The following is a 115,343-nucleotide window of genomic DNA, read 5'->3' on the forward strand; positions in this document are numbered from 1 at the left end:
TAGTTTAAATCAAGAATGGCTTTGGGGGTTTCAACTTCCAATTTTTTTAATTAACTTCTGTTTAATTCTCGCCTGTTTAATTTTATCTTTAAAAACTTTAAAGTCAAAAACTAAACTAATTTTAGCCGGAATTTGTTGTTTTGTTGCCAGCTTTTCTTCCGCCCAAGGTTTGATCACCTGGTTGGCTGTTATTCCGTTAATTTTATCACAAGAAGAACCCAAACTTACCAAAAAAAAGCAATTATTTCTGTGGTTAACCGGGTTTATTTTGTCCGCCGGAATTTATGCAGTTGGTTATCAACAAGAACCCCGAATTATTAACCTGTCCTGGGCTGAATCTCTCCGAACAGCCATTCATTTTCTTCTCAATCTCTTAGCCGCTCCCCTTGTACAAATCCCGATTTTATCGACGATAATAGGAGCGATAATTTTATCGTTATTTTTGGGAATATCAGCCTACAGTCTCAAAAGTTATTCTTTCAACTCACCCAAAACATTCAATCAATTCGCGCCTTGGTTATCCGTTGGCTTATTTTCCCTTTTAACCTCTTTATTAATGACTTGGGGGCGAGTCGAATGGGGCGGAAACTATCCCCTTACGGCTACCCGATATACAACCCATACTTTATTATTAATTATTTCCCTAATTCAACTGGGTAGAGTTTTTATTGAAAATCATAAAATTTTCGGCAAGTTCAACCGAACCAATCTAATTTTAATCTACGGTTTTTTGGCGGGAATTTTGTTGAGTTTAACGGCCGTTAGTTCTCACGCGGCAATTAACCAGGCTAAACTAGAACTTCCCTATAAAACCAGTAGTCAAACTTGCCTAAACTTATTTAACTATCTGGAAGAATCGGAATTTTTTAAAACCTCACCGAATCGATGTTTGTTACCGATGAGTAAATCAACGTGGTGGATTCGAGATGGGGTAGAATCATTAGATAAAATTCAGATGAGAGGCTTTGCAAAAAATATCCCCTTCATTTCCGAACCCGCTGAAGTTTACGGGTATATTGATAATCCTGACAGCCCAAAAACCCCTTTAAAACTGAAAATAAATGATACAATTGCCATCGGGGGATGGGCAGTTTTACCGGAGCAAAAACAACAGCCCCGTTTAGTTTTCTTCTCGGAGGGCGAACAAAACACATTCTTTGCCAATGCTGATATTAGCCGAGAAAGTCCCGATATTGCCGAATTTCTCAATTCTAACCGCTACCGTTTAGCCCGTTGGGAGGTGATACTTTCCGGCGAGTCCTTACCCCCAGGCGAAAGCGAGATCAAAGCTTGGGTTTACGATCCGGTGCAACAGCAATTTGTTCGGTTGCGGGGGGAAGTAAAAATCAGCATTTCCGGCGAATAAGTCCGGTAATTGTCAAAAATTTAAAGATTCAGTCAAATTTTCAGAAACGGATAAATTCTTTGTTAAGATATATATTGGCGAATGGTTGCTTGGATAGAGCATGAATGTAATTCCCACAGAAATCCCTGACGTTTTAATCCTAGAACCGAAAGTATTCGGAGACGAACGAGGATTTTTCTTTGAAAGTTTCAATGAAAAAATTTTCGCAGACCAGACCGGTGTAACAGCGGCATTTGTTCAAGATAACCACTCGCGATCGCGTCAAGGCGTTTTACGAGGCTTGCATTATCAAATCGAGCAAGTGCAAGGAAAACTCTTACGGGCTGTTGTTGGTGAAATTTTTGATGTGGCTGTTGATATCCGCAAAAGTTCTCCCACCTTTGGACAGTGGGTCGGATGTATAATTTCTGCGGAAAATAAACGACAATTTTGGGTTCCAGCCGGCTTTGCTCACGGATTTTTAGTCCTTTCAGATGTGGCGGAAGTGCTGTACAAAACGACAGATTATTACGCCCCCCAACACGAACGATCAATTTTGTGGAACGACCCCGATTTGGGGATAGAATGGCCTTTAAATGGCATAACTCCGATTCTTTCAGCTAAAGATAAAGACGGTAAAACTTTTAAAACAGCGGACGTTTTTCAATGAGACAAATTTTACTCATCGGTAAAGACGGCCAACTCGGTCAAGAATTACTCCCAATTTTAGCCTCCACCGGAGAGGTAAAAAGCGTAGGACGGGAGAGTTTGGACTTGGCAAATCCCGAGGCGATCGCTAAAATTGTCGCCGATGTCAAGCCCAATTTAATTATCAATGCGGCGGCTTATACCGCAGTTGATAAAGCCGAAAGCCAGAAGGAACTCGCGATCGCAATTAACGGTACCGCCCCCGGGATTTTGGCGAAACAAGCCGCAGAAATTGGGGCGACATTGATTCACGTTTCTACAGATTATGTCTTCGATGGAAGCCAAAGTCATCCCTATTTAGAAACCGATCCGACTCAACCTTTGGGCGCCTACGGCGAGTCGAAATTGGCCGGAGAAAAAGCGATTTTGGAAACGCAAGCGAATGCGGCTATTGTGAGAACCGCTTGGGTTTATGGCGTTGGGGGGAAAGGAAATTTTGTGAAAACCATGCTCCGACTCGGCGCCGACCGCGAAGAATTGCGGGTGGTTTGCGATCAGGTGGGAAGCCCAACTTGGACGGGAGATTTAGCCGAAGCTATCGTTCAATTGAGCGATAATATTAATTCAGAAACAACGGGAATTTATCACTATACGAATAGTGGTGTTACCAGTTGGTATGATTTTGCAGTGGCGATTTTTGAAGAAGCCAAACAACTGGATTTTCCTCTGAAAATTCAACGGGTGGTTCCAATTTCGACATCCGAATATCCAACGCCGGCTCGCCGTCCCGCTTATTCGGTTTTGAATACGAAAAAAATCTCGGCAATACTTGGAACCCATCCACCCCATTGGCGACAAAGCTTGAGAAAAATGCTTTCCGAGTTGGCAACTCAGGGTTAATCAGGTTAGGTTGGATTTGAGATGTTTGAGAACGCTCAGGAAACAGTCAAAACCAATCATTATCTTACCCCAAAGTCTGCGCCATCTCAACATTTCCAGTACGAACATTCAAGACTTGACCATTCTTCTGAGATTTTTTTATGAAAGCACTCATTCTTTCTGGTGGTAAAGGAACTCGCTTGCGTCCCCTGACGTACACGGGGGCTAAACAGCTTGTTCCGGTTGCAAATAAGCCGATTTTATGGTACGGAATTGAAGGAATTGTTGCCGCAGGAATTACGGAGATTGGAATTGTTATCAGTCCCGAAACCGGAGAAGAAGTCAAAGCGGTAACTGGAAATGGCGATCGCTTTGGTGCGAATATTACCTACATTTTACAGGATAAACCCGCAGGTTTGGCTCACGCGGTCAAAATTTCCCAAGACTTTTTGGGGGATTCTCCTTTTGTAATGTATTTGGGAGATAACCTGATTCAAAATGAACTCAGTCCTTTTGTTGAACAGTTTAAATCTAAACAGTTAGATGGGCTGATTTTACTGCGAAATGTTGAAAATCCGACGGCGTTTGGTGTGGCGGTTGTCGATGCGGAAGGACGAGTTTTAAAGTTAGTTGAAAAGCCGAAAGTTCCCCCTTCAAATTTAGCTTTGGTGGGGGTTTACTTTTTTGATAAAAGCATTCACCATGCGATCGCCAATATTCAACCTTCTCCCCGGGGTGAGTTGGAAATTACCGACGCCATTCAAAAACTGATTGAAACGGAGAAAAAAGTCGAAGCTTGTACTTTAAATGGATGGTGGTTGGATACGGGGAAAAAAGATGATTTGTTGAGTGCAAATCAAATTATTCTCGACGAATGTATTCAGGCGTCTAACCAGGGCGAAGTTGATGAACACAGCCAAATTATCGGACGGGTACAGATTGGTTTGGGAAGCAAATTAGTCAATTGTAGCGTCCGGGGTCCGGTTGTGATCGGCGAAAATTGTCTCTTAGAAAACTGCTTTGTTGGTCCTTACAGTAGTATAGCTGATGATGTGACCATTGTTGAGGCAGAATTGGAGCATAGCGTTATTTTACAAGGGTCAAAAATTGTTAATGTTCACCCTCGAATTGTGGATACATTAGTTGGACGACGAGCGGTATTAACGACTTCTCCCCAGCGTCCAAAAGCCATGCGATTTATGATTGGGGATGACAGCCAAATTGAACTGACATGATCTACTGGATAACGGTTAATTATTACTCAACTGCATTAATTGAGCGATTAATTAACTCAATTCCAGTTCATTCTGAAATCAATTATCGAGTTATCATCGTTAATAATTCCCCGGATGATAGCTCGATACATTCTCTGAAAAACGAATCAATTGTTATTTTAGATTCCCCGGAAAATATCGGTTTTGGTCGGGGTTGTAATTTGGGTTTAGATTGGGTTTATCAACACAATCCTCGGGGAATTGTATGGTTAATTAATCCCGATGCTTATTTATTAGAAGATAGTCTGACACGAGTTATTGAGTTTTTTAAAACCTATCCCGAGATTTCGATTTTAGGAACTCTTGTGGATGAAACAACCGGAAAATTAGGGTTTGGGGGTGGAGAATTTAACGAGAAAACTGGGCGAATTATTGCGTTAGATTTTATTCCCAAAAATCCCGATTCTAGCTTACCTTATCTTACCACGAAATGGGTGACGGGATGCAGTTTATTAATTAATCTTCAACGATTTTCTGAATGTCCTCAGTTTGACCCCGATTATTTTTTATATTACGAAGATTTTGACTTTTGTTTGCGGTATGGAAAACGGGGACATTCGGTGGTGATGTCTACCGAAATTCGGGTGATTCATCAATCCTCATCCATTACCAACCAAAATCAACCGTTAAAAATTCAGCAGAGTATTTATAGTTATCTTCTCAGCTTAGAAAAACACAGTAATATTTGGGTGTTGGGATATCGTCTGTTGAGAATTAGTCTGGTTTCTGGTCTTTCCTTGTTAATTTATCCCCAAGTTTCCCGTCATAAACTTAGAGGAGTTTGGCTTTATTGTCAAAAGAGATTACACCCTGGAAAAATCATCTCCAATAAATCGAGAAAAACCAATTAAAGGTTAGTCCTAATCGAGCAATTTTTGATTGTCTAAAGGTAATATAATCTCAAATTCCGTTCCTTCTCCCGGTGTAGAATTTAAAATGAGTTTACCCCCGTGTTTTTCAACGATAATTTGATAACTAATCGCCAATCCTAACCCGGTTCCCTTTCCAATGGGTTTGGTTGTAAAGAAATTATCAAATATTTTGGCTTTTATTTCGGGTGGAATTCCCAACGCATTATCGATAATTTTAATCGAAAGATAATCTTTTGTTCTCTCGAACAAATTAATTGGAAAATTTAATTCCTCCTTTGACAAACGATTATAAAACTTAAAATGCTGATCGGATAACGGTTTAATTTGAGTGCGAATTTCGATTTGGGGTAACTCATTCCAATCGGTTTTCATCCGCTCTTCTAACGCATCAATACCGTTGACAATTAAGTTCATAAACACTTGGCTGAGTTGTCCCGGATAACAAGGAATTGGCGGTAAATCAGCATAATTTTTAACCACTTCAATTCCCGCCAACTTCAGACGATTTTTTAAAATCAGTAACGTACTATCCAAACACTCGTGAATATCCGTTTCTTGCTTAGAAGAATCATCCATATAGGAGAAACTTCTGAGACTGCTGACAAGCTGATTCATCCGTTCCGATGAGACTTGAATACTTTTGATTAAATCGGGAAAATCTTGTTTGACAAATTCTAAATCAAAGTGTTCTTTTAACCGTTCTATTTCCTTTCCTGAATTCGGAAACTTTTGTTCGTAAGCATCTAAAACCGTTAAAACTGCGTCATAACTTTCTTGAATAAACCTAGCATTTCCCGAAATACAATTGAGGGGATTTCTCAATTCGTGAGCGAGTCCAGCAACCATCTGACCTAATAACACTAACTTCTCGGTTTGAATTAACTGTGCTTGGGTTTTTTCGTGGAGTAACTGAGTCGCGAGTTGGTGGAGATAAGACTGAGCGAGTAATAATTGTTGGGTGTCGAGGACTTGATATTCTTCTGGAAATAGACGAACAACTATCGGTTCATACAGCTTCTCGGGATCTCTTTGTACCGCTCGGTTTGCTGCTTCTAAAATGGGTGTATTACCGGATAAAATGAGCATTTGATCGGTAACAAAACGATGAAGTAACCGGATACAACGGTTTAAAAATAGTTCTCGTCCGTAGGGACGACTCAGCATTTTTAAAAATCGGCGCTGAGAAATCATTCCCACAAACTTTCCCCGATCTGTTAAAATAACTCCAGGAATAAAAGGATGGGTTTCAAAAATGCGAGTCAGAGCAATTCCGGGTTCTTCTATATCGACTTGAAAGCTGTAAAGCGGTAAATCTTGAACCGTTGATTCTAAATGAATATCCTGAGTTAAAAAAACTGAGGAAGAACTTGAAAATAAAGATTCCGACATCATAACCATAATTAATAAGAATTGCTAGGTGAGTAATTGAAAAATCGATCCGCCAAACTCATACTTATTTCAGCAGAAAATATTTTCATATTTTCCGATAAAACTTAACTTTTAAGTTAAGGATATATTCCTTAAACCAAGTCGATACAACCTTTCTATAACTGTATTCAATTAAGCCCCCAAGATAGTAATTTTTTATATAATTTTAAGACGATCAATGATTCCCTGAGATTTCTCGTAATCCCTTTAAATAGCTGTCAGTCCGATCGCCTTAACACGGGTTTATCCTCCTAACCGAGAAGATCAACCCTTTGTAGCATCTGTTAATTATCCACCCCGAGATACTACCCCGACCGAGATTCACCAATAAGATTTTAACTCATAAAGTTGTCTTGTTGCCCGAATTTGATAGATTTATGTTCTTCAGTTTAACGAAAAAATACCCCAACTTAGGTTAAGACCAGGTTATATTTTGGCGGTGAGAGACCCTGTTCTCTCTCATTTTAAGAAGAATTTACATTTTCAGAAATTTCTCGGATGACTGCTGTTACCAAACTTGGCGATCGCATCCGAATAATTACCTAGATGATTGCTAAATATTTTTTAATTTTCAGATCGCCAATCATCAATATTACTCGGTAGATATCAAAATTCATTTTGTGTTATCATCAATCTCAGAGAAACAATAATTCCACCTCAATTCTTTTCGAGCTTCACTTTACAGTCAGTTTAATCTCAGTTTTTTTGAAAAGAAAAAACTGATCACCCCGGAGAGTATCTTTAATCGAAAAGAGGAGCTTTGGACATGGGTTATGTTCACGAAATTAAATTTTTTCCAGACAAAAAGTCTCAAAAATTAATGGTCGCACTCTTTGATGTACCCCCGTTATTCTGTTCGGAATTTTGGTTAAAAAACGTAGAAGCAAGTCAATACAAGCTAGACTCCCTTCCGAAGGGGTTGAAACTCGAAAAAAAATATTCAGTTAAACAGTTTGGAATTCAACCCTTTTTGGATTCCCACCAACCGGATTTAAGTTTAATTTGCCTTGAAAACCGAATTGACGAAGTTGATGAAATCGTTCGTTTATTCAAAGAAAAAGTTGATTATAACAGTCCCAACGCCGGATTATTAATCTCTCAGCGAGACGCAGTTTCCCACTTTTATATTACCATTTCCGATACCCACTGTTTCAACTTTGGAGGCGACGGCTTTGCAATCTTTCCCATTCCCCCAAACTCAGAAACCGTTTCCAAGGTAAAACTTTTAAAGCGTCAACAAGTCTTAGATCGATGCCTAATTGCCTACGAACTTTTTAAAGATTGGAACTATGGACTGTTAGGCTGGAACTGCGAACATTTTTCTAGATTGGTGACAACAGGTATAGCCGTTAGCTATCAAATAAAACAGTCACCTTTAGCCTGGTTAAATCAAAACGGTTATCATCCCTTAGCCGAAAAAATGATGAACGAAGCCTTCAGAAATCACTCTTAGACTCAAAAACCAAAACCCCGGTTTCTTCGACTCAAAACCCCGGTTTCTACAACTCAAAACCCCGCTTTCTCAAAGAAACTGGGGTTTTTAGCTTGATTGACTGTAAACTGGTCACTCTAAACACTGGTGACTGGTGACTGGTGACTGGTGACTGTAAAACTGGTGACTGGTGACTGTAAAACTGGTGACTGTAAAACTGTTGATGGATGCCTCCGATCCTGATAGTCTAAGGAGGACGATGATTCATGGCTAAAAGTGACATCGGGTTAAGCCGTCTTCTGCACGAACAGTTGTGAATCGCGATCTACTCAACAACAGCAGGCACATGGTAGAACCCCAGTCGAAACATCCCATAGAAGAGAAGACGACTCTAGTTGGCAAAGCCTTTCACTCCCTAACTCGTCCTAATTTCTCGTCTCCCCTAGACAAAACCCAATCACCCATTCCCCCCGAAAGGCAAAAAACGATAATATTAGTGGGAATCACCCTGCTGGCGAGTCTAGCCGTACTCAGTACCCTGATCGCCATCAGCATCAGTCGAGAAAACCATCGACTCAGCGATCGCCTCCAAACCGAAAAATCCCGCCAACAACAACCCTCAGAAATTGAGAAAAAACAGCGCCTACAACAGAAAACCCTAAACACCCGCCAATGTCCCGAATGCGATCTCAGCGGCGCCAACCTGCGAGACGCCAACCTGCGAGACGCCTACCTGTGGAAAGCCAACCTTTCCAACGCCGATCTCTCCGATGCTTACCTGGAAAACGCCGATCTGCGGGGAGTCAAACTCGAAGGTGCCGACTTGGGTTATGCGATGCTCAAAGGAGCCAACTTGGGTTATGCTAACTTTGTTCGTGCTAGAATTGCCAATACCGATCTCAGCAATGCCAACCTCTGGCAAGCCAACCTCAGAGAAGCCCATCTGGTCGATGCCAATTTACAACAGGCCGATCTGCGGGGTGCTAAACTCGAAGGTGCTAATCTGCGATCGGCGTCGCTGGTTCAAGCCAATCTCGAATCTGCCGTGTTGTTGGGTGCTAACTTAGAAGAAGCCAACTTTCATCAGGCTTCACTCAAAGGCGCTAATCTTGCGAAAACTCAAATGACCCGCGCCGATCTCGGTTATGCTAACCTGCAAAAAGCAACATTGGGCGATGCTCAACTCAGTGAAGCCAACTTAGAAAGCGCAGACCTAACCGAAGCTAAACTCTGGGTTGCCAAACTGGAAAACGCCAACCTGAGTAACGCCATTTTAGAAAAAGCCAAACTGGGATTTGCCAAACTCAAAGGTGCCAATTTAGAGAATGCCAATTTAACCGATGCTATCCTCGAAGGCGTTATCCTAGAAGATGCCAACCTCGAAGATGCCAACCTCGAAGGCGCGAAATTAGAACGGGCTAACCTTCTGGGCGCTTATCTTAAAGATGCTAACCTCAAAGAAGCCAATCTGCAAGGGGCCGATCTGCGGGGGGCGAACCTGCAAGAAGCGAATCTCAGAAATGCTTACCTACAAGGGGCGAATTTGCGGGGGGCGAACCTCAAAGGCGCCAGTCTGCGGGGGGCGAATTTGCGAGATGTGGATCTGACCGGGGCGATTTTACCCAACGGGAAAGTTTTTTCCAAATAAAGTCAAGTGAATCTGTCAATCAATCTTCATACTTATTCACAAAAATGTGTTGATTTGTATCGGGGGAATTTAAGGGATTCAACAGGTGCAATAATAATGAACTTGATCGGATGATGATGTTCATACAAAAAACCGAACAATTGACCCAGTTTTTTTCACCCCAGAATTGGCATTTTAAACGAATTTTTTTCAGATCTTATGAGTAACTCCTCTCGCTTAAATCTAGTTCAACGTCCCCGTCGAATTCGTCGCACTGAAGCCCTGCGACGCATGACTTGTGAAACCCAACTCACGGTTAATGACTTAATTTATCCCCTGTTTGTGATGGAAGGGGAAAATAGTAAAGTCGAAGTTCCTTCGATGCCCGGTAGCTACCGTTATACGTTAGATTTGTTGCTCAAAGAAGTTACAGAAGCCCACAGTTTGGGTATTCCCGCGATCGCATTATTTCCCCTGGTTGCCGAAGACAAAAAAGATAACGCCGGCACCGAAAGTTATAATCCCGAGGGACTGATTCAACGCACCGTGCGGGCAATCAAACAAGAAGTTCCCGATATTATGATTGTAACTGATGTTGCCCTCGATCCGTTTTCGACTAAAGGTCACGATGGCATTGTCAGCGACGAAGGGGAAATTCTCAACGATGAAACCGTCGAAGTGTTGGTGAAACAGGCGGTTTCTCAAGCGGAAGCGGGTGCAGATATTGTCGCGCCTTCCGATATGATGGATGGTCGGATCGGGGCAATTCGCGAGGGTTTGGATGAAGCGGGATATACCAATGTTAGTATCTTAGCTTATTCTGCTAAATATGCTTCTGCCTATTACGGTCCGTTCCGAGATGCCTTAGATTCGGCGCCGAAATTTGGGGATAAAAAGACCTATCAAATGAACCCCGCCAACGCCCGGGAAGCCTTAACCGAAGTAGAATTAGATATCGCAGAAGGGGCGGATATGGTGATGGTTAAACCCGCACTGGCTTATTTAGATATTATTCAGTTAGTGCGTTCTACAACTAACCTCCCCGTTGCGGCTTATAACGTGAGTGGAGAATATGCCATGATTAAAGCCGCAGGACAAAAGGGTTGGATTGACGAGAAAAAAGTCATGCTCGAAACCCTAACCAGCATGAAACGAGCGGGAGCCGATATCATTTTAACTTATTTTGCCAAAGAAGTTGCTTTAATTTTGCATTAAACGGTCAGGTTCAGCGCAAGATTTTCAACATCAAGTCTTAGATATTGGGCGGGGTAATTCCTAATTCGACTCAGCTTAGACTCCCTTTCCCTACTAAAATTTAGTCACTTTTGAGCCAGAGATTTTTTCTTTGGCTCCTCGTTTTTTATGAAGAATTAATAAATTTGATAAAGCATTTGTTATAAATTGGTCAAAATTTCGTAGAAATTGATCGAGATCAAAAAAAATGATAAGATTTAAAGTATAAAAATCCACACAGCTTTAGATAAATCCTACTTCAAACCCAACTCATATAAAGAAAAAAACTATAAATGCCACATCAAGAATACTTTCTTCATCAAATCACAAACCGAATTCGACAATCCTTAGAACTGTCGGAAATTCTCAATGCGGCAGTGGAAGAAATTCGTTTATTCTTAAAAGTAGATCGGGTCAAAATTTACCGATTTGATTCCGATGGGAGTGGGGAAGTCATTGCCGAGTCTCTAGAAGAAGATACACTTCCTTCGCTGTTAAACTTGAAGTTTCCAGCAACAGATATCCCCAACCGCGATCGCCAACTGTTTATCAAAGCCAGACAACGAGTAATCGTAGATGTCGCCGCCGGGCGCCGAATCACCACCCGCCTCGACTGTCAAAAAACCGGAGAACAACTCTCCGAGGTAGACATCCGCTACGCACCGATCGATCCTTGCCACGTACAATATCTCACCGCAATGGGCGTGCAAGCCTCACTGGTGACTCCGATTTTACACGGTAAACACCTGTGGGGTTTATTAGCCGTTCATCATCGAACACCCCGACCCTACAGCGAAGGAGAACTGCAAATCATTCAACTAATCGTCGATCAAGTCTCGATCGCCATCTCCCAGTCCGACCTGTTGACACGCGCCCGAGAACAGGCCCGCTACGAAGCGATCGTCAATCAAGTCAGCCAACTGCTGCACTGTCCGCTATCGGTCAACGAAATTCGCCAGCGCGTTCTAGAACAGGCTGTAACCGCCCTCAACGGTTCCGGAGGTCGATTGTACATCATCGCCGAACCGACCGGCATCTCCGCCCAACTGTACACCACAGGAGTACAACCCCGCCAACCCTTCCTCGAAGAAATCCCCCTGTGGAAAAACCTGATAGAGGGAATGGGAAAAAGCGATCAAAAACAGTACAAAATAGACTCTATAGAGCAATGGCAACGCTACAATCAAAAACTCCTCCATTCCCAGTCAGCCGCTTGGAACATCTCAGAACAAAGCCATCGCGTCATCACCTTAAACCAATTGCAAGCCGATCCCTGTCTGGCCCCCTTAGCGACAGCTTTTGAAGGAACCCCCATTCGTTCGATCGCGCTAATTCCCCTCCAGTTTCACTCCTCCCAAGTGGGCTGTCTGACCATCTTTCGCAACGGCTACAACAGCGAAATCTACTGGGCGGGCCGTAACACCTCAGACGAACGCAACAAAATGCCCCGGGCCTCCTTTGAAGCGTGGCGAGAACAAAAATTCGATCAAGCGCCGAGTTGGAGTCCCGAAGAATTAAAACTCGCCAAAGCCATCGGCGTACACCTCTACATGGCGATCGCTCAAAAACGAGTCGAGTCCATTATCCGCTATCAAGCCTCCCACGACGCCCTAACTCGCCTCCCCAACCGCCTGCTGTTTGACGAACAACTCGCCCTGGCTTTAGCCAACAGCAAACAGCACCCGGAAATTTTAGGGGTTGCCTTTTTAGATCTCGATCGCTTTAAAGTCGTTAACGATACCCTCGGTCACGCCACCGGCGATCGCCTGTTGCAGCAAGTCGCCACCCGCCTGAAACAATGTCTGCGAAACTGCGACACCATCGCCCGTTGGGGCGGAGATGAATTTACCCTGCTGTTTCCCCACCTCACCTCGGAGGAAGAAATCAGCAAAATTGCTCAAAAAATACTCGATAAACTCAGCATTCCCTTCGCGATCGACAACCAAGAACTCTATGTTACCGCCAGTCTGGGAATTGCCCTGTGTCCCTACGATGCCGAAGACGCCCAAACCCTACTCAAACACGCCGATGCTGCCATGTATCGCGCCAAACAACAAGGTCGCAACGCCTATCAACTGTTTGCGGCAGAAATGCACCACCAAGCCGTCAACCAACTCACCCTAGAAGGAGACTTGCGACGTGCCTTGGCCCGAGAAGAATTTGTACTGTATTATCAACCGCAAGTGGAGATCGCCACAGGTCGGATCGTCGGTTTAGAAGCGTTAATTCGCTGGCAACATCCCCAACTCGGCTTTGTTTCTCCCGGGGAGTTTATCCCCCTGGCCGAAGAAATTGGCTTAATTTCTCCCATCGGACAGTGGGTCTTACAAACCGCTTGCATTCAACACCAAGCTTGGCGGACTGAAGGTTTCCCTCCCCTGCGAGTTGCGGTTAATTTATCGGCCCGACAATTTCATCAGTCTCACCTGACCAAAATTATTCTCCAAACCCTCGAAGCCACCGAAATCGATCCTCAATACCTGGAATTAGAAATTACTGAAACTGCGGCGATGCAGGATGTTGACTTTACCATTACCATTTTACGACAATTGCGAGAAATGGGTTTACATATCACCATCGATGATTTTGGTACCGGTTACTCCTCTCTCAACGTCCTCAAGCATTTTCCCCTCAACACCCTGAAAATTGACCGTTCTTTTGTTAAAGATATCGTCGAGAATTCTCACGATGCGGCGATCGCGCAAACCATTGTCGCCCTTGGTCAAGGACTAAAAATGCAAGTTCTCGCAGAAGGGGTAGAAACCTCCCAACAATTATCTTTTTTACATTCGATGCACTGCGATCTCGCCCAAGGTTATTATTTCTGTCCTCCGGTTCCCGCCACCGAAATCGGCAAACTGCTTCGCCAATCATACCTCAGTGTAAACCTAAATCCTCCCCTGTGTTCCTAAACTCTATTGGTTTGGAGTGCATCTTTTTTTTGACAGTTCGTTCAATTTTCTACAATCGCCGATCGCCCTTTCAGTTAGACTGGTAATAGATGAGGTCTATTTATTGCCGATCATGTCATCAACTGCAACACCCCTACCCCCATCGCTCGATCGCATCGTGCAACGGTTCAAACGCGCATCCTCAAATAAATTGCGCTACGAACAACTGATCGCCCTGGCTCAGAAGTTGCCCGAATTTCCGACCGATGCTAAAATCTCAGACAATAAAGTTCCCGGTTGTGTGTCTCAAGTGTATGTAATTGCCGATTTGGATGAAAACGGTAAAGTGCAGTTTCAAGGCGATTCTGACTCTCAATTAACCAAAGGATTAGTTGCCCTATTAATTCGCGGTTTAAACGGACTTTCTAGCGCAGAAATCGAAAAAATTACCCCCGACTTTATCGAAGAAACCGGCTTACAAGCAAGCCTGACTCCCTCCCGTTCTAACGGATTTTATAACATCTTTAAAACCATGCAGCAAAAAGCGATCGCCACTCAAAGCTAATTCCTGTTTATTCCTCATGTTTATTCCTCATTCCTCCCCGGGCTGCCCTTGTTGAACGAAAGATGATTAATCAAGATTATTTGTGGATAGAAACCCTAAAATTTAACGACCAAGGATTAATTCCCGCCATTGCCCAAGACTATCACGATAATACCGTTTTAATGATGGCTTGGATGAACCGCGACGCCCTAAAAAAAACCCTCGAAACCGGGGAAGTTCACTACTGGAGTCGTTCCCGATCCGAACTTTGGCACAAAGGCGCCACATCCGGGCATATTCAAAACGTTAAAGAACTCTACTATGATTGTGATGCAGATGTATTGTTAATTAAAATTGAGCAAGTCGGAGATATCGCCTGTCATACCGGAGTTAGAAGCTGTTTTTTTAACTCTGTTCCCCTCAAAAATAATTCCAGATAACTCGGGGCGAATGGCAATGCACCCTCAAAAAAATTAGACAACAAAACCAAAGTCAAAAATTCAAAGTCAAAATTCAAAGTTCAAAGTTCGGTGTAAAGGGGCAGGTTTATGTCAGTTATGTATGAGAAAATATAGCTTCTAAAACACTCTTGCCTCTTGCTAGCTTGCCTCTTGCCTCTTGCCTCTTGCCTCTTGCCTCTTGCCTCTTGCTAGCTTGCTAGCTTGCCTATTCCCTGTTCCCTGTTCCCTATTGCCTGAAAAGAATGACCCTTAAAATTTATAACACCCAAACCCGCACGAAAGAAACCTTTACCCCCCTAGAACCCCAACAAGTTAAAATGTATTGCTGTGGGGTAACAGTGTATGACTATTGCCATCTCGGTCACGCCCGTTCATATATATTTTGGGATGTGGTACGCCGTTATTTAGAATGGTTGGGATATACCGTTAAATACGTTCAAAACTTTACCGATATCGACGATAAAATTCTCAACCGGGCGAAAACAGAAAACTCCTCAATGCAAGCCGTATCCGAACGGTTTATCGAAGCCTATTTTGAAGATCTGCGTCGTTTAAACGTTCGAGATGCTGATGCTTATCCTCGCGCCACCGATAATATATCCGAAATCTATCAACTCATCCAACAACTCGAGAAAAAAGGCTACGCCTACGCCAGCAAAGGCGATGTATTCTACAGTGTCGAAAAATTTCCCGAATACGGTAAACTCTCCGGACGCAAACAAGAACAACTGCAAGCAGGCGCCAGTGGACGGGTTTCCGGTGCCGAAGGCGAAAAGAAACATCCTTCTGACTTTGCTTTGTGGAAAGCCGCAAAACCGGGAGAACCGGCTTGGGAGTCCCCCTGGGGTGAAGGACGTCCGGGTTGGCATATCGAATGTTCGGCGATGGTGCGGCGACTTCTGGGTGCTACTATTGATATTCACGGGGGAGGCGGAGATCTGGTTTTCCCCCACCACGAAAATGAAATTGCCCAGTCGGAAGCGGCTAACTGCGAACCTTTAGCCCGTTACTGGATGCACAATGGGTTTGTTACCGTTGGCGGCGAAAAGATGTCAAAGTCTTTGGGGAATTTTACCACGATTCGCCAATTGCTGGAAACGGTCGATCCGATGGTGATTCGCCTGTTTGTGTTGCAAGCTCATTATCGCAAACCTCTAGATTTTACTTCGGACGCGATCGCCGGAGCTGATAATGGTTGGAATACGTTAAAAGAGGGGTTGCTGTTCAAATCTCAATTTGGGGAAAAATTGGGGTGGAAAGGGGATGATAAAAAGTCTCTGTCTCTGCTTTGTGAGGCTGTTGAACGCTTCCAAACGGCGATGGATGACGATTTTAACACCCCAGGAGGTTTGGCGGTTCTGTTTGAACTCGCGAAGGAGTTACGCAAGGAGGGGAATGTTTTAACTCACGAAGGCAAGACCGAAACTCCTTTAGAACAAATACAGCAAACTTGGTGGACTTTGGTCAAACTCGCTTCGGTGTTGGGGTTGGAAGTTCAACCCGACGACGAGGAAAGTTCTACAGATACAACCTCGCGCTTTAGCGATCAGGAGATCGAAGCTTTGGTTCAACAGCGTTTGGTTGCCCGCAAAGCTAAAAATTACGCCGAGGGCGATAAAATTCGCGACCGCTTACAAGAAGCGGGTATTACTTTAATCGATCGCCCCGGTGGGGAAACTGTTTGGCATCGATAAGTTACCTCTGTACGGGCGGGTTCTGTAATCGGCGTTTGTTGCCCACAAAATAACTGACATCAAACCGCCCCGCTTTTGTGTTGAATAAAAAGTCAAGCGTAAGGGCGAGTTGCCCCCACTACCTTTACTCTCATCCTACCCCAAATCCCCCCAATTGTCAATATCTTTGACGGCGCCGGGACCAAAGAAGTTAGAAGTCGTGAGGTCGTGAGGTCAGAAGTCGTGAGGTCGTGAGGTCAGTGAACAGTGAACAGTGAACAGTGACCAGTATCATGCTATTGACTGGTAACTGATAACTGTAAATTGTAAACTGCCTTACCCCTTACCCCTTACCCCTTACCCTTTACCCTTTACCCTATTCACTGGTGACGGGTGACTGGTGAGGTGTAAATTGCCTATTGCCTTTAAAAAGTAACTTTTGTTACAGATTTTAAATTCTGTATTCTTAGCTACAAAAAATCGATAAACTAAAAGGGTAGAGAAATAATTATAGGAAAGCAATTTAAGGATGAATACTCAAGAAAAGTTCAAATTTTATCGGATAGAATCTGAGACGAACAGCGATCGCGTGACTCTGGTGGTGGTCATCTTGTTAACTTCTTTGTCGATGGGATTACTACCGATCGCAATGCTACCGATGTCGGTGATTTCTTCAGATTTCATACCCCACGAAGGCAGTTTGTGGAAAAACTAAAGATAAATAATTTGTTAAATTATCCAGGGGGCGGTGTCGGGTGTAAAAAAAGACTTTGCCTCAGCAAAAGGTGAGTTTGCTAAGTTGGCAGCCAGGAGTTAGGGGAAAGTCCGACTCAAGACCCCCCAACAAGATTAAGCAATAATCAACGCTAAAACAATCGACTCGGCGATCGCGAAACAGTCAAAACCAGCATTTAATGGTATCATAGGTAACTGTTACAATCGTCAATCTGAGAAATAATCAGGATATCAAAAATTAAAATAGAGTAAAACCCGTCTAAAAACAGATCAGAAGTGGACGGGAAATATGTAAAAATAGCATCGAATTCTTATTTTAGAACAGCAGAGGTATTAAATATGCAGACGAGATATGAATCCTCCTCGAATCCGACCGAATCTCAACACTCAACTCACTTACCGACCGTCAAATCAATCGCGACATCAGAACTGTCACCGGCTGTTAAAACCTCCTCATTGGTGGGGTTAGTTGTCATCCTGTTTGCAACATTGATGGGTTCTTTGGTGGTGAGTCCTTCACCGGAAACCATCGCCGAGAGTGAGGAGACAGAATCAGTAACAACTAGCGCAACCGAAGAAACCAGTCCGATTGTTGTAGAATCTGTAGAGACTGAGACTCCCACAACCATCACCCCAGTAGCCCCCGAGACGGATATTGCAGCAACAACAACCCCGACAACGACAGACACAGAGTCGGCTGTTGTGACCCCGGACTCGGAAGTTGATCTCACCTTACCGAATGGGACTCAAGCGACAACAGATTCAACCGCTTCTACCCTAACCCCAGAAATAGATACAGAAGCGACGACAACAATAACTCCAGAAACCGAAACCGAAATAGAAACAACCCCACCGACAGCGGATGAAACGGTTTCTACCCCGGACACCTCAACCCCGGGTGCCTCGGGACTACCGTCCGTCACTTCTTCACCGAGTGTGGAAGCGACTCAACCGACGGTAGAGACTGACGCCGCAGCCATCCCAGAAAGCCAACCGGACACCCTTAACCCCGCAGGGGAAGCCGCAGACAGCGAAATCGCCGCATCTAGCCCAGAAACGGCGACAGAAGCAGCAACCCCGGTGGCGGCGACCTCGGAGGTCGATACAACCGAATTAAGCCAGAGTCTTTATAATCAAATTGACTCGACCTGGACATCTCCGGTGGATGGAGAGTCGGTTTATGTGGTCAAACTCAATAGCGAGGGTGATATTATTGGATACGAAGCTAAATCTCAAGTGGCAAAAAATAACCTTGAGAATACACCCCTTCCCGAGTTGGTGAACTCTGACGCCGCCTCGACTGAAGCCGCTGCCCAATTTGAAGTGGTATTTTCGACTTCTGGAATATTAGAAGTAAAGTCTCCTCAATAGTTTTTGAGAAGATTTCCCCCAATAAAAACCAACTGGGGCGGGCGGGTTTATAGAATTTTTGTCTAGAGGAGAAGATCAATTTACTCCGAACCCGCCCCTTTTACACCTCACCAGTCACCCGTCACCAGTGAATAGGGTAAAGGGTAAAGGGTAAGGGGTAAGGGGTAAGGGGTAAGGCAGTTTACAATTTACAGTTATCAGTTACCAGTCAATAGCATGATACTGGTCACTGTTCACTGTTCACTGTTCACTGACTCCTGACCTCACGACCTCACGAGTTCTAACTTCTTTGGTCCCGGCGTCATCAAAGATATTGACAATTGGGGGTATTTTGGGTAAGATAGAAGAGAACTTGTCAGGGCTAACTCGTGTTTACGCTTGACTTATTCATCAACCAAACGAGAGAGTTGACTGTTACTAGAAGCGCCTGTTGCCTGTCTTGGTGGTGTTAATGATAGCGACTGGTATAATTAATTTGATCGCTTAACTGTCGCAAAGTTTGGGCTAATTCTAAGTCTTTATTGCGTAATTGAGCAATTTTTTCGCAGGCATACATGACAGTCGTGTGGTCTTTTCCGCCAAATAATTCGCCAATTTTGGGCAAACTTAAATCGGTATGTTGTCGCATCAAATACATCGCCACCTGACGAGCCAAACTAATTTCTCGGCGTCTGGAACTCCCTTTTAAATCCTCAACCGAAACTTTAAACGTTTCAGCAACAATTTGAATCACCGCTTCCGGGGAAGATTCTTCAGGATGTTCGGCCGGACTGAGAACAGGGGCAATATTTTCAACCGTCATCGGTACACCGGAAATCGAAGTATAAGCGATCGCCCGAATTAAAGCCCCTTCAAGTTCGCGAATATTAGAAGTGTAGCGAGTAGCAATATATTCAACCACGCCCTCAGAAAGACGAACATTTTCATATTCAGCTTTTTTCTGCAAAATAGCCATGCGAGTTTCCAAGTCAGGCGGTTGAATATCGGCAACCAACCCCATCGAAAAACGAGAACACAAGCGTTCTTGTAAACGGGGAATTTGATTGGGGGGACGGTCAGCGGCGAGAACCACCTGTTTTCCGGCTTCATGCAGAGTATTAAACGTGTGGAAAAACTCCTCTTGAGTGTACTCTTTCCCCTCAATAAACTGAATATCATCAACCAATAAAACATCAGCCGCCCGATAATGATCGCGGAAACTTTGCATACTATCTTTGCGAATAGCCGCAATTAAATCATTGGTAAACTTTTCAGTCGAAACATAAAAAACCTTGGCATCGGGATTAATTTCAATCCGATAATGTCCGATAGCTTGCATCAAATGAGTCTTTCCCAACCCCACACCCCCGCACAAAAATAACGGGTTAAACTCTCGTCCGGGAGACTCCGCCACCGCCAAAGCCGCAGCGTGAGCCAAACGACTATTCGCCCCGACCACAAACCGAGAAAACACATACTTAGAATTGAGGTTAGCCGGTTTGAGGCGTTGAGTCGAGGGAGACTCCGCCCCATGAGCCGACTGTCCAATTAACTGAGATTCTCCGCGATCGATCCTCGTCTCGACATCAGTGATCACACAAATTTCCACCGGGTAGCCTAAAATTTCCTGAACCGCCTCGCCGATGATTTCCTTGTAATGTTTTTGCAACCAATTGCGAGCAAAAGGGTTGGGCGTGCGAATCACCAAACAATGATTATCCAGCCTTTCGGGGTTGGCCGTTTTGATCCAAGTGTCGAACGTCGGCCCGCCCAGTTGGACCTGGAGACGGTCTAAGACTTGATGCCATAAACTTTCAAGGGAAATTTCCACTGCTGACTTCCGATTTTAATAGAGTTGAGACACTTTGGGACGATAGACCCGGACACAGCCTGACATTCGAGCCTACAAAACATACCAGTTTAATCGATTCACCGACAGCAGGCTTAGATTAAAAGTTTAACGAATCGTTCACCCACTCTCGTCAGCCTCAAGATCAAAAGTAGAGAAGAACTGCGTGCTTTGATCGGTGATAATGTTACAGTTGAGAGAAGGAATTGAACAACTAATCCTTTAACATGGCTCAAAGGCTTTAAGTTCGGGAAAACCCGACACCTGTACCAATCCTATTAGTCAACCGGACAATCTGGCGATGAGTGGCACAACAGAAAAAGTTTTTTGGAAGCAACCGATAATCTATCTTATGCTTCTGCTTACCGGAGCGGGAGGCGCTTTACTCGGCGAACACTGGATAGAAAAACAAACGACAGTCTCCTCACCACAGAGGTCGGTCGAGGCGAACCCCGAAGTTCTCCCGACCCCAGAACCCAAAAAAGATGACTCCGTTGGGAATTCACCGTCTTGGTTTGCTCAAAAACCTTCCCTTCCCCTCCCCAAAACCGCCAACGCTAATTTTATTGTTTCTGCGGTGGAACAGGTCGGACCTGCGGTTGTCCGAATTAACGCTTCAAGACGGATCGGACGCCGGGGATTAGATCGCTTTGATGAGCCATTTCCCGAAGAGTTTTTTGGATTTGGAGGGCCGCGCAGTCTTCCCGATGAACCTCCCACCGAGCAAGGCACCGGCTCGGGATTTATTATTAGCCCAGAAGGTCATATTTTGACCAATAGCCATGTGGTTGAGGATACGGATACGGTTCAGGTCGTTCTCAAGGATGGTCGCCTGTTTGAAGGCCGGGTTTTGGGGACTGATTCGGTGACGGATGTCGCCGTGATTAAAATTGATGCCAATAATTTACCCAGCGTTCCCATCGGGGATTCCGAACAGCTTGCCCCCGGTGAATGGGCGATCGCCATCGGTAATCCTTTGGGTTTGGATAACTCGGTGACGGTGGGAATTATCAGCGCTACGGGTCGCTCGAGTACCGATGTCGGGGTTCCCGATAAGCGAATTGGTTTTATTCAAACTGACGCCGCCATTAACCCCGGAAATTCGGGTGGGCCGCTGCTGAACGCCCAGGGGGAAGTGGTGGGGATGAATACGGCGATTATTAGCGGCGCCCAAGGTTTGGGGTTTGCGATTCCGATTAATAAAGCTCAAGAAATCGCCCAACAGTTGATCGCCACCGGTCGCGCCGAACACGCCTATTTGGGTATTGAGATGGTGACGCTTTCTCCGGAGGTCAAACGCCAGCTTAACCCCGAGTTATCATCTCCGATTTCTACCGATAATGGGGTTTTGGTGGTGAATGTGGTTCCGGGTTCTCCGGCTGAACAGTCGGGACTGCAACCGGGGGATGTGATTCAAAAAATTGATAATAAATCGGTTCGCAAGTCGGAAACGGTTCAACAAATCGTTCAAAATAAAACCGTCGGCAGTTCCCTAGAGGTGGAAGTCAACCGCAACGGCGAAAATGTCACGTTGGATGTGATGACCGGAAATTTACCTCCCCAAATGTAAACCGGGTGTCGGGAGACAGGTAGGGGCGCGCCGAGCGCAATTATTGATCATATCCCGCAGACAACCGATATAAACCCGCCCCGGTGTCGGGGAAAAACTGATCGCGGGTTGGGGCGGGTTTATTTAAGTTATTTCTGGGTAAGATAAATTTAGTCGGAACCCGCCCCTACAACACTCTTGCATGGTTGCCTGTTGCATGGTTGCATGGTTGCCTATTTTGCATGATTGCCTTTTATGACTAACATTTTACAAGTTGCTCAAGTTGGAAATCCTATCTTGGGTCGTCAGGCTGAACCGATTACCGATATTGGCGCGCGGCGCATTCAAACTCTGATTGATGATTTAATCGCCACCGCTTTCAAAACCAACGGGGTCGGAATTGCCGCCCCCCAAGTGTCTCAAAGCGATCGCCTGTTTATCGTGGCTTCTCGTCCCAACCGTCGCTATCCCAAAGCGCCGAAGATGGCACCGACTGCGATGATCAACCCGAAAATCATCAGTCACTCTAGCCAACAGGAAAAGGGCTGGGAAGGCTGTCTGAGTGTTCCGGGCGTGCGGGGGTTTGTTCCCCGTTATCAAACGGTTGAAGTCGAATACAGCGATCGCTACGGCGAACTTCAGCGACAGCAACTCAGCGATTTTGTGGCTCGGATTTTTCAGCATGAATACGACCATCTCGAAGGGATTGTTTTTTTAGATCGGGTCGAAAGCGATGAAGATTTAGTGACCGAAGCCGAATATCAGGCGTTATATTGTCGTTAAGTGTTGTTTCGATAGATTAAGAGAATCCAACGATTAATAATAGTTTGCTCTGTTGTCGATAAACTAAAAGAGAATCCGGTAAATTCAGTTGAAGATTTGATTTTCATCGGATTTTAGACCGATTAAACTCGGTCAATGGGCGATTTGTACTCAAGTCGAATTACTCATTTTTTGTCGAAGGTCAAGCCAATCATTTCTCGGGCCTATCTAGAGTTTTCTTGCGAGGCTCGAAAATAGACATTAAATAGAATGTTGAATGTTGAATTGAGTCAAAAAATATGACCATTAACCTCAAAAAAGGCGAAGGAATTAATCTCAGCAAACAAGCACCCGGCTTGAAAAAAGCAGGAATTGGACTGGGATGGGATGTTAATAGTACCGATACGGGCGACCAATATGATTTGGATGTTTCGGTGTTTATGTTGGGAGCAAATGGTAAAATTCCCGGCGAGAAGTATTTTGTCTTTTATAATAATCTGGAATCGGCCGATGGGGCGGTAATGTCATCGGGAGATAGCCGGACAGGAAAAGGAACCGGAGACGATGAAACGATTAGAATAGACCTAGAAAAAGTCGAGAGTTCCATTCAAGAAATCGTCTTTATTGTCACCATATTTCAAGCGGAAGCCCGCCGTCAAAATTTCGGACAGGTTAGAAATTCTTTGATCCGTATTTATGATGAAGAAACCGACACCGAAATTACCCGCTATGAGTTAGACGAGGATTTTTCCCGAGAAACCGCCCTAGAAATGGGTCGCCTTTCTAAAGTCGGAAATGAATGGCAATTTAAAGCGGTTGGACAGGGGTATAATAGCGATTTAGAAAGTTTTGTCGCTCAGTACGCTTAAGGATGATACAAGATTAAGTTTAGGGTTAAAATTGAGTTGGGGCCATGTCAATTAATATCAAAAAGGGAGAACGAATCAACCTCGCTAAAGAAGCACCGGGACTGAAAAAAGCGGGGGTGGGGTTGGGATGGGATGCAAATTTGACCGATACCGGGGCGGAATTTGATTTAGATGCTTCGGTGTTTATGTTGGGCGAAGATGAAAAAATTCCCCAAGATGAATACTTTGTATTTTACAATAATTTGCTGTCCCCCGATCGCGCAGTTAAACATTTAGGAGATAGTCGGACGGGGGAAGGAAGCGGAGACGATGAAACCATTGAAATTGATTTAACTCAAATTAATCCCGCCATTCAAGAATTAATTTTTGTCGTCACCATTCACGAAGCCGATAAACGCCGCCAAAATTTTGGACAGGTTCGCAACTCTTTTATTCGGATCTACGACCGAGAAACGGAGACGGAAGTCACCCGCTACGATCTGGAGGAGGATTTTTCAAGGGAGACAGCCGTTGAATTTGGGCGACTGTATAGAAAAGACGGAGAATGGCGTTTTCAAGCGGTTGGACAGGGTTATAACGCGGGTTTACAAAGTTTTGTAGACAAGTATGTGTAACCTCAGTTGAGAGATTTTCGGGAAGATTTTGAGAGAGAACGGGAGAATTATAAACGGAATCAAGGATGGATTTTGAGCTAATAAAATTTCCGATTTTTCCCGATTCATTATTTTTTGTTTGTCAACCTAATACCTTCTAAAAAAATGGCTATTAACCTCAAAAAAGGACAGAGCATTGTTCTCGATAAAAGCGAATATGATTTATCGAAGTTAACAATGGGATTGGGTTGGGATGTCGCCAAACCCAAAGGATTAATTGAAGGATTTCTCGGTAAAACCGTTGATTTTGATTTGGACGGATACGCCCTTTTACTCAACCGAAACGGCAAGTTAAAAAACTACAAAGAAGATGTGATTTATTACGCTCATTTAGAGTCAAAAGATCAAACCGTCGTTCATTCGGGAGATAACCTCACGGGTGCCGGAAGTGGAGATGATGAACAAATTTTTCTCTATCTCAACAGTCTTCCTGAAGTCTACGAACGGATTATTTTAGGGGTGAATATTTATGAGGGAGTCGCCCGAAAACAACATTTTGGAATGGTGGAAAATGCCTTTGTGCGGGCGGTGGATGCGTCGGGTGTCGAAATTGCCCGTTATAGTTTATCCGGGGAAAACTCCTACGAAGGCAAAATTTCGATGCTGATGGGAGAAGTATACAAAGAAAACGGAGAGTGGAAATTTAAAGCGATAGGAAATCCGATAGAATCCGATCTTAACGGTATTGTCCGATCTTTTCTGTAATCTTTATCGCACAGTTAAAAGTGCAGTGTCGGGTAGGGGCGGGTTCGGCGAAAATTTGTGTCTTCCCAGAAACAATCTATATAAACCCGCCCCGGAGTCGGGAGTCAAGTTTGTAGGGGGGGTTCTGTCTAAATTGATCATTTCCCACAGACAACTGATATAAACCCGCTGTGTTGAGTAGGGGCGGCTTGGTGAATAAATCTATGTTTCCCTGGAATAACTGAGATAAACTCGCCCCGGATTCTCAAGAAGTAGGGTGGGGCGGGTTTATTTTAATCTTTGAGTAGTATAGCGCAACGCGGGCGGGAACAGGGAACACCGGATCAGGGAACAGAAGAGAGAAATGCTTATAGTGCAAGGCTTTGAGCAGTTTTTTAGAATGGGGATCTGTAAATAGACGACTCGCGACTTGCTATAGTAAAGATTATCGCTGAACCCGCCCCTACAAAACTCTTGCCCATTTTCTATTCCCTATTCCCGTCAAAAATAGTCGCTGTCGAGCGCTAAACCTTTGGTGTTTCTTGTCTGCAATCAAACAATTAACCCCGAAGCCTAACTCCTGACAGCGACACAAAAGCGATGGGAGCAAAAACGCTCTAATCACCGATTTTTAACGCTTTATTTCTTGCGATAGGGAACCATCGTGGCAATGTTGATATCACCGACGGCTACTCGGGTGATATTGTTGGTTGCCGGAGTAACTTCCTTGGCCATACCCAAGAACAGAGAGGGATCGCCCGCTTTGGCTTGTTTCTCTTGAGGAGTAAAACGACGGACAGAGGTTTGCCAGATGATTTGAGGGAAACCAAGCTGATTGCGATGATAGTCGTCGTAACGGGGAGTTTTCAGGTTGAAAGGTGCCGATCCCTGGTTGCGTTGGGGGAGAACCCGACGACGCTGATAGGGAACCTTATCATACCCGAAGTTTTCTAAATATTCATCGCTATTAACGAGAGCGTCAATAAATCCCATTGGGCCTTTAGTTGCCACAACGATAGACCAAGCGATTTTCTCCCGTTCGCTGTAAACGTCCCGTCCCAAAATGCGCTGAACGCACATTTCCACAAAACGGTAGTTGCTGTTGGTTTGGTAGTTGAACCGCAGGAAAGGATCGCTTGTCGCTAAACCCCGGATAAAGTCTCGGACAGTAATTTGACCAAATTTAAGCTGAGACTCTAAGAACTTCTGACGGTTGCTCTTGAGAAGCTGGTGTTCGCTGAAAATTTGGCGATAAGCCGCCCAAATCAATTCGTCCCATTCACTCCCGGAGGGTAAATCTTCAGACGAAAAAATTCTCGGTTGATCGTCGCCCGGGACTTCATATCCTGTAACCCGCACATTTTGGCTAACGGGCTGGTAATTCAATAAAGGAAGCGCCACTCTTTAATCTCCTTAATCTCAAAGTTAACGTTGATTATCAACTTCGTTTGGCTGTTAAGCCCTCCCCTGACAACAGGGGATTATATTGGCATCACTATACCATCCATCAGATTAGGGGATCGCAGGGGTCTGCGTCTCATTTTTATGAAGAAATGCAACAATCTGTAACATTAGGGGATAAATCGCAGTATTGGCGTCTGTCCGTTTGCTTTCTCCTCTCCTGTGCGATCGCGGTAGGGTCTATTTTTTAACAAAAATAAAACGGGATTCTACCGGATCGAATTTCAAGTTTTGATTAAGTTGAGTCTAGAAAATCGGCTGCAACTAATTTTTTTTGAATGGCAACTAAAGCCGCCTGTGTGCGATCGCGTGCGTTTAATTTTTTCAAAATGGTATGTACATGAACCCGCACCGTACCTGTGGCAATATAAAGAATATCGGCAATTTCTTGATTCGATTTTCCCGCAGCAATTAAAGCTAATATTTCTTGTTCTCGTTTCGTTAAAGGATTATTGGGATTAGATAATTCTGCACCCTCAGAAACCCCAATTTGTCCGAAAGTTTCCTGTATTTCTTGAGTTGCCATCGGGTCCCACCAAGAAGCGCCTGCGGCGACGGAACGGATCGCCAAAATTAACGCTTCCGGTGCAATTCCTTTCAAACAATAACCCTGTGCTTTGGCTTCAATGATGCGGGTAATTAGAGGTTTTTGGGAGTGAGAAGTCAAAACTAAAACCGGAAGTGAAGGCTGTTTTTCTTTAATTTGGCGACAGGCTTCTACGCCGCCAATTCCGGGAAGTCCGACATCTAAAATCACCACATTTAAAGAAAGTTGACTCACCAATTCAACGGCTGTTTCTCCATCTTCGGCTTCCGCAACAATTAAAATATCACCTTCTTGCTGAAGTCTCGTCACCAACCCGAGACGAAATAATTCGTCATCTTCTACCAATAAAATGTTTAACGGTTTGGAGTTCATTTATCGAGAAGCCATCACAGAAGAAATCTAAGCCGGAAGACGAAAAGCAAATATCGCACCCTGAGGCGATCGCTGTTCTGCCCATATTTTACCACCATGCGCCTCTACAATTTGACGACTCAGATACAATCCCAATCCCGAACCTTTGGCTTGGCGATCGCCATTTCCTTGATAAAAGCGTTCAAATAACATCGGGAATTCCTCATCTCGAATGCCTTGACCTTCATCTATTACCTTTACCACAAAATTACCATTATCCGCCATCAGCATCACCTGTACCGTGCTTCCGCGACGAGAATGATTAATTCCATTAGAAATCAGATTAACCAGCACACGGCGCAATTGTAAAGGGTCTGCGTTCACCCAACATCGGGAACGAAAATCGGAATTTTCTTGAGTTAAACGGATATAAACTTGACGGCTAGAAGCGAGATCTGTCAGCGTAGAAATTGCTTCTTCGGCTAAAATTACTAAGTCTAAAGATTTTCGTTTCAACTGCAAACCTTCGGTATCATTTCTATAAACATCGAGTAATGTTTCCACCAATTGCAGGGTATTTTTATGACTACGTTTGATAATCTCAATTACTTTAGTTTGGGTGGCAGTTACCGGGCCGAATTTTTCCTGTTCAAAGGCGGTTAATGTTTCAATTGCACCCAATAGGGGCGTTTTCAAATCGTGAGTTAGAGTAGATGCAAAATCTTCTCGTAATTGAATGAGTTGTTTTTGGGTAAAAAGTTCCATTCGTTGACGGGCGATTGCTTCTTCATAATTGCGGTTTCGTTGGCTTAACCAACCCGTGACAATTAAAGCAGAAATCGCAATAAAACGGTTGGCAATTGTTGCGGGTGAAATCGATTCTTGTCCCGGTATTACCAAGTTTAACACGGTTAATATTACCGCAAATAATACCACTTGTGCGGTGGCTTTGCGGCTGAGGCGGGAGTTGGCTAGTAATACCGCCCCAATGTAGAGATAGCCAAAAACATAGGGCGGAGGGGTGGAATATTCCAACGCAATAACAATCGCAAATACCGCCACAATTAGCCATTGAGTCTTGGGAAGATACAGCCAGAGATGATGAAAGAAAGGGGGTAATCTAAATTGCATATTGAATGACCAAAAATAGTTTAATAATCGGCGATAACCCGATCTCGATTAATTATCTAGTTTAATAACAAACCGGGCGTTTAGGCAAATCTATATCTGTGGATATAAACGTTTAGGTTCAATCTAAACGCTTCTATATTCTTCGGCTTAAACAGGTTAATATAAATTCCCAATGAACTCGCCTCTATACCTTCTTTTTTCGGGAAATCTTCGGCATAATCAAGCTATCAACTGTTTTATCGATAGCCAAATTTAGGCTATTTATGAAAAATGATGCACGCAGAAAAACCCAAAGTGGTAAGTATTAGAGTGAGTTCAAATAGCTGCTACTGCGGCACACCATTGAGAGATATTCTGTTACCCGAAGAATGTGAAATGCTGGGATTATTTCGAGAAAATCACATCATTCTTGCCAATAACAATCCCCCAATTCAACCCAATGACATTCTATTAGCCATTGCCATTAATCCCATGTCTGCACCGGAATTAAAAGTGTTTTTGAACAGACTTAAACCCCTGTCAGCCTGTCAAATTTCCCAACAATAGTATTTTCTAAAATCATGTTGCAAGGATTCTATCAAATTGTCTTAACTTTATTCATTTTGCTGCTAGTTTCCCCGCTTTTGGGGGCTTATATGGCGCGTGTTTTTTTACATCAAAGAACCGCACTCGACCGAATATTTAAGCCGGTTGAACACTTTATTTATGCCGGAAGCGGGATAAATTTCAAAGACTCGATGAACGGTTGGCAATATATTCGGGCGGTACTTTTTAGCAACCTGGCGATGGGAATATTGGTGTTTTCAATCTTCCTATTACAAGGGATTTTACCGCTGAACCCAACTCAATTAAACCCCCCCAGTTGGGATTTAGCTTTACACACCGCTATTTCCTTTGTTACCAATACAAACCAACAGCATTATTCGGGAGAAACAACCTACAGTTACTTCTCACAAATGCTGGCGTTGGGGTTTTTAATGTTTACTTCTGCGGGGACGGGTATTGCAGTTGCAATTGCCTTTATTCGCGGACTAACGGGTAAACCTTTAGGCAACTTTTACGTTGACTTAACCCAATCCATCACCCGAATTTTGCTGCCAATTTCTATCGTTGGCGGAATACTTTTACTCATCGCTGGAGTTCCCGAAACCTTAGCCCCACCTGCGGAAATTACCACCCTAGAAGGCGCAACCCAATACATCGCTCGCGGTCCCGTTGCCCACTTTGAAATTATCAAAGAATTGGGCGAAAATGGCGGAGGATTTTTTGGGATTAATTCCGCCCATCCCTTTGAAAATCCCAACGGCTTTACCAACTTGTTGGAAACTGTCATTATGCTAATTATTCCGGCGGGATTAATCCACACTTACGGCATCATTGCCAACAGTCCCAAACAGGGTTGGTTGGTGTTTGGGATGGTCTTTATTATGTTTGCAATCTTAATTGCAATTACGGCGATTGGCGAATATCAAGGCAACCCCATTGTTAACGGCATTTTGGGCGAACCAGCGCAAAATTTAGAAGGAAAAGAAGTTCGGTTTGGTTGGGCGTTAACGGCGCTTTGGGCGGTTGCGACAACCGGAACAATGTGCGGCGCTGTCAACGGTATGCACGATTCTCTAATGCCTCCGGGCGGTTTTACCACGTTGTCCGATTTGTTTTTACAAATTATTTGGGGCGGACAAGGAACCGGAACCGCTTATCTGTTTATCTTTCTAATTTTGTCGGTTTTCTTAACCGGATTAATGGTCGGACGCACCCCCGAATTTTTGGGCAGAAAAATCGAAAAACGAGAAATTGTTCTCGCCAGCGTGGTGTTATTGGTTCATCCCATAGCCATCTTAATTCCCGCAGCAATTACCCTCGCTTTTCCCGATACCCTGTCAGGAATTACCAACCCCGGTTTTCACGGAATTTCTCAAGTTATCTACGAATATGCTTCGGCTGCGGCTAACAACGGTTCCGGCTTTGAAGGACTCAGCGACAATACCCTTTGGTGGAACCTCAGTGCCAGTTTTTCCCTGCTTTTAGGGCGTTATATTCCAATTATCGCACTGCTGTTACTCGCGGATAATATGACTCGCAAACAACCCGTTCCCGAAACCGCAGGAACACTGCGAACAGACACCATTTTATTTACCAGCATCACCGCCGGTGCAATCATCATTTTAGGCGCGTTAACCTTCCTACCCGTCTTAGTCTTAGGTCCCGTAGCCGAAGCCTTTAAAATAGCCAGCATTTTATAGGGCTTTTGATTCTGCGAACAGTTCCCATTAACCGATAATAAAATTATGAGTTCCAGCACATCTTCTCAACCCAAACATTCGGGCGGTTCCCGACAGCAACGCCGCCACACTCCCAAACCTAATTTATCGGGTTTATATCAACGGGCATTTAAACAAGCCTTCGTCAAACTCAACCCCCGCATCATGGCAAAAAATCCCGTCATGTTTGTGGTCTGGGTCGGCACAATTATCACCGCTTTACTAACTCTAAACCCCAACTTATTCGGTGCCGCAACCGGAGACAATCTCTATTTATTTAACGGTTTAATTGCGGTTATTTTGCTGTTTACCGTTGTTTTTGCCAACTTTGCCGAAGCCGTCGCCGAAGGACGGGGAAAAGCCCAAGCCGATGCGTTGCGATCGACAAAATCCGAAACCACTGCGCGAAAATTGCAGCCAGATGGTACAATAGAATCGGTAAGCTCGACCGACCTCAGACAGGGCGATCGCATTCAGGTCGTGGCAGGGGACGTGATTCCCGCCGACGGCGAGGTTTTGGAGGGTGTCGCCTCGGTTGACGAATCCGCGATAACGGGAGAATCGGCGCCGGTCCTCAAAGAAGCCGGTTCGGATGTCGCCAGTTCGGTCACGGGCGGAACCCGAATTATCTCCGACGAACTGATTATCCGCGTCACCGCCGACCCCGGAAAAGGCTTTATTGACCGGATGATTGCATTGGTGGAAGGGGCCGAACGCAGCAAAACCCCCAACGAAATCGCCCTAACCGTTCTACTGGCGGTCCTAACGTTGGTCTTTTTAATTGTTATTTCCACGATTCCCCCGGTTGCCTTTTATGCCGATAGTTCCGTCAGCATTACCATTTTAATTGCGTTATTAGTTGCCTTAATTCCGACAACTATCGGCGGACTTTTAAGCGCAATTGGCATCGCGGGAATGGATAGAGTCGCCCAATTTAATGTAGTTGCAACATCGGGACGGGCGGTGGAAGCTTGCGGCGATGTCAATACTTTAGTATTGGATAAAACCGGAACCATTACGTTAGGAAATCGACTCGCCGAAGAATTTATTCCCGTCGATGGATACAGCGTGGAAGACGTCGCCGAAGTCGCCCTCGCCGCCAGTATTTTTGATACCACTCCCGAAGGAAAATCCATCGTGCGGTTAGCCGAAGGAATGGGCGCTCAGGTCGATTTTAACATAAAAAAAGCGACGGGAGTTGAATTTTCCGCCCGGACTCGGATGAGCGGAACCGACTTACCCGACGGGGGCGAAGTTCGCAAAGGCGCCGTAGACGCGATACGGGGGTTTGTTCGTTCGCGGGGGGGACAACCTTCGGAGGATGTAAACGCGGCTTACGAGAGGGTTTCGCTACTCGGAGGAACTCCTTTGGCGGTTTGTCGCGATAACGAAATTTACGGTGTAATTTACCTCAAAGATATTATAAAACCCGGAATTCGCGAACGTTTTAATCAACTCCGTCGGATGGGAGTTCGTACTGTAATGTTAACCGGAGATAACCGAATTACGGCGTCTGTTATCGCCAAAGAAGCGGGGGTTGATGACTTTATCGCCGAAGCTACACCCGAAGAAAAAATTCAAGTGATTCAACAAGAACAAGCCCAAGGAAAGTTAGTCGCAATGACGGGAGATGGAACAAATGATGCGCCCGCTTTAGCCCAAGCAAATGTGGGTTTGGCGATGAATTCTGGAACTCAAGCGGCGAAAGAAGCGGCGAATATGGTGGATTTAGATTCGGACCCCACGAAGTTAATTGATTTGGTTACGATTGGGAAACAACTGTTAATTACTCGCGGCGCTTTAACAACATTTTCGGTGGCGAATGATATCGCCAAATATTTTGCAATTATTCCAGCGATGTTTGCGGGTGCGGGAATTGGCGCGTTAAATATCATGGGTTTAAATAGTCCGAATTCGGCGGTTCTTTCGGCGCTGATTTACAACGCTTTGATTATTCCGGCGTTAATTCCGCTGGCGCTAACGGGGGTTAAGTTTCGTCCGCTGACCGCGAATCAACTGTTACAGCGCAACATCTTAATTTATGGTCTTGGGGGCGTTATTGCACCGTTTATCGCCATCAAAATTATTGATGTAACGATTTCTGCAATTGGTTTAGCTTAACGATTTTCCCGTCAATTCCCAATATAATCCCCCCCTTTTTCTCAGCCAGGACTGTTCCATTTTTAACCCCCTCTTCTCTACCTCTCCTACCTCTCCCTAACCCTCTCCACCTCTCCCTAACCCTCTCCTACCTCTCCCCATCCCTCTCCTACAAGGAGAGGGGGAAGGTGTCCCTCACGGGACTATTGATTAATCGAGAGGGAAAAGGAAAAAAAGTTTTTTATTGGGAATGGGGAGTTATTAAGAGTTGTAGATAGTTAAAAAACTTAAAAATCCTCCCCTCGCCACCTCTCCCTAACCCTCTCCTACGAGGTGAGGGAACAATTGGCCTCCTCCAACCCCCCTTTTTAAGGGGGGATTAAGGGGGGATCAAGCCGGGGGCTAGGCGGGATAACTCTAACCTATCTACAAACAAAATACCTGACTCTTTTTGTACATTTATCAGGGCGCAAACCAGAACGCCCATAGAAACAATGAAACTGAATGATTTTCTAGAAACTTGCGATTTAATTTGGGGTCGATTTGTTTATCGAAAACTCTCCCTAAGCGTGTTTTTAGCACTCTGTTTTAATGTGGTTCTCGCACCCTTAGTTTATGCGGCGACCAACAACAATATTGCTAAAAGTTCCGCCTATGCTTTGGGACTTTTGGGATTAGTCGTTATCGGACTAGCCGTTTATCTATTTGTTGTCATTGTTCAACCCGAGAGGTTTTAATCATGCTGAGACAATTACTTCTAGAACTTCGCGAAATTATCCGGTTTTCCCGGTTCAAACGCCGACTGTCCGACGTCAGAAAACGCCGCATCGAACGCCGTCAAAAACCCAAACAATATTTACACGAAACCCAACCTTAAATGTTGTTGGTCGTAGGGTGCGTAAAATTACACATTTTTTTATCACGAATTAAGAGTAAAACCGTTTTACGCACCTAAAATTTATCTCTAACAGTTAACGTTCGTTCGTTGAAAAGGAGTCAATCCCATGATTCAACAATTTATCATCAGAATTCGCGATACTTTAATCCGGGGAATTCTTCTGCTGATTCTCTATCCATTGAGTCTGTTAACAATCGGTCAACTGGCGTTTGTTGAACCGATGAACGATTCCGCTATTGCTTCCCCAAGCTTATCCGTTGAAAATGCTATTGCTTTTGAACAGACTCTCACCTCAAAACATTATTTCCCCAGTCGCATCACCCGCTTTAAAAATATTCGCAGACTGCGACGCCATCAAACCGAAAAACACAAACTTTTTAACCTCGCTTAAGTCTCAATTTCAGACCCGTTAACCTAATAGGAGTCAAAAACATGATTTCAGAATTAATGATTGGAGTTCGGAACACGTTTATTTTGTGGGTAATTACCGCTATTTTTTATCCGGTTTTATTCCTAATTATCGGTCAAGTTGCTTTTCCCTACCAAGCCAACGGAAGTTTAATTACAAACGCCCAAGGTGAAATTGTTGGTTCTGCTTTAATTGGGCAATCTTTCACCTCCGAGCGCTATTTTTGGACCCGTCCGAGTACCGTTAATTATAGTCAGGGAGAAGATAGCGCCCCGACGGGAATTTCAGGCGCAAGTAATCTCGCTCCAACTAATCCTGATTTAATCACCCGTATTCAACAGGAAACAACTCGACTTCAACAAGCTGGAATTGAACCCACTGCTGATTTAGTTTATGCTTCCGGTTCCGGTTTAGACCCTCATATTACCCCGGAAGCGGCTCAAGTTCAAGTTGCAAGGGTCGCACAAGCCCGCTCAATTTCTCCCGAACAAATTAAAGAATTAATTGTTCAAAATACCGACGGACGCTTTCTCGGAATTTTCGGAGAACCGGGCGTTAATGTCCTCAAGTTGAATTTGGCTTTAAACCAACTGAGTTAATTCAATTATCGCGATAGGGGCGCATCAAATTTACATCGGTTTATTCACTATCAGAAACCGGGTTTCTTGCAACTTCTATAAGCTTGTCTAGATTTTTCGTAGAGAAACCCGATTTCTCAGAAATTTATTTTCATGTACTATCAGAAACCGGGTTTCTTGCAACTTCTATAAGCTTGTCTAGATTTTTCGTAGAGAAACCCGATTTCTCAGAAATTTATTTTCATGTACTATCAGAAACCGGGTTTCTTGCAACTTCTATAAGCTTGTCTAGATTTTTCGTAGAGAAACCCGGTTTCTCAGAAAAATAAAAATGATTAAATCCAACGAAATTTTTCAAACCGTTAATTCTCCAGCTACAGGAAAAAATCAAGTGTCACTTCGTCGCGGAAAACACAAAATTTTTATTGGAATGGCGCCCGGTGTCGGTAAAACTTACCGGATGTTAGAAGAAGCCCAAATTCTCAAACGAGATGGAATAGATGTGGTTATCGGGCTGTTAGAAACGCACGGACGGGAAGAAACCGCTAACAAAGGGATGGGATTGGAATTAATTCCCCGCAAAAATGTAATTTTATCCCATCGAAACTTGACAGAAATGGATACCAATGGGATAATAGAAAGAAAACCTCAACTGGTGCTGGTCGATGAACTCGCCCACACGAATATTCCCGGTTCAAAGTTCCTCAAACGTTATCAAGATGTGGAACAAATTCTCGCCGCCGGGATTGATGTTTTCTCAACGGTTAATATTCAACATCTCGAAAGTTTAAATGATTTGGTCTTTCGCATTTCGGGGGTTGTGGTTCGAGAACGAATTCCAGATTCTGTGTTGGATGAAGCCGATGAAGTTGTTGTGGTTGATGTTACTCCGGAAACGCTACAAGAACGCTTACAAGAAGGAAAAATTTATGCTCCCAATAAAATCGATCAAGCCCTAAATAGCTTCTTTAAACGGCGAAATTTAACCGCGTTGCGGGAGTTGGCGCTGCGAGAAGTTGCAGATAACGTCGAAGAAAATGGCAATGGAAGTGAATCAAATTATTGTAATATCCGCGAACGGGTTTTAGTTTGTATTTCCACCTATCCCAATTCTATCAGACTTTTGCGACGGGGCGCAAGAGTTTCCAACTACATGAACGCCAAATTATACGCTTTATTCGTTGATAATCCCAATCATTTTTTATCGAAAGAAGATAGCCTTCATGTGGAAACCTGCGAACGACTTTGTAAAGAGTTTAACGGGGAATTTATCCAACTGCGATCGCCCAATGTTTTAGATACAATTATAGAAGTCGCCCGCACAGAAAGAATTACTCAAATTGTCGTCGGCGAAACCCATCGTTCTCGCTGGCAATTGTTCTTTAAAGGCTCAATTATTCAGCGTTTAATGCGGGCGCTCCCCGATATTGATATTCACGTCATCGCCACCGAAAATCAAGAAAGAAATACAATCATTTAATCATAATCAGCAAACAGTTTTGTAGGGGCGGGTTTATTACAGTCACCAGTCACCAGTCACCAGTCACCAGTTATTTGAGTTTACAGTTTTGTAGGGGCGGGTTCCGCAATAATGTATTTCACTCACTAATAACTAATAAAATATTGAATTTTTTTTGGGGTGGGGCGGGTTTATCAAAGTTGTCAGTTAGTGACATATCTAATTGCAGAACCCGCCCCTACTGATCCGGTGTTCCCTGTAAATTACCAACCCAAAGCAGAATAAAAAGCAGGATTTTCTGCATTTTCAGACTCAGAAGAAGCCTTTGAATCTGGTTCTTCTATTCTAATTTCTGTACAGAATGTAGACGTATTAAACCCGCCAAACCGTTTCACCGCACTGGTTCGCATTCTAACATTGGGATTGGGAAACCAAAACCGTTCAATTGAACTCATGGTTTCATATTCAGTAACTAAAACTAAAGCATCATCTTCATCCATTTCAAACTGTCCGACCACCGGAACAATTTCCGCATAACCCCGTTCTCGCAACATTCGACCTTTGCGGGGATTATCCCCATCGGGAACAATAGCAAAAACCGTCGAACCGGAGTGATTTTCATCGTCTTTATCCCAGTCCATCTCGCCATTCCAAGTCACATAAGCGCCACCTGCGGCGAGCGCCGGATCGACATTGTGCATTTGGCAGATTTCTACCACTTTCGGATCATCCGCATCGAGCGCCTCAACATTAATTTTAGAATGCCCCTTTTCGGCTTGTCTGAAGGCAAGATGGTGAGTTGTTCGCAGGGATTGCCACTGTCCCGCACTCTGTCGAAAGAATTGCATTGCATCCATGCAAATATTCTCCCTTTGATTGATTTTATACACTGATACTCTTTCTATGATAAGGCTGTAGGGACTAATAGATAAAGTTTTGCAAACAAAATAAGTGAAAAATTGTGCATCATGGACAGATTGTCAAGTAGTTGTTACGATAATTTACAAACATAGAGATTGCAGAGTAGAGGAGAATCCAATGAAAGCACCTGGAAATCTTAGTTTAGAGCAACAGTTCAAGCTCAAAGTTCTGCGGGAGCAGGTCAAGGGTCTGAGTCTAGAAGAAGCTCAAGAATATCTAGTTGAAGTTTTACGCCAAAGTATGGTTAAAGATAATTTGATGCGTCACTGGATGAAAAATCCTTGATGGAAGAACAACACAAAAAAGAAGTCAGAAGCGCCTATGTCCTCTGACTTCTACATATTCACCTAAAAAATAAAGTTGTTTGGTTTTATCCGAAACGACCGCTAACATACTGTTGAGTTGCTTCTTCTTGGGGATTTTGGAAAATCGTCTGGGTGTCATCAAACTCAACTAAATACCCAAACCGCTTACCGCCTTCAATGGCTTTTGCATTGTAAAAAGCCGTCATGTCTGCAACCCGTGTTGCTTGCTGCATATTGTGAGTTACAATAATAATCGTGTAATTTTCCTTGAGTTCGTGAATCAAATCCTCAACCGCCAATGTAGAAATCGGGTCGAGAGAAGCACAAGGTTCATCCATTAACACGACATCGGGGTTAACCGCAACGGTACGGGCGATACAAAGCCGTTGTTGCTGACCGCCAGAAAGAGCGAAACCGCTTTGACCCAGCTTATCTTTAACTTCATCCCAAATGGCGGCTTGACGCAGCGAGCGCTCGACGATTTCATCCATTTGTTCTTTCGTTTTTGCCAGCCCGTTCACCCGCACCCCATAAGCGATATTTTCATAAATTGACTTGGGGAAAGGGTTCGGTTTTTGGAAAACCATCCCAATCCGCCGCCGCACTTCTACGGGGTCAACATCGGTATCATACAGATTCTTATTTTGATAAAAAATCTGCCCTTCTAAGCGAAAGATCGGGATCAAATCATTCAGGCGATTAAAACAGCGCAGAATCGTACTTTTACCACATCCAGAGGGGCCGATAAAAGCGGTAACTCTGTTTTTAGGAATATTCAAAGAAACGCCCCGAACCGCTTTAAAATCACCGTAATAAACATCTAGGTTCTGTGCTTGTAGAACCGTCTCCGTTTCATTGGTTGTCTGATAGTTACTATAGTCCATCATCACATAAATTCCTATTTTTTCTTGAGGGGTTAATCCCGACTTAGCCAGTCGTACAAATTTGCAAACCGTTCATTTCTCGACCTTAAAAATCGCTCTTGCGAGTCACCCAACGGGCCAAAATATTTGTCGCCAAAACCAAAAGCACCAAAACCAGCGATCCCGCCCAAGCAAATTCCTGCAAAGTTTTACTAAATCCCCGGGCAAATTCGTAAACCAGATAAGCCAACGAGGGGAGGGTGGGAGCAAATGGACCTCGGGGCCAACTATTACTATAAACCACCGTAAACAGCAGGGGAGCCGTTTCTCCTGCCGCCCGAGCAACCGCTAAGGTTACGCCGGTCAATATTGCCGGAATCGCCGCCGGAAGAACAATTTGTAAAACGGTTTGATAGTTCGACGCCCCAATTCCGACGGATGCGGCTCGAATATCTTGGGGAATAATTTGTAGGGATTCGGTGGTGGTTCGGACAATGGTTGGCAACATCAAAACACTCAAGGCTATAGCCCCGGCTACCACAGAAAATTGTCCGGTTGACAGAACAATTAAACTATAGGCAAAAACTCCCGCAATAATAGACGGAACACCACTCAACACGTTGGTGATAAAACCGAGAGTCTGAGCGACTTTTCCCCCGCTAAACTCCGATAAAAAGATAGCCGCTAGGACTCCAAAAGGAACGGCGATCAAAGTCGCGATCGCCACCACCATAATTGTACCCAAAATTGCGCTGGCAATTCCGCCGGTTTCTTGGGCTAGACTCGGAGGTAACTGGGTAAACAGAGCGAGATTAAAACGACTTATTCCCTTAATTAACACATAAATCAAAACGGCAAACAAGGGAATCAAAGTCAGACCAATACAAGCCCCAGAAATCCCGGTCATTACAATATCGAAAATTTCTCGGGGACGACGGCGATCGCGAACTAAAGCTTGCGCTCCCGAATCACTTATGGGTTCACTATAATTTGACATGGCGAGTGTTCGGATAATTGTGTTAGAAAACTAATGCAACTGCAAGTTACTGGTATTTCGATTGAACTCGGCTGACAATTAATTGAGCCAAAACATTAACCAATAGGGTTAATAAAAACAGCACAATTCCGGCATACATTAATGCAGAAACTTGTAAACCCGAAGCTTCCGGGAACTGGTTCGCCATCAAAGACGCAATCGTGTTACCGGGTGCAAATAGAGAAATATTGACTCTGTTGGAGTTACCAATAATCATCGTCGCGGCCATTGTTTCTCCCATGGCTCGCCCGAGTCCTAACATAATTCCCCCAACAATTCCCGAAAAAGCCGCCGGAATTAAAATCCGAAAAATCGTAATCCAACGGGTCGCCCCCAACCCCATCGAAGCCTGTCGCAAGTCGGGAGGTAAACTCGCCAGAGAATCGCGAGCAATTACGGTGATAATTGGTAAAGTCATAATCGCCAAAATCACACCGGCCGGAAACATTCCGGGTCCGGCGGGCGGCGTACTAAACAGAGGAATCCAACCCAAGGTTTTGTAGACAAACATCTGAATGGGTCGCAGGAAAGGAATCAAGACAAAAATTCCCCACAAACCGTAGACCACACTCGGGATAGCGGCCAGGAGTTCCACCAGGAAAGTCAAGATTCGGCGAACTCCGGGGGGAATAAAATCTTCACTCAAGAAAATTGCAGTTCCCAAACCCAAAGGAACGGAGATCAGTAGGGCGATCATAGAACTAATGATGGTTCCATAAATCATCGGCCAAGCGCCATAATTTTCATTGGGGGGGTCCCAAGCGCTGCTAAACAGAAACCCCAAACCAAACTTTTGCAAAGCGGGAAGGGCTTGTTGGGCGATGGGCAACGCAATCAAGATTAAGATTGCCGCAATACCCCAAGCAAAAATCCGTGTTAACCAAATAAAGCCGGAGTCTAGTTTTTTTTCGGCATCGCTACGTGAGCGTCCAACATCTGGAATCTTACCAGCAGGTGCAACCATAATTTAGTGTTTCTCAAAGGGGGTTGATTGATTTTCCTGATTACTCAAACCCAAAAATAACTATGAAGGGGTTAGTCGGGGTGAGGCGATACCGCCTCGACTATCAGTTGATTTACAAAGTTCTCAGCAACTCGACTGATAGCTCCCCAGTTTCTCATCGTCTCTCTAATCTACAGCAATTTGGTAGTCAGGAGTCAGTTGATCGGCTTGTTGTGCCACTCTCTCTCTCACATTTGGGGGAAGTTGGATGTAACCCAGTTGCGGGCTGATCTCTTGACCTTGGGTTAAACCATATTCCACCATCGCTTCAATAGACTTGGCGATCTCCGGATCGGGATATTCGCGATAGGTCAATAACCATGTGTAAGTCACGATCGGATAGGATTCTTCTCCTGCGGGATCGGTGATAAAAGCACGTAAGTCTTCCGGTAATTCTACCGCTTCTAGAGTCTTAGATGCGGCTTCACTGGTGGGTTTAATAAAATTTCCCGACTGATTCTCTAAAGATGCCATCGGTAAGCCTGCACTCTCAGCAAAGCCGTATTCGAGATAACCGATCGCTCCGGGAGTCTGACTAATTTGAGCCGCTACACCATCATTTTTTGCTCCGCCAATTCCTACAGGCCATTGTACCGTTTTTCCTTCTCCGACGCTACTGTTCCATTCTTCGCTGATACTGCTTAAGTGCTTGGTGAATACCCCGGTTGTGCCACTTCCGTCCGAACGGTATACCACTGTAATCGGTTGATCGGGCAGTTGTAAATCCGGGTTATTCTCTGCGATCGCCGGATCGTTCCAGTTGGTAATATTACCGAGTAAAATGTTAACATAGGTCTCGCGAGACAGGTTCAGTTCACCGTCTACACCGGGAAGATTATAAGCTAAAACAATACTACCTGCGGTCATCGGTAGCATTAATACGCCTCTTTCGACTTTAGCAATTTCTTCATCGGTCATTGCCACATCGCTGGCGGCAAACTGTACCAGTCCTTGAGTAAACCGCTCAACTCCGGCACCACTTCCAACGGACTGGTAGTCAATTTGCAAGTTTTGTGTATCCTGGGAGAATTCTTGGAACCAGCTTTGATACAAGGGAGCGGGGAAAGATGCACCCGCTCCGACCAAGTTAACTTGTTCGTTGAGAACCAGTTTAACTTCTCCACTACCCGAGGCGGCGGGTACACCCGCTTCTCCACCGGGGGTTGTATCGGTAGCGGTCTCGGTGCCTCCTCCACAAGCGGCTAGAGTGACAACCAGAGCCGCTGCTGAAATTTTGGTAACTACACCAGAGAGATTAAGTTGATTGAGACGAAAAAGCATAGCGGTGGGATTATTTCAGTATGACTGCACGAATACCATAGAGGATAACCTCTCGCTAGCCAATCAAGGTAAAGAAAAGGTTAAAGATTAATCATTCTAATCAATGCAGAAAACAATCTTCATCGCTATTGTCAATGCCAAGGGTGAATCGATTCTAGAATTTTTCTCAACAAGCTAATTTGAAGAAATAAGTCAAGAATTTCTGTAGGACGATGGTAGGATGGTAAAATTTCGATGAATTGCAAACAACACTAAGCGTAACGTGGTTCAAGTCCCACTCTCAACCCATTCTGACCGCACGAACGTTTCCCATGACGACAGCGTTCGGGTGCCGGAAACATCCCAAGCTCTGCAAACCTGGCTGAATGATTTAGCCGATCGCATTATTGCAGGAGATCTGCTCAGTCGCTCTCAAGCCATCGCCCTGGCTGAACAAATCAACACCCAAGACGAGATCATGCTACTGTGTGAAGCAGCCGATCGCGTTCGTCAAGCCTGTTGCGGTAACGTCGTCGATCTCTGTAGCATCATCAACGTCAAGTCGGGAAACTGTTCGGAAAACTGTAGCTTCTGCTCTCAGTCAGCCCATCACCCCGGCGAAAATTCCCCCGTTTATGGCTTAAAATCTTCAGAAGAAATCATTGCTCAAGCCAAAGCCGCCGAAGCCGCAGGCGCCAAACGCTTCTGTCTGGTTTCTCAAGGACGCGGCCCCAAATATAGTAGTCCGAAGTCGGGGGAATTTGAACAAATTTTAGAAACGGTCAAACGCATTCAGGCTGAAACCCAAATTAAACCCTGCTGCGCCCTCGGAGAAGTCACCCCCGAACAAGCAAAGGCTTTAGCTGAAGCGGGAGTCACTCGCTACAATCATAACCTGGAAGCCTCTGAAAACTTCTATCCCCAGATCGTCAGCAGCCACAGTTGGGGCGATCGCGTCGAAACCGTTAAAAACCTCAAAGCCGCCGGAATTCAAGCCTGCACCGGTGGTATTCTGGGCATGGGAGAAACCTGGGAAGATCGCATCGACTTAGCCCTCGCCCTGCGGGAACTCGAAGTTGAGTCCGTTCCTCTCAACCTGTTAAACCCCCGAGAAGGAACCCCCCTCGGCGATCGCCCCAAACTCGATCCCTACGAAGCCTTAAAAGCGATCGCCATCTTTAGACTCATCCTTCCGAAACAAATTCTTCGCTATGCGGGGGGACGAGAAGCGGTGATGGGAGAACTGCAAAGCTTGGGGTTAAAATCGGGAATTAATGCCATGTTAATCGGCCATTACCTCACCACTCTCGGTCAGTCTCCCGAACAAGATCGCGCCATGTTAGAGTCTTTGGGACTCGTGGGAGGAGAAGTTTTACAGTCACCAGTCACCAGTCACCAGTCACCAGTTTTATAGTCATCAGTTTTACAATAAACAGTTTACAGGCGATCGCTAAAAAAGCCGATCGCTGTAAAAACTGGTCACTGCATAACTGATAACTGTAAACTGAAATAACTGGTCACTGCTCACTGAAAACTGATAACTGTAATGACTCCTCCGTTAGAATTGCTGTGGGCAATTATTGGCGTTCTTTTAACCATTGGCGGCACATTTTTAGAAGCTTTTGCCGCCGATCCGTCTTGGCTATGGGAACAGCAAGAAATATCGGTTTATTCTTTGGGAGTCACCTATCAAATTGGGGCGGTTTTATTAGTCGGTTGTATGGGCGGAAAAAATGCGGCCGCCATGTCGCAAATTGCCTATCTTGTCCTGGGTTTAACCGTTTTACCCGTATTTTCTGAAGGGGGAGGAATTGGTTATTTGCGAGAACCGAGTTTTGGTTATTTACTTGGTTTTATTCCCGGCGGTTGGCTGTGCGGAATGCTGGCATTTAAAGCCCCCCCAAAATTAGAACTTTTAGCCTTTAGCTGCTTTTGCGGTTTGGCAGTTATTCACGGAGTCGGATTAACCTATTTAACCATCAATTATTTTATCCTGGAAGGATTCACAGCAGAAAGTTTAGCCTTAATAGAAGCCATCCAAAAATACTCCCTTCATCCCCTCGCCGGTCAACTCGGTGTCGCCTGTGCCATTAGCGTGTTATCCTATGTGTTGCGTGGGTTAATGTTTTATTGAATTATTGAAGCTAAAATCCGGTCAAAACACAGACTTGATGTGCGCTTTTTCTTCCGAGTTTCCCTGTTATGAAATTTAAAAAAAATCCGCTATTTTGGATCGCCGGAATTCTCAGTTTAATCGTCGATCATCTCACGAAATTTTGGGTCGTTCAAACCTTTGAACTCACCGATCCCGCCCAAACTCTCCCCCTGTGGCCGGATGTGTTTCACTTCACCTATGTTATCAATACCGGGGCGGCATTTAGCCTATTTAGTAACGGGGGCGTGTTGTGGTTGCGGTGGTTATCATTGGGAGTCAGTTTGGGGTTGATGGCGATGGCTTGGTGGGGGCCGAAATTGATTCGGTGGGAACAAATCGGATATGGTTTAATATTAGGAGGAGCATTGGGCAATGGAATCGATCGCTTTGTTTCCGGTCATGTGGTCGATTTTTTAGACTTTCGCCTGATTCGATTTCCCATCTTTAATTTAGCCGATGTTTCGATTAATATTGGGATAATTTGTTTGCTAATTGCCATGTTTATTCGCGAACAACCTCGGCATCCCCCCGGCGATCGCTCCTCGGGAAGACCTTGAGGCTAGAAAAGAGGAAGACTCCACAACTGATCAAAGTTGTGAGTAATATAGAGTGAAACGCTTTGTCTTGCATAGCCGATCGCTTAGTATGACGTCAACCAAGCCTCCACAGAAGCCGAAAACCCTTCTGGGTTCAATCACTCAGGTGGTTCAGACCCTTCATGCGAAGGTGAATTTTTCTCGGCTGCTTCTCAAACCCAATGCCCGAGTCCCGGAACTGTGGGTACAAAATGCGGATGCCGACACAGCCGATGTATATCCTTTACTCGGCGATCGCTATACATTGGGGCGTTCATCGCGATCGTGTGATATCGTGGTGCGGAACCCGGTTGTCAGTCAGGTTCATCTGTGTTTGCTGCGGTACGGGTCGTCAGGATCGCGAAAATTTTTCATTCAAGATGAAAATTCCACCAACGGCATCTATCTCAAGCGGCGACGCATTGGTAAACTTCCCCTGCGTAACGGGGATACCATTACCTTAGGGCCGCCCGAACTAGCCAACGGGGTGAGATTAAAATACGTCGATCCGCCACCTTGGTACTCTCGTTTGCTGTGGTATAGCTTTTTAAGCGTCTGTGGGATGAGTGCTTCGGCGACGCTGTTGGTGTTGGTGGAATGGCAAAAATTCGCAGTCCGACCCCTTCCCAAAACCATTACCGGACCTGTGGTGGTGTTTTCTGGGGATAACCGTCCCCTGCGTCAACTCAGCAATAACGCCCATTTAGAAGTTCAAAACCTTTCGGACGTTTCCAAATACCTCCCCCAAGCGGTTATTGCTTCTGAGGATAGTCGTTTTTATTGGCATTTGGGCGTCGATCCCATAGGCATTACTCGGGCATTTTTAACCAACGTTCAAGGGGGTGAAATTCGCGAGGGGGGAAGTACAATTTCCCAACAATTAGCCAGAAGTTTGTTTAGAGATTATGTCGGTACTGAAGACTCGGCGGGGCGGAAACTGAGAGAAGCAATTGTCGCTTTAAAATTAGAAACCCTTTACAGCAAAGAAAAGCTGTTATTAACCTATATTAATCAGGTTTATTTGGGTTTAGATTTGTACGGGTTTGAAGATGCAGCCCAATTTTATTTTGATAAATCCGCCAAAGAATTAACCCTTTCCGAAGCGGCAACCCTAGCCGGAATTTTACCCGCCCCCAACACGTTTAACCCCATTCAAAATTATCAGCTAGCGGTACAATATCGCGATCGCGTGATTAGCCGAATGTTAGAATTGGGAATGATTAGCGAGGAAGAAGCCGACCGGGCCAGGCGATCGCGAATTGAAATTAATCCCGAAGCCAAAGAACTTTTAGAAAGTACCATTGCCCCCTATTTCTACGATTATGTATTCGCGGAAATTGAACAACTTTTAGGGGAACAACTCGCCCGAGAAGGCAACTTTATCGTCGAAACGGCTTTAGACCCCCAGTTACAAAACCTGGCGGAAAATTCCCTTCGCAGCAGCTTAAGGACAACCGGGGCGGCGGCGGACTTTTCTCAGGGGGGTATTGTAACATTAAACTCGACAACGGGGGAAGTGGTTTCGATGGTGGGCGGAGAAGACTATCAACAAAGTCAGTTTAACCGGGCGACTCAAGCCTTGCGTCAACCGGGATCGACGTTTAAAATTTTTAGCTATGCGGCGGCTTTAGATCAGGGGATACCGCCCGGAAGTAGCTATTCCTGCGCCCCTCTGACTTGGCGGGGTCAAAGCTATCGCGGCTGCGAACGGTCCGGGGGGAACGTGGATATGTATCGGGGGATGGCGGTTTCGGAAAATGTTACCGCTTTGAGGATCGCTCAAGAAGTGGGTTTAGATCAAGTGATCGGTATGGCGCGACGGTTGGGGGTTCGTTCCGAGTTGAAAGCGGTTCCGGGGTTGGTTATCGGTCAAAGTGAAGTAACGCTGTTGGAAATGACCGGGGCGTTTGCGACCATCGCGAACGAGGGAGCGTTTAACCGTCCCCATGCCATTAAACGAATTTTAGATAGTAGCGATTGCGCTGATATTAATGATATTAGCACCTGTCGGGTGATTTATTCTTACGATCGCGAAAATCCGGTTCGCCCTCAAGTTTTACCGCCTTTGGTGGCGAGTACGATGACTCAATTATTGCAGGGTGTGGTTAGAAGTGGAACCGGTCAAAGTGCGTCTGTTGGAGTCGGAGAAGCGGGGAAAACGGGAACAACCGATGATAATGTGGATTTGTGGTTTATTGGGTTTGTACCGGAATATAATTTGACAACGGGGGTTTGGTTGGGAAATGATGATAATTCGCCGACCAATGGCAGTAGTGCAAATGCGGCTCAGTTGTGGAAAGATTATATGAGTCAAGTCTTAGGTATTCAGTAAATAGGCAATGGTTTTGTAGGGGCGGGTTCCAAATAAATATCTGTCTTCTTATCAATAATTTTTCTGAACCCGCCCTATCCATCTCTGGGGCGGGTTTATATCGGTTATTGCTTAGACCAATTCTTTATGAACCTGCATCTAATTGATCCCCCCAACCCCCCCTTAATCCCCCCTTGATCCCCCCTTAAAAAGGGGGGTGGGGGGGGTGGCGTAGGCGAAGCCTATCCGAAGGATATAGCCTGGAGGGATGCCTGACGGCACGCTACGCGAACAGAAAAAGTTGGATGATTATATCATGTCCGACTAATTAATAATCCTAAACGTAGGGGCGGGTTCTGCATTGATGTTGATGACTACTCCGAGATTGACATAAACCCGCCCCGCCCCCTAAGACACATTAATCAACCGGATATCATATTAGAAAGAAATGGTATTAGACAGATAAATTTGTGCTGAACCTGCGCCTACAGGATACGGGGGCGGGTTTATATCGGTTACTGCGAAGAATGATAAATTTGTGCTGAACCCGCCCCTACAAACCTGACACCTGTTTTAAGCTTGTTTCTCGATAATACCGCAACCCAAACGACCGCCACCGGCACCGCCTTGAACGCCGGTTGTGCCTTGATCTTCATCGACGTGTACAATAAAAGCGCTGCCATCTTCATCAAAAATACTTAATGGCCCGGGCGAAAGGGTGACGCGGTTGGTACGATGGGTTAAAGTGGCATTACCTTCGGCATCTGCGACTAAATTGGGTAAGTCTCCCATGTGAAAAGGATGGTTGGCGTCGGGGTTGGTTTCTCCGTAAGGACCCGGATCAAAATGTCCGCCTGCCGCCCCAAAATCGGGTTCACATTTGGCGGTTTGATGGATATGAAATCCATGTTTGGTGTTAGGAGGTAAGCCACTAACTTCGGCTTTGACTTCTACCGTTGGTAAGATTTCTGTGGTTTCCGAAGGTGAATTTTCGGTTAAAGTGACGGTTCCTGATACATTAGAATCGGGTGGGCTTTGGATATCTGCAACCGCAACAATTTGATTGCCGTTATCGGTTTGGGCTGTTGACTGAGTATTATTAACTTGATCGCAACTACCGACGACAACTGCTGTCAATATTACTCCCAATACAAGGGATAAAATTTTTCTGGGTCTATTCATAGGACAATCTCGTATTAACGCTTGACTTTTAATAAGTTTTCTTCCTATTGTAGCTTTACTCTAGAACCATTAACATTCCTTCCTTGCCAATTTCTACAATTTTCAGCCTTAAGGAAGAGTTCAGCCAATTCAAATGAAACTTCGGCATCCTTTCACTGAATTGTACCGCTACTAAACACTCGACCAATGACTTCTTCGATGGGAGGATCGCTTACGGTTAAGTCTAAGACATCGATTTGCGCTAAAATTTGAGCAACGGTATTTGTTAGGGTTTCTCGCTGCACTAACAACCGCACAGATTGCCCTTGAATCGCTTCGATTTCCCCATATTTTGATAAAATAGTCTTGAAGTCTTCCGGCTGTTCTTGGGGATGATTTGCCAGTTCTATTTTAACTTCTCGATAGGGGGCAAAACGTTCGAGTAGTCCGTCCAAACTGCCATCATAAATTAATTCGCCTTGATGAATTAAAATCACCCGTTTACACAAAGCGGTAATATCAGCCATGTAATGACTTGTTAGCAGAATTGTGGCGTGATATCGTTGATTATATTCGGCTAAAAATTCCCGGACGGCAACTTGCGCGTTCACATCCAAACCCAATGTTGGTTCATCTAAAAATAACACTTGGGGACGATGTAATAACGCCGCCAATAATTCCGCTTTCATCCGCTGACCTAGAGATAATTTTCTCACGGGTTGTTTTAATTCTTCTTTGAGGGAAAGCATCTCGCTTAACTCCCCCAAACGCAGGCGAAATTCTTGATCGGAAATTCCATAAACAGCCGCATTAATTCTCAGCGAGTCCAACGCCGGTAAATCCCAAATTAACTGTTGCTTTTGACCCATAACTAGGGTAATCTTATGTAAGAAGGAAGATTCCCGCTGAAAAGGGGTATGACCTGCAACTTTGAGGATACCGCCAGAGGGATGAATTAGCCCGGTCAGCATTTTTAAGGTTGTGGTTTTTCCCGCCCCATTTGCACCCAAAAACCCGACAACTTCCCCGGTTTCTAGGGTAAATGAAACTTCGCGGACGGCTTGGACTTGGCGGTAAGTCCGGCGAAAAAAGTGGCGCAGGGTTCCTTTTAAGCCCGGTTCTTTGACGGCAACGGGATAGACTTTGCTCAACTGTTGTGCGATAATAATTGACATAAGCGGTTAGGGTGATGATAGATGCGGAGAAAAAAATCTCCCTCCTTAATTTATCGCGTGATGCCTGCAAACCGGATCGCAATTAAACCCCAACCGCATTGAGTTGATTAGACCTTATACCAATTCTTTATGAAGCTGCATCTAATTGATCCCCCCGGCTTCGCCTACGCCCCCACCCCACCCCCCTTTTTAAGGGGGGATCAAGGGGGGATCATTAAAAGTTGGATGATTAGAAAGAAATGGTGTTAGCCGAACTCAATTAACATTTGAGATAGGCAGCCCAAACGTAACCTTCCATAATAGAAGTGCGAATAAACGCCCACTTGTTGTTACTGGAGGTTTTCAGCCATTCGACTCTCACCCCATCGGGTAAACTGCCGATAATTTTACCGTTGGGGGTTGAACGCACATTAAGCGGCGTATCTGTCGGGTCAGCAACGGCACAACTGCGGATATTGGCGAGTTGATATTCGGCTTGAGATAGATGTATCGGGTTGAGTCCAGTTTCCGAGGTGCGGTTAACAGGGGTTGGGGTAGCAATAGCGGAAAATTGGGGAACCGAAGTTAAGCCAATTCCTGTCAAAATTAGCAGGGATGTTCCGAAAAATTTAACGGCTTTCATGGTGCAAGCGTCCTCGTGTATGTTAACACGGTAAATGCACCCGCACAGAACTTCTGGATGGAATGATTATACACCGAATCGGCTAAATTGATCTAGAGTTATTTTCAACTAATTTGATAAATTTTTGTAAGGTTTCTTGATAACGTTGTCCGGCGACATCTAACACGTTGTTATGGTCGGCGCCTTCTACCCAAAAAGACATTTTCGGTTCGTTGGCTTTGGCGTAGAGTTTTTCTCCATGCCAAAAAGGGATGACTTGATCGCGATCGCCGTGCATAATTAACACAGGACAGTTTACCCGAGAGATTTTCGCCAGATTGGGGAATTTATCAAAGGGAAACAACCGGATGCGGGTAACAACTCGAAAAATACTGACAAATGAACTTTCAATAATTAATCCCCCAACCGGTTGACGGGAAGCCAAATCTACAGACGGCCCTCCCCCAACGGAACGACCGTAGACGATAATCTGATGGGGGGGTATATTTAATTTTTGGGTAAGGTAATTGTAGGCGGCGTTAATGGCGTGGTAGGTGCCTTTTACAGTGGGTTTTCCGCTGCTGGTCCCGTAACCGGGATAGTCGTAAACCAAGACAGAAAAACCGATATCCCGTAGCTGTTTGAGGTGGAAGCGAGTCTGTCCGATATCTTCGGCGTTGCCGTGAGAGTAGAGGATAGTATACTGACTTTCGGGGTTGGGGAGGTAAAGGGCGGTGATGCGATCGCCATTTTCGGCCGAAAATTGGATAAGATCGTTAGTCTGGGTGTAACTTGCGGGCGGAGGAAAAAAAATTAGGCGATCGGTTCCGAAATATGCCCAGATACCGACTCCAAGATAAATGATTATTGCAGAAGTCAGCAAGCGAGAGAGTGAAAATTCTCCTATAATTAGGCGTCTGAGAGTTACTTTATCGATCATAATCGTCGATTGTGTTGGGATGATTCTGTAGCTCAGTTTGCCCTATATGCCTGAATTTTTTTCAATTTGTGAGGAACAATTATGGTGCTTGAATATCCAGAAGATCTAAAGTACACTGAAACCCATGAGTATGTCCGACTCGATGGTGAAATTGCGACCATTGGAATTAGTGGTTTTGCCATTGAGCAACTTGGGGATATTGTGTTTTTAGAGTTGCCCGATGTCAACGATGCGGTTGAAAAAGGCGAATCTTTTGGGACGGTTGAGTCTGTTAAAGCCGTAGAAGATTTAAAAGCTCCGGTCAGTGGAACGGTAGTCGAACGCAACGATGATGTGGTAGAATCACCCGAACAGCTTGCTGAAGATCCCTATGGTGAGGGATGGCTGATCAAAGTTCGCATCGATGATGCCAATGACTTGGATGATTCGATGACCGCCGAGGAGTATCGGACTTTGGTTGAAGGTGAGTAGGACTTGAGTGATTGGGACTAGGGACGGAAAAATATCATTGATTACTCTCCTAACCCGCGAGGGACAACCGCTAAACCGGAGACTGGGATTGACTTTTCCCAAACAGTCGCGATCGCAGAGTTATCTTTGAGTCGAAATAAATGTGAGCTTAGTGTATCACAAGTCACTGTTCCTAGTTCCCGAATGAGAGAATTTGTTACAAATAAATAAGGAAGCTGTACAGGGTTAGTCCATCACCTTTGGCCAGGGTTCAGAACTCTTGAGTCAGACGTACTCTTCCGGTTGATAAGAAGTTATTTTAAAGTGCATCCAACTGTTCCCGTAAATCTCAGCCCATACTATTCGTTTTTTGGAGTTTTAATCAAAGTTCCATGTTAGATTTTCATTCACCATCTAATCCCGAAGAAACCGACAGTTCATCTACCGCAACCGAAGCCTATCAATTTGAGTTTAGTTTACCCACTGTTGAGGATAAACCCCAATTGCATACCATAACAGATTCTTTTTTAAAGCGACATATCGGGCCGAACTCATATGCCATTCAAGAAATGTTAGAAACCTTGGGATTTTCCGATCTCAATGAACTGATTGATCGTACCATTCCGCCCTCAATTCGCCTCAACCGTTCCCTGAAATTACCGGCGGCTAAAAGTGAATACGCAGCCCTCGCCCAACTGAAAGAAATTGCTTCAAAAAACCAAATCTTTCGCTCGTTTATTGGGATGGGATATTCTAACTGTATCACGCCCCCAGTGATTCAGCGCAATATTCTTGAAAATCCGGGTTGGTACACGGCTTATACTCCCTATCAAGCAGAAATTGCCCAAGGTCGTTTGGAAGCGCTGTTAAACTTTCAAACGATGGTAATTGACCTGACGGGGATGGAAATTGCCAACGCTTCCTTACTCGATGAAGCCACAGCCGCCGCCGAAGCGATGAGTATGAGTTACGGCGTTTCTAAAGCAAAATCCGATGTATTTTTTGTTTCTAAAGACTGCCATCCCCAAACGATAGACGTTGTTCAAACTCGGGCGTTACCGTTGGGAATTGAAGTCATTGTCGGCGATTTTAAAACCTTTGATTTTTCCACCCCTATTTTTGGGGCGTTGCTACAATATCCGGCAACCGACGGGGCAATTTACGACTACCGAGACTTTATCGAAACCGCCCACAAACACCAGGCATTAGTTACCGTTGCCGCCGATATTTTAAGCTTAACCTTGTTAACGCCTCCCGGCGAATTTGGGGCGGATATTGTGGTCGGAAATACCCAACGGTTTGGCGTTCCCCTCGGTTATGGCGGCCCCCACGCGGCTTATTTTGCCACCAAAGAAACCTACAAACGGCAAGTTCCGGGTCGTTTAGTTGGGGTGTCAAAAGATGCCAATGGAAACCCCGCTTTGCGTCTGGCTTTACAAACTCGCGAACAACATATTCGTCGGGATAAAGCCACCAGCAATATCTGTACCGCCCAAGTTTTGTTAGCGGTTATTGCGGGAATGTATGCAGTTTATCACGGGCCGAAAGGGTTAAAACAAATCGCTGAAAAAATCCATCAGTTAACCACATTGTTAGCCGATGGATTACAACGTTTGGGTTATGAAATGAGTTCGGAACCCTATTTTGATACCCTAAAAATCAACTTGGGTTCACAAGGGTTACAAGAGATTTTAGACGCGGCTAAAGTTCATCAAATCAACCTGCGAAAAATTGATGAAAATACCGTCGGAATTAGTTTGGATGAAACCACAACAATTAAAGACTTAATTGATTTGTGGGAAATCTTCTCGGATACCGATGAATTACCTTTCCGCCTCGACGAACTTTCCGCTAATTCTACTTTACCCGATTCCTTCAAACGAACCAGCGAATATCTAACCCATCCCGCTTTTAATCAGTATCATTCCGAAACCGAATTATTGCGGTATTTGCACCGGTTACAAACCAAGGATTTATCGTTAACCACTTCGATGATTCCGTTGGGTTCCTGTACGATGAAGTTAAATGCGGCAGCAGAAATGTTACCCGTAACCTGGCCGGAATTTGGCAAAATTCATCCGTTTGCACCGAAAAATCAAACGACCGGTTATCAAATTCTGTTCCAACAATTAGAACATTGGTTGGCAGAAATTACCGGCTTTGATGGAATTTCTCTACAACCGAATGCCGGTTCACAAGGGGAATATGCGGGTTTATTAGTGATTCGTCGCTATCACGAAGAACGGGGCGAAACCAACCGCAATATTTGTTTAATTCCCGAATCCGCACACGGAACAAACCCCGCAAGTGCGGTGATGTGCGGCTTAAAAGTTGTTGCTGTAAAATGCGATTCCGAGGGAAATATTGACATTAACGACCTGAAAATCAAAGCCGAAAAACACGGTCAAAATTTGGCGGCGTTGATGGTAACATATCCTTCAACTCACGGGGTTTTTGAAGAAGGAATTCAAGAAATTTGTGATATTATTCACAACAATGGCGGTCAAGTTTATATGGATGGGGCGAATATGAACGCCCAAGTTGGTTTGTGTCGTCCGGCCGATTTTGGCGCCGATGTTTGCCATTTAAACTTACACAAAACCTTCTGTATTCCTCACGGTGGCGGCGGCCCGGGAATGGGACCGATTGGGGTAAAATCTCATTTAATTCCCTTTTTACCGGGGCATTCAGTTGTTACAATGCAGGATGATAATCCCCAGTCTTTGGGCGCTATTTCGGCGGCGCCTTGGGGAAGTCCGAGTATTTTGGTAATCTCTTGGATGTATATCGCCATGATGGGCGCCGAAGGGTTAACCGAAGCCACAAAAGTAGCGATTTTAAATGCTAATTATATGGCTCATCGTCTCAAAGAATCTTACCCGATTTTATACAAGGGTAAAAATGATTTAGTTGCCCACGAATGTATTTTAGACTTGCGAGGCGTGAAAAAATCTGCCAATATTGAAGTCGATGATATCGCTAAACGGTTGATGGATTATGGCTTCCACGCGCCTACTGTTTCTTGGCCGGTTCCGGGAACCATGATGGTTGAACCCACCGAAAGCGAGTCTAAAGCGGAGTTAGACCGTTTCTGCGATGCTATGATAGCGATTCGGCGCGAAATTGGGTTGATAGAGTCGGGAGACATCGACGGCGAAAACAACCCCTTGAAGAACGCGCCACACACCGCAGAATCCCTAATTGTGGGCGAGTGGAATCACCCCTATTCCCGCGAACAGGCGGCTTATCCGGCGCCTTGGTTGCGAGATCATAAGTTTTGGCCGTCTGTTGGACGAATTGATAACGCTTATGGCGATCGCAATTTCGTTTGTTCCTGTTTACCGATGGAGGCCTATTCTGACAATTAGAACCAATTAGAACGGCGTAAAACAACTCTAGGGGCGGGTTTATGTAGTCTCTAATCACTGGTGACTGGTGACAGGTGTTGCAGTGCGGACTTGGCGGTTTCCGTATCGGAGCGCGAACTCGCGACTTGGCGGTTTCCGTCGAGAGCGAAGTTCGCAAGAGAGCAACTGCTGTTCGCGCAGCGTCTCCGCAGGAGATACCCGGAGGGTGACTGATAACTGAAAAAACCCGTCCCTACAAAATTATTGGGGTGTGAGGGTTTGAACTGGCGGATTTCTCCTCAAACAGAGATAACATGAATTTATCCTATTATTAACAGGAATTTTACCTGAGTTCTCTAAGATAGAACCGTAGAGAGAACCCCGTTGATTATGTATAACAAAATCTCCCCGATAAATACCAGCGAAGTCAACCGTTTAACGGAGACATTGATGAAGGGTTCAAGTAGTCGTTATCAGATTACGGTACAGGTCGCAAAACGGGCTAAACGGTTTCGATATGAGGAGTTTGATAATCCCAATCCTTCGGAAGTTAAACCCGTTGTGCGTGCCATTCTAGAGATGTCTGATGAAGTGACTCAGCCGGAATTAATTATTGATGAGATTGGCTAATATTAGCAAAACTTAAGCATTCGATTACCTTTTCATAACTCAAATCCCCTGGGTTCGTTATAAAATCTCAACAGGGTCGCGCTTAAGCTCTCAGACCTGTTTTTGAAAACTTATTCACGTCTACCTTTAATCCCTGTGATCTACTTGATTTGGTTGATAATTGCTCTGGTAACAGCATGGGCGGGATTCAAAACAACAGATGATGTACACCGAATTGCCCTAATTTTGATGGGCTTGTTTTTTATCCTATTGTTTTTGATGTCAACTCCGGAGTCTATGCAACTGTTTTTTAAGTTGATGTTTGTGATGGCTTTGTTGTTGGGGCGGTTTGGGTTGCGCCATGTGATGCGTCTCCAACCCCAACGGTATAAATGACAAGCCAGAAAAACTCATACTATGGTTTAGTCGGGATGAGATTTGGGTAAGATGGCATAAATAATAGAAGGATAAACGTTCAGATAGCGCACAACTAAAACGTGTAAGAAAATATTCCACATTGCCATCGTTAAAGCAGTAGAAATCGCCGCCCCCACTATCCCAAAGAGAGGAATAGTAATCGCATTTAAAATGACATTTGTTATGGCACTACATCCAAATATCATCGCCGATTGATTTTGATGTCCTGTCATTACCATTAAATAGCCTACCGAACCGGAACCGACATTCACCAACTGTCCTAAAATTAAAATTGTCATCGGCAAACGGGCGACAACAAATTCGGAACCAAATAATCCTAAAATCGGGTTGGCGAAGGCAATAATAGCAATAGAAAGAAGTAAAGACGGCCAGAAAATCCAGTGGGCAACAGTTCCCACTAACGATTGTAAACCGGAGCGATCATTTTGGGTGTAAAGTGTTGTAAAAACCGGGGCGACGACTGTATTAACGGCTTGTAAAACAAATGTTACCCAAACAGAAGTTTTCGCCGCAGCACTATAAATTCCCACCGCTTCTGGGCTAATAATGGTTCCAATCATTAAAATATCGGTTTGGTTGAGAACAATAAAAAACACCCCCTGTAATAACAACGGAAAAGCCACCCGCAACCATTCAATGGTTTGATAATCTGGAGTTGCTGGCTGATATTCACGCTTGAATTGATGCTGTAGCAAATACCATTGAATCCCGACAATAATAATTAGAGAAAAAACCGATAAACTCAACACTCCTTCGCTGGTTAAACCCGAGTTAATTTTCCAGAGAATAAAAGCACCCAATAGCACCAAACAGGGTTCAATTAAACGAAAAGGAGCGTAGGCTAAAATAATTTTATTAAATGCTCGAGCCATCTCCGCTTGCAGTTGGACTAACGCAATTAAAGGCACCATCCAAACCCCAATTAACAGCGGTTTATAATAAATCCAACTGGAATTTTGGAAGGTTAAAATTAACAAGGTTGTGCCTAAACTAAGCGCCAAACTTATCACTCCGGTTAACCGCCAAGTTCCTCGAATTAAGCCTGTTAATTGTTGCCATTGTTGGGTAACTTGATATTGAGAAATAAACCGCAATACCGCAGTGGGTAAACCCAGTCCCCCGAAAATTGCCAGTAACAACGTCCAGGAAACAACATATTCATAAATACCAAATTCTGCGGTTCCTAGCCAACGAGCGAGAAAAATCTGCACAATATAAGTCAGTCCAACGCCGGAAACCTGCACTAAAAAAGCAATTCCCGCACCTCTGGCTAAATTTTGTAATAAAGGAGAGCGAGAAAAAGATTGACGACTTTCAGTTAAAAGTTGTAGAATACCCATAGGAAAATCTTAAAAGACTCTAATCAAAACTCTCCCAATTCAATAGCTAGATAACGCTATTGTTTTAGAATGAAGTCACCAAGCGGGGGGCGAGTTTATCCAAGCTGTCTGTTAGAAACAAACAAGCAACGCCAGATGTTAATATAGCAAATTAGACAAAAGTTTGCATCGAATGTCTGTTAAGTTTTAGGGGCGAGTTCAAAAATCGTCAAACATCAAGAGTTGACTAATGAATTGGATTGTTCAAATTATCTTGACTGATTTTAGCATAATAATCTGTTGCTTTTAACTCAAACAACAATAATTCAACCCCATAATATTCATTGGTTCGTCCTAGAGGTTTCATTCCCAACCGTTGAGTCACACGAATAGAACGCTCATTTTCCGGCTTCACCACCGCATAAATAACAGGTAAACGTAAAATCGTAAAAGCATAACCCAGAATTTGTTTGGCGGCTTCTGTGGCGTAACCTTTTCCCCAACTGGCTTTGCGAAAATGCCAACCAATTTCATAATTTGTCGTTGGAATACCATCATTATCGGGAAGCAAAACGAGCAAAACCGCCCCGATAATTTCTTCAGTTTCTTTTTCTACAACCGCCCAAGAACCCGTTCCATTGTTGCGAATTTTATCCCGTTCTACTCTTTCTTGAAGCCGAGAACAAACCGCTTCTACTGTTTCTATAGGCGGACTAATAAAACACATTACATCGGGGTCGCCGTAAATTTGAAAAGCCTGCGGTGCGTCTTTTTCCGGTTCCCAGTTGCGGATAATTAGGCGTTCAGTTTGAAATAAAATACTCATATCATGTCCAACTCATCAATAATTATTTTGTAGGGGCGGGTTCTACAAGATTTTTACGACTACTCCGAGATTTACATAAACCCGCCCCACCCCCGAATAGAATTATTAACTCATATCATGTCCAACTGATCAATAATTATTTTGTAGGGGCGGGTTTAGATAGCTTTTCTCGGGGAAATTTACATCAATACCGAACCTCTAATAACGGGGCGGGTTTAGATAGCTTTTCTCGGGGAAATTTACATCAATACCGAACCCGCCCCTACAATAGTGGTTAGGCGGTGACTTTTAACTGTGATGACTGGCTTGACGGCTGAACATTTCATAATATTGTTGACCCAGTTTCATCAGTTGAACGTGAGTTCCGGTTTCTACTATTTTACCTTGTTCTAACACAACGATAACATCCGCATTTCTCGCCAATGCCAGTCGATGAGTCACAACAACTGCTGTTTTATCTTGGGAAATATCGGCAAATAATTTATAAATTTCATCTTCTGTTTTTGGATCGAGGGCTGCTGTGGGTTCATCAAATATTAATAATTCCGCTTGCGGTTGACGCATCAACGAACGGGCGATCGCAATTCTTTGCCACTGTCCGCCAGACAGGTCTACACCGCCTTCTAACTGCTTTCCAAGCGGGGTATCCAGTTGGTTGGGTAGACTGTTGATTTTTTGGGTAATTCCTGCTTTTTCAATGGCTTGAAAAATTGTGCGATCGCAAGTCAGTTGATCTAAATTTCCAAAGGCGATATTTTCACGAACCGTTAGGGGAAAACGGGCGTAATCTTGTAAAACAACAGCTATTTTTTGACGCAAATCCTCCAGTTTTAACGCCCGCAAATCTTCACCGTTCCACAATATTTTACCACAATCGGGGTCGTAAAGACGACATAATAACTTAGCGAGAGTGCTTTTTCCGGCTCCATTTTCGCCGACTAAAGCAACCGTTTGACCGGGATAAATAGTCAGATTGACATTTTGTAAACTGGGATGGTTGCTGTTGGGATAGGAAAAAGAAACGTTATCGAGGTGAATTTTGGCGGCTTGTTGAGGAGAAGAAAAACTTAAACCCGAGGAAGATTGAATGGCATTTAATTTTAGTTCAGACTCCAATTCTAACAGTTGAAAAATCGGAACCGTCCCCAAAGCAACATCATAAAGTTCGGAAACGTTACCCATTAAAATCTGTAGACTTTGACGCAACCGCATCACCAACCCCGCGTAAAGCGCTAAATCTCCAATGGTGTAGACACCATCTAAAGTTCCAAAAACTACATAAATATAAGGTATAGCCACTCCAACGCCGCCAAAAACTGACCAGAATGTAACCAAACTTGTTCCTTTCAAGCGGACTTTTTCCATTTCCTGAAACGTGCGGGGAAATAAGTTAACCCATCGGTTTAACAATAAATTTTGCAACCCAAACAAACGCAATTCTTTTGCGTATTCGGGAGCGGTTAGCATTCCTTGATAAAGCTGCATTTCTCGGGCTGCACTGGCTTGAGTTTTTTCAATATCCCAACTTTGGCTAACGTAACGAATTTTGATAAAAATTGCGGGGGAAGAAGCGAACAAAACAATAAAAGGAACCCACCAATTAATTGTAAAAGAAACAGCAACCGCAGGAATAAGAGTGAAAATTCCAATTAAGCCAGACCCCAAAAGCATCGCCAAAGTTTGCAACCGTCCAATTGCTTTTTCAGCCAGTTGAACAATATTGAGAAGTTCGGGATTTTCAAACAGAGAAATATCGGCAAATGTGGCGACTTTATCCAAAAACCTCTGCTGAAAATAGCCTTGAACTCGCTGTTCTAAACTGGAAAACATGACATTAATAATGGTACCAATAGACTCCAGAGACAAGTTTAAAAAAATGACTCCGATGATGCTAAAAACCAGTAAACGATTTGAGAGTAAAACTGTTAATACACTGTCGCCGACAATGTTTCCAGCTTGTATTAAACGGGTAATTTCATCAATGATAATTTTATCGAGAAATAAAACCAGCGTCGGGCCGCCACCTTGAAGTAAAGTGAGTACAGTAAAGTAAAAAATTCGTTTGGGTGCCGCTTGGACGACAAACCAACTACTCCGCAGAAGCGCCTGCAAAGGGGAAAGTTGAAGCGTTTGCATGGTCTCACCCGGGCTGAAAGGATAGATTTCCGTTTATACCTTAACCGGGAAGTCAACCCCTTGAATAGTCGCACATTTGAGGGACAGGATTTTTTATCCTATAACCCGCCAAATGACAAGATTTATTTATAAAAGTTTACAAAGAGGGGAGTTTGTCCGATTCGCCAAAAAAAATTAGCTGAGAAAAATTCAGTCAGAAGATGATCCTCATGTTAAAATACGTGAAAATTATGAAAGTTATGTTAGCGAGGTAGACTGATTCATGGAAGCAGCGTTGCTGTTGGCTAAACTGCCGGAAGCTTATTCAATCTTTAGCCCGGTTGTTGACATTTTGCCTGTTATCCCGGTGTTTTTCCTGCTGTTGGCTTTTGTTTGGCAAGCATCAGTGGGATTCAAATAGAGATGAAAAAGCTATCAGCGTTAAGTTTAGGCGACGGGGTTAACGAACTCAAAAGCGTTAAAATATCCCGTTGTTTAGACTCAGTGCTGATAGCTCAAGTTTAATTTTTAGGATTTGAAAGTTTTAGGCGTTGCGAGAACCGATAGTTTTCTGGAATGCGGGTCGTTCGCCAACACGCTTAATATAGTCGAGAACAGCCGGATAAGCACTTAAATCCAGCTTTAACATCATCGGAATATAAGCTAAAATCGACCCAACCGCAACATCGGCAACTGTAAAATCCTCTCCCATAATATAAGATTGTTTTTGGAAAATTTCGTTGAGAGGAGCCATCAAACGAGGCGTTTCTTTTTCCCGGCTTGCTTCTAGAAAAATCCCATTCGCCAGAGTGGAATTAGCAAACAAAACCCACTGATAAATTTCCCCTCGTTTTTCGGGAGAGTCCGGCATTTTCCCATATTTATCAGCCAAATAAAGCAGAATTCCTCCCGATTCCCACAATTTAACGTTTTCATCCACAATCGAAGGAACCTTTCCCATCGGGTTAATTGCCAGATAATCGGGTTCAAGATGAGCGCCTGCTTTCATATCCAGCATCACAAACTCGTAAGCCAGAGCAATTTCTTCTAAATACCACTGAACAATTGATGCACGGCTAAATGCACCACCGTAGAGTTTAAGCATCAGTTCGACTCCTGTAATTAAAATCAGTTTAAACCAAAATCCGACTGTTTGATCCGACCCGATGACGGCTTAAGAAAACTCGTTAAGCCCGACGTCCACAGAGTCGATTAATCGTCCGCACTAAATTATCATAATCGACAATCGGCTTAATATAAAATTCATCCGCTTGAGAAATTTCTAGCAGAGATTGACGTTCACTATCCAAAGCATAAGCCGTGATTAAAATAATCGGAATATTCGCCGTTTTTGAGTTCCTTTTGAGGAGGCGAGAAATATCAACGCCGCTGACATCTTTCCCCTCCCAATGTGCCTCGGGAAGATTCACATCCATAATCACTAAATCCACTTCGGGTCCCTGACAAAGCTCAAAAATTTCATCGAGTTTGTCTGTTACCCGAACCTGATAACCACCCAGACGCCCAATTAGCTTCGCCATTCCTTTGGCTAACAAATAGTCATCTTCTACGATTAAAATTCTTAAATTATCCTTTTGAAAATTCACAAGCTCTAAATAATGTTAATCAACATTCAAACTGGATAACTGCTTATAAAAGCCCAGACTTTGCTTCTGTATTAACACAATCGACTGAGAACTTCAACTGATCTTTCCGATAAACAGATTCAAATTCATCCGCTATTCTGTTGGGAAAGGGAACATCGCCCTCCTGACTCATCGCCCAACTTTACCCATTGAGACAGCCCCATGAAAGGCAACCAAGTGTCCCAACTGTATTCTCAAGGTCGCAGAGACTTTAGAGGCCAAAACCTCCGCTCTCAATCCTTCCAAGGTCAAAATTTGTCCGGTGCAGACTTTAGTTATGCCGATATCCAGGGAACCAACTTTCAAGGCGCCACCCTGCGAGAGGTCAAGTTCCGAGGCGCAAAAGCCGGAGTTCCCAAAGCCTGGGTTGTCATCCTCTCCGGGGCGGCTTGGTTGTTTTCGGTGTTGTTAGGACTGGCTTTGGTACTTGTTGGTTATTTTGTCTTGTTGTTCTTGAATATGTCAACTCCCGAAGACGCCAACACGGGTTGGACGGCGCTGGCGTTGATGCTTGTACTGGTTTTTATTGGCGGACGTCGGGGAATCGAACGGGGTTGGGGGGCGTTTATTGATACCATTGAAATTGCCCTGGTTGGCATCATTATCGGCGTTATTTCCGGACTTGGTAATGCGATCTCCCTGTTGGGAACCTTGGCAATCGCCGGGGTATTAGCGGGGTTTGGGGGGGCGATTTTGTTCGCCTCTGCCGTCGCTTTTGGGGTGATTTTTTCCCTGACTGAACGTTTGGCTTGGGTAATGAGTTTAACAAAAGTATTGACGGTTGCGGTGCTTGCTAGCGCCATCGCGGGTTATATTTCCGGTGGGGTGAGTGCCATTGCGATCGCCATATCGGTTTTTGTTACCTTTTGGTTTGATTATATCGGTTGGCGGGGAATTTTGGGAGACAAAAACTATATGTTAATTCACAACTTGAGCGTTAATTTAGCCGCCACAGGAGGAACGAGTTTTCGTCAGGCCGATTTAACCGATGCTAACTTTACCAATGCCCATCTTAAAGGTAGCGATTTTCGGCAAGCCAAACTGATCAGAACCCGTTGGCGGGGAGCAAAACAACTCGATCAACTTCGGGGCGGAAACACTTATTTAGATTATCCACAAATTCGAGAATTATTACAAACGGGTCAGGGAAAAAACCAAAATTTTGATTTTCAAGATTTGCGGGAACTCAGCTTACAAAATGCCAACTTAACCGGGGCGAGTTTTGTCGGTGCCAACCTCAGTTCAACCAATTTGCGGGGTGCAAATTTATCGAAAGCGAAATTAATTCAAACCAAATTAAGTCAGGCCAATCTCAACGGTGCAACCTTAACCGGCGCCTACATTCAAGATTGGGGAATTACCCTAACCACTCAACTGCGAAATATCACTTGTGATTATTTATTTTTGCGTCTTCCCTCCGAAAAAAGCAGCGATCCAAATCCCTACCGTCAGCCATCGGACTGGAATCGAACCTTAAACCCCCAGGAATTTACGGCGATTATTCGGGCATTTTTAGAAAACCGTCAGAGTTGGTATTCTAGCGTTTTAGACTTGAATAAAAACGGTTCGGAATCTTTCGGAAAAATATCCCAAGTTTCTCTCAAAGGAGAAGCCGAATATGAGGAAATTGAAAAAATTAAACATTCTCTCAATCAACCGCTTGAAAGCGTTAATCCGTCCCCCGCTTCACCCTCCAATTTAATCCCCAACGAGACTTCTTCCGAACCGATTTTAACAGAAACCGTTAACCCGCCAGAAAATGCACAACCTTTACCGGAAAATTTAGCCGCCATTGTTTCGGTGATTGAACAATTTATCGAAGAAATAGAAGCCGATTTTCCCCTAGATACCACTTCCAAACAGATGAAAGCCGCAGCCGAAATTATGGAACAACTCGAAAGCGATCCTGTTTTAAAACAGAGTTTAATTGAGATTTTAACTGTAGAAAAGGCTCAAAAAATTGAACGGGCTATTAATCGTCCCGTTGGTTTTTTTATTGTCAAAGCCATTCAATCTTGGGGAAAGTCTAATACAGGTCTATAAACTCAGCTTTTTAATTCCAATATCCTCGAATCAGTTGGGTAATTGCCAAGGTTTCAAGCATTATATAAGTAAAAAGATTGGCTTTAAAAAAGGATTGCTGAATTATTTTTTGTTCTTGTTTTTTTAGCACCAGATACCCGATTAGTAGTTCTAACCAAAAAGAAAAGAAAAACATCGGGATGAGTGTAACAATAAGTTCTAAGGGTAACAAAGGAAAATAAAAAGGCAAACAACAATAAGCTTGACCCACAATAAACAGCAACAAAACTCCGGTAAAAGTGGAGATGAAGTTGGTACTAAAAGCAATAGTAATCGAACGATAAATCCCGAGTTTGAGTATTTTTCTGTGGACAACAGCTTCAATAAAAATAATTGGAATCAACAAAATAAATTGATAGAAAATACTCTGAGTAAACAGGGGAATTCCTGAGTTTGCCAGATAAACCGATGTGAGCGTTAGATACATCTTTGGTTTGAAAATCAAGCCATAACTAATACATGATCTAGTGTATTGCTCAAAACAGTAGGGCGGATCAAATCAGGCAAATCTTGATCAAATTTAACCCAAATCACCCATTGACCCACCCCAACCCTCTCTACTTCGCCAAATCAGAAATTACTTCAGCCAATCCAGCGACCACTCTCGTCAGCTTATCAAAATCGATTTTATCGGGAGTATCTTCTTCTGTGTGGTAAAAAGGGAAACGATAAGGAGCGGTATCTGTAATCATAATTCCTTTATATTCCTGTTGCCAAAAAGCCCATTGGTCTGACCAACCAACGCCCGGAATCCAACTCGGTAAAGAAACACCCTCGGAAGGAAATTGAGCATGACGACGAAAGGATTTAATCGCTTGTCGAACTAAATCCCCGGAGTTGATATCGCCAATAAAAGCAATAAAATTGCCTTGATTGGGATAGAATAAATTAATCGGGAAAGGGTATTTTTGACTCCCTACCGCGTCTGAAAAATAGCCCATTGTTTCCAAGCTTAACATCGCCACAATATTTTCCTGATTCCGACGCGATCGCTGGGCATAGACCAAACTTCCCATATTTTCTGTCCAGAAAAAAGGCGGTTCTTCATTCGTAAACTCTACAAAACGAACCGTGCGCTTGGTGGATTTCTGGGCAAAGATTCGTGCGAGTTCCAGTGTGGCGACGACACCGGTGCCATTATCGTTAGCCCCGGGGCTGGTAAAAGCCGAATCGTAATGACCCCCAACCAGCACAATTTCATTTGGCTTTTCGGTTCCCAATCGTTCAACTTCTAGATTATAATATAACTTGTTATCAATCTGATATTCCTGTAGCTTTACCTCATAACCCGCTTGAGTTAAAGCAGTTTCCAAAAACGTTTTTGCTGCATTTAGCTTCTCATATTGACTCACATTTCGCACCCCAATCTCATCTGCTATCTTTTGAATATCTCGTTTGAGTGAGGTTTGAAGTGCAATTTCTTCGTTTTGTAAAGGTTGAAGTTTGCCGTTATAACTGTGTTCGGGCATCCAAAACATTGTTAACCCGGCCCAAGCTGCTAAAATGAGCAAGACAGCGAAAAGTATCGCCAAACGAATTAAGGCAGACTTATTAACAATCTGCATTCTAAATTGATTTTTGTTGGAGGGTGGGCGCATCACAAATACAGGCTGGAGTAGTCGGGTTTATTAAACTCCCTAAATTATAATCTACTCTCATAATAACCCGTTTGACGCACCCGACCCCTTCCCAAAAAAATTAAAGAACTTGATGGGTGTAACTGTGTTGTTTAACGTTATCCTCGGCGCTAACAATCCGCTCAGAATTTAAAATCCGCTTCCGTTCCAAAGAATAATTAAACTCTTCAAAAACCGTCCCCAAAGCGATATGAGATTGAGCATTTGGACGGCTTTTATAAGTGCGGGCTGCGGCGAAAACCCGGTCGCTAAACTCATCAGCCAACTGAACTTCAGGGGGAAACTCGGACGGAATTTGTACGGTATCGCCCGTGAGAACCGCTCCGACAGTGGTTGCACAAGCTTTGTGATAAGAAGTCGGAATTCCTTTCAATAAAGCTTCGAGCGCTGCCGAGGGAATGGGTTCAATAATTTCTACTTGATGAACTTCGCCTTCTTGTTTGATAAAGCAGGTTGCCAAACCAACAATCACGTAATCATCGGTCGAAATATCTGAAGCGTTAGGATAGGCAGTTGTTGAGGTCATAGGGTTTAATCAGATTTCCAACAAATTTAATCTAGAGGAATTTATTTAATCGTCAGATCGAACTACAAACTGCATTTTACCAAGTTATGTTGGTCACAGTGAGCGAGAGAAATGATTTTGATAAATCTTAATAGAAGATAGGGAACAGGGAACGGGGAACTGATAACTCTGCCTGTTCCCTGTTCCCTCTTCACTGGTGACTGGTGACTGGTGACTGGTGACTGATAACTCCCTGTTCCCCGTTCCCTATCTTCTCCAAGTCCAAACCCGCCAATTTGTCGTAAGCTTGGTCAATCACCCGCTTACCCCGTAACGCTCCGGTATTGGCACCCGGACAGATAAATTGTAGGGTATCGTGTGAAAATCGCTCAATTAACCGTTCAACACTCCGAATTTGCCGGCGCCAATGAAAAGTTTTCGAGGTGCGTAACGGTACCGGTAAACCCTGAAGATTGGGTAACAAATGACGCCCGCTAAACAAAATCCCCCCATTCGAGCTAGAGTAGAAACAGGACGAACCGGGAGAATGGCCGGGAGTCCAAATCATTTGGCTGTGAGGAGTGAGTGTAAATTCCTGTTGAAACGAAGTAACAGTCGCTTCGGGAATCAGATAAGCTTCTTGTTCTTGAATGAGAAGATTACACCCCGTCGCCTGCTGAATTTCCCTCGCTTTACCCATATTTCCCCGATGGGTAATCACTAACCACGCCAGCCCCCCCTGTTGTTCGATAAAATTGCGGTTAACCTCATCCCAAGCCGGAGTATCGATTAAAATATTGGTCTGATTTTCGATCGCAAAGTAAGCCGTTCCCCCCAACGTCTCTCGGTTGGGAGAAAAAGCCCAAATCTTCTCCAATACAGGCTGCGGGGGTTTAGAAAGGGGAAGTGATTCTACCATAGAAAGATTTGCTGGTTTGAGTAAAATTACGGATTAAACCATCGGTCTACAAGCGAGAGTGAAAATATGTGGCACTCAACACGTTAATCTAGAAACAGGAAAGAGTCATCGATTGTACCTGGGGACATTGTACCTGTTTCCATTGCTCTCGAACTGATGAACAAAATGGGATAATAGCATAGCAGACAATCAGTCTCTAGACTAGATTATTAGTCGGATTAAAAATAATTAGATCATGCTTCTTTGGTTGTGGTTGCTCCTATTAGGGTTAATAACGTACTGGATTCTACGACGGGGTGTCGCTCGCATTACCCGCACACCGATTTGGATTTTGTGGCTGGTGATGATGACACCCGCCTTGATTTGGAGTACCTGGCAGCTTGTCTATGGGGAAAATAAACCCATTCCCGTCGAACTGATTATTATCCCCTTTATTGTATGTCCTTGTGTGTACTGGTTACTGGTTCAACTCGGACGCCAAAACCCACCTCCAACCGATTCGTCTACAACGTCTACCTCAACAATGACTTCCGAACTCACACCCAAACAGCCACCTCCGCGAGTAATTACACCGGCTGAAGAAAGTCAACTCCGCGAATGTTTTCCCTGGTCGATTTTTCCCCTACAAAAACTCGAACATCGACCCCAAGCCGTCATCTGTCGCGGTCAAATTCGTTCTAATCCCGAGGTGGTTTATCACACTATTCGCGATAAAATACAGGCACAATTCGGCGATCGCTTTATTGTCGTCTTTCAAACCGATTTAAACGATAAGCCGTTCTTTGCTTTGGTTCCCAATCCCTACATCGAAAAACCCAAACATATCACTCCCGATGACCCCTTTAACCGGCCGGTTCTGGCTTTGTCGCTGTTAGTCATTACTTTATTTACAACCACCTTAGCCGGGGTGCGAATGGCTGATGTATCTCCCGAAATTTGGCAATCGGACCCCAGTTGGTTGCTGCAAGGATTACCCTACGCTTTGGCTTTGATGGCAATTTTGGGAATTCACGAATCGGCCCATTATTTGGCGGCGCGATTTTACAAAATTCGCACCACTTTACCTTATTTTATACCGGTGCCGTTTTTTCTCGGAACTTTTGGCGCCTTTATTCAAATGCGATCGCCGCTTCCCAACCGCAAAGCTTTATTTGATGTCAGTATAGCCGGCCCCTGGGCGGGATTTCTCGCCACCTTACCGATTTTAATTTGGGGATTGGCTCATTCGACCGTTGTTCCGGCTCCCCCCGAGGGCGTGGGAATTTTAGATTTTAATGCGATCAATCCGAGTTTTTCGCTGTTGTTAACCCTGTTGGGTAAATTCACTTTGGGAGCGGAATTAACCGCCACCAATGTGATCGATCTTCACCCGGTGGCGATCGCCGGTTATCTGGGTTTAATTGTGACGGCGTTTAATCTTTTACCCATCGGTCAACTCGATGGCGGTCATATGGTTCACGCGATGATGGGTCAACGAACCAGTATGGCGATCGGTCAAGTTTCTCGCTTCTTAATTTTAATTTTAGCCTTCACCCGTCAAGAGTTTCTCTTCCTAGCGATTTTGCTCTTTTTCTTACCGCTTAATGATGAACCGGCGTTAAATGATGTTAGCGAATTGGATAATTTTCGAGATTTTATCGGTTTGCTGACGCTCGGTTTATTGTTGATGATTCTGTTACCTTTTCCTCCCACTTTAGCCCAGTGGTTAAACTTTTAGAAAAAATAGGAGTTCAACCCCTTAAACTTGGGGAAAGCCCCATGAATCATTAAAGATTAAATCGTTGGCGATAGCGAGCAAATTTTTGATTGACTGTCGTTTCGTCCAGTCCGAATGCTTCCAAGGAATAGCGATGAGTACCATATTTGTTTTTGGGGTTATCTGCTATCCAGCGCTTAATGTTAGCTTCGTGTTCGGGGGTAAAGTCGTAACTAAAATAAGTGTAAATTTGACGAACAGTACCGATCGGATCTTGGATGAAATCATTGTAATAAACATCATAAAATTGTTCCCCCGAAGTCCGGTCACGAACGGCCATTCCCGATTCGATTTGTTCCACTGCTCGATTTAACCAATGTTCTCCAATCTGTTTGAGATCGACAGAATCAATATAAATTGACCGGAAAATTGCACCCAAACTACAAACAGAAGGTATTGCTTTTAGAGGATCTCGGTGCGTCCATACAATACAAGCATCGGGAAAGACCCGTAAAAGAGCATCCAAGTAAAATAAATGAGCGGGCGCTTTTAGAACCCAATGTTTTCCGGGAAAATGCCATCCCAAAAGTTGCAGTTGTTGTCGATAATATTGATAGGAAGAAAGCCAATCCTGTGTTCTTTGCCAGTTCACGTAGGAGGGGATATGCGCTCGTAACTCAAACAGAATACTGACAAAATCATGTTCAAATAAGATATTACATTCTTCCGGGCCGACCGGATTGATATGGTGAACGCTAGCCAGTTGTGGAACTAACTGATTCAGAATTTCTAGCAACTGTTTGGTCTGTTGAATTCGAGGATCGGTTTCTATAATTTGACCATCAGGAGGGGGAGAGGGAAAGTATAATTCCCACAGACGCAACCATCGACTGTTGGGATCTTGACAGATTAAATTATGTAAAAAAGTTGTCCCGGTTCGACCCAAACCCAGAATAAATAGAGGGCGTTTAATCGGAACTTGTAAAATTTCAGGATAGCGTTTAAAATCTTCTTGAAGTTTTAAGCGATTAACCAGCAAACCAATACAATAGTTTCGGAAAAGATATCGTCCTAAAATGTTGAGATTTGCTTCGGTGTTCAGAGATTCTAAGAGTTGACGAAGTGCGACTCGAAAGCGCTCATCTCCCCAGTCATCCAGTTGAGTTTGTTGTTGTGCGGCTTCTAAAAGAGAGGTTTCTGTTAACTCAATTTCAGGAGAATCGTTTTGATCGGTAACAATTCCTAGTTCCTTAAGAATTTCCAGTCTCAAGGCTGGATCGGGTTGGCTAAACGTCAAAGAAGACAGATCGGAGTTAGACATCTTCAAATCACCATAACAGTTGATGATTTCTAAATTATACCTCAAAATGTTCAAGTATGATTAATTTTTTTGAGCGAGATGTTCTAACAACAAGCGATGAATAAAAATATAACCTCCCCCGACTTTTTGCATTAAAACTCGACGGGTCGCTTCATTGAGAAAATGAGCGTAATTCCAAGGAATATTACCGTTGAAATAGAGAATCACTCTCAAAATCAGATGTTTGATACAAGCTTCTCCTCCTCCGACAACCAACCCGAAAGAAAGTCCAAGAATCACCCAACCTTCCCAATACCAATTTAACAAACTCGCAGAAATTCCGAGAAAGATAAAACCAATCACAGCAAAAATTATAGCATTAATCGCCGATTGAAAAATGCCTTGATTGGGAAAAGTTTTTTGTTGAATAACATCCCCTTGAAAGCCGCGAACTAAACCATAAATTATTCCCAAACTCATCCCAAAAACAATTCCCCGCCCCAAAGACTCATAACCCGGAAAAACGATGATGAATTGATTGGAGTTAACAAAATGTAGAACAATTTGATTAATGTATTTGGCAATCACAAGAATGAGGGTTCCAAAAGTTATCCCAATTGTTAAATGAATGATTGCTTTTTTCCAAGTCCATTTTAAAGTTTCTACGGGTTCAATTTGATAAATTTTCACAATCAGACAAAAAATTAAACAACCAATTCCTAGCGCGACGGGAAGCAATGATAACGGCAAAATTTGTATTCCCACCCCTCCCCCGATGATGAAAAAGCTTGAAAACAAACTGAAAGTATAGATTGCTTTTTGTCGAAATCCTTCTAACCAACTGGGTTGTATTCGTTCAATTAAAAAAACAGTTTGTGAGTGTTCTTTTAATCGTTTCGCCAACCAACTCAACCAATCAATAAACTGTTCTTTAGAATAGTTTAGCGGCGTATTATAACGAGTTAACATCCGTTGAATATAGGTTTCAAACAGATGTTTTCGGCGCTGTTCAATTGTCTTAAAATGCGGTAAACTATCGGCAGAAATTCCCTGATAAGCTAAAGTCATAATACTCAGCATTAAAGGAGATTTTGCCAGTTCTTGTAACGTCGTATCTTCGGCTAAAGCGGTTTGAATAACCGATAATTCCGCTCCCCCCTCTTGAAAATATTGATGAATTTGTTCTAAACTTAGCGGTTGCAAACAAATTGCAGCTTGTAAGTTTAAACGAGTTTGTAAGGCTTGATAATCTTGAATTCGACTACAAACGACTAATTCCGTTGTTCCGTGTTCCTGATAAAATTGATTGATCGCCGTCACACAAGCAGAACGCCTTTTTTCACTCACCTCGTCCAAGCCATCTAAGAGTAATAAAAGTTCTCCTTTTTCCAACCAACTTTCAGCAATTTTTTTAGAAACTTGATATTTTGTATTCAGTTCACAAACTAACCAGTCTTGAATTAATTGTTTTTCATTCATCCAAGAAGACAGGTTAAAAACCACAGGAATCGGATGAGAATAATCAATCTCAGCTTGCGCTAATAAATCGCGAGTTAATTGTAACAATGTCGTTGTTTTTCCCGAACCCGGTTCACCTAAAATCAACAGAGATCGCCCTTCTCCCATCTCTTTAAACTTATCGCTAACTTTAACCCCCGAGGGGAGAAGTTCCCCGTCTGTATCGGGATTTCCCCAGACCATTCCCCAAGGACGTTCGACTAAATCTAAGCGAGATTCTAAGCCCAATTCAATCAAAGCGCGATCGTGAATTGAGGTTTCTAATACACCTTTAATCCAAAAATTTTTAACTTTATTAATAATAATTTGGCGGTAACGATAATCTTCTCGACTCAGTTGAGGTTTGGGAATTACCTGTTGAGAAGCGGGAGGAAGTGTCCCTTCAGGAGGAGAAACCGGAAGCAAAGAATAAGCCGAAATCGATTCGGAAATATTCTTTAAATTCAACTCTCCCAAAGGCGTTACAGATAGGGTTAAAGTCGGTTTTATCGCTTCATAAACCGCACCCGATAAACAAATCCCTCCGGGGGGCGCTTTCCCTTCTAAACGGGCTGCTATATTTACCCCATTTCCCATCACATCCCCATCTTGAAAATAGACATCTCCCAAGTGAATTCCAATCCGATGTAATAGGACATCATTTGCAGAAAGTTGGCGGGCGTTTGTGGCGATTTGTGTTTGAATTTCTATCGCACAGTTAACCGCATTTACCGCACTGACAAAATACATTAATAGACCGTCTCCGGTTGATTTTATCGCTTCTCCTTCATACTGTTGACAGGTTTCTCGCATCAATTGTAAATCCCGTTGAATCATATCTAATGTATGTTCTTCATCGGTTGACATTCGCGCACTAAACCCCACACCATCGGTAAACACAATGGCGGCTAAGGTGCGCTGTCCCCGCAAGTGAGAGGGGAGAGTATCAACGACTAAATTAACAGTAGAATTCGGTTGGTAAACGGTTAATTCCAGTTGAGATAAATCGTTTAAAATAGCTGTGGCGGTTTGGTAGCGCTGACGAACATCAGAACAGACCATTTTATCGATAATATTAATTAAAGCCGGATGAACTGGAGACTGTAAGTATTCGCGCCAGAGGAGATTTCCAGTTTGCAAACTTTCAGACAGTTGATGCGGTAAAATACCCGTTAACCCTTGAATTGCTAATATTCCCACCGCATACAAATCGCTGCTAAATTGGGGTTTTCCTCGGGCTTGTTCCGGCGCCATATAGCCTGGAGTTCCGATGACCGTACCGGGAATATTATTGTAAACCGCAACGTGTTTAACGGCGCCGAAGTCAATTAAAACCAGTTTATTATCTCGGCTTCTCCGAATTAAATTAGAGGGTTTAATATCGCGATGGATTACCTGTTGTTGGTGAACAAATTCGATAATCGAAAGAATATCTCGCAACATCAAAACAACTTCAAAATCCGATAATCGTTTCCCCGCTTGTAATTCTCGACTGAGATCGGAACCTTCTATATATTCTTGTACCACATAAAATTCTCCCTCCTGTTGAAAATGAGCAAACAGGCGGGGAATTTGGTCAAAATCACCCAATTGATATAAAACTTCTGCTTCTCGCTGAAACAATTTTCGCGCCTGTTTTAAGGCTTCTGGCTGATGAAATTGGGGTTGAAATTGCTTCACCACACAAAAGGGATTTCCCGGTAAATCGCGATCGCGTGCTAGGTAGGTTTTCCCAAAGCCGCCACTCCCCAAAGCGCGAATAATTTCATATCGTTCCCGCAGTTGTTTTCCAAGCATTCTGACCCGGTTTTAGACTGTATTTCAATTTTGACATAGAAAATAGAAATTCAAAAACTTTTTCGGGAAATTTTAATTCAAAAATCGAGTTAAATCAAATTCTTGATCGGGTTCTAATTGATTATCCCGCTCCCGTTCCGACATTAACAATAATAACAACCGATCCGAATAATCAACCGCCCCCCGACATTCTTCTCGCAACACTTCCAAACCGCCGTTAGCATATTCTTCAAAAATCACCGCCCGTTTTTCTTCAAAATCCGCATCAAAAGGAGAAAGAATCTGAGGATCATTTTCTTCTAAAAACGCCATCAATTTAAGGACTAAATCATAGCCGCGAGAAATAAAAACCTCCAAAGAAATCGGCGAAGGTTCTCGCTTAGAAATAGCTTCTAAAGGAACTCGTTTTTTCCGGCGCATTCCCAAGGCTGCTGCAAATACCATCACATCCGCGTAGGTTTGAAATGGCCCCGTTTTCCCTTCCGATTCCGTTAACGCTTTCACAAAATCCGCCTTATCCTTTGCAACTCGAACTCGATTTAACGCCATGACACTTAGGTTAAATTAATAATTGACATTTGCCGGCTCTCTAATTATAATTTACAGTAACTTTACACGCAAGAGATTAAATTTTACAGAACCGACTTGTTCAACTCATAATTTCACTGTAAGATAAACTTTACCTAAATCCAGTTAAAATATTCGGGGTTAAGTGTTATGTTTGACTTTGCAATTATTGGAGGCGGAATCGTTGGTTTATCAACGGGAATGGCGCTGGGTCAACGTTACCCAAATGCCAAAATTCTGCTGTTAGAAAAAGAAAACCGTTTCGCCCCCCACCAAACCGGGAATAATAGCGGCGTAATTCATTCAGGAATTTATTATAAACCGGGAAGTTTAAAAGCCCAACTCTGTCGGGAAGGCTGCCGTTCAATGGTGGAATTTTGCCAAAAACACGGTATCGATCATGATGTTTGTGGCAAAGTAATTGTTGCCACCGAACCCGAAGAATTACCGCTGCTTGAAAATCTCTATCAACGGGGTTTAGAAAACGGCATAGAGTGCAAAAAAATCACCGCAGAACAGGTCAAAGAAGTAGAACCCCACGTGCAGTGTTTGGCGGGAATCAAAGTCTATTCAACCGGAATTGTTAACTATACCCAAGTCGCCCAAAAATACGCCGAACTCATTGCCCAACAGGGCGGAAAACTGCAACTTTCCACCAAAGTCGAGAACATTAAAACCACCGCAGACGGTGCAATTGTTGAAACCAATCAAGGCGAATTTCGAGCCAAGTTTTTGATAAACTGTGCGGGATTATATAGCGACAGAATCACGAAGTTAGGCGGAATGAAACCCGAAGCGAAAATCGTTCCTTTTCGAGGCGAATATTACGAACTCGTTCCCGAAAAACGCTATTTAGTCAACACCCTAATTTATCCCGTTCCCAACCCGAATTTTCCCTTCTTGGGCGTGCATTTTACCCGAATGATTGATGGGAGTGTTCATGCCGGACCCAACGCCGTGTTAAGCTTAAAACGAGAAGGCTACAACAAGACAGATTTTGACTTTTTAGATACTATTGACACCCTCACTTATCCGGGGTTTTGGAAACTCGCCGCCAAACACGCCAAAGATGGAATAGAAGAAATTATTCGCTCTTTTAGTAAAGCCGCATTTGTACGGAGTTTACAACGTTTAATTCCCGAAGTCCAGTCGGAAGATTTAATTCCCACTCATGCGGGAGTGCGGGCGCAAGCGTTGCAAACAGATGGTAAACTGGTGGATGATTTCTTAATTGTAGAAGGACGTAACGCCATGCACGTTTGTAACGCTCCCTCTCCTGCGGCTACCGCTTCCTTAGAAATTGGTAAAGCCATTGTCGAGAAAGTCGCAAACGTGCAGGGTTCTCCTGTGAAAGTTTAACCCGAGTTCCCCAAGTTCAGGAAAAAAGCTTGACCAAAGGGACGTTAGAATAATACATTTAAAAAGGATAACATCAAGGAGACATCAAAATCTATGGCTGGTGAAATCGCTTATGTTTCATTCTTGTGCTTTTCTATCGTTTTAGTTGGTTTAGCAGGCGGTTTTCTGTTACTCAAACTTCAAGGCGGCGAATAAGTCAAGTCAGTTCACTAAAACAGAATAAAAAACACATGGCGATCGCCGTTTTTTGAGAAGCGATCGCTAAATTTTTTATGGATAATATTCTATAGTGCTTCGCGCAAGGCAAGACCGCACTGCCTCAACTTTTCGCTTATACTAATGTCCTAACCGTGTCGGCGTAGTGCTATAAATTAACTCATATCAAGTCCACTTGAATACCGATTATAAAAGTGTGGAGAGATCGGGAGATTTTGACTAACCGACGACATTAACATCATAAAAGGTTTCAATCCAAACCCTCGCACCACAAGGGAGAGGTTTATCGGGACTATAGACGACACGACATCCTCCGGGTATTTCGACAATATGCCCATAAGTATTGGTCTGACCCTTTTTAACGCTAATCACGGGAAGTCGTTCCTGGTGTTTTTGATTTTGCCGAATTCTTTGAGAATTAACGTGAACAATCTTTTTTGCACGCTTTTTGAGATTACACCAACGCGGAGCCGGGCCTCTTTTCCCTCGCTTAATAGTGGGTTCGCCCTTAAACAGGGGAATGAGCCACATCTTCCCGGTCTTATAGGCACCTTCGACTCGGCCTTCGCTTAGGAGAACTCGCAGTCGAGCGGTGGAGATTTTTAAAATCTGGGCTGCTTCTGTAGTACCGACAATCATTGGACTAATAGGGAATCGCAATAGTTTTGAAACTGTATATCTAGATTATAAATGATCTGCCGATCAATAATCAATGATCTGGCTATTCGGTGGCGCGGAGTAGCGTGGTTCGGCGCAGGCCTGTACAGGGTCGGTGGTACGGGTCGGGTGTCTGTTATTCGTATACAACCGGATTTGATATCACTTTATTCTCCTCTGCCGATTATTTATGTTAATTATCCCAATTTTTATTGATTGGGGTTGAGGAGTTTTTATTCAACAGAACTGCGTAATTCATAGCCCATCGTGAGTTGGGGTTTCGACTCCGTGATCCTACGGATAACCCTCGGATTTATTATGCTTTTTTTATTCTAAAAGTTCCGTAATTTCCACATTGATATCTAAGTTTTTTCAGGTTAATCTAGAATTTACAGACTTAGAAAAACTTAATACCCTAAGAATTGGTATGACTCAGACTTCAACGTATTAACGACTTTAATAGGCGGTTAGGCAAGATGCAAACGACACTCAAAAAGACTGAAACAAACAACCATTATAACGCGATAAATTATCCCTTTTTATTGGTAACGCACATGGTTTGTGCTGACCAACAAATTCACAGCGAAGAATCAAAAGCGCTTCACGAACTGGCGACTCAAATTGAAGTCGGACAGCGAACCCTGGAGGAAATGGAAAAGATTCTCGCCCAAGATGATGATCAATTATCTGTAGAAGAAATTGCGAGGCGAGTACCCAGCAGTCAAAAAGATGAGGCAATGTGTCAAATTTTAGCGATTGCTTATGTAGACGGGTTTTGTTCGGTGTTAGAACAGAAGATGGCCGAACGAATTGCACAGATTTGGAACTGGCCGAAAGGAGAAATACAGAAACAAATTGAAGAAGCCGGAGCCTTTTCTGATACCGGATTTCTTGAGGAATCTAATCAACAAAAACTTTCTGTTAGTGCGCGTTTACTTCAGAAAGCCGATTCGATTTTATCCCAGGCTTTGGTTAATAAATTAGCCAATTTAACGGGAGCAGAACAAAAAGTCGAGCAACTGCGGCGAGAAATTTTGTTATCGGGGCCAGAATATGATGAAGCAATTCGTCAGTGTGCCGTTGTTGCTAAGGAAGATTACCAATTTTCAGAATTAGCCCTGAAAAGTGCGGGTTCAACACTTCGCTCTTTAGGAAAAAATCTGCAAGAGTCGATTATAGAAATCAAATCAAAAACTAACAGTAAAGGTCAAGCAAACACGGCTCAAGACGTTGCAAAACAACTCGAATTAACTCAAAAATCGCTCTCGGCTGAAATTATCAAAGAAATTGAGGATGTGCGGGAATCCCTCCGTTCAAAAGAACGCGCTCTCAATCACTTTAGCATTGCCTTTATGGGCAGAACGAAAGCGGGAAAAAGCACACTTCACGCCATTGTTACTAACGATGGATGGGAGGCGATAGGAGTTGGAAAACAGCGAACGACTCGTTACAACCGAGTTTATGAATGGAAAAATATTCGGATTATTGACACGCCTGGGATTGGCGCTCCCGATGGAAAAAGTGATGAAGAAATAGCAGAAAGTGTGATTGAGGAGTCGGACGTTATCTGTTATGTGGTGACAAACGACAGCATTCAAGCAACAGAATTTGAGTTTTTACATCTGCTGAAAAAGAAAGCAAAACCGCTCATTGTTCTTTTGAATGTTAAGAAAAATCTGCGCGATCCGCGTCGATTAGAACATTTTCTAAAGAATCCCGATAAAGCTTTTGAAATGGAAGGTCAAAGCGGTTTGGGCGGACATATTGAACGCATTCGCCGCTATGCAAAAGAGCATTATGCAAACGATTACTTTCCCATTGTTCCGGTGATGCTTTTGGCGGCTCAACTTTCCCGCGAACCCGAACATGAAAATCGCAAAGAGGAATTATTCAAAGCCAGTCGAATGCAAGATTTTTTAGATTCTATTCGCGAGTCTTTGATTCAATACGGAACTATTCGGCGATCGCAAACTCTACTCGGTTCGACTGTCGGCGCCATTAATACCCCCTATGACTGGGTTGCGGGACAAGCTCAAATTTATGGACAATTAGCAGAAACAATTCAAAGCAAACAGGAGGAAATCAGAAAGAAAATTGAGATCGCATTCAAAGATAGCCGCAGCAACTTACAAATAGAAATCGAAACGATATTTCAAGAGGCGATTAATGCTGTTCCATCGTTTGCTGAGGAACATTGGAATTCAAACGAGTTGGGATTGAAACTTGGTTGGGAGAAAACATTAAACTCTCTCAATTTTGAACAGCGTTTAAAGTCTGCTTTTCAGGAAGCGGGTGAACACTTTAAGCGTGAAGTTCAAGAGGTCTTAGAAGAAATCGGCCATGAATTACAGTTAGTTGCTGAACTCGGCGGTGGTAACTTTAAGTTTACACAGCAAGATTCTTGGGATATTCAACATATCCTGCGAATTGGAGGAATTATTTTAGGGATAGCTGGAACGATTATTGCATTTACGAACCCTATTGGGATAGTTGTAGGAATTGTTGCTGGCGTTGTCGGGAATTTTACTGGTTTATTCAAATCCAAAGATCAGAAACGTCGTGAGGCGGCTCACAAAATTTCAGAGGATTTGTACGAGCAACTGAATACCCAAAAACAGGAAACGCTGGAAAAAGCCCGAAGTGAATTTTTGAATTCCTGTGCTTCTGTAATTATGAATATCGAATCCTATTTCAAGGAACTCGCTTCTGGGCTAGAAAGTTTTTCTTTGACACTGGAGGAAGCACAGAAAAAATTCTCGGGATTTACTAACTATCTTAACCGTTTTTATGCCAAGCGAATTCTTGATTGGAGTCAGGAAAAATATGAACCCTTAACTGAAGAAGGAGCCAGAAAAACAGTTGCTAAGGTTGAACGGAAGTTCGGACACAAAATGACAATTATCACTCGCTCTGAACTCACCATCAAAAAATCAATGGATGAACTGAAAAAGGTTCTTCAAGAAGACATTTCAATTCAATCTCACAAATCTGTTAAATAGGAGAAACAAGCCATGACTGCAAATAATCAGGATTTCCTCGCCGCCAAAATTGGTTCAGCATTCAAAAAAAATCTCGTTAGTTTTGATAAGCTACTAGAACAGGAAAATAAACCCGAACTCACAGCAATTCGTAAGAAACTGCGTGAGGAGTTAAAAATCTATCGGGAACAAGGAGCAATTGGCGTTGCTTTTGTCGGACAATATAGTGCGGGAAAATCAACAATTATCTCTGCACTGACCGGAAAACGAGATATCAAAATTGATGCGGATATCGCCACCGATAAAACCAGCACCTACAACTGGAATGGTATTCAAGTTCTTGACACGCCGGGACTCTTTACAGAACGCCAAGATCACGATGAAATTACCTACGATGCGATTAACAAAGCGGATTTATTGGTATTTTGTCTCACCTATATGCTGTTCGACTCCGTTACCGTTGAGAACTTCAAAAAGTTAGCCTATGAAAAAGGTTATCGCTGGAAAATGATGCTCGTCATCAATAAAATGTCTGATGAAGCGGGAGAAGAAGAACAGAAAATATTGAACTACCGCCACAGTCTAGCAGAAGCCTTGAAACCTTACAGCCTGGATGAATTTCCGGTTTGCTTTATCGATGCAAAAGACTACTGTGAGGGTGTTGATGAAAAGGATGATTTTCTCATGGAAATTAGCCGTTTTCAGACGTTTATTGATGCCCTCAACGAGTTTGTTAACAAACGTGCGGCATTAGCAAAATTTGATACTCCCGTCCGAATTGCACTCAGTTGTCTGGAAGAAGCACAGCTAAGTTTTACCCGCAACTCTACGAATGATTCAGCATTCCTCGAAATTTTAAATCGTTTGTCTCGTGTTGTCCGAAAAGAACGGAGTCGCATCCGAACTAAAGTTCAAAATATTGGCTTGAAAATGTCTTCAGAAATTGCTAAAGAAGGTTATGTTCTGGCTTCAGCAGTCGGAAATGAAGACATATAAATTTTGAATAAACAGGCTGAAATAAACGTTCAGAAACATTACGAAAAAGCCGAAACAGACCTGCAATCTGTAATTAATGCTGCGGTTGAGGATATACGCCAGGAAGTCGAACAAGTTTTTGAGAGCGACTTGGTTAAAGCCTTTGTTGCTTGTGTCGATAAAAACATAAATATATCGGCTAATAAGACCGCAGCTTCCGCGAATACAGAACAACTTCAAGTGCAACTCGGACTACTAACTATAATTGGAAACACAGCAGGAGCAAAAATAGGATCAGAAATAACAAAACTAGCAACTCGTGGCTTTGTTAAAACAGCAATGAAACAAGGATTGTTACGTCCTGGGGATGTAGTTGGAAGCGGATTACATATAGCTGTTGTTGGAGTTGGCAAGTTGGTAGGATTTAAGTTTAAATTGGGGCAAGCAGTAGGTATTGCTAAAAATATTGGTAACGCAGCTAAGTTTATAGGGCCAGCAATGGCTGTTGTTTCAGTTGGAGCGGATTTGTTGACCATGCACCAAGAAAATGAGCGTCAAAAGGAAATGGCAAATATTCGCCAAGATATTACCAGCCAATTTCAGAAAATTGGTAAAGACTTAGAGGCGCAAATCAGTATACAGCTTAGTGAATTTGAACAACAAACTTACGACGAAATTGATCAACAAATCTCAGTTGCTCGTCGCAGTGAAGAAGAATCTATCGCCGCTTCTAATACTTGGATGAAAGAACTGATGAACATTCGGGAGAAGTTTGAGTTAATTCTCAAATACATCACAAAAGCTACAGAAAAACCTGTGGCTTAAAACCGAAATCATTCATTTCTCAACCCGATTCAACTTGAAAATTACCGGAGCAAAAACAATGTCTTCAAATCAAACGCCCGAAAACCAACCCAGAAAAAAACGTGCGGCAGCTTTGGTTGGAAATCTCGCCAAAAGAGGAACCCAAGCCGCTAAAAATTTAGCCCAAAACGAAGAAGTCAGAAAGATTGCAGTAGAGGCTTTTACAACCGTTACTCAGACACAAACTGAACCCCCCAAACCAACGACAACAGAAATCCCCCCCGAAAAAACCGAGGTAGAATTATCAGCAATACCCCCTCAAACCCCGACATCACCGGCCGTCAATCCGTTGGCAGAAACAACCGCCAAAGTTGCCACAAATATCGGCAACCGACCTATTACAAAATCAGTTGTTCAAGCTGCCAAAACATTATCGCAGAACGAAGAAATCCGAAGTGTTGCGACAGAGTTTGTCGAGAACGTTAAACAAAATAACACCCAAACCGGAGAGAAACAAACCCGTCGAGAAGTTCTGAGAAAATCGGCCGTTCAGGCTACAAAATCCTTTGCTCAAACCGAAACGTTCAAAACCGCAAAATCTAAAGCCATTCATTCGGCGAGTCAAAAGAGCCAAAAACTCGGTCTAAATTTAGCCGGAAAATTTGCTCAAAAGATGATTGTTCCAATGACTATCTTAATTTTACTTATCCTTACTGTTATTGTCGGATGGTTAATCTATTTTTGAACTGATTAAATAACCATTCACTCAACGATTAGTTAACGGGTTAATTACATCAAATAAAAAGTCGGTCTGTTTCTGACTGGAAAACGCACCCGGTACTTATATGATCTCCGAGTAATCAACAATCGTGCTGTAGGGGCGGGTTCAGCATTAATTTTGACCACCACTCCGAGATTGAACTAAACCCGCCCCACCCCCATAATAATATTAATCAACCGGAGATGATATTACAAGCAAATATCAGCGCCCTGTAGGGGCGGGTTCAGCATTAATTTTGACCACCACTCCGAGATTGAACTAAACCCGCCCCACCCCCATAATAATATTAATCAACCGGAGATGATATTACAAGCAAATATCAGCGCCCTGTAGGGGCGGGTTCAGCATTAATTTTGACCACCACTCCGAGATTGAACTAAACCCGCCCCACCCCCATAATAATATTAATCACCGGAGATGATATTACAAGCAAATATCAGCGCCCTGTAGGGGCGGGTTCAGCATTAATTTTGACCACCACTCCGAGATTGAACTAAACCCGCCCCACCCCCATAATAATATTAATCACCGGAGATGATATTACAAGCAAATATCAGCGCCAACTGTTATAACTGCGGAGCGATTCTAATACAATTCAAAAGCCCTATACCAGCAGTATACAACTTTAAAGCGCTAGTATAGGACTTTATTTTTCAGTTAATAACTTTGTTGGCGCTTTGTACAACTTTATTGGCTTTTTACAACAGTTAAAACAGCAAAAAATAACTATTCAACCGTTACCGATTTTGCCAAATTACGAGGCTGATCCACATCTAAACCTCGACGGGCAGCAATATAATAAGCCAAGAGTTGTAAGGGAATAACCGCTAAAATTGGCGATAACAATTCATCAACAAAAGGAACAGGTAAAATCTCATCAAAAACATCCGATTCTTCCAAGGTTTCTTTCGCCGTTACCCCAATTAAATGAGCATCCCTCGCCCGGGCTTCTTGGGCGTTTGAAATCACCTTTTCATAAACACTTCCCGGCATGGCGATCGCCACGACTGGCACCTCTTTATCTAACAACGCGATCGGCCCGTGTTTCATCTCACCTGCGGGATAACCTTCGGCGTGAATATAACTAATTTCCTTCAACTTTAACGCCCCTTCTAAAGCAATGGGAAAATTAATTCCTCGGCCTAAAAAGATAAAGTCTCTCGTATCCGTAAACTGGTGAGAAAACTCCTCAATTTTAGTCCCTTGAGTATTTAAAATCAGTTCAATTTGAGACGGCAGCTTTCGCAACCCTTTAATCAACTCTTGTACGCGAGAATTCGGTAACGTTTTCCGACGCCAAGCCAAATCTATTGCTAACAGATAAAAAGCGATAACTTGGGCTGTAAAGGTCTTCGTCGCCGCCACGCCGATTTCAATTCCGGCGCGAGTATTAATCAAATTAGGCACTAACTGACCCAAAGAACTTTCGGGGCGGTTTGTAATCCCTAAAAGTCGGGGTTTAAACTGTTTTGGCGCATTCAAACGGCGCTGTTGTTCCATCGATAAAGCCGCCAAAGTATCAGCTGTTTCCCCGGACTGGGTGACGCCAATTGTCAGAGTATTTGGTCGAAGCGGCGAGGGCGCATAACGGGCTTCGGAAGCATATTGTACCGTCGTTGGTAAATCGGCCAATTGTTCGAGTAAATATTTCCCCACCAAACTCGCGTGCCAACTCGTCCCACAAGCGAGAATTTGGACTTGTTCGAGATTTTCTAACAACTCATCCGACAAACCCAATTCTATCGGAGATTGATTTATATCGACAGAAATTGGATGTAATTCATCGGGGGTTTGGGCTTCAAATTCCCCATCCCAATTGCTATTAATATAAGCTTGCAAACAGTCCCGAACCACTCCCGGTTGCTCGTGAATTTCTTTGAGCATAAAATGTTTAAAGGAGTGTTTCTCAACCAGAGTTGGACTCACATCAAGAATTCGGGGCATTTTATTGAGGCGTTCGCCTGCAAAGCTATAAACCTCAATCCCCAAATATGTTAAACGCGCCAGTTCCCCATTTTCTAAACTGAGAACCGTTTGCGTATAAGGAACTAAAGCGGGGGTATCAGAAGCGCAGAAAAATTCACCTTGACCCAAACCAATAGAAAGCGGCGCTTGTTGACGGGCGACAATTAATTCATTGGGAAAATCAGCAGAAATAACCGCAATAGCAAAAGCACCCGTTAGCCGGTTTACCGTCTGTCGAACCGCTTCGACAAAAGTAGAAGGAGAACAAACAGCGCGAACTCCGATCTCGGCGGTTTCCGTCGAGAAGGAAGTTCGCAAGAGAATACCTTCAGAATCAGGTTGAGAAAGATATTCAGCAATTAAATGAGGAATAACTTCGGTATCGGTATCTGATTTAAACTCGTATCCTTTGCTTTTAAGTTCTTCTCGCAATTCCCGATAATTTTCGATAATCCCATTTTGAACCACCGCAACTTTACCATCAGAAGAAAGATGAGGATGAGCATTGCGTTCTTCCGGTTTTCCGTGAGTCGCCCAACGGGTATGACCAATACCGAGAGTCGCCGACATTTCGGTATTTGCAAGTTTATTGCGAAGGTTATAGAGTTTACCTTCGGCTCGAATTTGACGAATTTTACCATCGGAAACCGTTGCGAGTCCGGCCGAGTCATAGCCGCGATATTCCAGTTTTTCTAAGCCACTTAAGAGAATTTCACTGGCGGTTTGAATGCCGATATAACCAACAATTCCACACATTTGGGTTGATTCACTCCTACAAACGACAAAATTAAATAGCAATTAAGAAACGGAAGACAGCTACAACATCTCGGACTCGGTTTACGCCAATAGGTTGCACCAGATAGGATGTAGATTAAGAATATTTATTATTGAATCCGCGACCCTGTTGCTTTTTCCCCCGTTGGTGAGAACATTTTGGACTTAGTTCACTATACTCCGAAAATCTTAGGAATCAGGTTTTGACAGTTAACAGGTGTCGGGTGTCAGGTCTCAGGTGTTGGGAGAGGGGGAGGATGGTAAACGGATGGGTTGACGGTTGGGTTATCGAGGTTAACGCTTTCACAAACGGATGAGTTGACGGTTGGGTTATCAACGTGTTTCGCTGTCAAACTGTACGGTACTGTTTACTGGTCAGGGGAGGTGGGGAGATGGGGAGATGGGGAGATGGGGAGATGGGGAGGTAGGGAGATGGGGAGATGGGGGAGAAACTGTTTAGTGCTTACTGTCAACTCTAATAACTCTATGCACGAACTTCGCTCGCGACCATTCCGCCAAGTCGCGAGTTCGCGCTGGTGACTGGTGAGGCAGCGCGGTCTTGGGGTCCCCCCAAGTGAAGCGACTGCCGAACCCGAAGGGTGACTGGTGAGGCAGCGCGGTCTTGGGGTCCCCCCAAGTGAAGCGACTGCCGAACCCGAAGGGTGACTGATAACTCTGCCTATTCCCCAAAAAAATAGAGAGGAAGTGTGTTCTCCCTCTCTGCAAGCATCGCACACAGCAATGGCGATTGAAAAATAAGTTCAGATGAACTGTTAACCAGTCCCAGATGTTAGTAAGCCAGACCCATACTACGGGTCGTTTCAGGCCCTAAGTAGACCCGAATGCTTAAGAAGTCGGTCGGACAGGCGGTTTCACAGCGTTTGCAGCCTACACAATCTTCTGTACGGGGAGAAGATGCGATTTGACTTGCTTTGCAACCGTCCCAGGGAACCATTTCAAGAACATCTAAGGGGCAAGCCCGAACACACTGGGTGCAACCAATACAGGTATCGTAAATTTTGACTGAATGAGACATTGAATAAACTCTCCAAAGGATCTCAAGTTTTGCAGAATCTACAACGGTGTAGATTTTATGGCAAGTTCTAGAGCAGAATTATCGTATATAATCCATCACTTTACCCCTGTCTTTGGCGAGCAAGATACATAAGGCGATAAAACTTTAGACTCTGTAATATTATGTTCAGGTCGAGGGGCAGAGACAGTGATCGGTGATCAGTGACCAGTGAACAGTTAAGAGGTTACAGTCAACAGTGATCACTTATCGGTTGTTTAAGCGATAACTGATCACTGAAAACACTGGTTACTGGTTACTGGTAACTGACAACTGAAAACACTGGTGACTGGTGACTGGTGAGGCAGTGCTGACTTGGCGGTTTCCGTCGAGAAGCAACTGCCGAACCCGGAGGGTGACTGGTGACTGTTTAGAGTCCCAACTTTTGTAAAAGGGGTTGAGTAGAAACCATGTGGCGGTCTAGGCCGAGTTTTTTCGGTTCGATACCGAGCGCTAACGCCACCAGTTGGGGAAGGTGTAAAATGGGTAAACCAAGCTCGCGCCCGATCACCTTTTCGACTTCCGGTTGACGAGAATCAAGATTGAGATGACACAACGGACAGGGCGTTACCATACAATCGGCACCCAAGTCAATCGCATCTTGAATATGGTTTCCCGCCATTTGAAAAGAAAGGTCGGTGGCGTAACTCGAAAGCGGCCAACCACAACATTGAGTTCGTCCCCGATAATAGATGGGAGTCGCCCCAACCGCTCGAAATACATTTTCCATCGACTCCGGTTGATAGGGGTCATCATAGGCGAGAGTCGTTTGAGCGCGTAACAGGTAACAGCCATAAAATGCGGCACATTTCAACCCCGACAGTTGACGAGTAACCCGACGCTGAATTTCCTCTAACCCATAGTCGGTTACTAACGCCCACAGGAGATGTTTAACCTCTGTCGCGCCTTTGTAGGGGGAACAGCTTTCTTTCGCCAACAGATGATTAATTTGTTCGAGATAAGCCGGGTCATTCTCCTGAGAACTTTTGAGGCGTTCATCAACCCGACCCAAAACCCCCTGACAAGTGCTGCAATGGGTTAACAGGGGTAAATTGAGTTCTTCAGCCAAAGCAATATTGCGGGCATTGACCGTATCTTCAAGAAGTTGAGAATCTTCCTTAAACGTACCCGACCCACAACAAGAAGCTTTCTTGAGTTCAACCAATTCAATCCCCAGGGTTTGCGTCAAAATTGCTGTAGACTGATAAAGTTCCCGACAAGCCCCTTGAGCTACACATCCGGGAAAATAGGCGTATCTTAATTTGGTTTGAGATTTCGACATGAGGCTAGTGTTCTCCTAATTGCGCTCTGGGGGTGCAAAGACCTCTCTATATCCATGTTCCCTCGTAAATTCTCAATCTGTGTAAAAAAAGAATGAAGATTGGCAAGTCTCAGAAGTCAGTGACCACCTGACCAGTGACCACCTGACCAGTGAACACCTGACCAGTGAACAGTAAACAGTGATAATTGTAAAAACTGATAACTGATAACTGATAACTGATAACTGCCTATTGCAAGATTGCAAGATTGCCCCTTTCCCCTTCCCCTTTCCCCCTTTCCCCCTTCCCCTTCCCCCTTCCCTATAAAAACCCAGAAATGATTAACGCAGCGATCGCGCTTTCCGATAATATGGTATACGCGGCATCCAAATAAGGAAACAACAAGTATGAGTGATAGTACGTTTGAAAAAGTCCAAAAAATCGTGGCAGACCAACTCGGAGTCGAAGAAAAGGATGTTACTCCTCAAGCCAACTTCGTCAACGATTTAGGCGCAGATTCCCTAGATACAGTGGAACTGGTGATGGCATTAGAAGAAGAATTTGGGATTGAAATTCCCGATGACGCAGCCGAGAAAATCGAGACCGTACAAGCAGCAGTAGACTACATTGACAACAAAGTGACAGCTTCTACCTAAGCGGCGGTTCTCAAGCCCGATAACAAAGCGCGATCGCACTCGTTTTAGCCCCGGTCGGCTGACCAGCTTTGACAACAGAACTCACCGGCAAACCTCACCGATCTCAAGAGTTGCACAGAGTCCAACCCGGGCGGGTGTCCGATCCGAAAAAAGGCTGTTAGTCTATCTTCGGTCGGATTGAAAAAACGGTTTGTAGAGTTTATCCTAAACAGATAAGCACTGCTCAAGCCAAGGGAAAAATCCGAATTTTTGCAGAAAGTCTAATTTCAGGGTTGAGGGAAAACTCCAACCCTAAAATAGAGAATTAAATAAGTGATAACAAATCATTGTAGAGCGCCATTGAAAACGGAAAGTCTCAGAAAAACGGATTCGCGAGTAACGCCAAAAGTAGCGGTTCATGCTGCTTTTGGTCAACTCGATCCGTTATTTATCAAAGATATCTGTTTCTAAATGTTCTGCATTTAGGCAAACTACTGCTTCAAATAAAAATCATGGATAACATAAACCGCAAGCGTGTTGTTGTAACGGGTCTGGGCGCAATTACACCCCTAGGAAATACACTCGCCGAATATTGGGAAGGGTTGCTCAGTGGACGCAATGGTATAGACAAGATCACCTTATTTGATGCTTCACGTCACGACTGTCGCATTGCAGGCGAGGTGAAAGGATTTGATCCTTGTGACTACATCTCCCGCAAGGAAGCCAAACGGATGGATCGTTTTGCTCAATTTGGCGTATCGGCGAGTAAGCAAGCGATCGCCGATGCGGGATTCGTGATTGATGACTTGAATGCAGAACAAGTCGGCGTGATCATCGGTACCGGAATTGGCGGTTTGAAGGTTCTCGAAGAACAACAAGAAATCAATCTGACTCGCGGTCCGGATCGGTGCAGTCCGTTTATGATTCCGATGATGATCGCAAACATGGCCGCCGGACTCACCGCCATTCATACCGGAGCCAAAGGGCCGAATACCTGCACGGTGACTGCTTGTGCGGCCGGTTCTAATGCCGTCGGCGATGCCTTTCGTTTAATTCAACGCGGCTACGCCCAGGCGATGATTTGTGGCGGTACGGAAGCGGCTGTTACTCCCCTATCTGTGGCGGGGTTTGCCGCAGCACGCGCTCTTTCGACTCGCAATGATGACCCCGCCCACGCCAGTCGCCCCTTCGATCGCAATCGCGATGGCTTTGTTATGGGTGAAGGAGCGGGAATTTTGATGTTAGAAGAACTCGAATATGCCCTTTCTCGCGGCGCCCGGATCTATGCGGAAATTGTCGGCTACGGGATGACTTGCGACGCCTATCACATGACTTCCCCGGTCCCAGGTGGAACCGGTGCGGCTCGGGCGATGTCTCTGGCGCTCAAAGATGGCGGTTTAACTCCCGATCTGGTTAGTTATGTCAACGCTCACGGGACTAGCACCCCGATGAATGATTCTACCGAAACCGCAGCCATGAAAACGGCTCTGGGCGAACACGCTTATAATATTGCGGTTAGCTCTACAAAGTCGATGACGGGTCATTTATTGGGCGGTTCCGGCGGTATTGAAGCGGTGGCTACTGTCATGGCGATCGCTAACGATAAAGTTCCACCGACCATTAACCTAGAAAATCCCGATCCCGAATGTGATTTGGATTATGTTCCCAATGTTAGCCGCTCTCAACCGGTTGAAGTTGCACTTTCTAACTCTTTTGGGTTTGGCGGACATAACGTGACATTGGCGTTTCGCAAATATCAACCCTAGAGGTTGTTAATCTAATTTAGAAAAACCCGGTTGATCGAATAAACCGGGTTTTATCCCGCCTCTACATCAGATTTTGATCGCGTTTTTTGGCTGTATTTCGCTTAAATAAGGCCCCAAAACCCAACGCGATCGCCGAACCTAACATCATCCCCGGTTCGGGAACATCGGTGGTTGCCAATGCCACATCACCCGCTCCACCCTTTCCATTTTCAACATCATAAAATAACGCCGCATCTTCCGCACTAAAAAACCCCGGAACAAAGGAAAAATCAAATTGAATTTCACCTAAATTTGCATCATCAACCGCAAAATCTAGCCCCAACAAATTCCCATCCAAATCAAACTCAACGAAGGGTTGACTAATAGCATCTTCTTCGGTAAAAATGCTGTTGAAACTATTAAAATTGAAGGTAACACTCAAATCATTAATATTTGAAGTTCCACCGGGATTAATCGTATCAAAGCTAAACGAACCCTCATAGGTCGCTCCCGTTAAATCCCCCGAATCAATTGTACCACTGAGGTTAACAAAATTGGCCGCAGCCGGAGCCATATCAAAAACAACAACAGCAGCAGTGACCGCAGCAGTCGAGAAAGCGAAATTTTGAAACAGATGAGTCATTTTTTCTCCTAAAACTTGTTGAAATTGAACGGTATAAAAAGATAATATTTTGGTATTTTTGCGGGAATTTACAGTGCTAATTTATTATTAGAAAATACGGATAACTTTCTAAAATTATCACTGATAACTAATAACTGTTCACCGTAAAAACCCACCCAAAACTTACTGATTTTCTCAGTTAAATTCACCCAAAAATAAAGTTGTCAGAATTGTTGAGAAAATCGCTTGAAACACCCTGAACTAAAACAAAAGAACGAGGACGACCCGAACCTGTATCGCCATCCGGATCGAAAGTCAAGAGCGTATTTCCTCCGCGACCGATAAAACCAACATAACCGTCTGCGATCGCATTGGAACCACTAAAATTAACGCTCTCAAGCACACCTACAAAGTCAAATTTGTCGCTTCCAACTTCAAAATCAGTAATAATATCACCCGCATCAACTAAACCCGTATAGCGGAAAATATCATCGCCATTACCACCAGTAAGCGTATCACGACTTTGGAAGCCAGTAATAATATCATCCCCATCCGTTCCAACTAAATTATCTCGTCCTCGGGTACCATCGATAATATTAACGTCAGACTCCAGAGTTAGACCGACAACTAACGGATCGTGATCGCTTGCTAGCTGTTCAGTTTCCGCAAACTCTGTGTTAACATGAACGATATCAAACTCAGCAACATCATCCAAACTCTCGCTAACCAAAATATGATCAAGAGACTGAGAATTTCCCTGAAAAATAAAACTATAACGCTCATTTTCGGGCAATGTTTCCGTCAAATTAATCAGGTTTTCTTCAAGAATTTCTAACGGAGAAACAAACTCAAACTCATTAAAATCTCCCAACGCGACAATATTTGCATCGGGGTCAACATTCAAACGATTAGCAACAAAATCATTAACTGCATTAGCTTGAGCTTGTCGTTCATCAAGACTACCATTAACAGTGGGGTCTTCTTGCAAATCTTCAAAAGGTTGTTCGATACCGAAAATAGGCGCACTTCCTCCCTTAGAAGAAAAGTGGTTGCTAATAACAGTAACCTCTTGACCGTTAAACTCAAAATCCGCAACCAGAGGTAAACGAGCGCCATCAAACGCACTACCCGGATCTTGATCTCCTATCGTTTGAACCGAACCCTCAACTAAATTAACACGGTTGGGGTTATACAGGAACGCAGTCCGAATATTTCCGCCCGGTTGACCTCCGCTAGCGCCATCGGTTATAAATGTATTGTCGATAAACTCATAGGTTGGGCCACCCGCATCGGCGATCGCATCGATTAAGGTTTGGAGAGTTTGATCCGCCGCAACCGTACCATCGTTAACAGAACCGTTATTATCCTGAACTTCTTGTAATCCGATAATATCGGGTGTATTCAGGTTATTAATAATTTGGTTAGCAATAGTATCAAAGCGACCGTTGGCAATATCTGCATCCCCATCGTTATCATTCGGGTCGAGGTTGAGAACATTGTAACTAGCAACCGTAAGTTGATCACTTCCGGGTGTAATATTGCTAACTTCAGCTTGAACGGTAGAATTACTCGCAGTAAATGACTGAGTGGGGTGAATTTGGAAGTTACCAAAGTCATAAGAAATCACCCCAGTAACATCTCCGAGTTGACTGCCTACATCAACCTGGGGTAAGTTGAAACCGGGTAAAATATCAGTATCTTCATCAATTTGAATTCTCTCGGGATTGAAATCATCGGGACTAATATTCAGCGTACCCCGGTTACTAATACCCGTTGCATTGCTACCATTATCAACAACAGTAAAGATTTCGCCAAAACCGTTTGTGGGGGCGATGGCGACTGCATTTTCAGCCGTCACCCGCATTCCTTCTAAGGACTCGAAAAAGTCAATTCCGTCGGTTGTGGGGTCAAAGCTAGCAAAGGCATCATCGTCAATATTTTCCGTTGGAGGAACACGACCACCCGAACCGATAATCACCGCATCAGGAAGGGGATTTCCCGTCGAAAGCGTGGTAATTGTGGGGTTGCTAATTTGTGTTGTGGGTAAATTGCGAGTATCGGTATCGCCGGGGAAAAATTCTGCAACGGTACCCTCTACTTGTAACTCGTCACCGATAGTAACATTAGGATTAGATCCGGTAAAGACAAATAGTGCATCGGAAGTCGCAATATTACCATCGCCCGATGGGTCTTGAAGGTAGAATCCGTTAGAATCAACTGCTGTTACAATTCCAGTGGTGACAACAGTATCACCCGTAATGCTGAAGGTGTTCGCAGGTAGATTGTTAAAGTCAACGTTGACAAACGGAGAAGTCTGACTCGCGCCTTGAATGTCGTAAATGGGGGTAAAAATGGGTTCTTCGCCGCCACCATTATCGCTGCTTCCGGCGGTGGGAGTATTCGCCGAACCCAAGAAGAAATCACTAATTACCCAATCTTCAACGGTATCGGTATCGACTCCATCGGTAACTCGACGCGCACCGGCGGGGAAAAATGAACCATCCGGACCAATAACCGGGGCGTCAAAGAAGAAGGTATCGCCCGCACCTCCATCGGTGAGTGCAACGCTATCGAGAACCATTTCGTTACCGGTGACGGAAGTTCCAGAGATGCTGCTAGTTTCGACTAAAGCGACGGTTAAGCTACTATTTTCTAAGAAGTTATCGCTAATGTCAAGATTTGGATCGACTCCATAGTTAGCTGCCAAACCGGTGGGATTTCCGACGAGGAAAAAGCCGTTCTCGCCGATAATATTAGTTGAATTAAAGTCAATTTTAGCGTCGATTGTACCGGAAATTCCGCTATCTCCTTCGACTACAATTAAACTCAAACCGTCTAAAGATGTACCGGGAGTACCAAAGAATTCAATAAATTCGGTGTTGTCTGTTCCGGTGTGGCTGGCGTAAACTTCGTTAATGACTAAGTTATAACCGCCATTTAACGTGTAACTTTTCAACGGAAAAGGTGTATTTGCGCTGTTATTATTGCTAGAATTATCTAAAGCATTGGGGCCGCTAAACGTCCAGTTGGAGAGGTTAAACGTTGTACCATCGGGGCCTGTTCCGGGAACTCGATAAGCCCAACCGTCCATGTATTCCCAAGGTTGTCCGGTTCCATCGACATTAATTTCACCAAAGATATCAACAACAGAACCATTTAAAAATAGTTCTATGGCATCATCTCCGTTGATACTAGAAGCAATGCTGGTATCATCAGGATTAAATCCAAAGAAGTTATTGAATTCTGTTGTTTCGGTGGCAATATAGATATAATCTCCAGCCAGTGCAGAACCGGAAAATGTGTATTCTTGTCCGTTAGTTCCGCCGCCGTTATTGGCAGAACCAAAACCGTATAGACTGAGGTCGGGAATATCGTTTAAAGCAAAAAATTCTACAGCTTTTGGAACTCCGCCCGTTAGGGGGCCGTCAATAATACCTGTGATAATTAGGTCGCTCATTTTCCTTAGATTTCTCCTGGTTTGAAAGGTTTGGCAGTGAGTCGGCTAAAAAGGTTTGAATCCGATCATTTTGATTGAGATTCAAGCGGGTTTTTAAGATGAGGTTTGCTCAAATTTAGCGGAATAGTTTTTCTTCAGTATGATTTTCTTTGAAAACTTCACAACATTACTGATTTAGAAGGGATTTATATAAAATTCCTTCCATTGGGTGATCGAACCGAATGTAATGTTACTTTGTCTATTTCTTTGAATTGACACTAACTAAGTTATCGGTTTAAGGTTAATTGAAAGTTAAGAGTAGGGAAAGAGTTGGGATTTGAATCTGTTTTTTACAGAAGGTTTACATTCGGTTTAAATTTCCGGGGGTTTTTTGAATGACTTTCGGCTTGCTTCTCAAGGAAAAGGTCTGATCACTGAGGAAATTTGCAAGTGATAACGAAGAACTATTTAAAAAAAATTTTAGCGTTTGAATTCGGTAAAGCTTCGATTATTTCGATTAAGAATAATAGATAAGTAGTCAGAGATAAATCAACCGAGTTGTTAAAAAATCCCGTTAAACTTTAAAGAGTTTTAACGGGAGATAGATGTTATACTGCAAAAAGATATTCAATGTTATGCGTTAAAACTTGATAATTTTTAGGACTTCAAGCCTTGGGAAAGGGTACTCAAAGCAGCCGAGAAATATCCTCCCCGCAGAACATCTTCAGGATTAACCTTAGCCGAAACGGTCATCAAATAGGCAATTAAACCCGTCCATCCGGTTTGATGACTCGCCCCCAATCCAGCCCCATTATCCCCATGAAAATACTCGTAGAATAGAATCAAATCTCGCCAGTGGGGATCGGTTTGAAACTTCTCAGTATTTCCATAAAGAGGACGCTGTTGTTGATCATTTTGGAGAAAAATATTACTCAAACGGCGAGTAATTTCGTCCGCGACTTCCCACAGCGTCATCCACTGACCGGAACCTGTCGGACATTCGACTTTGAAATCATCTCCATAGTAAGCATACATCTTCCGCAATGATTGTACCAGCATCATATTAACAGGCATCCAAATCGGGCCGCGCCAGTTAGAATTTCCCCCAAATAATCCGCTTGAAGATTCAGCCGGTTCATAGTCAACCCGATAGACATTTGCTCCGACAGTAAAAATGTAGGGATTATCCCAGTGATGGCTAGAAAGTGCGCGAATGCCATAATCGCTCAAAAATTCAGATTCATCCAACATTCGCTGTAAAATTCGCTGTAATTTTTCTCGGTTGACTGGAGATAATAATCGTTTTCCAGTTATGCTGGTTTGGACTGGATCGCTAATATTCTGGATACTTTCATGGTGTTGTTTGTTAAATTCAGCCATCCGTTTGGCAAATTTAGGAACTTTTTCCAAAAGCTGAGGATCAGAAATAACGGTGGCAAATAAGGGAATCAAACCCACCATTGATCGCACTTTGAGCCGGGTCGAATATCCGTTCGGAAAATGTAACACATCATAATAAAAACCGTCCTCTTCATCCCACAATTCATCGGCGTTTTCTCCGATGCGATCCATTGCCATTGCAATGTACATAAAATGTTCGTAGAATTTGCACACTAGATCCTCATAGACCGGATTTTCTAGGGCTAATTCAAAAGCGATCGCCAACATATCCAAGCAAAACATCGCCATCCAACTGGTGCCATCAGCTTGTTCTAAAATCCCTCCTCCGGGTATGGCAGAACTGCGATCAAACACCCCAATATTATCTAAACCCAAAAAACCGCCTTCAAAGACATTATTACCCAGAGAGTCTTTGCGGTTCACCCACCAAGTAAAGTTCATCAACAATTTGTGGAACATACTTTCGAGAAAAGCGCGATCGCCTTTACCGCCATTTGCCACTTTTTCCATGAGATAAACTTGCCAAGTTGCCATACAGTGAACGGGCGGGTTCACATCGCTAAAGTTCCATTCGTAGGCGGGAATTTGACCGTTAGGATGAAGATAAACTTGGTTGGTCATTAACCGCAGTTGATCTTTAGCAAAGTCAATATCGATCATCCCCAAAACTAGGCAATGAAACGCCAAGTCCCAAGCCGCAAACCAAGGATATTCCCATTTATCGGGCATGGATAGAATATCCGCACTTTGCAGGTGAAACCATTGTTTGTTGCGCTGGGCGACTCGCTCGGGACAGTCGGGGGGCAAAATTTCATCGCTTAACCAATCTCCTACCGGATAATAGTAGAATTGCTTCGTCCACATCATCCCCGCAAAAGCCTGACGCATCACGTTGCGAGCATCTTCGGAAAAAGAGGAGCCAATGATACTATTGTAAAATTCATCGGCCTCCTGCAAACGGGCGCTGAAAGTAGATTCAAACCCCGATCCAAAAACGATTTCTTCAGCAGAAAATAGGCGATCGCTCAACCGCAATTGAATGATTTCTACTCCCTCTGCGGGAATTTCTAAAAGATAATGGGCAGCCGCTTTGGTGCCAATTTTATCCGGGTTCACCCCATCAAGTTTCCCGTCTACAATGTAGTTATTAATGCCATCCTTAACGTAGGGGGAAGCGTTGGGTATATTAAAAATGCGCTGAGTATTAGTTTCGTTTTCTGTAAACAATAAAGGCACCGCACGATCGCAGTACAAATAGCGATCGCCAAGTTCGGGGTGAGAGGCGCAAATTGTTCGGTCGTTAAATTGTCTGAGTATCGGTTTGGGCGGATGCTGGCGAAACCACGACCAAGTATTTCGGAACCAAAACGTCGGTAAAACGTGAAGGGATGCGGTTTCGCTGCTGCGATTGTGGATGCTAATTTTAATTAAGATATCTTCGGGAGTTTCTTTGGCGTATTCGACGAAGACATCGAAGTAGCGATCGTCATCAAATACCCCCGTGTCCATCAGTTCATATTCAAACTCTAGGCGATTTCGGCGTCGGTTGGTCTCGACAAGATTGGCATAGGGAAAGGCAACCTGCGGATATTTATACAGGTATTTCATGTAAGAATGCGTCGGCGTACTGTCCAGATAAAAGTAGTATTCTTTGACATCTTCTCCATGATTTCCTTCGCTATTTGTTAACCCAAAAATCCGCTCTTTTAAAATGGGGTCTTTGCCGTTCCACAGGGCGAGTGCAAAACAGAATTGTTGTCGTTCGTCGGAAATTCCCCCCAAGCCATCTTCGCCCCAACGATAAGCCCGAGAACGGGACTGATCGTGGCTAAAATAGTCCCAAGCATTTCCGGTTTGGCTGTAGTCTTCCCGTACCGTTCCCCACTGGCGTTCGCTGAGATAAGGCCCCCATTTTTTCCAGGGAATATTCTCAGAAGCGGCGGCTTGTAATCTTAGTTTTTCTTGATTTGAATGGAAGTTCATGCGACGACTTGCTCCTTAATTTCGAGGGTAGAAGGACAGAACAATCGAACAATTGAACAGGACTATTCTGACACAAAATTTTTAAAAATTAGAAATGTATTTTATATGTATTTTAAATGCTTCAAGATAAACTTAATAATTGGTATAAAATTGGCGTAAATAATCGGCTTCGGTGAGTAAAGATTCTGCAAAAGCAATTGCTTCAGTCGCCGAACGTCCACTCGCCAATTGTGCTAATTCTTCTCGGCGTTGATTATTATTAAGTTGACTGACTCGGACAACAGTTCTTTCTTCCGATCCATCGTTGGAAACCGGATCGCCGATCACTTTTTTTTCTACATGAAAATGGCGATCGCCCATCGCCGCGACAATGGGTTGATGGGTCACACATAAAACTTGATGACCCTGACCCAGTTGATGCAACTTTTGAGCGATCGCTTGGGCGACCCGTCCCGACACTCCCACGTCAATTTCATCAAATACCATTGTTCCCGAACCTGCTACTTGAGAAAAACAAGCTTTTAAAGCTAATAAAAACCGACTCATTTCTCCTCCCGACGCAATTGCACCGAGGGGCTGTAGGGGTTCACCTGGGTTTGGACTAAAGCAAAATTCCACCAGATCTGCGCCGTTTATTGTGGGTTCTATGGGGTGAATTTCTACTTTAAATTCGACCTTTTCCATCGCCAAAGGTTTGAGTTCTTTAACGAGATGAGTTTCCAATTTAGAAGCGGTTTTTTGACGAAGTTGAGTTAAACTTTGACAAACAAAAATTAACTTTTGAGTTGCTTCTTGATAGGCTTTTTCCAGGGCTTCGAGGGACTGTTCACCGGTTTGTAAGTCTTTCAATTCGGCTTGGATTTTTTCGTAATAGGCGATCACTTCGGCTAAAGTTTGACCGTATTTTCGACAAATTTGTTTAAGCTGCTGAATGCGATCTTGTACTTCTTGAAGTCGCTCGGGATCGGATTCGAGTTGTTCGCCATAACTGCTAATTTGTCGCCCCGCTTCGATCACCTGGGCTAACGCATCTTCAACCATTGCTAAAATTGGTTGCAGTTGGGTATCGTATTCTACCATATCGGTTAATATATTTTCGGCTTGGGAAAGCAAATCTGAGGCGGCTTTTCTCTCATCATTTTCGTACAAAAGCTGATTAATTTGATAACTTTGGTGTTGGAGTTCGACGACATGACCGAGGCGTTGTTGTTCTTGTTTTAGCTGTTCTAATTCATCGGCATCGGTTAAATTTGCCGCATCTAATTCTTGAATTTGATATTGTAATAAATCCAATCGCTGTAGGCGTTGTTGTTCAAACTGACGGCGATTTTCTAAGGCGTTTTGGGCTTGTTTTGTTTTACTATAAGCTGCGGCGACGGTTTGTTTTGCAGCCAATAAATCCGCCCCACCATACAAGTCTAACCAGTCTCGCTGTAAACCGGGTTGACTCAGTTGTAAGGTTTGACCTTGGGCGGTAATTTCAACAAAGCGATCGCGAACTTCATCTAATAGTTTTCGACTAATTAAAATACCATTTAAACGGGAACGACTGCGAACTTTTCCGCTAGATAATGTGATTTCGCGAGAACAAACGGCGAGGGTGCCATCAACGAGATCGATTTCTTGTTCGGCCAACCAATTTGAGATCGCAGCTTCGACTTCAAATGTGGCTTCTAAAATGGCTCGTTTGGCACCAGTGCGAATCATCCGGCGATCTACTTTTCCGCCTAAAACCGTATCAATTGCATCGAGAATAATTGATTTTCCTGCGCCTGTTTCTCCGGTAAAAACATTTAAACCCAATCCCAGTTCTAGATCGAGATGATCGATTAAAGCAAAATTCTCAATCCGCAGCGATAATAGCATTTTAATGTTATACTAATTTAAAGTTAGATAAGTTAGAGTTAGATTAGTTTAGATTAGTTTAGGTTAGTTTAGCTTGACTGATTAAATTTTTGGAAAATTATCCCCCGTTAAAAATTTAAGCATACCGGGCAAAAAAGAAAACAAACCGGACTAAATCAGTCCCGGTTATAATCAGATAAGGCGTTGATCAAACAGAAATTAAGGAGTTAAAAACTCCTCATCTGTCCGGCCTAATTTTGTGCGATCATATCTGCTGCTTTCATTTTTTCCACAACCCGACGCAACACACCATTAATAAATCGATAACTGTCCTCATCGCTGTAGCGTTTGGCAAGTTCTACCGCTTCATTGAGGGCGACTTGCTCTTGAGTTCCCAAGTACAACAATTCAGTTACCGCAATTCTTAAAATATCGCGATCGATGCGAGGTAAACGGCCCAATTGCCAATCGACCATCGCCCGATTTAAAATATCATCAATTTCTGTACGGTGAGCATTAACCTCTGTTAAAATCTCAATGGCATAGGATGCAACTTCTTCGCTTCGAGCCAATTGAATCAGTTCGGGAAACTCTGCTGCGGTTCCCAAGCGATTAATCGCCGTTTGGGTCAATTCTATAGCTTCTTGGATCATGGCTCTGGCCGTTTGCAGATCGCTGGCTCGAAATTGACTTCCCATTAGGCGATCGCTTCCCCGTTGCAGTTCAGCCATAGCCGTTTCTAAAGATTCTTGACCTTCATTGGCCAGAGTACGAACAACAGCCAAAACGAGATCTTGGATCTGTTGAGTGGCGAGTTTTTCAGGACTACTTGGGAGTTGGCTAATTCCCAAGAGGGCGAGTTCACGAGCGCTTCGACGAGCTTGCATAGACTTCCCCAGTGAATTTTACTGTTCAACGAAAAATGGGATCAAATGGAATTAAAAATCTTTCCATCATTGATTAATTTAATACAGATAAATCGACGAGCCGAAGATCTTCTAACCTTCTTCATCTAATGGTACAGGTTGCAGTCGATTTTCGTTCGCCATGACCGGTTCAAGCTTTGGCTCGGATACCGCCGAACTTGGGGTAGGTTTAACGGGTAAGGCCGAGTTAACAATTCCCCCAGAGACGATAATTTTAAAGGCATCTTCCACACTCAGCGACAGGTTAATCACCTCGTTACTGGGAATAACAGCATACCAACCGCTGGTGGGGTTGGGGGTCGTGGGAATAAAAATGCTGATCATTTGTTCGTTCATGTGAGATTGGATTTCACCGCTAACATTTCCGGTCACAAATGCTAACGTCCAGATTCCCCGACGGGGATATTCTACCAGAACCACACGGCGAAATTTATCATTAGAATCTTTGAGCAGGGTTTCTAAAAGCTGTTTGAGGGTTTTGTAGACCGAACCCGCAAGCGGAATGGCTTGGAGGACCTGTTCACCAAAATCCAGCAGCCACCGACCCACAATGTTGCGGGCCATTAACCCAATAAATAAAATTCCCAAAAGGGGGACGGCCAACCCGACCACGACATTGAGTAAGTTGACTAAAATCGGATGCAGTCCATCAAAGGGATTCACCTGTTTGGGAATCCGCGTTAAAAATTCAATAACTGAACTGGCGATAGTAATCGTTAACCAGATAGTCGTCGCCAGGGGGATAACGACTAACAAACCTGCGATCAGGTCATTTTTAAAGTCTTGTTTTAAACGTTGGAACACAGAGCGTCCACTCTCCTCTTCGATTTGTGCTGGATCTATCGATGGTTGATTTGTTATGGGTTTACGAGAATCAATATGGCTTTTGGTGGACATCATCATCTATTATTTTAATGCGTTTGATAATATCCTTAGCCCCTTGGCTGTTGGGCTGGGATCACATAGAGAAGTTGTACATATTACTTTAAACAATTGTAAAGAAATGTTGCAACGTCGCTCAGGCTTCGAGAAGTCTGGCCAGTCGAGATCGCGCTCTAGAGGCTGTTGACATCCGTTGATGTAACCCTCGAACTCCCTTAAAGCAGATTTAATCATTGTATGTCAGCTAACTGTATATTGGGCAACAGTCTTTTAGAGGCAATAGGGAACAGGGAACAGGCAACAGGGAACAGGGAATAGGGAATGGGGAATGGGGAATGGGGAAAGGCAATAGGCAGAAGTCGTGATGTCAGTCGTCAGAAGTCAGAAGTCAGAAGTCAGAATTGCCTCTTACCCCTTACCCCTTACCCTTTACCCCTTACCCTATTCACTAATAACTGGTGACTGTAAAGACTGGTCACTGTAAACTGTAAAGTGTGTGTCTGTTAGAGTAGGAACGAATATGATTCTACCGTCGTCTAGTCGCTATCAATTTACGGATGATTTAAACATCTGTCGGATTTTAAATGGGATGTGGCAAGTTTCGGGGTATCACGGACGTATTAATCCCAAAGCTGCCATTGACAGTATGTTTAAATATGTCGATGCAGGGTTTACGACTTGGGATCTGGCCGATCATTATGGGCCTGCTGAAGATTTTATCGGAGAGTTTCGTCAACAATTACTTAATCAACGGGGTCAGGAGGCTTTATCGAATCTACAAGCGTTTACAAAATGGGTGCCTCGACCGGGTAAAATGACTAGAGCTATTGTTGAGAAAAATATTGATATTTCTCGCCAACGAATGAATGTAGATAGCCTCGATTTATTACAGTTTCATTGGTGGGAATATCGGGATAAAAATTATTTAGATGCTCTCCAACACATGAGTCAGTTGCAGGCTGAGGGAAAAATAAAGCATCTGGCTTTGACGAATTTTGACACCGAACATTTGAAGATTATTGTTGATAATGGGATTAAAATTGTTTCCAATCAAGTACAATTTTCTTTGGTGGATCGTCGGCCTTTGATGCGGATGGTTGAATACTGTCAGCAACACAATATTAAACTCTTACCTTATGGGGTTTTGTGTGGCGGATTTTTGTCCGAAAAATATTTGAACCAACCCGAACCTCAGAATTTTAAGCTGGAAACGGTCAGCTTGAAAAAATATAAAAATATGATTGATGCTTGGGGCGGTTGGAGTTTATTTCAAGAGTTATTACAAACCCTGAAAACAATTGCGGATAAACACCAAGTCAGTATTGCTAATGTGGCGGTTCGTTATATTTTTGAACAGCCAACTGTTGCGGGAGCGATGATCGGAGCGCGTTTGGGTATTTCCGAACATCTTGAAGAAAATTCTCGCGTGTTTGAGTTGAGTTTGGATGAAGAAGATTACCAAAAAATACAGGCTGTTACCGACAAATCTCAGGATTTATTTGGCATCATTGGAGACTGTGGAGATGAATATCGCCGCTAACTTTTGACCGCCTATTGATAACGGTTTTATAGCAACCATCACGGCAATTATAGAGAGAATAAATCCCCGGAATTCTTATTTTTAAAGCTTTTCCCTTCTGGCTGGTGCGATATAATCAATAAAACCAGAAATTCAGGACGAAAAACAATGGCCGCAGAACCCATAACCCCGGAAATTAGCGATCGCATTTGCGCTCATATGAACGATGACCATGCCGATGCAATTTTGCTCTATGCTAAATACTTTGCGAATACTCCCAATGCAACTTCGGCCCGTATGGTTTCTATCGATCCAGAAGGAATGAATCTCACCGCTTTAGTTGAAGCCAAATCAACCCCGTTGCGGGTATCATTCGATCGCGTCCTGGAAAATTCAGAAGATGCTCATCACACCCTGATTGAGATGGTTAAACAAGCTCGAAAAATGTCTCAGTAAACCGATAAAATCTCCGAATAAACTTCAGAAACAGCTATTCGTTATTTTGGAGACTTTGCAGTTTTTTGATAGCCCGATTTAAACGGATAAGATAGGGTTTAACGACTTCTCGATTTTGTTGGTCGAGTTTGACGACTTGTTGATGAAGCCGATTGATTTTAGCCCTCAGTTTAACATCGCGATCGGAGGTTTTTTCAGAAGATGCGGGGGGAGCAATATCGGACTCGGAAGGAGAGTTTGTAGAAGGCTCAGAAGTGAGGGGTTGATACTCGGAAACCGGCGTTTCTCTTACCGCTTCCACCGCTTCTTCTATTAATTTAATCCGAACATTCATCACTTCCCAATCTTGCTGTCGAATCACATCATGTTCTAAACTTTGGGTGACTCGCTGCAACTCCGTTAAAACTTCAGTAATCGGATCGAGTTCCGCCGGTTCAGTCGGTATATTTTGAACCTGTTCTTGTAGGGATTGGACAACCGTATGAACATCAGCGATCACGGACTGGGTATATTGTCGAACTTGCTGTTCAAACCGTTGTCGATTAATTAAATTTAACCACAATGCGGCACTGATGGGAGTTGCAGCATATAAAATCTGCTGATACCATGCAGCAGCAACGATAGAACCGATGGTAGAACCGGCGACAGAAGCATATTCTGCCATTTTCCACCAATCTGTTGATTTTTGTGTGGGTGTTGAAGAAGCTTCTCGATTCTGCATGGCGATCGCGAATTGGCAAACAGTAACACAGCAATGCTAACCTAAACGGGGACTGATCGCTTAAATCGACTCAAAAATCAGCATACAGTCCATCGGACAGTATTGTAGGCGATCGGTCTTTTTCATAATACTTCACATTTTTCTTTCGGTTTAACAGTTGGGAACTGTCCCCAATCGTCCTAAGATGATCTTAGAGACGTTTGCACCAGACAGCAATGTTTCATCATTTGTCTTGATTGTCAAGTTTTAGGCGATAGTTTAATGCGGATAAGAATTGTAGAAAATTTTGATGCTGATTTTACTCTCGATTCCCAAGCCCAAACCCAATTATTTAGTTTACTCACCAGCGAAGCTTTTCTCGATCAAGTTCGCCAGCAAGTTCAGGGAAAAACCGTAGAATTTACCGAACTGTTATTTCAACCAATTCCTTACAGTTTACAAACTCCGAAAGGAATGCCCAAAGAATTTGAACCCTATCACGAATCCGAAGAATATATTATTGTCAACGTTCCCCCTAACTTTATGTTCCAAGCCAAAATCTTCCAACCCAGTCGTTTATGTGCGGTTTATCGCCGAGTTTAAATTATTAATTTTTACTCGCTCTAATTTCTCCTTTTCCCCTGCTCAAATCTTCTGAAAAATAATTCCGAACACCATGACCACTCAAGCTGAAATTCCCACCCTAGCAAGTTTAGACTCAATTTCCTACATTAACGAACAAGGTCAACTTCCCGAAACATTCCAAGGCAAAATCGGAGTTTATGCCATTTTTGATCGCGATCAAGTTTTACAATATATCGGTTATTCTCGCGATATTTATCTGAGTTTAAAACAGCATCTTGTTCGTCAACCTCAAAGCTGTTATTGGATAAAAGTTCAAACCATTGAACGTCCTAGCCGGACAATTTTAGAAGAAATACGACAAGCTTGGATAGCAGAAAATGGTTCAATTCCTGCGGGAAATAGCGAACAATCCGAACAATGGAATCAGCCGATAAATGTTAAACCATTGATGACAGATGAAGAAAATAATACCTACAATAATCTCGATGGAATTGACCAAGAAAAACATTTAAGACAAGTCGCCAGAAGAATAGAATCTCAGATTTTAGAACTTCTCAAAGCCCGAGGATTACAAGAAGAAATTCGGTTCAATCCCAAACTAAAAACCGACGGTTTGTTAGACTTAAAATAAACCAAAATAAAACTTAAAAACATGGCATTTGAACTCAAAAATGTTATTCCTTGGGGGCGAAGTTTTCAAGATTATCTCGAAATGTTTGCCCTGACTCCTGAGGAATTAGAACTATCAATTTTAGACTGTGCCGGCGGTCCGGCTAGCTTCAATGTAGAAATGAAACGGCTAGGATATCGGGTCATTTCTTGCGATCCGGTATATCAATTTTCCGCCCCCGAAATTAACCAGCGCATTCAAGAAACCTACTCAACCGTTATCGAACAACTCCATCAAAATCAAGACAATTATGTTTGGGAAAATATCAAGTCTCCCGAACATTTGGGAGAGTTAAGAATAGCTGCGATGCAACAGTTTTTAGAAGATTTTCCTTTGGGGAAAGCCGAAGAACGTTATCTCACCGCCGAGTTACCCCATTTACCTTTTAATTCTCAACAGTTTGATTTGGCATTGTGCAGTCATTTACTGTTTACCTATTCTCAACAATTATCAGAAGATTTTCATCTAGAATCCGTGCTAGAATTGTGTAGAATTGCGCGAGAAGTCAGAATTTTTCCGCTGGTAGATTTAGCCGGAAATCTTTCTCCTTTTCTGAGTCCTGTTATTAGCAATTTACAGCAGCAAGGATGGACTCTAGAAATTGAACCGGTTCCCTATGAATATCAAAAAGGCGGAAATCAGATGTTGAGAGTTTTTCAACCCGCCCAGAAACCCGTAGGGGCGAGTTGATTCTAAATTAAGCACGGTTTTCAGTTAAATTAAATACAGTATAAATTAAAAAACCGGGTTTCTTCTATGATACCCGCATTCATCGGTGATTTATATTGTTAAATCAACTGGATTTTTGGGTTGTACCTTATGGGTCAGCCACCCCGCTATATGTTTTCCCCCCCAGTGAGTGACCCTTACCCCCAAAAACCAATAGGGGGGAGTTGACATAGATTTATTCATCTGACTCTCAACCTAACATCATCTGCCTTTGACGGTCACTTCCAGGCTAAGTAACCTTGCTCGAAATACAATTGTAGTGTTATAACAAGTGATAACTGCTCGTTACAGAAATAAATTAATGCAGTCAACATTTTTAATTTTATTTTAGGTGGAGATCCCCCTGATGGATTAATCTCTTGATGGGTGACTCCCCACTTCCCAAAACTAGAAACCTTGATAGAAAATAAGGTGCAGAACCGAAAACAATTTTGGTTTTTGCTACCAGTATAGGTGAAAGCATAACTAACCCGTCACGAATATACCAAACAATTTTTTTTAATTCAAGCGGGTTATTGCAATCACCCAGTATTTCCCTTGAAAAAGGGTTGAAGCTTTGCATTTGTAGAGATCGGGGTTCATCCATGAAACGCACAATTTTATTAGGTTCACTAATTGTATCGACCGGGTTAACACTAACTCAGGCTTTGAGTTGGAGTAACAATTCTTCCAGATTTTCTCTCAATAAATTGACTCCCAACCGGGAGATGATCATTGTTTATGAAGGAACCGATGAGGATGGGGAAACCGAGACGGTTGAAACCAAACCAAAAAGTTAATCGCGCCGTTAATCTTCTGGGTGTACGATCAATTCAGTCCTCAGAAATCTTTCGAGAACCTTAATCGTTAGAAAAACAAAACATAGAATTTCGAGTGATCCACTTCACTTGCCGATTCTGTGATGCTAACCTAACGATTAAGTTTCTCAATCTGTCTTTAAGGCGTGAAATTATTGTGCTTGAGTAATGGTCACGGGGAAGATGCGATCGCCGTTCGCATTTTGCAACAATTACAACGTCTTCCCAATCCTCCCCAGTTAGCGGCTTTACCGTTAGTGGGAGAAGGAAAAGCCTACAGTCAACTGGAAAATGTTCCCATTGCCGGACCCGTTCAACAAATGCCTTCTGGCGGCTTTATTTATATGGATGGTCGGCAATTGTTGCGAGATGTACGGGGGGGTTTATTACAGCTTACCCGCATACAATTTCAAATTATTCTCAATTGGGCGAAACAGGGTGCATTTATACTGGCGGTTGGAGATATTGTACCGCTATTATTTGCAGCCCTCAGCGGTGCCAATTACGCTTTTGTTGGCACTGCCAAATCAGAATATTATTTACGAGATGAACAAGGCCCTTTGTTGCGTCAGTCTTGGATGCAACGTTGGGAAGGCTGGTCCGGATCGGTTTATTTACCTTGGGAACGGGGGTTAATGAGTCATTCTCGCTGTCAAGCGGTTTTTCCGAGAGATCGCCTGACGACGGAAACCCTTTTAAAATGGTCAATTCCCGCTTACAATTTGGGAAACCCGATGATGGACGATCTGCAACCGCAGACAAATTTCATCTATAATCCTCAGCAAAAACAGCACTCCCTAACCATTACCCTTTTACCCGGTTCTCGTCCCCCAGAAGCCTATGAAAACTGGCAACCCATCGCCGAAGCCGTCAGTCAGTTGGTGGACGCTTTTTCCGGGGGAGAAGACCGACAGCAGCCCGCAAATTTGACCTTTTTAGCGGCGATCGCTCCCTCGTTAGAGTATCACCGCTTCGGCGAGCATTTGAGCGGTTTGGGGTGGAAAAAAACGGGTGTAGAGAGCGATTTTGAGGTTCAATATACCCGGAAAAATGCTACAGTAATTTTAACCCAAAACTTTACCGACTGTTTGCACCGAGGGGATTTCGCGATCGCGATGGCCGGAACCGCAACCGAACAGTTTGTCGGTTTGGGAAAACCCGCGATCGCCATTCCCGGTCGGGGGCCGCAATTTACGCCGAGATTTGCAGAAGCTCAAAGTCGTTTGTTGGGGCCATCGTTAATTTTAGTCGAACATCCCAGAGAAATTCCCGATGTGGTGCGATCGCTAATAAACGATCAAAATCGGTTAAAATTAATTGCAGAAAACGGTCAAAAACGAATGGGACAACCCGGAGCCGCTTACCGGATTGCCCAATGTTTAATCGAAAAACTAATCTGATCTCGCGTTGATTAATTTTCTTATGGGGTTGGGGCGGGTTTATTGAGGTTATTTCTATCTGTTGGGCGGGTTCTGAGTTCACCTGTGATTCCCACAAAAAACAATTGTCAACCCGCCCCGAACCGATGAATCCCCACAAAAAACGATTGTCAACCCGCCCCGAAAACAAGGGTTACAGTTCATTAGAAAGGGGCGGGTTTATTGAGGTTATATCAAGTCCGGTTGAATACCCATCATAAAAATGTGGGGATCTCGGGAGATTTTGACTAACAGATGACGGTAATCACGGGAAGTTGTTACTATTGTTTGTGATTTTGCCGAATTCTTTGAGAATTAACGTGAATAATCGTTTTTGCTGGCAATCTTAGATCGCGCCAACGGGGAGCCGGCCCTCTTGTCCCTCGCTCAATAATGGGTTTGCCGTTCACGAGGGGAATGAGCCACATCTTCCCGGTCTTATAGGCACCTTGAACTCGGCCTGCGCTCAGGAGAGCTCGCAGTCGAGCGGTAGAGATTTTTAAAATCTGGGCTGCTTCTGTAGTACCGACTATCATTGAACTATAAGGGAATCGCAATAGTTTTCCAAGCTCTAAAACCAAATGATAAATGATAAATGATCAATAATCAATGATCTGGCTATTCGGTGTTGGGAGTAGCGGGGTTCAACAGAAGCCTGTTGACTGTCTGCGGTACGGGTCAGGTGTCTGTTATTCGTTGATTATACAACCGGATTTGATATGAGTTCACCTGTAAATCCCCACAAAAAATGATTGTCAACCCGCCCCGAACCGATGAATCCCCACAAAAAACGATTGTAAACCCGCCCCGAAAACAGCGGTGACTGTAAAAAAAAGGGCGGGTTTATTAAGGTTATTTCTAACAGAAATAGATTTTTGACGAACCCGCCCCTACGCTCACCGGTGAAAATTACCCGTGACGCTTTTGGTGCCATTGCCAAGCGTGAGAAATAATCGCATTCAAATCAGAATATTGAGGATTCCAACCCAACACCTGACGGGCTTTTTCCGCACTTCCAACCAAAGCAGGCGGATCTCCGGGACGGCGATCGCATTCAACAGCAATAATATCGCGTCCGGTAATATTTCGGGCCGCTTCGATCACCTCTTTAACCGAAAATCCATTGCCATTCCCGAGGTTAAAGACATCAGTTTTTCCGCCTTTGAGGAGATATTCTAAGCCCAAAACATGAGCCGTCGCCAAGTCAGTAACATGAATATAATCTCGGACACAAGTACCATCAGGAGTCGGATAGTCCGTCCCAAAAATAGAGAGAGACTCTCGCTTACCCAAAGCCGCCATCAAAGTCAGAGGAATCAAATGAGTTTCGGGGTTGTGATCTTCTCCCAAAGCCCCTTGTGGATCGGCCCCGGCTGCGTTAAAATAACGAAACCAAACGGATTTAAAATCATAAGCGTGATCAAAATCCGCTAAAATCTTTTCAACCATTAACTTGGTCATCCCATAAGGATTAATCGGATTTTGGGGATGATCTTCAGGAATCGGCACCTGTTGAGGAACGCCGTAAGTGGCACAAGTCGAAGAAAAAACAAACTTGTTGATCGAGGCGTCTTTCATCGCTTCTAAAAGCGTCAGCGTTCCGATCACATTATTGCGATAATATTTATCCGGAGCGCTAACCGATTCGCCGACGTAAGCATAAGCCGCGAAGTGCATCACCGCATCAATTTGACGCATCGAAAACAAATTATCCAGCAGTTGGCGATCATTAGTATCACCGACAATCAATTCTGCTTTGAGAACCTGTTCAACGACATCGCGATGACCGTAAACTAAGTTATCTAAGATAACAACCTCATAACCCGAACGTTGCAGTTCTAAAACTGCATGAGAACCGATGTATCCGGCTCCGCCTGTTACCAGAACTGTTGGCTTGACTTTAGACACGTTGAATTCTAACTCCTATTTGAGCCGAACTAAATTTTCTTTTTAAATCAATCGTCCAATGTCTGAGCCGAAACGTCCACCGCTTGAACATCAATCGTTCCTGGCGGGGTTAAGCGACTAAAATGACCCTGTTCAACTTGAAGCGGCTCACCACAATTGGGACATTGGCACTGCGTCTGATTGAGAGCAGTAAATTCATAGCCACAGACCGGGCATTCATCTTGGATGATATTGCGGCTTAACCACCACTGTACCCCAACAAACAACAAGATCGGAAGCAGTAGTAAAATCCCAATCAGGATGATAATCGAATTGACCAGCCACCCCAAACCGATAGAGGTTAGCAACCAAACCACCGCCAGGACAATCAGCCAGTTGCTTACCTTGGAAAAATTAAATTTGAGGATTCTGGGCCGTTCCTGGTTCACAGCGATCTCCTTTCCGCGTTCATCGATAGATAAATCATCCCTTTGTTCTATGATACTACCGAGCAATCGAGCAGTTTTTGGAGTTGCACCCGAAAAGCATCTTGACCAAACTCAGCCAAACTTTGTTGTCGCAACCATTGACCCTGACAACGTTGGTCATTCCCTTGCAAAATTTCAATCGTTGCTTTGGCGACCGCATCGGGATCTCGGTGAGGCACTTGCCATCCCAACTTCCCATCTTGTACGGGGTCAGCCGAACCATCCGCATCACCAGACAAAACCGGAATGCCACAAGCCATAGCTTCTAAGTACACGATACCAAATCCTTCTTGAGATGGCATGATATAGGCATCGGCAACCCGATAATGTTCGACCAAATCTTCTGTCGGAACAAATCCCGCAAACACCACTCGATCCGCAACACCCAATTCTTGGGCTAAATTGGCTAAACGGGGTTGATCGTCTCCCCGTCCGATGACCAAATATTTAACATTGGGAACGGCTTGGGAAATTTGGGGTAAGGCTCTAATGGTAACATCGACGCCTTTGTAAATATCGCCCGACCACAAACGAGCAACGGTCATTAAGACTTTAGAATTTTGTAGATTGTATCGTTCGATCAGGTTTTGGGGTTTTTCACCGGGAGTAAAGCGATTTCCATCCACCATACAGGGTAACAGTCGAAATTGTTCCGGGTTTAACTGATTGGCTTGGCAGGCTTTATCTCGACTGTAGCGGCTAATGGTCCAAATTTGGTCCGCCTGTTGCAAGGCGTGGCGATATTTTGGGGGGAGGGGTTGCCAGACTTCTTTTCCGTAGGTGAGGACGGTGTAGGGGACTCCCAAGGGTTTACAGGTCAGTTGGACCAAGTGTGCTAAATTGATATGACCGCAAAAGACCCGTTGAGGACGGTGTTGGAGCAAACAACTCAGCAGGGTGTAAGCGAGTCGAAGCCGTCCGAAAGCGGGGGGTTTGGTTTGCAGATAGTGAAACTTAATGGCGCTGTTTTCGTAAGGGTTAGGACATCCGGGAGCGTCTCGCAACAGTAAGATTTCACTGCTAAACTCTTTTGGGCCGCGAAACTTTGCTCCGGGTTCGATCAGATCTATATAAGCATCTAAAATATCTTTAACGTAGGATTGAATGCCTCCCTCACAGGAGAAAATCTCTAGGAAGCACCACAGGAACGGGGGATTGGGATCGGTTTTCTTGTCCAAGTTGTTTAACGAATTTGGGAGTACAACTCTTTCTATACTAAACCGCCAATCAAAGACGTGGCTTTCCCCCCAACCTGCAAATCTTGAGGAGAGGGGATGTAGCCACGTTTTGTTGAGAAAACTTAAACTTCTAGAACTTCAAGGTTTAGTTCTCCTAACTGACAAAACCTTTGACTAAAGTCTGGAAAACCTCCATATTTTCCAAGAGGAAGTACACAAAAAACGCACCGCTGGCACCTCCAATTAAGAAACTTCCTCGAAATAAACTCCAATCTTCCGGGGTTTTCAGCCAGTAGAAACGGTTTTCAGAATCTGAGGTTGTGGGTTTATAGGTCGATAAAGCGATCGCAATTCCCCCAATCAGCGCTAGAGTTAGCAACAGAGCCAACTTGATTTGAGGCTGAGTTGACCCGCTCCAGGCAATAAACGGTCCGATTAAGAAATACCCGTGAGCCAAACCAATTTCTAAGCCGCGAAAAGCGGGTGAAATCTTCTGACGGTAAATCGGTAAATTCCTCAGAAACAGTAGAGTAAAATCCCGTTCATCCACTTGTCCGGTCATTTGATTTTCCTCAAGTTCGCGCTTTTCTAAAGTCACAAACTTACCTTGATTCATCTTAAAACCGGCCGCTTGAGTTCGGACTCGAATGGCGTGCCACAGATGACCGAATAAAAACAACAGCGCCAACACAAAATGAGATGTGGCCAACCAAGTTCGGGCGGTAACAATACCCGTTTCTGTTGTTGATAACCCCGCTCGATCCGTAAAATACGGTGGGGTAAACGGTATCATTGACGGTGACAAAATAAGCCGCCAAGAAACCCATGTAAGCCAAAGCGCCGAGACTGTAGGATAGATAAGCTTCCCCCGACCAGAAAAACAACTGTTGCGTCCACTGACGGGGTTTTGTATTCAGATGCCAAATTCCGCCGCCAATTAAAATTAACCCGACGTAAAGATGACCGCCGATGACATCTTCTAAGTTATCAACCGCAGCCATTCCTTCGGCACCTTTTGCGCCGACTAAATAGCCAAAAATAGTCGCCGGGTTTAACGTCGGTTCGCTGACAATTCGCACAGACTCAACGGTTGGGTCATACAACCCGCCCACAAACATGGCTTTAGCAACCAACAGCAGCGCACCGCAGCCCAACAAAATCAGATGAATGCCAATAATGCTGGTCATTTTATCTTGGTCGCGCCAGTCGTATCCAAAGAAACCGGAGAAGGTATTATTTTCGGGTAAAACCTCCGGCCCCAACAGGGCGTGATAAATTCCTCCCGCACCCAATACAGCCGAACTGACCAAATGCAAAACCCCAATCACAAAATAGGGGTAGGTATTGACAATTTCTCCGCCGTCTGCCACACCAATTCCCAAAGTTGCCAAATGGGGAAGCAAAATTAACCCTTGGCTGTAGAGCGGTTCGGCCGGATTATACTGAGACAGTTCAAACAGGGTGTAAGCGCCGGCCCAAAATACAATTAACGCAGCCTGGGCAATATGAGCGCCCAACAATTTCCCCGAAAGATTCGTCAGTCGGGCATTTCCCGCCCACCAATTATACTTTTGAGGTGAAATAGAAGAAATCGCAGTCATCGGTAGTCCACTCCCAACGCATCAGCGGTCCGAACTCGAATAGCGTGCCAAATGTGACCCATTAACAGCAACGCCGATAAAATAAAGTGAGCGATAGCCAACCAAGTCCGAGAACTGGCAACGCCGACTTCTGACGCCCAACCTAACGGCCCGTAAAATACCTCTGGATAGACGGTGTTGTTGAACGTTACAAAATAACCCGCCAAAAAACCCATATAAGCCAAAGCGCCCAAGCTGTAGCAAAGATAGGCTTCTCCCGACCAATAAAGCACCCGTTCAGCCCAAGCAAAGGGTTTGGTGAACAGGTGCCAAAACCCGCCGAGAATACAAATCAAGCCAACCCAGATATGACCGCCAACGACATCTTCTAAGTTGTTCACCGCAGCCATGCCTTTTGACCCCTGCAACCCAAACAAGTAGCTGAAGATTTTGGCAGGATTTAAGGTTGGGTCTGTAATCACCCGCACGTTTTCCACCGCAGGGTCGTACAACCCGCCCCAAAATAACGCTTTGGCGACGAGCAACCAGGCCCCCAATCCCAACAAGAGCAGGTGAATGCCCAGAATACTGGTCATCTTGCGTTTATCTTGCCAGTCGTAGCCAAAGAACCCAAAAAAGGTATTATCGATGGGCAGAATATCCGGGCCAAGCAGGGCGTGATAAATTCCTCCCGCCCCCAACACCGCAGAACTAATCAGGTGTACCACCCCAATCACAAAATAGGGGTAGGTATCAACAATTTCTCCGCCGTCTGCCACACCAATTCCCAAACTCGCCAGGTGGGGAAGTAAAATTAATCCCTGTTCGTACATCGGCAAACTGGGGTCAAATTTTGACAGTTCAAACAGGGTCATTGCTCCGGCCCACAGGACGATTAAACCGGCATGGGCAACGTGGGCGCCGAGGAGTTTGCCGGAAAGGTTGGTAAAGCGAGCGTTTCCGGCCAACCAGTCATATTGTTTTTGGACAATTGCAACGGTCATTATGCGACCTCCTTGACTTGACTGTTACCTTCTCGAATCAGGTCTTGAATGCGCTTACCCGTGCGGAAGTCAAAACCTGCCGCCCGCAAAGCGTGGAAGATATGACCTTGGAGGAAGAAAAAGCCCAACCAAAACTGGGTATTGGCTAACCAAACTCGACTGGTTAGGACTCCGCCCTCGCCTCGGAAGAAGGGAAATTGTTCGATACCGATGTTTAAGGTGGGTCCGTAGAATTCAACGGGATAGGCAAGGGTGTTGACGGAAACAAATAAAGCGGCAACAAAGGACATTAACGCCACCGCACCGATACTGTAGGAGAGATAGGCTTCTCCCGACCAAATCAACAGGCGTTTTGTCCAGGCAAAGGGTTCGGTGAGAATGTGCCAGAAGCCGCCAACAATGCAGATACTACCAATCCAAATATGACCGCCTACCAGGTCTTCTAGGTTGTCAACGGCAGCTAACCAATATTTCCCACCTGCGCCAAAGAGATAACCGAAAATTACCGCAGGATTTAATGTGGGATTGGACACAACTCGAACGTCGCCAATTGTGCTATCGTACAGACCATCAAAAAACATAGCTTTGGCTACCAACAACAGCGCACCACCCCCCAGTAGTAGGAGGTGAATGCCGATGATGGTAGTCATTTTTCTGGCATCTTCCCACTGGTAGCCGAAGAATGAGTATTTCTGTTCGAGAATGGCAGGCCCTTTAACGGAATGGAAAATACCGCCGAACCCCAGAAAAGCAGAACTAATTAGGTGCAACGCCCCAATCACAAAGTAGGGATGGGTGTTGACAATTTCGCCCCCGGCTCCCACTCCCCAACCCAAACTCGCCAGGTTGGGCAGCAATATTAATCCCTGTTCGTACATGGGTAAGTTCGGGTTAAATCGGGAGAGTTCAAACAGGGTGTAGGCCCCGGCCCAAAAGACAATTAAACCCGCGTGGGCAACGTGGGCGCCGAGCAAACGCCCCGATAAATTGGCGAGCCGTCCGTTTCCGGCCCACCAGGGAAAGGATTCTCCTTCTGCGGGGAAGGATTGAGTCACGATACTCGTCATGCAATCTCCTTTGTTGAGTAATTACTCCTGTTTCGGAGCTTGTTGACATAAATTATCAACTGTGATTACAATAAAGTCAAGCTTCTGAAGCTTCTGTTTGATCCGCAACAGTTTTACATTTTTTTAGAATTTGGCGATTATGCTTGGGATATTTATCATTTTTTTTGATCGTCTCATCCCAAGTTTTGTTGAATTTGAGTAAAATTGCAGGTTATCAATTGATATTTAATCTCATTTACTGGAGGCTAAAAATATTGATACCTGTGGTAGTTTCAATAATAGACTCAGATTCAGCCTATTTTGAAACCCACAGGTATCTGATTGGTTAGAAGATATTGATTATCGGGTTAAAGTTTAGAACAGGCCCAAGGTGAGGGACTTATCAATCGGGAAAGTCGCTCCGATACCTAACCACAGGGTGGCAATGGTTCCAAATAAGAAAATAGCAGTCGCTACGGGACGACGGAAGGGGTTTTGAAACTTGTTAACGCTTTCGATGAAAGGAACAAGAATTAAACCGAGAGGAATCGCAGACATCAAGGCAATTCCTAAGAGTTTGTTGGGAACAACCCGCAACATTTGGAACGAAGGCCACAGATACCACTCGGGGAGGATTTCTAAGGGAGTGGCGAAGGGATCGGCCGGTTCGCCGACCATAGCCGGGTCAAGTACCGCCAAACCGACAACCAGGGCGAAGGTTCCCACAATTACCACCGGGAAAGTGTACAGCAGGTCATTCGGCCATGCCGGTTCACCGTAGTAATTATGACCCATGCCCTTGGCAAGTTTCTCGCGCAATACGGGATCGCTCAGATCCGGTTTCTTTAATGTTGACATCGTTATACTTAGTCTCCTTTCTCAATTAGGTCGGTCGTTAACGGTTCTAATTATGGTTTTGACTGAAGGCGATTTATGTAGCACAAACTACACAGATTCGACTTACAAAGGACCGGAGATCCCTTGCTTACGAATCATCAAGAAGTGCATCAACATGAACACGGCAATCAGCCAAGGCAATACAAAAGTATGTAAGGTGTAGAAGCGGCTTAAAGTTGCTTGTCCAACCGCCGAACCTCCGCGCATCAATTCAACCAAAGTTGAACCGACAACGGGAATTGCTTCGGGAACACCCGATACGATTTTAACAGCCCAGTATCCAACTTGGTCCCAGGGCAGAGAGTATCCCGTTACCCCAAAGGAAACGGTGATCACCGCCAAAACCACGCCTGTAACCCAGGTGAGTTCGCGAGGCTTCTTGAAACCGCCGGTGAGGTACACGCGGAAAACGTGCAGAATCATCATCAGCACCATCATACTGGCAGACCAGCGGTGGATGGAGCGAATCAGCCAACCGAAGTTGACCTCGGTCATAATGTACTGTACAGAAGTAAAAGCTTCTGTTACCGTCGGTCTGTAGTAGAACGTCATGGCGAATCCAGTGGCAAACTGGATCAAGAAGCAAACCAGTGTGATTCCGCCCAAACAATAGAAAATATTGACATGGGGAGGAACGTACTTGCTGGTAATATCATCAGCGATCGCCTGAACTTCCAGACGTTCGTTAAACCACTGAAATGCTTTTGATTCTTCTATTTCCTTTGAAAACATGAAGCTAGAATTCCTAAAGATGAATTGCTGTCTGGGTTGGGTGCAAAAGAGCCAATTTCAGATTGATTCAAGCTTAAGGCTTGTTTCCATCTAGCACTACCATCAAACAGGGGCTTTTTGGCTCTATAGAATTGCTCTAGTTGACTTTTTACTCCCAATCGATCTTCTAAGCTAGCACGAAAACTCTTAGCTTTGAGAATCTTAGGAGTGATCTTCAGTGTACAAGATTAACTGAGATTGGGGTACAACTCAGCCGCGATTTGACAAGCAGATTCTTGTTTCTTTTCTGCCTATCATTCAAAAATGTAACATAGCTTTAACTATAATTTC

General features: G+C 44.0%; 98 protein-coding genes and 2 pseudogenes (1 of these 100 cut by a window edge). 53 read left to right on the forward strand and 47 right to left on the reverse strand.

The window, feature by feature from the left end; genetic code table 11:
• The 5 genes from ACL6C3_RS04955 to ACL6C3_RS04975 form a co-directional block, all read left to right on the forward strand.
• Positions 1 to 1,366, forward strand: partial view of a hypothetical protein gene (locus ACL6C3_RS04955; RefSeq protein WP_413165863.1) — the 3' portion only. It extends 404 nt beyond the left edge of the window; only the last 1,366 of its 1,770 coding nucleotides appear in the window; its start codon lies beyond the left edge, outside the window; the stop codon is at positions 1,364 to 1,366.
• Between the two features lie 100 nt (positions 1,367 to 1,466).
• Entirely contained in the window at positions 1,467 to 2,015 is a 549-nt protein-coding gene (gene rfbC / locus ACL6C3_RS04960; protein ID WP_413165865.1) for a dTDP-4-dehydrorhamnose 3,5-epimerase, read from the forward strand.
• Positions 2,012 to 2,893 (forward strand): dTDP-4-dehydrorhamnose reductase, encoded by an 882-nt coding sequence (gene rfbD / locus ACL6C3_RS04965; protein WP_413165867.1) that lies wholly within the window; start codon positions 2,012 to 2,014, stop codon positions 2,891 to 2,893. Before rfbC ends, rfbD begins: the two co-directional genes overlap by 4 nt.
• A gap of 140 nt (positions 2,894 to 3,033) precedes the next feature.
• Complete coding sequence (locus tag ACL6C3_RS04970; RefSeq protein WP_413165869.1) at positions 3,034 to 4,107, forward strand: glucose-1-phosphate thymidylyltransferase; 1,074 nt, start codon at positions 3,034 to 3,036, stop codon at positions 4,105 to 4,107.
• Positions 4,104 to 4,997: a glycosyltransferase family 2 protein gene (locus tag ACL6C3_RS04975; RefSeq protein ID WP_413165870.1), complete on the forward strand. Its 894-nt coding sequence runs from the start codon at positions 4,104 to 4,106 to the stop codon at positions 4,995 to 4,997. The genes ACL6C3_RS04970 and ACL6C3_RS04975 overlap by 4 nt, the downstream gene beginning before the upstream one ends.
• A gap of 9 nt (positions 4,998 to 5,006) precedes the next feature.
• Here ACL6C3_RS04975 and ACL6C3_RS04980 read toward each other — a convergent pair whose 3' ends face one another.
• Positions 5,007 to 6,416, reverse strand: coding sequence for a sensor histidine kinase (locus tag ACL6C3_RS04980; RefSeq protein ID WP_413165872.1), 1,410 nt, complete (start codon positions 6,414 to 6,416; stop codon positions 5,007 to 5,009).
• 796 nt (positions 6,417 to 7,212) lie between these two features.
• On the opposite strand from ACL6C3_RS04980, the gene ACL6C3_RS04985 reads away from it, so the two are divergent.
• From ACL6C3_RS04985 to ACL6C3_RS05025, 9 genes are all read left to right on the forward strand, one after another.
• Complete coding sequence (locus ACL6C3_RS04985) at positions 7,213 to 7,899, forward strand: hypothetical protein (protein ID WP_413165874.1); 687 nt, start codon at positions 7,213 to 7,215, stop codon at positions 7,897 to 7,899.
• A 292-nt stretch (positions 7,900 to 8,191) separates the two neighbouring features.
• Complete coding sequence (locus ACL6C3_RS04990) at positions 8,192 to 9,526, forward strand: pentapeptide repeat-containing protein (protein ID WP_413165876.1); 1,335 nt, start codon at positions 8,192 to 8,194, stop codon at positions 9,524 to 9,526.
• Positions 9,527 to 9,724: 198 nt separating this feature from the next.
• On the forward strand, positions 9,725 to 10,720 hold the full coding sequence (gene hemB / locus ACL6C3_RS04995; RefSeq protein WP_413165878.1) for a porphobilinogen synthase: 996 nt from the start codon (positions 9,725 to 9,727) through the stop codon (positions 10,718 to 10,720).
• 311 nt (positions 10,721 to 11,031) lie between these two features.
• The gene (locus tag ACL6C3_RS05000) at positions 11,032 to 13,650 is read left to right on the forward strand and encodes an EAL domain-containing protein (protein WP_413165880.1); all 2,619 of its coding nucleotides are present in this window, start codon (positions 11,032 to 11,034) and stop codon (positions 13,648 to 13,650) included.
• A 112-nt stretch (positions 13,651 to 13,762) separates the two neighbouring features.
• Positions 13,763 to 14,194: a SufE family protein gene (locus ACL6C3_RS05005; RefSeq protein ID WP_413165882.1), complete on the forward strand. Its 432-nt coding sequence runs from the start codon at positions 13,763 to 13,765 to the stop codon at positions 14,192 to 14,194.
• Positions 14,195 to 14,256: 62 nt separating this feature from the next.
• Positions 14,257 to 14,613: a phosphoribosyl-AMP cyclohydrolase gene (gene hisI, locus ACL6C3_RS05010; protein ID WP_413165883.1), complete on the forward strand. Its 357-nt coding sequence runs from the start codon at positions 14,257 to 14,259 to the stop codon at positions 14,611 to 14,613.
• A 263-nt stretch (positions 14,614 to 14,876) separates the two neighbouring features.
• Positions 14,877 to 16,328, forward strand: coding sequence for a cysteine--tRNA ligase (cysS, locus tag ACL6C3_RS05015; RefSeq protein ID WP_413165885.1), 1,452 nt, complete (start codon positions 14,877 to 14,879; stop codon positions 16,326 to 16,328).
• A 508-nt stretch (positions 16,329 to 16,836) separates the two neighbouring features.
• Complete coding sequence (locus tag ACL6C3_RS05020; RefSeq protein ID WP_413165887.1) at positions 16,837 to 17,022, forward strand: hypothetical protein; 186 nt, start codon at positions 16,837 to 16,839, stop codon at positions 17,020 to 17,022.
• A gap of 359 nt (positions 17,023 to 17,381) precedes the next feature.
• Entirely contained in the window at positions 17,382 to 18,413 is a 1,032-nt protein-coding gene (locus tag ACL6C3_RS05025) for a hypothetical protein (RefSeq protein ID WP_413165889.1), read from the forward strand.
• 448 nt (positions 18,414 to 18,861) lie between these two features.
• Here ACL6C3_RS05025 and dnaA read toward each other — a convergent pair whose 3' ends face one another.
• The gene (gene dnaA / locus ACL6C3_RS05030) at positions 18,862 to 20,223 is read right to left on the reverse strand and encodes a chromosomal replication initiator protein DnaA (protein ID WP_413165890.1); all 1,362 of its coding nucleotides are present in this window, start codon (positions 20,221 to 20,223) and stop codon (positions 18,862 to 18,864) included.
• Positions 20,224 to 20,542: 319 nt separating this feature from the next.
• Here dnaA and ACL6C3_RS05035 point away from each other — a divergent pair, with 319 nt between their 5' ends.
• From ACL6C3_RS05035 to ACL6C3_RS05055, 5 genes are all read left to right on the forward strand, one after another.
• Positions 20,543 to 21,811 (forward strand): HhoA/HhoB/HtrA family serine endopeptidase, encoded by a 1,269-nt coding sequence (locus ACL6C3_RS05035; protein ID WP_413165892.1) that lies wholly within the window; start codon positions 20,543 to 20,545, stop codon positions 21,809 to 21,811.
• A gap of 234 nt (positions 21,812 to 22,045) precedes the next feature.
• A complete protein-coding gene (def, locus tag ACL6C3_RS05040; RefSeq protein WP_413165893.1) occupies positions 22,046 to 22,573 on the forward strand; it encodes a peptide deformylase in 528 nt (175 codons plus the stop codon).
• A 278-nt stretch (positions 22,574 to 22,851) separates the two neighbouring features.
• Positions 22,852 to 23,421: a TerD family protein gene (locus tag ACL6C3_RS05045; RefSeq protein ID WP_413165894.1), complete on the forward strand. Its 570-nt coding sequence runs from the start codon at positions 22,852 to 22,854 to the stop codon at positions 23,419 to 23,421.
• Positions 23,422 to 23,465: 44 nt separating this feature from the next.
• Complete coding sequence (locus ACL6C3_RS05050; protein WP_413165896.1) at positions 23,466 to 24,035, forward strand: TerD family protein; 570 nt, start codon at positions 23,466 to 23,468, stop codon at positions 24,033 to 24,035.
• Positions 24,036 to 24,179: 144 nt separating this feature from the next.
• On the forward strand, positions 24,180 to 24,779 hold the full coding sequence (locus ACL6C3_RS05055; RefSeq protein ID WP_413165898.1) for a TerD family protein: 600 nt from the start codon (positions 24,180 to 24,182) through the stop codon (positions 24,777 to 24,779).
• Positions 24,780 to 25,397: 618 nt separating this feature from the next.
• Here the strand turns inward: ACL6C3_RS05055 and ACL6C3_RS05060 are convergent.
• From ACL6C3_RS05060 to ACL6C3_RS05070, 3 genes are all read right to left on the reverse strand, one after another.
• Positions 25,398 to 26,159, reverse strand: a complete 762-nt coding sequence (locus tag ACL6C3_RS05060; RefSeq protein ID WP_413165899.1) for a phycobilisome rod-core linker polypeptide — start codon at positions 26,157 to 26,159, stop codon at positions 25,398 to 25,400.
• 295 nt (positions 26,160 to 26,454) lie between these two features.
• Positions 26,455 to 27,138, reverse strand: coding sequence for a response regulator (locus tag ACL6C3_RS05065; RefSeq protein WP_413165901.1), 684 nt, complete (start codon positions 27,136 to 27,138; stop codon positions 26,455 to 26,457).
• 27 nt (positions 27,139 to 27,165) lie between these two features.
• Positions 27,166 to 28,248: a sensor histidine kinase gene (locus ACL6C3_RS05070; protein WP_413165902.1), complete on the reverse strand. Its 1,083-nt coding sequence runs from the start codon at positions 28,246 to 28,248 to the stop codon at positions 27,166 to 27,168.
• A gap of 270 nt (positions 28,249 to 28,518) precedes the next feature.
• On the opposite strand from ACL6C3_RS05070, the gene ACL6C3_RS05075 reads away from it, so the two are divergent.
• The 8 genes from ACL6C3_RS05075 (at position 28,519) to ACL6C3_RS05110 (ending at position 35,977) form a co-directional block, all read left to right on the forward strand.
• On the forward strand, positions 28,519 to 28,794 hold the full coding sequence (locus tag ACL6C3_RS05075; RefSeq protein ID WP_413165904.1) for a TrkA C-terminal domain-containing protein: 276 nt from the start codon (positions 28,519 to 28,521) through the stop codon (positions 28,792 to 28,794).
• Between the two features lie 14 nt (positions 28,795 to 28,808).
• Positions 28,809 to 30,494 carry a potassium-transporting ATPase subunit KdpA gene (gene kdpA, locus ACL6C3_RS05080; RefSeq protein ID WP_413165906.1) on the forward strand — a complete coding sequence of 562 codons (1,686 nt, stop codon included), beginning with the start codon at positions 28,809 to 28,811 and terminating at the stop codon, positions 30,492 to 30,494.
• A 45-nt stretch (positions 30,495 to 30,539) separates the two neighbouring features.
• Positions 30,540 to 32,633, forward strand: a complete 2,094-nt coding sequence (gene kdpB / locus ACL6C3_RS05085) for a potassium-transporting ATPase subunit KdpB (protein ID WP_413165908.1) — start codon at positions 30,540 to 30,542, stop codon at positions 32,631 to 32,633.
• 473 nt (positions 32,634 to 33,106) lie between these two features.
• Entirely contained in the window at positions 33,107 to 33,349 is a 243-nt protein-coding gene (kdpF, locus tag ACL6C3_RS05090; protein WP_413165909.1) for a K(+)-transporting ATPase subunit F, read from the forward strand.
• 2 nt (positions 33,350 to 33,351) lie between these two features.
• Positions 33,352 to 33,489, forward strand: coding sequence for a hypothetical protein (locus ACL6C3_RS05095; RefSeq protein ID WP_413165910.1), 138 nt, complete (start codon positions 33,352 to 33,354; stop codon positions 33,487 to 33,489).
• A gap of 127 nt (positions 33,490 to 33,616) precedes the next feature.
• The gene (locus ACL6C3_RS05100; protein WP_413165911.1) at positions 33,617 to 33,901 is read left to right on the forward strand and encodes a hypothetical protein; all 285 of its coding nucleotides are present in this window, start codon (positions 33,617 to 33,619) and stop codon (positions 33,899 to 33,901) included.
• A 41-nt stretch (positions 33,902 to 33,942) separates the two neighbouring features.
• Entirely contained in the window at positions 33,943 to 34,518 is a 576-nt protein-coding gene (gene kdpC / locus ACL6C3_RS05105; protein ID WP_413165913.1) for a K(+)-transporting ATPase subunit C, read from the forward strand.
• Between the two features lie 310 nt (positions 34,519 to 34,828).
• Positions 34,829 to 35,977, forward strand: a complete 1,149-nt coding sequence (locus ACL6C3_RS05110; RefSeq protein WP_413165915.1) for a sensor histidine kinase KdpD — start codon at positions 34,829 to 34,831, stop codon at positions 35,975 to 35,977.
• A gap of 242 nt (positions 35,978 to 36,219) precedes the next feature.
• Here the strand turns inward: ACL6C3_RS05110 and ACL6C3_RS05115 are convergent, their stop codons facing one another.
• Complete coding sequence (locus ACL6C3_RS05115) at positions 36,220 to 36,813, reverse strand: phycobiliprotein lyase (RefSeq protein WP_413165917.1); 594 nt, start codon at positions 36,811 to 36,813, stop codon at positions 36,220 to 36,222.
• A gap of 181 nt (positions 36,814 to 36,994) precedes the next feature.
• Here ACL6C3_RS05115 and ACL6C3_RS05120 point away from each other — a divergent pair, with 181 nt between their 5' ends.
• Entirely contained in the window at positions 36,995 to 37,162 is a 168-nt protein-coding gene (locus ACL6C3_RS05120) for an NblA/ycf18 family protein (RefSeq protein ID WP_413165919.1), read from the forward strand.
• Positions 37,163 to 37,247: 85 nt separating this feature from the next.
• Here the strand turns inward: ACL6C3_RS05120 and pstB are convergent, their stop codons facing one another.
• From pstB to pstS, 4 genes are all read right to left on the reverse strand, one after another.
• Complete coding sequence (gene pstB / locus ACL6C3_RS05125) at positions 37,248 to 38,069, reverse strand: phosphate ABC transporter ATP-binding protein PstB (protein ID WP_413165921.1); 822 nt, start codon at positions 38,067 to 38,069, stop codon at positions 37,248 to 37,250.
• Positions 38,070 to 38,151: 82 nt separating this feature from the next.
• A complete protein-coding gene (pstA, locus tag ACL6C3_RS05130; protein WP_413165923.1) occupies positions 38,152 to 39,042 on the reverse strand; it encodes a phosphate ABC transporter permease PstA in 891 nt (296 codons plus the stop codon).
• Between the two features lie 46 nt (positions 39,043 to 39,088).
• Positions 39,089 to 40,045, reverse strand: coding sequence for a phosphate ABC transporter permease subunit PstC (gene pstC / locus ACL6C3_RS05135; protein ID WP_413165925.1), 957 nt, complete (start codon positions 40,043 to 40,045; stop codon positions 39,089 to 39,091).
• A 165-nt stretch (positions 40,046 to 40,210) separates the two neighbouring features.
• The gene (gene pstS / locus ACL6C3_RS05140; RefSeq protein ID WP_413165927.1) at positions 40,211 to 41,365 is read right to left on the reverse strand and encodes a phosphate ABC transporter substrate-binding protein PstS; all 1,155 of its coding nucleotides are present in this window, start codon (positions 41,363 to 41,365) and stop codon (positions 40,211 to 40,213) included.
• Between the two features lie 328 nt (positions 41,366 to 41,693).
• Between pstS and bioB the strand changes: the two genes are divergently transcribed.
• The 4 genes from bioB to ACL6C3_RS05160 all read left to right on the forward strand — a co-directional run bounded on the left by bioB (position 41,694) and on the right by ACL6C3_RS05160 (position 46,406).
• On the forward strand, positions 41,694 to 42,758 hold the full coding sequence (bioB, locus tag ACL6C3_RS05145; protein WP_413168264.1) for a biotin synthase BioB: 1,065 nt from the start codon (positions 41,694 to 41,696) through the stop codon (positions 42,756 to 42,758).
• A 132-nt stretch (positions 42,759 to 42,890) separates the two neighbouring features.
• Complete coding sequence (locus ACL6C3_RS05150; RefSeq protein WP_413165929.1) at positions 42,891 to 43,478, forward strand: biotin transporter BioY; 588 nt, start codon at positions 42,891 to 42,893, stop codon at positions 43,476 to 43,478.
• Positions 43,479 to 43,546: 68 nt separating this feature from the next.
• On the forward strand, positions 43,547 to 44,056 hold the full coding sequence (gene lspA, locus ACL6C3_RS05155) for a signal peptidase II (protein WP_413165930.1): 510 nt from the start codon (positions 43,547 to 43,549) through the stop codon (positions 44,054 to 44,056).
• 88 nt (positions 44,057 to 44,144) lie between these two features.
• Complete coding sequence (locus ACL6C3_RS05160) at positions 44,145 to 46,406, forward strand: PBP1A family penicillin-binding protein (RefSeq protein WP_413165932.1); 2,262 nt, start codon at positions 44,145 to 44,147, stop codon at positions 46,404 to 46,406.
• A 552-nt stretch (positions 46,407 to 46,958) separates the two neighbouring features.
• Here ACL6C3_RS05160 and ACL6C3_RS05165 read toward each other — a convergent pair.
• The 4 genes from ACL6C3_RS05165 to ACL6C3_RS05180 all read right to left on the reverse strand — a co-directional run bounded on the left by ACL6C3_RS05165 (position 46,959) and on the right by ACL6C3_RS05180 (position 50,259).
• A complete protein-coding gene (locus ACL6C3_RS05165; RefSeq protein ID WP_413165934.1) occupies positions 46,959 to 47,567 on the reverse strand; it encodes a superoxide dismutase family protein in 609 nt (202 codons plus the stop codon).
• 152 nt (positions 47,568 to 47,719) lie between these two features.
• On the reverse strand, positions 47,720 to 48,721 hold the full coding sequence (locus tag ACL6C3_RS05170) for an ATP-binding cassette domain-containing protein (RefSeq protein WP_413165935.1): 1,002 nt from the start codon (positions 48,719 to 48,721) through the stop codon (positions 47,720 to 47,722).
• A 259-nt stretch (positions 48,722 to 48,980) separates the two neighbouring features.
• Positions 48,981 to 49,343: an SH3 domain-containing protein gene (locus ACL6C3_RS05175; RefSeq protein WP_413165936.1), complete on the reverse strand. Its 363-nt coding sequence runs from the start codon at positions 49,341 to 49,343 to the stop codon at positions 48,981 to 48,983.
• A gap of 82 nt (positions 49,344 to 49,425) precedes the next feature.
• Positions 49,426 to 50,259 carry an alpha/beta hydrolase gene (locus ACL6C3_RS05180; protein ID WP_413168265.1) on the reverse strand — a complete coding sequence of 278 codons (834 nt, stop codon included), beginning with the start codon at positions 50,257 to 50,259 and terminating at the stop codon, positions 49,426 to 49,428.
• 84 nt (positions 50,260 to 50,343) lie between these two features.
• On the opposite strand from ACL6C3_RS05180, the gene gcvH reads away from it, so the two are divergent.
• The 3 genes from gcvH (at position 50,344) to ACL6C3_RS05195 (ending at position 54,689) form a co-directional block, all read left to right on the forward strand.
• Complete coding sequence (gene gcvH / locus ACL6C3_RS05185) at positions 50,344 to 50,733, forward strand: glycine cleavage system protein GcvH (RefSeq protein ID WP_413165938.1); 390 nt, start codon at positions 50,344 to 50,346, stop codon at positions 50,731 to 50,733.
• Between the two features lie 371 nt (positions 50,734 to 51,104).
• Entirely contained in the window at positions 51,105 to 54,080 is a 2,976-nt protein-coding gene (gene gcvP / locus ACL6C3_RS05190) for an aminomethyl-transferring glycine dehydrogenase (protein ID WP_413165940.1), read from the forward strand.
• A 369-nt stretch (positions 54,081 to 54,449) separates the two neighbouring features.
• Positions 54,450 to 54,689, forward strand: a complete 240-nt coding sequence (locus tag ACL6C3_RS05195) for a DNA-directed RNA polymerase subunit omega (RefSeq protein WP_413165942.1) — start codon at positions 54,450 to 54,452, stop codon at positions 54,687 to 54,689.
• Positions 54,690 to 55,090: 401 nt separating this feature from the next.
• On the opposite strand, the gene ACL6C3_RS05200 is transcribed toward ACL6C3_RS05195, so the two are convergent.
• The 3 genes from ACL6C3_RS05200 to ACL6C3_RS05210 all read right to left on the reverse strand — a co-directional run bounded on the left by ACL6C3_RS05200 (position 55,091) and on the right by ACL6C3_RS05210 (position 59,387).
• Positions 55,091 to 56,446, reverse strand: a complete 1,356-nt coding sequence (locus tag ACL6C3_RS05200) for a flippase (protein WP_413165944.1) — start codon at positions 56,444 to 56,446, stop codon at positions 55,091 to 55,093.
• Positions 56,447 to 56,672: 226 nt separating this feature from the next.
• Entirely contained in the window at positions 56,673 to 57,251 is a 579-nt protein-coding gene (locus tag ACL6C3_RS05205; protein ID WP_413165945.1) for a GNAT family N-acetyltransferase, read from the reverse strand.
• A gap of 288 nt (positions 57,252 to 57,539) precedes the next feature.
• Positions 57,540 to 59,387: an ABC transporter ATP-binding protein gene (locus ACL6C3_RS05210; RefSeq protein WP_413165947.1), complete on the reverse strand. Its 1,848-nt coding sequence runs from the start codon at positions 59,385 to 59,387 to the stop codon at positions 57,540 to 57,542.
• A 262-nt stretch (positions 59,388 to 59,649) separates the two neighbouring features.
• Between ACL6C3_RS05210 and ACL6C3_RS05215 the strand changes: the two genes are divergently transcribed.
• Complete coding sequence (locus ACL6C3_RS05215; RefSeq protein ID WP_072722235.1) at positions 59,650 to 59,787, forward strand: photosystem II reaction center protein K; 138 nt, start codon at positions 59,650 to 59,652, stop codon at positions 59,785 to 59,787.
• 123 nt (positions 59,788 to 59,910) lie between these two features.
• Here ACL6C3_RS05215 and ACL6C3_RS05220 read toward each other — a convergent pair whose 3' ends face one another.
• Both ACL6C3_RS05220 and ACL6C3_RS05225 read right to left on the reverse strand, forming a co-directional pair.
• Positions 59,911 to 60,471, reverse strand: a complete 561-nt coding sequence (locus ACL6C3_RS05220) for a glutathione S-transferase family protein (protein ID WP_413165949.1) — start codon at positions 60,469 to 60,471, stop codon at positions 59,911 to 59,913.
• A gap of 82 nt (positions 60,472 to 60,553) precedes the next feature.
• Positions 60,554 to 60,973 carry a response regulator gene (locus ACL6C3_RS05225; RefSeq protein ID WP_413165951.1) on the reverse strand — a complete coding sequence of 140 codons (420 nt, stop codon included), beginning with the start codon at positions 60,971 to 60,973 and terminating at the stop codon, positions 60,554 to 60,556.
• A gap of 201 nt (positions 60,974 to 61,174) precedes the next feature.
• On the opposite strand from ACL6C3_RS05225, the gene ACL6C3_RS05230 reads away from it, so the two are divergent.
• On the forward strand, positions 61,175 to 63,055 hold the full coding sequence (locus ACL6C3_RS05230) for a pentapeptide repeat-containing protein (protein ID WP_413165953.1): 1,881 nt from the start codon (positions 61,175 to 61,177) through the stop codon (positions 63,053 to 63,055).
• Positions 63,056 to 63,065: 10 nt separating this feature from the next.
• Here the strand turns inward: ACL6C3_RS05230 and ACL6C3_RS05235 are convergent, their stop codons facing one another.
• From ACL6C3_RS05235 to ACL6C3_RS05250, 4 genes are all read right to left on the reverse strand, one after another.
• The gene (locus ACL6C3_RS05235; protein ID WP_413165955.1) at positions 63,066 to 63,521 is read right to left on the reverse strand and encodes a hypothetical protein; all 456 of its coding nucleotides are present in this window, start codon (positions 63,519 to 63,521) and stop codon (positions 63,066 to 63,068) included.
• A 130-nt stretch (positions 63,522 to 63,651) separates the two neighbouring features.
• Complete coding sequence (locus ACL6C3_RS05240) at positions 63,652 to 64,659, reverse strand: M28 family peptidase (RefSeq protein ID WP_413165957.1); 1,008 nt, start codon at positions 64,657 to 64,659, stop codon at positions 63,652 to 63,654.
• A gap of 133 nt (positions 64,660 to 64,792) precedes the next feature.
• On the reverse strand, positions 64,793 to 65,257 hold the full coding sequence (locus ACL6C3_RS05245) for a hypothetical protein (protein WP_413165958.1): 465 nt from the start codon (positions 65,255 to 65,257) through the stop codon (positions 64,793 to 64,795).
• 190 nt (positions 65,258 to 65,447) lie between these two features.
• Positions 65,448 to 66,155, reverse strand: coding sequence for an MBL fold metallo-hydrolase (locus tag ACL6C3_RS05250; protein WP_413165960.1), 708 nt, complete (start codon positions 66,153 to 66,155; stop codon positions 65,448 to 65,450).
• A gap of 235 nt (positions 66,156 to 66,390) precedes the next feature.
• On the opposite strand from ACL6C3_RS05250, the gene ACL6C3_RS05255 reads away from it, so the two are divergent.
• Entirely contained in the window at positions 66,391 to 67,872 is a 1,482-nt protein-coding gene (locus ACL6C3_RS05255) for a site-2 protease family protein (RefSeq protein WP_413165962.1), read from the forward strand.
• A 49-nt stretch (positions 67,873 to 67,921) separates the two neighbouring features.
• Here the strand turns inward: ACL6C3_RS05255 and ACL6C3_RS05260 are convergent, their stop codons facing one another.
• The 3 genes from ACL6C3_RS05260 to ACL6C3_RS05270 all read right to left on the reverse strand — a co-directional run bounded on the left by ACL6C3_RS05260 (position 67,922) and on the right by ACL6C3_RS05270 (position 72,994).
• A complete protein-coding gene (locus ACL6C3_RS05260) occupies positions 67,922 to 69,172 on the reverse strand; it encodes a sulfotransferase family protein (RefSeq protein ID WP_413165964.1) in 1,251 nt (416 codons plus the stop codon).
• A gap of 60 nt (positions 69,173 to 69,232) precedes the next feature.
• The gene (locus tag ACL6C3_RS05265; RefSeq protein WP_413165966.1) at positions 69,233 to 72,445 is read right to left on the reverse strand and encodes a protein kinase domain-containing protein; all 3,213 of its coding nucleotides are present in this window, start codon (positions 72,443 to 72,445) and stop codon (positions 69,233 to 69,235) included.
• 72 nt (positions 72,446 to 72,517) lie between these two features.
• The gene (locus ACL6C3_RS05270; protein ID WP_413165968.1) at positions 72,518 to 72,994 is read right to left on the reverse strand and encodes a DNA phosphorothioation-associated protein 4; all 477 of its coding nucleotides are present in this window, start codon (positions 72,992 to 72,994) and stop codon (positions 72,518 to 72,520) included.
• 168 nt (positions 72,995 to 73,162) lie between these two features.
• Here ACL6C3_RS05270 and lhgO point away from each other — a divergent pair, with 168 nt between their 5' ends.
• Positions 73,163 to 74,371 carry an L-2-hydroxyglutarate oxidase gene (gene lhgO, locus ACL6C3_RS05275; RefSeq protein ID WP_413165969.1) on the forward strand — a complete coding sequence of 403 codons (1,209 nt, stop codon included), beginning with the start codon at positions 73,163 to 73,165 and terminating at the stop codon, positions 74,369 to 74,371.
• A gap of 93 nt (positions 74,372 to 74,464) precedes the next feature.
• Positions 74,465 to 74,566, forward strand: a complete 102-nt coding sequence (locus ACL6C3_RS05280; RefSeq protein ID WP_413165970.1) for a PetM family cytochrome b6-f complex subunit 7 — start codon at positions 74,465 to 74,467, stop codon at positions 74,564 to 74,566.
• A 240-nt stretch (positions 74,567 to 74,806) separates the two neighbouring features.
• On the opposite strand, the gene ACL6C3_RS05285 is transcribed toward ACL6C3_RS05280, so the two are convergent.
• On the reverse strand, positions 74,807 to 75,226 hold the full coding sequence (locus tag ACL6C3_RS05285) for a DNA-binding protein (RefSeq protein WP_413165972.1): 420 nt from the start codon (positions 75,224 to 75,226) through the stop codon (positions 74,807 to 74,809).
• Between the two features lie 494 nt (positions 75,227 to 75,720).
• On the opposite strand from ACL6C3_RS05285, the gene ACL6C3_RS05290 reads away from it, so the two are divergent.
• From ACL6C3_RS05290 to ACL6C3_RS05305, 4 genes are read left to right on the forward strand one after another with little or no spacing between them, the layout of a single operon-like run.
• Positions 75,721 to 78,243: a GTPase gene (locus ACL6C3_RS05290; RefSeq protein WP_413165974.1), complete on the forward strand. Its 2,523-nt coding sequence runs from the start codon at positions 75,721 to 75,723 to the stop codon at positions 78,241 to 78,243.
• A gap of 12 nt (positions 78,244 to 78,255) precedes the next feature.
• On the forward strand, positions 78,256 to 79,218 hold the full coding sequence (locus tag ACL6C3_RS05295; RefSeq protein ID WP_413165976.1) for a GTPase: 963 nt from the start codon (positions 78,256 to 78,258) through the stop codon (positions 79,216 to 79,218).
• A 3-nt stretch (positions 79,219 to 79,221) separates the two neighbouring features.
• Positions 79,222 to 80,022: a LeoA/HP0731 family dynamin-like GTPase gene (locus ACL6C3_RS05300; protein WP_413165977.1), complete on the forward strand. Its 801-nt coding sequence runs from the start codon at positions 79,222 to 79,224 to the stop codon at positions 80,020 to 80,022.
• 58 nt (positions 80,023 to 80,080) lie between these two features.
• Positions 80,081 to 80,746, forward strand: coding sequence for a hypothetical protein (locus tag ACL6C3_RS05305; protein ID WP_413165979.1), 666 nt, complete (start codon positions 80,081 to 80,083; stop codon positions 80,744 to 80,746).
• A 762-nt stretch (positions 80,747 to 81,508) separates the two neighbouring features.
• Here the strand turns inward: ACL6C3_RS05305 and glmS are convergent.
• The 3 genes from glmS to ACL6C3_RS05320 form a co-directional block, all read right to left on the reverse strand.
• Positions 81,509 to 83,503 (reverse strand): glutamine--fructose-6-phosphate transaminase (isomerizing), encoded by a 1,995-nt coding sequence (glmS, locus tag ACL6C3_RS05310; protein ID WP_413165981.1) that lies wholly within the window; start codon positions 83,501 to 83,503, stop codon positions 81,509 to 81,511.
• 808 nt (positions 83,504 to 84,311) lie between these two features.
• Positions 84,312 to 84,557 carry a photosystem I iron-sulfur center protein PsaC gene (gene psaC / locus ACL6C3_RS05315; protein ID WP_009783147.1) on the reverse strand — a complete coding sequence of 82 codons (246 nt, stop codon included), beginning with the start codon at positions 84,555 to 84,557 and terminating at the stop codon, positions 84,312 to 84,314.
• A 406-nt stretch (positions 84,558 to 84,963) separates the two neighbouring features.
• On the reverse strand, positions 84,964 to 85,875 hold the full coding sequence (locus tag ACL6C3_RS05320; protein ID WP_413165983.1) for a CoB--CoM heterodisulfide reductase iron-sulfur subunit B family protein: 912 nt from the start codon (positions 85,873 to 85,875) through the stop codon (positions 84,964 to 84,966).
• 384 nt (positions 85,876 to 86,259) lie between these two features.
• On the opposite strand from ACL6C3_RS05320, the gene acpP reads away from it, so the two are divergent.
• Both acpP and fabF read left to right on the forward strand, forming a co-directional pair.
• The gene (gene acpP / locus ACL6C3_RS05325) at positions 86,260 to 86,508 is read left to right on the forward strand and encodes an acyl carrier protein (RefSeq protein ID WP_413165985.1); all 249 of its coding nucleotides are present in this window, start codon (positions 86,260 to 86,262) and stop codon (positions 86,506 to 86,508) included.
• A 491-nt stretch (positions 86,509 to 86,999) separates the two neighbouring features.
• Complete coding sequence (gene fabF / locus ACL6C3_RS05330) at positions 87,000 to 88,253, forward strand: beta-ketoacyl-ACP synthase II (protein WP_413165986.1); 1,254 nt, start codon at positions 87,000 to 87,002, stop codon at positions 88,251 to 88,253.
• A gap of 61 nt (positions 88,254 to 88,314) precedes the next feature.
• On the opposite strand, the gene ACL6C3_RS05335 is transcribed toward fabF, so the two are convergent.
• From ACL6C3_RS05335 to ACL6C3_RS05360, 6 genes are all read right to left on the reverse strand, one after another.
• A complete protein-coding gene (locus tag ACL6C3_RS05335) occupies positions 88,315 to 88,875 on the reverse strand; it encodes a PEP-CTERM sorting domain-containing protein (RefSeq protein ID WP_413165988.1) in 561 nt (186 codons plus the stop codon).
• A 184-nt stretch (positions 88,876 to 89,059) separates the two neighbouring features.
• Positions 89,060 to 92,311: an endonuclease/exonuclease/phosphatase family protein gene (locus ACL6C3_RS05340; protein WP_413165990.1), complete on the reverse strand. Its 3,252-nt coding sequence runs from the start codon at positions 92,309 to 92,311 to the stop codon at positions 89,060 to 89,062.
• A 636-nt stretch (positions 92,312 to 92,947) separates the two neighbouring features.
• Positions 92,948 to 95,674, reverse strand: coding sequence for an MGH1-like glycoside hydrolase domain-containing protein (locus tag ACL6C3_RS05345; protein WP_413165991.1), 2,727 nt, complete (start codon positions 95,672 to 95,674; stop codon positions 92,948 to 92,950).
• 132 nt (positions 95,675 to 95,806) lie between these two features.
• Positions 95,807 to 97,540 (reverse strand): DNA repair protein RecN, encoded by a 1,734-nt coding sequence (gene recN, locus ACL6C3_RS05350; protein ID WP_413165992.1) that lies wholly within the window; start codon positions 97,538 to 97,540, stop codon positions 95,807 to 95,809.
• Between the two features lie 230 nt (positions 97,541 to 97,770).
• Positions 97,771 to 98,406 carry a transcription antitermination factor NusB gene (gene nusB, locus ACL6C3_RS05355; protein WP_413165994.1) on the reverse strand — a complete coding sequence of 212 codons (636 nt, stop codon included), beginning with the start codon at positions 98,404 to 98,406 and terminating at the stop codon, positions 97,771 to 97,773.
• Between the two features lie 111 nt (positions 98,407 to 98,517).
• Positions 98,518 to 99,249: a DUF502 domain-containing protein gene (locus ACL6C3_RS05360; RefSeq protein ID WP_413168266.1), complete on the reverse strand. Its 732-nt coding sequence runs from the start codon at positions 99,247 to 99,249 to the stop codon at positions 98,518 to 98,520.
• Between the two features lie 598 nt (positions 99,250 to 99,847).
• Between ACL6C3_RS05360 and ACL6C3_RS05365 the strand changes: the two genes are divergently transcribed.
• Together ACL6C3_RS05365 and ACL6C3_RS05370 are read left to right on the forward strand one after the other, a co-directional pair.
• The gene (locus ACL6C3_RS05365) at positions 99,848 to 100,867 is read left to right on the forward strand and encodes an aldo/keto reductase (RefSeq protein WP_413165996.1); all 1,020 of its coding nucleotides are present in this window, start codon (positions 99,848 to 99,850) and stop codon (positions 100,865 to 100,867) included.
• Between the two features lie 147 nt (positions 100,868 to 101,014).
• On the forward strand, positions 101,015 to 101,302 hold the full coding sequence (locus ACL6C3_RS05370) for a DUF2470 domain-containing protein (RefSeq protein WP_413165997.1): 288 nt from the start codon (positions 101,015 to 101,017) through the stop codon (positions 101,300 to 101,302).
• A gap of 34 nt (positions 101,303 to 101,336) precedes the next feature.
• On the opposite strand, the gene ACL6C3_RS05375 is transcribed toward ACL6C3_RS05370, so the two are convergent.
• Positions 101,337 to 102,023 carry a hypothetical protein gene (locus ACL6C3_RS05375; protein WP_413165998.1) on the reverse strand — a complete coding sequence of 229 codons (687 nt, stop codon included), beginning with the start codon at positions 102,021 to 102,023 and terminating at the stop codon, positions 101,337 to 101,339.
• A 261-nt stretch (positions 102,024 to 102,284) separates the two neighbouring features.
• Here ACL6C3_RS05375 and ACL6C3_RS05380 point away from each other — a divergent pair, with 261 nt between their 5' ends.
• The 5 genes from ACL6C3_RS05380 to ACL6C3_RS05400 all read left to right on the forward strand — a co-directional run bounded on the left by ACL6C3_RS05380 (position 102,285) and on the right by ACL6C3_RS05400 (position 106,183).
• A complete protein-coding gene (locus tag ACL6C3_RS05380; protein ID WP_413166000.1) occupies positions 102,285 to 102,605 on the forward strand; it encodes a hypothetical protein in 321 nt (106 codons plus the stop codon).
• A 73-nt stretch (positions 102,606 to 102,678) separates the two neighbouring features.
• A complete protein-coding gene (locus ACL6C3_RS05385) occupies positions 102,679 to 103,218 on the forward strand; it encodes a GIY-YIG nuclease family protein (RefSeq protein ID WP_413166002.1) in 540 nt (179 codons plus the stop codon).
• A 21-nt stretch (positions 103,219 to 103,239) separates the two neighbouring features.
• Positions 103,240 to 103,947 carry an SAM-dependent methyltransferase gene (locus ACL6C3_RS05390; RefSeq protein WP_413166003.1) on the forward strand — a complete coding sequence of 236 codons (708 nt, stop codon included), beginning with the start codon at positions 103,240 to 103,242 and terminating at the stop codon, positions 103,945 to 103,947.
• Between the two features lie 623 nt (positions 103,948 to 104,570).
• Positions 104,571 to 104,765 (forward strand): hypothetical protein, encoded by a 195-nt coding sequence (locus tag ACL6C3_RS05395; RefSeq protein ID WP_413166004.1) that lies wholly within the window; start codon positions 104,571 to 104,573, stop codon positions 104,763 to 104,765.
• Between the two features lie 164 nt (positions 104,766 to 104,929).
• Positions 104,930 to 106,183 carry a lipid-A-disaccharide synthase-related protein gene (locus tag ACL6C3_RS05400; protein WP_413166005.1) on the forward strand — a complete coding sequence of 418 codons (1,254 nt, stop codon included), beginning with the start codon at positions 104,930 to 104,932 and terminating at the stop codon, positions 106,181 to 106,183.
• Between the two features lie 299 nt (positions 106,184 to 106,482).
• On the opposite strand, the gene ACL6C3_RS05405 is transcribed toward ACL6C3_RS05400, so the two are convergent.
• The 10 genes and pseudogenes from ACL6C3_RS05405 to petB form a co-directional block, all read right to left on the reverse strand.
• Positions 106,483 to 106,737: a hypothetical protein gene (locus ACL6C3_RS05405; RefSeq protein WP_413166007.1), complete on the reverse strand. Its 255-nt coding sequence runs from the start codon at positions 106,735 to 106,737 to the stop codon at positions 106,483 to 106,485.
• A 373-nt stretch (positions 106,738 to 107,110) separates the two neighbouring features.
• The gene (gene galE / locus ACL6C3_RS05410) at positions 107,111 to 108,109 is read right to left on the reverse strand and encodes a UDP-glucose 4-epimerase GalE (protein WP_413166008.1); all 999 of its coding nucleotides are present in this window, start codon (positions 108,107 to 108,109) and stop codon (positions 107,111 to 107,113) included.
• 47 nt (positions 108,110 to 108,156) lie between these two features.
• The gene (locus tag ACL6C3_RS05415; RefSeq protein ID WP_413166009.1) at positions 108,157 to 108,537 is read right to left on the reverse strand and encodes a hypothetical protein; all 381 of its coding nucleotides are present in this window, start codon (positions 108,535 to 108,537) and stop codon (positions 108,157 to 108,159) included.
• 47 nt (positions 108,538 to 108,584) lie between these two features.
• Positions 108,585 to 109,754 (reverse strand): glycosyltransferase family 4 protein, encoded by a 1,170-nt coding sequence (locus ACL6C3_RS05420; RefSeq protein WP_413166011.1) that lies wholly within the window; start codon positions 109,752 to 109,754, stop codon positions 108,585 to 108,587.
• A gap of 154 nt (positions 109,755 to 109,908) precedes the next feature.
• A complete protein-coding gene (locus ACL6C3_RS05425) occupies positions 109,909 to 110,370 on the reverse strand; it encodes a photosystem I reaction center subunit XI (protein ID WP_413168267.1) in 462 nt (153 codons plus the stop codon).
• Positions 110,371 to 111,355, reverse strand: a pseudogene (locus ACL6C3_RS05430) (chlorophyll a/b binding light-harvesting protein); the annotation flags it as partial.
• Positions 111,355 to 112,338: pseudogene (locus ACL6C3_RS05435) on the reverse strand (chlorophyll a/b binding light-harvesting protein); the annotation flags it as partial. The pseudogenes ACL6C3_RS05435 and ACL6C3_RS05430, both read right to left, overlap by 1 nt.
• Positions 112,338 to 113,405, reverse strand: coding sequence for a chlorophyll a/b binding light-harvesting protein (locus ACL6C3_RS05440; RefSeq protein ID WP_413166013.1), 1,068 nt, complete (start codon positions 113,403 to 113,405; stop codon positions 112,338 to 112,340). The pseudogene ACL6C3_RS05435 and the gene ACL6C3_RS05440, both read right to left, overlap by 1 nt.
• A gap of 354 nt (positions 113,406 to 113,759) precedes the next feature.
• Entirely contained in the window at positions 113,760 to 114,242 is a 483-nt protein-coding gene (gene petD / locus ACL6C3_RS05445) for a cytochrome b6-f complex subunit IV (RefSeq protein ID WP_413166014.1), read from the reverse strand.
• A 102-nt stretch (positions 114,243 to 114,344) separates the two neighbouring features.
• Positions 114,345 to 115,013 (reverse strand): cytochrome b6, encoded by a 669-nt coding sequence (gene petB / locus ACL6C3_RS05450; RefSeq protein ID WP_413166015.1) that lies wholly within the window; start codon positions 115,011 to 115,013, stop codon positions 114,345 to 114,347.
• Positions 115,014 to 115,343 lie beyond the last annotated feature (330 nt).

The organism is Capilliphycus salinus ALCB114379, assembly GCF_047276495.1.
Classification (GTDB): Bacteria; Cyanobacteriota; Cyanobacteriia; order Cyanobacteriales; family Microcoleaceae; genus Capilliphycus; species Capilliphycus salinus.

Bases quoted from the DNA above. Each gene is read 5' to 3' on its own strand.
- ACL6C3_RS05335 (WP_413165988.1), bottom strand. From the start codon at position 88,875: ATGACTCATCTGTTTCAAAATTTCGCTTTCTCGACTGCTGCGGTCACT.
- ACL6C3_RS04985 (WP_413165874.1), top strand. From the start codon at position 7,213: ATGGGTTATGTTCACGAAATTAAATTTTTTCCAGACAAAAAGTCTCAA.
- pstS (WP_413165927.1), bottom strand. From the start codon at position 41,365: ATGCTTTTTCGTCTCAATCAACTTAATCTCTCTGGTGTAGTTACCAAA.
- hisI (WP_413165883.1), top strand. From the start codon at position 14,257: ATGATTAATCAAGATTATTTGTGGATAGAAACCCTAAAATTTAACGAC.
- ACL6C3_RS05395 (WP_413166004.1), top strand. From the start codon at position 104,571: ATGAAACGCACAATTTTATTAGGTTCACTAATTGTATCGACCGGGTTA.
- def (WP_413165893.1), top strand. From the start codon at position 22,046: ATGACTAACATTTTACAAGTTGCTCAAGTTGGAAATCCTATCTTGGGT.
- ACL6C3_RS05205 (WP_413165945.1), bottom strand. From the start codon at position 57,251: ATGAGTATTTTATTTCAAACTGAACGCCTAATTATCCGCAACTGGGAA.
- ACL6C3_RS05055 (WP_413165898.1), top strand. From the start codon at position 24,180: ATGGCTATTAACCTCAAAAAAGGACAGAGCATTGTTCTCGATAAAAGC.
- ACL6C3_RS05385 (WP_413166002.1), top strand. From the start codon at position 102,679: ATGACCACTCAAGCTGAAATTCCCACCCTAGCAAGTTTAGACTCAATT.
- ACL6C3_RS05230 (WP_413165953.1), top strand. From the start codon at position 61,175: ATGAAAGGCAACCAAGTGTCCCAACTGTATTCTCAAGGTCGCAGAGAC.
- ACL6C3_RS05280 (WP_413165970.1), top strand. From the start codon at position 74,465: ATGGCTGGTGAAATCGCTTATGTTTCATTCTTGTGCTTTTCTATCGTT.
- ACL6C3_RS04980 (WP_413165872.1), bottom strand. From the start codon at position 6,416: ATGGTTATGATGTCGGAATCTTTATTTTCAAGTTCTTCCTCAGTTTTT.
- ACL6C3_RS05285 (WP_413165972.1), bottom strand. From the start codon at position 75,226: ATGATTGTCGGTACTACAGAAGCAGCCCAGATTTTAAAAATCTCCACC.
- ACL6C3_RS05070 (WP_413165902.1), bottom strand. From the start codon at position 28,248: ATGCAATTTAGATTACCCCCTTTCTTTCATCATCTCTGGCTGTATCTT.
- petD (WP_413166014.1), bottom strand. From the start codon at position 114,242: ATGTCAACATTAAAGAAACCGGATCTGAGCGATCCCGTATTGCGCGAG.
- hemB (WP_413165878.1), top strand. From the start codon at position 9,725: ATGAGTAACTCCTCTCGCTTAAATCTAGTTCAACGTCCCCGTCGAATT.
- ACL6C3_RS05075 (WP_413165904.1), top strand. From the start codon at position 28,519: ATGATGCACGCAGAAAAACCCAAAGTGGTAAGTATTAGAGTGAGTTCA.
- ACL6C3_RS05405 (WP_413166007.1), bottom strand. From the start codon at position 106,737: ATGATAGTCGGTACTACAGAAGCAGCCCAGATTTTAAAAATCTCTACC.
- ACL6C3_RS04970 (WP_413165869.1), top strand. From the start codon at position 3,034: ATGAAAGCACTCATTCTTTCTGGTGGTAAAGGAACTCGCTTGCGTCCC.
- gcvP (WP_413165940.1), top strand. From the start codon at position 51,105: ATGTTAGATTTTCATTCACCATCTAATCCCGAAGAAACCGACAGTTCA.
- ACL6C3_RS05020 (WP_413165887.1), top strand. From the start codon at position 16,837: ATGAATACTCAAGAAAAGTTCAAATTTTATCGGATAGAATCTGAGACG.
- rfbD (WP_413165867.1), top strand. From the start codon at position 2,012: ATGAGACAAATTTTACTCATCGGTAAAGACGGCCAACTCGGTCAAGAA.
- ACL6C3_RS05365 (WP_413165996.1), top strand. From the start codon at position 99,848: ATGATTCTACCGTCGTCTAGTCGCTATCAATTTACGGATGATTTAAAC.
- ACL6C3_RS05035 (WP_413165892.1), top strand. From the start codon at position 20,543: ATGAGTGGCACAACAGAAAAAGTTTTTTGGAAGCAACCGATAATCTAT.
- ACL6C3_RS05295 (WP_413165976.1), top strand. From the start codon at position 78,256: ATGACTGCAAATAATCAGGATTTCCTCGCCGCCAAAATTGGTTCAGCA.
- gcvH (WP_413165938.1), top strand. From the start codon at position 50,344: ATGGTGCTTGAATATCCAGAAGATCTAAAGTACACTGAAACCCATGAG.
- ACL6C3_RS05045 (WP_413165894.1), top strand. From the start codon at position 22,852: ATGACCATTAACCTCAAAAAAGGCGAAGGAATTAATCTCAGCAAACAA.
- ACL6C3_RS05255 (WP_413165962.1), top strand. From the start codon at position 66,391: ATGCTTCTTTGGTTGTGGTTGCTCCTATTAGGGTTAATAACGTACTGG.
- ACL6C3_RS05425 (WP_413168267.1), bottom strand. From the start codon at position 110,370: ATGAATCAAGGTAAGTTTGTGACTTTAGAAAAGCGCGAACTTGAGGAA.
- ACL6C3_RS05100 (WP_413165911.1), top strand. From the start codon at position 33,617: ATGATTCAACAATTTATCATCAGAATTCGCGATACTTTAATCCGGGGA.
- ACL6C3_RS05260 (WP_413165964.1), bottom strand. From the start codon at position 69,172: ATGTCTAACTCCGATCTGTCTTCTTTGACGTTTAGCCAACCCGATCCA.
- ACL6C3_RS05065 (WP_413165901.1), bottom strand. From the start codon at position 27,138: ATGAACTCCAAACCGTTAAACATTTTATTGGTAGAAGATGACGAATTA.
- kdpF (WP_413165909.1), top strand. From the start codon at position 33,107: ATGAAACTGAATGATTTTCTAGAAACTTGCGATTTAATTTGGGGTCGA.
- ACL6C3_RS05240 (WP_413165957.1), bottom strand. From the start codon at position 64,659: ATGCAGATTGTTAATAAGTCTGCCTTAATTCGTTTGGCGATACTTTTC.
- cysS (WP_413165885.1), top strand. From the start codon at position 14,877: ATGACCCTTAAAATTTATAACACCCAAACCCGCACGAAAGAAACCTTT.
- acpP (WP_413165985.1), top strand. From the start codon at position 86,260: ATGAGTGATAGTACGTTTGAAAAAGTCCAAAAAATCGTGGCAGACCAA.
- ACL6C3_RS05200 (WP_413165944.1), bottom strand. From the start codon at position 56,446: ATGGGTATTCTACAACTTTTAACTGAAAGTCGTCAATCTTTTTCTCGC.
- lhgO (WP_413165969.1), top strand. From the start codon at position 73,163: ATGTTTGACTTTGCAATTATTGGAGGCGGAATCGTTGGTTTATCAACG.
- ACL6C3_RS05250 (WP_413165960.1), bottom strand. From the start codon at position 66,155: ATGGTAGAATCACTTCCCCTTTCTAAACCCCCGCAGCCTGTATTGGAG.
- ACL6C3_RS05120 (WP_413165919.1), top strand. From the start codon at position 36,995: ATGAAAGCACCTGGAAATCTTAGTTTAGAGCAACAGTTCAAGCTCAAA.
- ACL6C3_RS05175 (WP_413165936.1), bottom strand. From the start codon at position 49,343: ATGAAAGCCGTTAAATTTTTCGGAACATCCCTGCTAATTTTGACAGGA.
- ACL6C3_RS05235 (WP_413165955.1), bottom strand. From the start codon at position 63,521: ATGTATCTAACGCTCACATCGGTTTATCTGGCAAACTCAGGAATTCCC.
- ACL6C3_RS05050 (WP_413165896.1), top strand. From the start codon at position 23,466: ATGTCAATTAATATCAAAAAGGGAGAACGAATCAACCTCGCTAAAGAA.
- ACL6C3_RS05290 (WP_413165974.1), top strand. From the start codon at position 75,721: ATGCAAACGACACTCAAAAAGACTGAAACAAACAACCATTATAACGCG.
- ACL6C3_RS05390 (WP_413166003.1), top strand. From the start codon at position 103,240: ATGGCATTTGAACTCAAAAATGTTATTCCTTGGGGGCGAAGTTTTCAA.
- ACL6C3_RS05245 (WP_413165958.1), bottom strand. From the start codon at position 65,257: ATGACCTCAACAACTGCCTATCCTAACGCTTCAGATATTTCGACCGAT.
- ACL6C3_RS05265 (WP_413165966.1), bottom strand. From the start codon at position 72,445: ATGCTTGGAAAACAACTGCGGGAACGATATGAAATTATTCGCGCTTTG.
- pstB (WP_413165921.1), bottom strand. From the start codon at position 38,069: ATGATGGACTATAGTAACTATCAGACAACCAATGAAACGGAGACGGTT.
- ACL6C3_RS04975 (WP_413165870.1), top strand. From the start codon at position 4,104: ATGATCTACTGGATAACGGTTAATTATTACTCAACTGCATTAATTGAG.
- petB (WP_413166015.1), bottom strand. From the start codon at position 115,013: ATGTTTTCAAAGGAAATAGAAGAATCAAAAGCATTTCAGTGGTTTAAC.
- ACL6C3_RS05000 (WP_413165880.1), top strand. From the start codon at position 11,032: ATGCCACATCAAGAATACTTTCTTCATCAAATCACAAACCGAATTCGA.
- ACL6C3_RS05215 (WP_072722235.1), top strand. From the start codon at position 59,650: ATGGAAGCAGCGTTGCTGTTGGCTAAACTGCCGGAAGCTTATTCAATC.
- glmS (WP_413165981.1), bottom strand. From the start codon at position 83,503: ATGTGTGGAATTGTTGGTTATATCGGCATTCAAACCGCCAGTGAAATT.
- ACL6C3_RS05380 (WP_413166000.1), top strand. From the start codon at position 102,285: ATGCGGATAAGAATTGTAGAAAATTTTGATGCTGATTTTACTCTCGAT.
- recN (WP_413165992.1), bottom strand. From the start codon at position 97,540: ATGCTATTATCGCTGCGGATTGAGAATTTTGCTTTAATCGATCATCTC.
- ACL6C3_RS05005 (WP_413165882.1), top strand. From the start codon at position 13,763: ATGTCATCAACTGCAACACCCCTACCCCCATCGCTCGATCGCATCGTG.
- ACL6C3_RS05160 (WP_413165932.1), top strand. From the start codon at position 44,145: ATGACGTCAACCAAGCCTCCACAGAAGCCGAAAACCCTTCTGGGTTCA.
- ACL6C3_RS05320 (WP_413165983.1), bottom strand. From the start codon at position 85,875: ATGTCGAAATCTCAAACCAAATTAAGATACGCCTATTTTCCCGGATGT.
- ACL6C3_RS05305 (WP_413165979.1), top strand. From the start codon at position 80,081: ATGTCTTCAAATCAAACGCCCGAAAACCAACCCAGAAAAAAACGTGCG.
- ACL6C3_RS05115 (WP_413165917.1), bottom strand. From the start codon at position 36,813: ATGGATGCAATGCAATTCTTTCGACAGAGTGCGGGACAGTGGCAATCC.
- rfbC (WP_413165865.1), top strand. From the start codon at position 1,467: ATGAATGTAATTCCCACAGAAATCCCTGACGTTTTAATCCTAGAACCG.
- ACL6C3_RS05110 (WP_413165915.1), top strand. From the start codon at position 34,829: ATGATTAAATCCAACGAAATTTTTCAAACCGTTAATTCTCCAGCTACA.
- kdpB (WP_413165908.1), top strand. From the start codon at position 30,540: ATGAGTTCCAGCACATCTTCTCAACCCAAACATTCGGGCGGTTCCCGA.
- ACL6C3_RS05150 (WP_413165929.1), top strand. From the start codon at position 42,891: ATGACTCCTCCGTTAGAATTGCTGTGGGCAATTATTGGCGTTCTTTTA.
- nusB (WP_413165994.1), bottom strand. From the start codon at position 98,406: ATGCAAGCTCGTCGAAGCGCTCGTGAACTCGCCCTCTTGGGAATTAGC.
- pstC (WP_413165925.1), bottom strand. From the start codon at position 40,045: ATGGTTGCACCTGCTGGTAAGATTCCAGATGTTGGACGCTCACGTAGC.
- ACL6C3_RS05025 (WP_413165889.1), top strand. From the start codon at position 17,382: ATGCAGACGAGATATGAATCCTCCTCGAATCCGACCGAATCTCAACAC.
- psaC (WP_009783147.1), bottom strand. From the start codon at position 84,557: ATGTCTCATTCAGTCAAAATTTACGATACCTGTATTGGTTGCACCCAG.
- ACL6C3_RS05440 (WP_413166013.1), bottom strand. From the start codon at position 113,405: ATGACGAGTATCGTGACTCAATCCTTCCCCGCAGAAGGAGAATCCTTT.
- ACL6C3_RS05095 (WP_413165910.1), top strand. From the start codon at position 33,352: ATGCTGAGACAATTACTTCTAGAACTTCGCGAAATTATCCGGTTTTCC.
- ACL6C3_RS05210 (WP_413165947.1), bottom strand. From the start codon at position 59,387: ATGCAAACGCTTCAACTTTCCCCTTTGCAGGCGCTTCTGCGGAGTAGT.
- ACL6C3_RS05220 (WP_413165949.1), bottom strand. From the start codon at position 60,471: ATGCTTAAACTCTACGGTGGTGCATTTAGCCGTGCATCAATTGTTCAG.
- ACL6C3_RS05165 (WP_413165934.1), bottom strand. From the start codon at position 47,567: ATGAATAGACCCAGAAAAATTTTATCCCTTGTATTGGGAGTAATATTG.
- fabF (WP_413165986.1), top strand. From the start codon at position 87,000: ATGGATAACATAAACCGCAAGCGTGTTGTTGTAACGGGTCTGGGCGCA.
- ACL6C3_RS05170 (WP_413165935.1), bottom strand. From the start codon at position 48,721: ATGTCAATTATTATCGCACAACAGTTGAGCAAAGTCTATCCCGTTGCC.
- ACL6C3_RS05340 (WP_413165990.1), bottom strand. From the start codon at position 92,311: ATGAGCGACCTAATTATCACAGGTATTATTGACGGCCCCCTAACGGGC.
- ACL6C3_RS05345 (WP_413165991.1), bottom strand. From the start codon at position 95,674: ATGAACTTCCATTCAAATCAAGAAAAACTAAGATTACAAGCCGCCGCT.
- pstA (WP_413165923.1), bottom strand. From the start codon at position 39,042: ATGTCAAATTATAGTGAACCCATAAGTGATTCGGGAGCGCAAGCTTTA.
- kdpC (WP_413165913.1), top strand. From the start codon at position 33,943: ATGATTTCAGAATTAATGATTGGAGTTCGGAACACGTTTATTTTGTGG.
- lspA (WP_413165930.1), top strand. From the start codon at position 43,547: ATGAAATTTAAAAAAAATCCGCTATTTTGGATCGCCGGAATTCTCAGT.
- ACL6C3_RS05370 (WP_413165997.1), top strand. From the start codon at position 101,015: ATGGCCGCAGAACCCATAACCCCGGAAATTAGCGATCGCATTTGCGCT.
- ACL6C3_RS05195 (WP_413165942.1), top strand. From the start codon at position 54,450: ATGTATAACAAAATCTCCCCGATAAATACCAGCGAAGTCAACCGTTTA.
- ACL6C3_RS05270 (WP_413165968.1), bottom strand. From the start codon at position 72,994: ATGGCGTTAAATCGAGTTCGAGTTGCAAAGGATAAGGCGGATTTTGTG.
- kdpA (WP_413165906.1), top strand. From the start codon at position 28,809: ATGTTGCAAGGATTCTATCAAATTGTCTTAACTTTATTCATTTTGCTG.
- ACL6C3_RS05375 (WP_413165998.1), bottom strand. From the start codon at position 102,023: ATGCAGAATCGAGAAGCTTCTTCAACACCCACACAAAAATCAACAGAT.